At 63.0% G+C, this 115,343-nt stretch carries 99 protein-coding genes (2 of these 99 only partly in view); 47 read left to right on the top strand and 52 right to left on the bottom strand.

Annotated elements, in window-relative coordinates:
- Positions 1-1,845, top strand: partial view of a hydrogenase maturation protein gene (locus EK23_RS03540; RefSeq protein WP_045223812.1) — the 3' portion only. It extends 6 nt beyond the left edge of the window; 1,845 of the gene's 1,851 nt are visible here — the last part of the coding sequence; the start codon falls outside the window, past its left edge; its stop codon occupies positions 1,843-1,845.
- 51 nt (positions 1,846-1,896) lie between these two features.
- Here EK23_RS03540 and EK23_RS03535 read toward each other — a convergent pair whose 3' ends face one another.
- The 3 genes from EK23_RS03535 to EK23_RS03525 form a co-directional block, all read right to left on the bottom strand.
- A complete protein-coding gene (locus EK23_RS03535) occupies positions 1,897-2,298 on the bottom strand; it encodes a hypothetical protein (protein WP_045223811.1) in 402 nt (133 codons plus the stop codon).
- A 614-nt stretch (positions 2,299-2,912) separates the two neighbouring features.
- Positions 2,913-4,307 carry a ribonuclease J gene (locus EK23_RS03530; protein ID WP_235281892.1) on the bottom strand — a complete coding sequence of 465 codons (1,395 nt, stop codon included), beginning with the start codon at positions 4,305-4,307 and terminating at the stop codon, positions 2,913-2,915.
- The gene (locus tag EK23_RS03525) at positions 4,285-4,503 is read right to left on the bottom strand and encodes a (2Fe-2S)-binding protein (protein WP_045223810.1); all 219 of its coding nucleotides are present in this window, start codon (positions 4,501-4,503) and stop codon (positions 4,285-4,287) included. Before EK23_RS03525 ends, EK23_RS03530 begins: the two co-directional genes overlap by 23 nt.
- Positions 4,504-4,703: 200 nt before the next feature.
- Between EK23_RS03525 and EK23_RS03520 the strand changes: the two genes are divergently transcribed.
- The 4 genes from EK23_RS03520 to EK23_RS03505 all read left to right on the top strand — a co-directional run bounded on the left by EK23_RS03520 (position 4,704) and on the right by EK23_RS03505 (position 10,726).
- Positions 4,704-5,675, top strand: a complete 972-nt coding sequence (locus EK23_RS03520) for a ribonuclease T2 family protein (RefSeq protein WP_052807886.1) — start codon at positions 4,704-4,706, stop codon at positions 5,673-5,675.
- Between the two features lie 164 nt (positions 5,676-5,839).
- Positions 5,840-7,594 carry an AAA family ATPase gene (locus tag EK23_RS24565; protein ID WP_045223809.1) on the top strand — a complete coding sequence of 585 codons (1,755 nt, stop codon included), beginning with the start codon at positions 5,840-5,842 and terminating at the stop codon, positions 7,592-7,594.
- Positions 7,595-7,609: 15 nt separating this feature from the next.
- Positions 7,610-8,323: a general secretion pathway protein GspB gene (locus EK23_RS03510; protein ID WP_045223808.1), complete on the top strand. Its 714-nt coding sequence runs from the start codon at positions 7,610-7,612 to the stop codon at positions 8,321-8,323.
- 324 nt (positions 8,324-8,647) lie between these two features.
- Positions 8,648-10,726 (top strand): hypothetical protein, encoded by a 2,079-nt coding sequence (locus EK23_RS03505; RefSeq protein WP_045223807.1) that lies wholly within the window; start codon positions 8,648-8,650, stop codon positions 10,724-10,726.
- A gap of 232 nt (positions 10,727-10,958) precedes the next feature.
- Here the strand turns inward: EK23_RS03505 and EK23_RS03500 are convergent, their stop codons facing one another.
- A complete protein-coding gene (locus EK23_RS03500; RefSeq protein WP_235281891.1) occupies positions 10,959-11,495 on the bottom strand; it encodes a hypothetical protein in 537 nt (178 codons plus the stop codon).
- 253 nt (positions 11,496-11,748) lie between these two features.
- On the opposite strand from EK23_RS03500, the gene EK23_RS03495 reads away from it, so the two are divergent.
- Positions 11,749-13,125, top strand: a complete 1,377-nt coding sequence (locus tag EK23_RS03495; RefSeq protein WP_045223805.1) for an APC family permease — start codon at positions 11,749-11,751, stop codon at positions 13,123-13,125.
- A gap of 8 nt (positions 13,126-13,133) precedes the next feature.
- On the opposite strand, the gene EK23_RS03490 is transcribed toward EK23_RS03495, so the two are convergent.
- Positions 13,134-13,976, bottom strand: a complete 843-nt coding sequence (locus EK23_RS03490; RefSeq protein WP_052807885.1) for a PIG-L family deacetylase — start codon at positions 13,974-13,976, stop codon at positions 13,134-13,136.
- 103 nt (positions 13,977-14,079) lie between these two features.
- On the opposite strand from EK23_RS03490, the gene EK23_RS03485 reads away from it, so the two are divergent.
- Together EK23_RS03485 and EK23_RS03480 are read left to right on the top strand one after the other, a co-directional pair.
- On the top strand, positions 14,080-14,988 hold the full coding sequence (locus EK23_RS03485; protein ID WP_082053889.1) for a RodZ domain-containing protein: 909 nt from the start codon (positions 14,080-14,082) through the stop codon (positions 14,986-14,988).
- A gap of 184 nt (positions 14,989-15,172) precedes the next feature.
- Entirely contained in the window at positions 15,173-16,426 is a 1,254-nt protein-coding gene (locus EK23_RS03480) for a hypothetical protein (RefSeq protein ID WP_045223803.1), read from the top strand.
- A 34-nt stretch (positions 16,427-16,460) separates the two neighbouring features.
- Here EK23_RS03480 and EK23_RS03475 read toward each other — a convergent pair whose 3' ends face one another.
- The 3 genes from EK23_RS03475 to EK23_RS03465 form a co-directional block, all read right to left on the bottom strand.
- Positions 16,461-18,929: a methyl-accepting chemotaxis protein gene (locus tag EK23_RS03475; RefSeq protein ID WP_052807884.1), complete on the bottom strand. Its 2,469-nt coding sequence runs from the start codon at positions 18,927-18,929 to the stop codon at positions 16,461-16,463.
- Between the two features lie 246 nt (positions 18,930-19,175).
- Positions 19,176-20,573 (bottom strand): Re/Si-specific NAD(P)(+) transhydrogenase subunit beta, encoded by a 1,398-nt coding sequence (gene pntB / locus EK23_RS03470; RefSeq protein WP_045223802.1) that lies wholly within the window; start codon positions 20,571-20,573, stop codon positions 19,176-19,178.
- 15 nt (positions 20,574-20,588) lie between these two features.
- On the bottom strand, positions 20,589-22,148 hold the full coding sequence (locus EK23_RS03465) for a Re/Si-specific NAD(P)(+) transhydrogenase subunit alpha (protein WP_045223801.1): 1,560 nt from the start codon (positions 22,146-22,148) through the stop codon (positions 20,589-20,591).
- Positions 22,149-22,744: 596 nt separating this feature from the next.
- Between EK23_RS03465 and EK23_RS03460 the strand changes: the two genes are divergently transcribed.
- Genes EK23_RS03460 through mutM form a run of 5 tightly spaced genes read left to right on the top strand, consistent with a single transcriptional unit; the run spans position 22,745 to position 27,658 of the window.
- On the top strand, positions 22,745-23,680 hold the full coding sequence (locus EK23_RS03460) for an ABC transporter ATP-binding protein (protein ID WP_045223800.1): 936 nt from the start codon (positions 22,745-22,747) through the stop codon (positions 23,678-23,680).
- Between the two features lie 6 nt (positions 23,681-23,686).
- On the top strand, positions 23,687-24,442 hold the full coding sequence (locus EK23_RS03455) for an ABC transporter permease subunit (RefSeq protein WP_045223799.1): 756 nt from the start codon (positions 23,687-23,689) through the stop codon (positions 24,440-24,442).
- Positions 24,439-25,842, top strand: a complete 1,404-nt coding sequence (locus EK23_RS03450; RefSeq protein WP_045223798.1) for a GldG family protein — start codon at positions 24,439-24,441, stop codon at positions 25,840-25,842. The genes EK23_RS03455 and EK23_RS03450 overlap by 4 nt, the downstream gene beginning before the upstream one ends.
- A complete protein-coding gene (locus EK23_RS03445; RefSeq protein WP_052807883.1) occupies positions 25,842-26,807 on the top strand; it encodes a DUF4340 domain-containing protein in 966 nt (321 codons plus the stop codon). Before EK23_RS03450 ends, EK23_RS03445 begins: the two co-directional genes overlap by 1 nt.
- 35 nt (positions 26,808-26,842) lie before the next feature.
- Positions 26,843-27,658: a bifunctional DNA-formamidopyrimidine glycosylase/DNA-(apurinic or apyrimidinic site) lyase gene (mutM, locus tag EK23_RS03440; RefSeq protein ID WP_045223797.1), complete on the top strand. Its 816-nt coding sequence runs from the start codon at positions 26,843-26,845 to the stop codon at positions 27,656-27,658.
- Positions 27,659-27,662: 4 nt separating this feature from the next.
- On the opposite strand, the gene EK23_RS03435 is transcribed toward mutM, so the two are convergent.
- Entirely contained in the window at positions 27,663-27,842 is a 180-nt protein-coding gene (locus tag EK23_RS03435; RefSeq protein ID WP_045223796.1) for a hypothetical protein, read from the bottom strand.
- Positions 27,843-28,038: 196 nt separating this feature from the next.
- Between EK23_RS03435 and metF the strand changes: the two genes are divergently transcribed.
- The 4 genes from metF (at position 28,039) to EK23_RS03415 (ending at position 31,598) form a co-directional block, all read left to right on the top strand.
- On the top strand, positions 28,039-28,908 hold the full coding sequence (gene metF, locus EK23_RS03430; RefSeq protein ID WP_045223997.1) for a methylenetetrahydrofolate reductase [NAD(P)H]: 870 nt from the start codon (positions 28,039-28,041) through the stop codon (positions 28,906-28,908).
- Between the two features lie 45 nt (positions 28,909-28,953).
- Positions 28,954-30,309, top strand: coding sequence for an adenosylmethionine--8-amino-7-oxononanoate transaminase (locus EK23_RS03425; RefSeq protein ID WP_045223795.1), 1,356 nt, complete (start codon positions 28,954-28,956; stop codon positions 30,307-30,309).
- Positions 30,310-31,050 carry a 16S rRNA (uracil(1498)-N(3))-methyltransferase gene (locus tag EK23_RS03420; RefSeq protein ID WP_045223794.1) on the top strand — a complete coding sequence of 247 codons (741 nt, stop codon included), beginning with the start codon at positions 30,310-30,312 and terminating at the stop codon, positions 31,048-31,050.
- Between the two features lie 86 nt (positions 31,051-31,136).
- A complete protein-coding gene (locus EK23_RS03415; RefSeq protein WP_045223793.1) occupies positions 31,137-31,598 on the top strand; it encodes a CopD family protein in 462 nt (153 codons plus the stop codon).
- Between the two features lie 5 nt (positions 31,599-31,603).
- Here the strand turns inward: EK23_RS03415 and radC are convergent, their stop codons facing one another.
- Complete coding sequence (radC, locus tag EK23_RS03410) at positions 31,604-32,281, bottom strand: RadC family protein (RefSeq protein ID WP_045223792.1); 678 nt, start codon at positions 32,279-32,281, stop codon at positions 31,604-31,606.
- Positions 32,282-32,390: 109 nt separating this feature from the next.
- Between radC and coaBC the strand changes: the two genes are divergently transcribed.
- From coaBC to argB, 5 genes are all read left to right on the top strand, one after another.
- Positions 32,391-33,599 (top strand): bifunctional phosphopantothenoylcysteine decarboxylase/phosphopantothenate--cysteine ligase CoaBC, encoded by a 1,209-nt coding sequence (gene coaBC, locus EK23_RS03405; RefSeq protein ID WP_045223791.1) that lies wholly within the window; start codon positions 32,391-32,393, stop codon positions 33,597-33,599.
- Positions 33,580-34,035 carry a dUTP diphosphatase gene (gene dut, locus EK23_RS03400; RefSeq protein WP_045223790.1) on the top strand — a complete coding sequence of 152 codons (456 nt, stop codon included), beginning with the start codon at positions 33,580-33,582 and terminating at the stop codon, positions 34,033-34,035. Before coaBC ends, dut begins: the two co-directional genes overlap by 20 nt.
- Positions 34,036-34,047: 12 nt before the next feature.
- Positions 34,048-36,435 carry a phosphomannomutase/phosphoglucomutase gene (locus tag EK23_RS24560; protein WP_327037024.1) on the top strand — a complete coding sequence of 796 codons (2,388 nt, stop codon included), beginning with the start codon at positions 34,048-34,050 and terminating at the stop codon, positions 36,433-36,435.
- Between the two features lie 447 nt (positions 36,436-36,882).
- The gene (locus EK23_RS24850; RefSeq protein ID WP_045223789.1) at positions 36,883-37,260 is read left to right on the top strand and encodes a YunG family protein; all 378 of its coding nucleotides are present in this window, start codon (positions 36,883-36,885) and stop codon (positions 37,258-37,260) included.
- 127 nt (positions 37,261-37,387) lie between these two features.
- The gene (gene argB / locus EK23_RS03385; RefSeq protein ID WP_045223788.1) at positions 37,388-38,296 is read left to right on the top strand and encodes an acetylglutamate kinase; all 909 of its coding nucleotides are present in this window, start codon (positions 37,388-37,390) and stop codon (positions 38,294-38,296) included.
- 22 nt (positions 38,297-38,318) lie between these two features.
- Here argB and EK23_RS03380 read toward each other — a convergent pair whose 3' ends face one another.
- The 3 genes from EK23_RS03380 to EK23_RS03370 form a co-directional block, all read right to left on the bottom strand.
- A complete protein-coding gene (locus EK23_RS03380) occupies positions 38,319-39,314 on the bottom strand; it encodes a DUF4124 domain-containing protein (protein ID WP_052807882.1) in 996 nt (331 codons plus the stop codon).
- Positions 39,315-39,343: 29 nt separating this feature from the next.
- A complete protein-coding gene (pyrE, locus tag EK23_RS03375) occupies positions 39,344-39,994 on the bottom strand; it encodes an orotate phosphoribosyltransferase (protein ID WP_045223787.1) in 651 nt (216 codons plus the stop codon).
- 82 nt (positions 39,995-40,076) lie between these two features.
- Positions 40,077-41,099 carry an AAA family ATPase gene (locus EK23_RS03370; RefSeq protein WP_045223786.1) on the bottom strand — a complete coding sequence of 341 codons (1,023 nt, stop codon included), beginning with the start codon at positions 41,097-41,099 and terminating at the stop codon, positions 40,077-40,079.
- Between the two features lie 108 nt (positions 41,100-41,207).
- Here EK23_RS03370 and EK23_RS03365 point away from each other — a divergent pair, with 108 nt between their 5' ends.
- The gene (locus EK23_RS03365; protein WP_052807881.1) at positions 41,208-41,981 is read left to right on the top strand and encodes a hypothetical protein; all 774 of its coding nucleotides are present in this window, start codon (positions 41,208-41,210) and stop codon (positions 41,979-41,981) included.
- A gap of 16 nt (positions 41,982-41,997) precedes the next feature.
- Here the strand turns inward: EK23_RS03365 and EK23_RS03360 are convergent, their stop codons facing one another.
- The 5 genes from EK23_RS03360 to EK23_RS23595 form a co-directional block, all read right to left on the bottom strand.
- A complete protein-coding gene (locus EK23_RS03360) occupies positions 41,998-42,546 on the bottom strand; it encodes a hypothetical protein (RefSeq protein ID WP_052807880.1) in 549 nt (182 codons plus the stop codon).
- Positions 42,547-42,869: 323 nt separating this feature from the next.
- Positions 42,870-43,247, bottom strand: a complete 378-nt coding sequence (locus tag EK23_RS03355; protein WP_045223784.1) for a hypothetical protein — start codon at positions 43,245-43,247, stop codon at positions 42,870-42,872.
- A 312-nt stretch (positions 43,248-43,559) separates the two neighbouring features.
- On the bottom strand, positions 43,560-44,858 hold the full coding sequence (locus EK23_RS21455) for a PP2C family protein-serine/threonine phosphatase (RefSeq protein WP_052807879.1): 1,299 nt from the start codon (positions 44,856-44,858) through the stop codon (positions 43,560-43,562).
- A gap of 51 nt (positions 44,859-44,909) precedes the next feature.
- A complete protein-coding gene (locus EK23_RS03345; protein WP_052807878.1) occupies positions 44,910-45,350 on the bottom strand; it encodes an ATP-binding protein in 441 nt (146 codons plus the stop codon).
- A gap of 48 nt (positions 45,351-45,398) precedes the next feature.
- A complete protein-coding gene (locus EK23_RS23595; protein ID WP_045223783.1) occupies positions 45,399-45,767 on the bottom strand; it encodes an STAS domain-containing protein in 369 nt (122 codons plus the stop codon).
- Between the two features lie 409 nt (positions 45,768-46,176).
- Between EK23_RS23595 and glgC the strand changes: the two genes are divergently transcribed.
- Positions 46,177-47,448: a glucose-1-phosphate adenylyltransferase gene (gene glgC, locus EK23_RS03335; protein WP_045223782.1), complete on the top strand. Its 1,272-nt coding sequence runs from the start codon at positions 46,177-46,179 to the stop codon at positions 47,446-47,448.
- A gap of 141 nt (positions 47,449-47,589) precedes the next feature.
- On the opposite strand, the gene EK23_RS03330 is transcribed toward glgC, so the two are convergent.
- The 4 genes from EK23_RS03330 to EK23_RS03315 form a co-directional block, all read right to left on the bottom strand.
- Complete coding sequence (locus EK23_RS03330) at positions 47,590-48,009, bottom strand: hypothetical protein (RefSeq protein ID WP_045223991.1); 420 nt, start codon at positions 48,007-48,009, stop codon at positions 47,590-47,592.
- Between the two features lie 130 nt (positions 48,010-48,139).
- Positions 48,140-51,442, bottom strand: a complete 3,303-nt coding sequence (locus tag EK23_RS03325; RefSeq protein WP_045223781.1) for a transglutaminase family protein — start codon at positions 51,440-51,442, stop codon at positions 48,140-48,142.
- 90 nt (positions 51,443-51,532) lie between these two features.
- Positions 51,533-54,883 carry a transglutaminase family protein gene (locus tag EK23_RS03320; RefSeq protein ID WP_045223780.1) on the bottom strand — a complete coding sequence of 1,117 codons (3,351 nt, stop codon included), beginning with the start codon at positions 54,881-54,883 and terminating at the stop codon, positions 51,533-51,535.
- 101 nt (positions 54,884-54,984) lie between these two features.
- Positions 54,985-55,743: a proteasome-type protease gene (locus EK23_RS03315; RefSeq protein ID WP_045223779.1), complete on the bottom strand. Its 759-nt coding sequence runs from the start codon at positions 55,741-55,743 to the stop codon at positions 54,985-54,987.
- A gap of 385 nt (positions 55,744-56,128) precedes the next feature.
- On the opposite strand from EK23_RS03315, the gene ribA reads away from it, so the two are divergent.
- Entirely contained in the window at positions 56,129-57,496 is a 1,368-nt protein-coding gene (gene ribA / locus EK23_RS24555) for a GTP cyclohydrolase II (RefSeq protein WP_082053885.1), read from the top strand.
- Positions 57,497-57,653: 157 nt separating this feature from the next.
- On the opposite strand, the gene EK23_RS03305 is transcribed toward ribA, so the two are convergent.
- From EK23_RS03305 to EK23_RS03290, 5 genes are all read right to left on the bottom strand, one after another.
- The gene (locus EK23_RS03305) at positions 57,654-57,920 is read right to left on the bottom strand and encodes a hypothetical protein (RefSeq protein ID WP_045223778.1); all 267 of its coding nucleotides are present in this window, start codon (positions 57,918-57,920) and stop codon (positions 57,654-57,656) included.
- A 154-nt stretch (positions 57,921-58,074) separates the two neighbouring features.
- The gene (locus EK23_RS03300) at positions 58,075-61,554 is read right to left on the bottom strand and encodes a bacteriohemerythrin (RefSeq protein WP_052807875.1); all 3,480 of its coding nucleotides are present in this window, start codon (positions 61,552-61,554) and stop codon (positions 58,075-58,077) included.
- A 504-nt stretch (positions 61,555-62,058) separates the two neighbouring features.
- Positions 62,059-62,454, bottom strand: coding sequence for a hypothetical protein (locus tag EK23_RS03295; RefSeq protein WP_052807874.1), 396 nt, complete (start codon positions 62,452-62,454; stop codon positions 62,059-62,061).
- Between the two features lie 92 nt (positions 62,455-62,546).
- The gene (locus tag EK23_RS23875) at positions 62,547-62,705 is read right to left on the bottom strand and encodes a hypothetical protein (protein ID WP_200892059.1); all 159 of its coding nucleotides are present in this window, start codon (positions 62,703-62,705) and stop codon (positions 62,547-62,549) included.
- Positions 62,706-62,756: 51 nt separating this feature from the next.
- Positions 62,757-62,981, bottom strand: a complete 225-nt coding sequence (locus EK23_RS03290) for a hypothetical protein (protein ID WP_045223777.1) — start codon at positions 62,979-62,981, stop codon at positions 62,757-62,759.
- Positions 62,982-63,164: 183 nt separating this feature from the next.
- On the opposite strand from EK23_RS03290, the gene EK23_RS03285 reads away from it, so the two are divergent.
- A complete protein-coding gene (locus tag EK23_RS03285) occupies positions 63,165-64,958 on the top strand; it encodes an O-antigen ligase family protein (RefSeq protein ID WP_082053884.1) in 1,794 nt (597 codons plus the stop codon).
- Positions 64,959-64,980: 22 nt separating this feature from the next.
- On the opposite strand, the gene EK23_RS03280 is transcribed toward EK23_RS03285, so the two are convergent.
- The 4 genes from EK23_RS03280 to fchA form a co-directional block, all read right to left on the bottom strand.
- A complete protein-coding gene (locus tag EK23_RS03280) occupies positions 64,981-66,642 on the bottom strand; it encodes a hypothetical protein (protein WP_145998543.1) in 1,662 nt (553 codons plus the stop codon).
- A 148-nt stretch (positions 66,643-66,790) separates the two neighbouring features.
- Positions 66,791-67,942, bottom strand: coding sequence for a hypothetical protein (locus EK23_RS21450; protein ID WP_145998542.1), 1,152 nt, complete (start codon positions 67,940-67,942; stop codon positions 66,791-66,793).
- Between the two features lie 113 nt (positions 67,943-68,055).
- Complete coding sequence (alr, locus tag EK23_RS03270; RefSeq protein WP_082053883.1) at positions 68,056-69,288, bottom strand: alanine racemase; 1,233 nt, start codon at positions 69,286-69,288, stop codon at positions 68,056-68,058.
- A 44-nt stretch (positions 69,289-69,332) separates the two neighbouring features.
- Positions 69,333-69,956 (bottom strand): methenyltetrahydrofolate cyclohydrolase, encoded by a 624-nt coding sequence (gene fchA / locus EK23_RS03265; RefSeq protein ID WP_045223774.1) that lies wholly within the window; start codon positions 69,954-69,956, stop codon positions 69,333-69,335.
- A 153-nt stretch (positions 69,957-70,109) separates the two neighbouring features.
- Between fchA and EK23_RS03260 the strand changes: the two genes are divergently transcribed.
- Genes EK23_RS03260 through EK23_RS03250 form a run of 3 tightly spaced genes read left to right on the top strand, consistent with a single transcriptional unit; the run spans position 70,110 to position 72,194 of the window.
- A complete protein-coding gene (locus EK23_RS03260; RefSeq protein WP_045223773.1) occupies positions 70,110-70,967 on the top strand; it encodes an NADP-dependent methylenetetrahydromethanopterin/methylenetetrahydrofolate dehydrogenase in 858 nt (285 codons plus the stop codon).
- An 18-nt stretch (positions 70,968-70,985) separates the two neighbouring features.
- Positions 70,986-71,159, top strand: coding sequence for a rubredoxin (locus tag EK23_RS03255; protein ID WP_045223772.1), 174 nt, complete (start codon positions 70,986-70,988; stop codon positions 71,157-71,159).
- Positions 71,160-71,171: 12 nt separating this feature from the next.
- Positions 71,172-72,194: an NAD(P)/FAD-dependent oxidoreductase gene (locus EK23_RS03250; RefSeq protein WP_045223771.1), complete on the top strand. Its 1,023-nt coding sequence runs from the start codon at positions 71,172-71,174 to the stop codon at positions 72,192-72,194.
- Here EK23_RS03250 and EK23_RS03245 read toward each other — a convergent pair.
- The 3 genes from EK23_RS03245 to motA are packed head-to-tail and all read right to left on the bottom strand — an operon-like array spanning position 72,182 to position 74,852.
- Positions 72,182-72,958 (bottom strand): class I SAM-dependent methyltransferase, encoded by a 777-nt coding sequence (locus EK23_RS03245; RefSeq protein ID WP_045223770.1) that lies wholly within the window; start codon positions 72,956-72,958, stop codon positions 72,182-72,184. The two genes, EK23_RS03250 and EK23_RS03245, sit on opposite strands and share 13 nt — an antisense overlap.
- 16 nt (positions 72,959-72,974) lie before the next feature.
- On the bottom strand, positions 72,975-73,973 hold the full coding sequence (motB, locus tag EK23_RS03240; RefSeq protein ID WP_045223769.1) for a flagellar motor protein MotB: 999 nt from the start codon (positions 73,971-73,973) through the stop codon (positions 72,975-72,977).
- A 24-nt stretch (positions 73,974-73,997) separates the two neighbouring features.
- Entirely contained in the window at positions 73,998-74,852 is an 855-nt protein-coding gene (gene motA / locus EK23_RS03235) for a flagellar motor stator protein MotA (RefSeq protein WP_045223768.1), read from the bottom strand.
- Positions 74,853-75,134: 282 nt separating this feature from the next.
- Between motA and htpG the strand changes: the two genes are divergently transcribed.
- Positions 75,135-77,036: a molecular chaperone HtpG gene (gene htpG / locus EK23_RS03230; protein WP_045223767.1), complete on the top strand. Its 1,902-nt coding sequence runs from the start codon at positions 75,135-75,137 to the stop codon at positions 77,034-77,036.
- A gap of 42 nt (positions 77,037-77,078) precedes the next feature.
- Here htpG and EK23_RS03225 read toward each other — a convergent pair whose 3' ends face one another.
- Positions 77,079-78,056, bottom strand: coding sequence for an AI-2E family transporter (locus tag EK23_RS03225; RefSeq protein ID WP_158002436.1), 978 nt, complete (start codon positions 78,054-78,056; stop codon positions 77,079-77,081).
- Between the two features lie 295 nt (positions 78,057-78,351).
- On the opposite strand from EK23_RS03225, the gene cysM reads away from it, so the two are divergent.
- The 4 genes from cysM to EK23_RS03205 all read left to right on the top strand — a co-directional run bounded on the left by cysM (position 78,352) and on the right by EK23_RS03205 (position 81,798).
- Positions 78,352-79,242 (top strand): cysteine synthase CysM, encoded by an 891-nt coding sequence (cysM, locus tag EK23_RS03220; RefSeq protein WP_045223765.1) that lies wholly within the window; start codon positions 78,352-78,354, stop codon positions 79,240-79,242.
- Positions 79,243-79,272: 30 nt separating this feature from the next.
- Positions 79,273-80,604, top strand: coding sequence for a 23S rRNA (uracil(1939)-C(5))-methyltransferase RlmD (rlmD, locus tag EK23_RS03215; RefSeq protein ID WP_045223764.1), 1,332 nt, complete (start codon positions 79,273-79,275; stop codon positions 80,602-80,604).
- Positions 80,604-81,095 carry a L,D-transpeptidase gene (locus tag EK23_RS03210; RefSeq protein WP_045223763.1) on the top strand — a complete coding sequence of 164 codons (492 nt, stop codon included), beginning with the start codon at positions 80,604-80,606 and terminating at the stop codon, positions 81,093-81,095. Before rlmD ends, EK23_RS03210 begins: the two co-directional genes overlap by 1 nt.
- Before the next feature lie 196 nt (positions 81,096-81,291).
- Positions 81,292-81,798 carry a hypothetical protein gene (locus EK23_RS03205; RefSeq protein ID WP_158002435.1) on the top strand — a complete coding sequence of 169 codons (507 nt, stop codon included), beginning with the start codon at positions 81,292-81,294 and terminating at the stop codon, positions 81,796-81,798.
- A gap of 14 nt (positions 81,799-81,812) precedes the next feature.
- On the opposite strand, the gene dtd is transcribed toward EK23_RS03205, so the two are convergent.
- The 5 genes from dtd to EK23_RS03180 form a co-directional block, all read right to left on the bottom strand.
- Positions 81,813-82,262 (bottom strand): D-aminoacyl-tRNA deacylase, encoded by a 450-nt coding sequence (gene dtd, locus EK23_RS03200; RefSeq protein WP_045223761.1) that lies wholly within the window; start codon positions 82,260-82,262, stop codon positions 81,813-81,815.
- Positions 82,263-82,271: 9 nt separating this feature from the next.
- A complete protein-coding gene (locus tag EK23_RS03195) occupies positions 82,272-82,592 on the bottom strand; it encodes a rhodanese-like domain-containing protein (protein WP_045223760.1) in 321 nt (106 codons plus the stop codon).
- 43 nt (positions 82,593-82,635) lie between these two features.
- Positions 82,636-83,523: a succinate--CoA ligase subunit alpha gene (sucD, locus tag EK23_RS03190; RefSeq protein WP_045223759.1), complete on the bottom strand. Its 888-nt coding sequence runs from the start codon at positions 83,521-83,523 to the stop codon at positions 82,636-82,638.
- Positions 83,524-83,531: 8 nt separating this feature from the next.
- Entirely contained in the window at positions 83,532-84,704 is a 1,173-nt protein-coding gene (sucC, locus tag EK23_RS03185) for an ADP-forming succinate--CoA ligase subunit beta (protein ID WP_045223758.1), read from the bottom strand.
- Positions 84,705-84,792: 88 nt separating this feature from the next.
- The gene (locus tag EK23_RS03180; protein ID WP_045223757.1) at positions 84,793-85,761 is read right to left on the bottom strand and encodes an HpcH/HpaI aldolase/citrate lyase family protein; all 969 of its coding nucleotides are present in this window, start codon (positions 85,759-85,761) and stop codon (positions 84,793-84,795) included.
- A 416-nt stretch (positions 85,762-86,177) separates the two neighbouring features.
- Here EK23_RS03180 and EK23_RS03175 point away from each other — a divergent pair, with 416 nt between their 5' ends.
- From EK23_RS03175 to ffh, 4 genes are all read left to right on the top strand, one after another.
- Complete coding sequence (locus EK23_RS03175; RefSeq protein WP_045223756.1) at positions 86,178-87,086, top strand: hypothetical protein; 909 nt, start codon at positions 86,178-86,180, stop codon at positions 87,084-87,086.
- Between the two features lie 149 nt (positions 87,087-87,235).
- On the top strand, positions 87,236-88,186 hold the full coding sequence (gene pip / locus EK23_RS03170; RefSeq protein WP_045223755.1) for a prolyl aminopeptidase: 951 nt from the start codon (positions 87,236-87,238) through the stop codon (positions 88,184-88,186).
- On the top strand, positions 88,183-88,761 hold the full coding sequence (locus EK23_RS03165; RefSeq protein WP_045223754.1) for a UbiX family flavin prenyltransferase: 579 nt from the start codon (positions 88,183-88,185) through the stop codon (positions 88,759-88,761). The genes pip and EK23_RS03165 overlap by 4 nt, the downstream gene beginning before the upstream one ends.
- A gap of 135 nt (positions 88,762-88,896) precedes the next feature.
- On the top strand, positions 88,897-90,255 hold the full coding sequence (ffh, locus tag EK23_RS03160; RefSeq protein WP_045223753.1) for a signal recognition particle protein: 1,359 nt from the start codon (positions 88,897-88,899) through the stop codon (positions 90,253-90,255).
- Between the two features lie 8 nt (positions 90,256-90,263).
- Here the strand turns inward: ffh and EK23_RS03155 are convergent, their stop codons facing one another.
- Positions 90,264-91,163 (bottom strand): thermonuclease family protein, encoded by a 900-nt coding sequence (locus EK23_RS03155; RefSeq protein ID WP_082053881.1) that lies wholly within the window; start codon positions 91,161-91,163, stop codon positions 90,264-90,266.
- A 125-nt stretch (positions 91,164-91,288) separates the two neighbouring features.
- On the opposite strand from EK23_RS03155, the gene EK23_RS03150 reads away from it, so the two are divergent.
- The 3 genes from EK23_RS03150 to EK23_RS03140 all read left to right on the top strand — a co-directional run bounded on the left by EK23_RS03150 (position 91,289) and on the right by EK23_RS03140 (position 92,883).
- Positions 91,289-91,750, top strand: coding sequence for an FKBP-type peptidyl-prolyl cis-trans isomerase (locus EK23_RS03150; RefSeq protein ID WP_097990827.1), 462 nt, complete (start codon positions 91,289-91,291; stop codon positions 91,748-91,750).
- Positions 91,751-91,772: 22 nt separating this feature from the next.
- Positions 91,773-92,132, top strand: a complete 360-nt coding sequence (locus tag EK23_RS03145) for a (2Fe-2S) ferredoxin domain-containing protein (RefSeq protein ID WP_045223751.1) — start codon at positions 91,773-91,775, stop codon at positions 92,130-92,132.
- A gap of 70 nt (positions 92,133-92,202) precedes the next feature.
- Positions 92,203-92,883, top strand: coding sequence for a hypothetical protein (locus EK23_RS03140; protein WP_052807871.1), 681 nt, complete (start codon positions 92,203-92,205; stop codon positions 92,881-92,883).
- 64 nt (positions 92,884-92,947) lie between these two features.
- On the opposite strand, the gene EK23_RS03135 is transcribed toward EK23_RS03140, so the two are convergent.
- The 4 genes from EK23_RS03135 to EK23_RS21445 form a co-directional block, all read right to left on the bottom strand.
- A complete protein-coding gene (locus EK23_RS03135) occupies positions 92,948-95,908 on the bottom strand; it encodes a bifunctional diguanylate cyclase/phosphodiesterase (protein WP_052807870.1) in 2,961 nt (986 codons plus the stop codon).
- A 265-nt stretch (positions 95,909-96,173) separates the two neighbouring features.
- Positions 96,174-98,630, bottom strand: a complete 2,457-nt coding sequence (locus EK23_RS03130; protein ID WP_045223750.1) for a heavy metal translocating P-type ATPase — start codon at positions 98,628-98,630, stop codon at positions 96,174-96,176.
- Between the two features lie 7 nt (positions 98,631-98,637).
- Positions 98,638-99,240 carry a hypothetical protein gene (locus EK23_RS03125; protein ID WP_045223749.1) on the bottom strand — a complete coding sequence of 201 codons (603 nt, stop codon included), beginning with the start codon at positions 99,238-99,240 and terminating at the stop codon, positions 98,638-98,640.
- Positions 99,241-99,299: 59 nt separating this feature from the next.
- Positions 99,300-99,659 (bottom strand): hypothetical protein, encoded by a 360-nt coding sequence (locus EK23_RS21445; protein WP_052807869.1) that lies wholly within the window; start codon positions 99,657-99,659, stop codon positions 99,300-99,302.
- A gap of 272 nt (positions 99,660-99,931) precedes the next feature.
- On the opposite strand from EK23_RS21445, the gene EK23_RS03115 reads away from it, so the two are divergent.
- A complete protein-coding gene (locus EK23_RS03115) occupies positions 99,932-100,414 on the top strand; it encodes a hypothetical protein (RefSeq protein ID WP_145998540.1) in 483 nt (160 codons plus the stop codon).
- Positions 100,415-100,463: 49 nt separating this feature from the next.
- On the opposite strand, the gene ubiD is transcribed toward EK23_RS03115, so the two are convergent.
- Positions 100,464-101,927 (bottom strand): 4-hydroxy-3-polyprenylbenzoate decarboxylase, encoded by a 1,464-nt coding sequence (ubiD, locus tag EK23_RS03110; protein WP_045223980.1) that lies wholly within the window; start codon positions 101,925-101,927, stop codon positions 100,464-100,466.
- A 119-nt stretch (positions 101,928-102,046) separates the two neighbouring features.
- On the opposite strand from ubiD, the gene EK23_RS03105 reads away from it, so the two are divergent.
- The 5 genes from EK23_RS03105 to EK23_RS03085 all read left to right on the top strand — a co-directional run bounded on the left by EK23_RS03105 (position 102,047) and on the right by EK23_RS03085 (position 107,030).
- Positions 102,047-102,676, top strand: a complete 630-nt coding sequence (locus tag EK23_RS03105; RefSeq protein WP_045223748.1) for a paraquat-inducible protein A — start codon at positions 102,047-102,049, stop codon at positions 102,674-102,676.
- The gene (locus EK23_RS03100) at positions 102,660-103,286 is read left to right on the top strand and encodes a paraquat-inducible protein A (protein ID WP_045223747.1); all 627 of its coding nucleotides are present in this window, start codon (positions 102,660-102,662) and stop codon (positions 103,284-103,286) included. The genes EK23_RS03105 and EK23_RS03100 overlap by 17 nt, the downstream gene beginning before the upstream one ends.
- Positions 103,279-104,997, top strand: coding sequence for a PqiB family protein (locus EK23_RS03095; RefSeq protein WP_235281890.1), 1,719 nt, complete (start codon positions 103,279-103,281; stop codon positions 104,995-104,997). Before EK23_RS03100 ends, EK23_RS03095 begins: the two co-directional genes overlap by 8 nt.
- A complete protein-coding gene (locus tag EK23_RS03090; protein ID WP_045223745.1) occupies positions 104,994-105,596 on the top strand; it encodes a PqiC family protein in 603 nt (200 codons plus the stop codon). Before EK23_RS03095 ends, EK23_RS03090 begins: the two co-directional genes overlap by 4 nt.
- A gap of 231 nt (positions 105,597-105,827) precedes the next feature.
- Positions 105,828-107,030 (top strand): OmpA family protein, encoded by a 1,203-nt coding sequence (locus tag EK23_RS03085; RefSeq protein ID WP_235281889.1) that lies wholly within the window; start codon positions 105,828-105,830, stop codon positions 107,028-107,030.
- A 92-nt stretch (positions 107,031-107,122) separates the two neighbouring features.
- Here the strand turns inward: EK23_RS03085 and EK23_RS03080 are convergent, their stop codons facing one another.
- The 6 genes from EK23_RS03080 to shc form a co-directional block, all read right to left on the bottom strand.
- The gene (locus EK23_RS03080) at positions 107,123-108,769 is read right to left on the bottom strand and encodes a CopD family protein (RefSeq protein WP_045223744.1); all 1,647 of its coding nucleotides are present in this window, start codon (positions 108,767-108,769) and stop codon (positions 107,123-107,125) included.
- Positions 108,770-108,775: 6 nt separating this feature from the next.
- Positions 108,776-109,159, bottom strand: coding sequence for a copper resistance CopC family protein (locus EK23_RS03075; RefSeq protein WP_045223743.1), 384 nt, complete (start codon positions 109,157-109,159; stop codon positions 108,776-108,778).
- Between the two features lie 68 nt (positions 109,160-109,227).
- Positions 109,228-110,616, bottom strand: coding sequence for an aspartate aminotransferase family protein (locus EK23_RS03070; protein WP_045223742.1), 1,389 nt, complete (start codon positions 110,614-110,616; stop codon positions 109,228-109,230).
- A gap of 46 nt (positions 110,617-110,662) precedes the next feature.
- Positions 110,663-113,290: an MMPL family transporter gene (locus tag EK23_RS03065; protein ID WP_045223741.1), complete on the bottom strand. Its 2,628-nt coding sequence runs from the start codon at positions 113,288-113,290 to the stop codon at positions 110,663-110,665.
- Positions 113,291-113,324: 34 nt separating this feature from the next.
- Complete coding sequence (locus EK23_RS03060) at positions 113,325-114,053, bottom strand: phosphorylase family protein (protein WP_045223740.1); 729 nt, start codon at positions 114,051-114,053, stop codon at positions 113,325-113,327.
- Positions 114,050-115,343: the 3' portion of a squalene--hopene cyclase gene (gene shc / locus EK23_RS03055; protein WP_235281903.1), read on the bottom strand. It continues 635 nt past the right edge of the window; 1,294 of the gene's 1,929 nt are visible here — the last part of the coding sequence; its start codon lies off the right edge, out of view; it ends in the stop codon at positions 114,050-114,052. The genes EK23_RS03060 and shc overlap by 4 nt, the downstream gene beginning before the upstream one ends.

The raw sequence follows: 115,343 nt of genomic DNA, 5'->3' as shown, positions 1-115,343 counted from the left end.
ATTCTGCTGCTGTCCAGCGCCTACAACAGCCTGACCCAACACGCCCACGTGGAACTCAAGGCCCTCGGGCATTGGGTCGGCGTCGCCGTCGCCACGACGGGCGACGCGATGCGGGAGGCGGTCAACCAGTTCCGGCCCGAGCTGATTCTCTGCCCGATGCTGGCCCAGGTCATCCCCAGGGACATCTGGGAACAGCACACCTGCCTTATCCTGCACCCCGGCATCGTCGGCGACCGCGGCGGAAACTCCCTGGACTGGTCGATCCTCAACCGCGAGCCGGAATGGGGGGTGACCGTGGTGCAGGCCGCCGAGCATGTGGATTCCGGGCCCATCTGGGCCACCTACGAATTCAAGATGCGCGAGGCCAGCAAGAGCAGTCTGTACCGGGACGAAGTGACGCGGGCTGCGGTACGGGCCATGCTGGTCGCGGTGCGCCGGTTCCAGAGCGGCTTGTTCGTGCCCGCGCCCCTGGACTATTCAAGGCCCGGCGTGCGCGGGCGCTACCGTCCTTTCGTCAAGTTCGAGGCACGGCGGATCGACTGGGAAAGCGATTCCGTGGCGACCATCCTGCGCAAGATCCGCTCCGGCGACGGCGCGCCCGGCGTGCTGGACGAGATCGGCGGCATACCGGTCTATCTGTTCGGTGCCCACGAGGAAGGCACCCTGGTAGGCAAGCCCGGCCAGATCATCGCGAAGCGCCACGGCGCCATCTGCCGGGCAGCGGTGGACGGCGCCGTCTGGATTTCCCACCTGCGCCGCAGGGGGGACGCCGCCGAGCACTTCAAGCTACCGGCCACTATGGTTCTCGGCGATCAGTTGTCCGATGTTCCGGAAGTGCCCCTGCCGGTGCAGGCTCCGGCGCGGGCGGCCAGCTTTCGCGACATTTGGTATGAGGAACACAACGACGTCGGCTACTTGAACTTCCGCTTCTACAACGGCGCCATGGGAACCGATCACTGCCGCCGGCTGGAGCAGGCCATGCTGTACGCGCGGCAGCGGCCCATGCGGGTGATCGTGCTGATGGGCGGGCGGGATTTCTGGTCCAACGGCATCCACCTGAACCTGATCGAGGCGGCGGCGGACCCGGCGCAGGAATCCTGGGAAAACATCAATGCCATGGACGATTTCGTGCGCAGCCTGCTGACCGCCACCGACCAGCTGACCATCGCCGCCCTGTACGGCAGCGCCGGCGCCGGCGGGGTTATGATGGCCACTGCCGCGGACCGCGTGCTGGCCCGCGAGGGCATCGTCCTCAACCCCCATTACAAGGGCATGGGCGGATTGTATGGCTCGGAGTATTGGACCTATACCCTGCCCAAGCGGGTCGGGATCGAGCGCGCCCTGCAACTCACCGAGCAGTGCCTGCCGGTGAGCGTGCACGAGGCCAAAGCCATGGGCCTGATCGACGACGTGGTGATTCAGGACGATCTGGGCAATGGCAGTTTCGGCCGCTTCCGCGAACAGATCATCCGGATCGCCGAGGCCATGGCCAGCCGCCCCGATTTTGAAAAGTTGCTGGCGGACAAACGCGCGGCGCGGGAAGCCGATGAGGCGGTCAAGCCCCTGGAGCAATACCGGATCGAGGAACTGGTGGAGATGAGCCGGAACTTCTGGGGCGAGGACCGCAGCTACCACCTGGCCCGCACCGCCTTTGTGCGCAAACAGCCGCGTCCTGGCCACCTGAAATGCTCGGTCGCCCTGGAGCAGGCCTGCGGCAATGAACACTGCGATGCGGCGCGAGGGGAGGAGGCGAACCGCTGCGCTCTGGCGGCTGCTGGATGGTCGGCGTCGTTGGGGGGCAGGGCGCCCGACGAGCAAAGCGCCAGCGCCGTGCGCGCGGCCTGAACCGGCAAGGGAAGCGGGACGGCGCTCCAGGCGTTGAGGCCACGCCGGTGCTCAGACAGAGTGTGCCGGCGCCTCGTGACAGTTCGTCTCGGTCAGCAGCGCGAGAATTTCCGGGAGGGCGGCCTTGAGCACGCGCCGCAGTTCATCCGGAGGAGTGGATGCGCGGACCAGCAGGTGATGCGGCGCGTCCACCAGGGTGCAAACACCTTGTGCCAGCTCCTGAACCTCCTGCAGATGGGCCTGGATCTGGCGCAGCCGTTCCATCTGTACTTCCAAGGCGGCCGTCGATTGCGCCTGCAGGCGGTTTGAAACTTCGACCAGCTTTCGGCTCTGCACGGAATACACTTCAAGCTGGGCGGTCAGTTGCGCGTTTTCACGCTGCAAGGCCTGTATCACCGCCTTCTGACTGTCTACCAGGGATTGCAGTCGCTCAATTTCGAACGGGTTGTTCATCGATGAAATCTCCGGAAAACCATGCCCGGGCGCAGCCCGACACTGGCGTCCATTCCCTTGCGGCAATGTCAGGGCCGGCTTCGAGATATTCTAAAGCATGGAACATGCCCCCAGCCCGGCGCTTTCAGATACCGTTGACAGGTGCCTTTCTGCCTGTCCGGGTATTCGGGACCGATGGCGCGTTTCGGGGCATGAGCCCCAGTTCAGTGCATGTACTGACAAAGGGTCATTCTACTTCGGACTTGGTGGCGCGCCATCCCCGGAGATTACGGAGTCCGCCAGCACGGCTAGATTTCCGAGGCGGGTCTGATGTCTGGTTCGTACAAATCCACAACTATTCACAGATTCTGTGGATAACTCCGTGCACAAGTCGATTTTGTCCCCAGTTAATCTCAACCGTGTCAGGACCTTGGCTTGGAGTGGAACTATTTTGGTCAGAATAAACCAGCCATTTTTCAATTAGATATAAAATGTGCCACACCACCGTGTAAGGCTTGACTTACAAGGTTTTTTATATTTATTAGCTGTGAATAATTGTCTGATTTTCTACCTGGCAAAGGAGGACCAGGACGTTGCCTCTGCCTCAGAGCCTGGGACCCGAAGGTCCATGCCGTTCAATGGGCCTGCTCCCGCATCCGCTGCAGCAATACCGCATCGACTGGCTGCAGCTTGCCGTCCGGATGGCGGCTGAGGCGTCCCGTCTCCACCTGACCCAGTTTCTCCACTCCCCAACGGCTGAGGCGGCACACATCGCCGTTGCGCGCCAGGAATACCTCGGGCACGTGGCAGGTTCGCGCCAACTCGGCATTGGCGCGCAGGTGCCGGGGCGTGCCGTGTACCGGAATCACGATTGGCGGCCTTACCCAGTTGTACAACTGTTTCAACTCCTCCTGGGCCGGATGTCCGGAGACATGCACCTGGGCGTCTTGATCGGTGACGATGCGAAGGCCGCGTCCCTGCAAATGGCGATGTAACCTCCGAATGGAGCGCTCGTTACCGGGTATCGCCCGCGACGAGAAGACAACCAGATCGTCGGGGTCCAGCAGCAAGTCCCGGTGCAGATCCTGGGCGATGCGCGCGAGAGCCGAGCGGGGTTCGCCCTGACTGCCGGTGCAGGCCGCCAGCACCTCTCCCGTCGGAAGATGGCCCAGATGGCGCGAGTCCACCAGGGGTGGCAGGTCATCCGGCCAGTATCCGGTTGCCCTGGCCGCCGAAACCATGCGTTCCATGGATTCGCCCACCACGCCGAAGCGCCGCTCCAGCGCCTCCGCCACCCGGGCCAGGGTGATCAGGCGGGCGACATTGCTGGCAAAGGCGGTCGCGACGATCCTTCCCTTGGCGGTTCTTCCCATCGCCAGCAGGGGCTCGAACAGATCTGATTCGGAGCCGGTGCGGCCGGGCACCGTGGCGTTGGTGGAATCACAGGCCATCGCCAGCAGCGGCGAGCGGCGCAGCCCATGCAGGCGCTGATAATCATAGCCCCGGCCGACGACGGGCCTATCGTCCAACTTCCAGTCACCGGTGTGCAGCACGTGGCCGACTGGCGTCTGGATCAGAAGGGCATTGGGCTCCGGTATGGAGTGCGTCATGTGGATGAACTCCACGGTGAACGGGCCAAGCGCGCAGCGCCCGCCCAATTCGATTTCCGTCAGCGGCACATCGCTCACGCCGCCCCGGTTCAGCTTGGACCGCACCAGGGCGGCCGTGAACGGGGTGGCGTAGACAGGGCAGCGCAGTCGCTGCCACAGGTAGGGCAGGGCACCGATGTGGTCCTCATGGCCGTGGGTGAGGACGATGCCTTTCAGGCGCTCGCGCCGCGCGGCGATGAAGGCCGGATCGGCCATGAGGATGGGGTGCTGGGGAAAGTCATCCCCACCGAAGGTGATGCCCAGATCCACGGCGATCCATGCCCCGTCATGACCGTAGAGGGTCAGGTTCATGCCGATTTCGCCAGTCCCGCCCAGGGGCAGGAACAGGACCTCGTCTCTACTCGGGGACAGGCTCTGCACGGGACTTATCCAATGCGGCGATCAGGGTCAGCAGGTCACTCTCGCAGCCCCCGCAGCCGGAACAGGCGCCCGATGCCCGGGAAATACCGTCCAGGTCCGCCACGCCTTTTTCCACATAGCGGCGGATCTGCTCCTGCGTCGTGCCGCTGCAACGGCAGATAATATCCTCTCGGGCGGCTATGGGTTCGGAGCTCATGGGAATAGGAATCTTAGGGGCGAATCGGCCTTGGGTTTGCCGTTCCTGCCGCTGCCCTCTATCGGGTCTCGTACTATGCAAGGGGTAAGGCTACCGCGACCGCGCGCGCCTCTCAAGTTTGCAAGTGGTGGGGACAGGGTCGCCTTGGCAGGCCGCCGGGTGTTTAATCGTCCGATATTTCACTCTGGATGCGTGAACCCATGCACTCGATACTGCTGTTGATGCTGGAAGCCTTGCTTCTGTTCTCTTCCTCCGTCCTGGCTTTCGAGCCGCTGCAGGGTCAGTTTCTCGCTCGCGACGCCTGCCCGGCAGTACAGAGCATCAAGAAAGGGAGCAACCCGGGATCAGTGCGGCTTACGGCGGGCCAGCGCTATGCCGTGTCGGGCCGCAATGCGCCAGGCGGCCGCTATCTGCAGGTCCAGCTGAGCGGAGTGCAGCCCGAACTGCGCTGGGTGGACGAGAGCTGCGGCACTCTGGCGGGTGGCGGCCAAGCTGAAGAGGCGGCTCCGTTGGCAGCGCGCTACCTCTTGGCCGCCAGCTGGCAACCAGCCTTTTGCGAGACCCGGCCGAACAAGACTGAGTGCCGCAGTCAGTCCGCCGTCGGTCCGGACGCAACCCATTTCTCCCTGCACGGCCTCTGGCCGCAGCCGGAGAGCAAAGCCTACTGTGGCGTTGCGGGCCGGGATCGCGCGTCCGACAAGCGGGGCGCTTGGGAACTGTTGCCTGATCCGCGTATCGGCGAATCCACTCGCCGGCGGCTGGCCATTGCCATGCCGGGCGTCGCCTCCTACCTGGAGCGCCATGAGTACAGCAAACACGGCAGCTGCTTCCCGGGGAGCGCCGACGAATACTTCCGCACCGCGGTCGGACTGCTGGATCAGATCAACGGCTCGCGCCTGCAGGCCGCGATGGCGGCGTACCTGGGCAGGGAGGTGAGGGCGGACGCGCTGCGCCAGGCTTTCGAACAGAGCTTCGGGCCGGGCACCGGGAAGGCCTTGAGCATCCATTGCGTCGGTGACATCGATACGCGCCGCACCCTGATCAGCGAACTGCGCGTGTCGCTGCAGGGGGCGCTGACCGACACCAGCCGGTTGCGCGACGTGCTGGATCTGTCGGCGGGGGGGCGCGACGACTGCGAGCAGGGCATCGTCGACCGGGCGGGACTGGACTGAATCGGACGCCTCAGGGGAGCACCCCGTGGCTGGCGCCTTCTTAGGTTGGCGGGTGGCACAAGCGGCGCAAGCGGTTAGAATGTCCTATTGCCAGATGCCGCCACGCGGGGCGGCCATTAGGGCAGGACCGCCGCGGCCACGTGTTCCAGGGACCCCCTACGTCCATGTACGAACAGCATTTCAATTTTTCCAGCCCTCCTTTTTCCATCGCGCCCAATCCACGCTTCGTCTACCTGAGCCCGCAGCATCGGGAGGCGCTGGCGCACCTGCTGTTCGGAATCAGCGCCGGCGGCGGCTTCGTGGCGCTCACCGGCGAGGTGGGGACCGGCAAGACCACGCTGTGCCGCTGCCTGCTGGAGCAGCTGCCCGAGGATGTGGACATTGCCTTGATCTTCAATCCCAGGCTGAATGCGAAAGAACTGCTGGCGGCCATCTGCGACGAACTGCGCATCACCCATCCTGCGCACAGGGCGACCATCAAGCAGCTCATCGACCTGCTCAACCACCATCTGCTCGACGCCCACGCCCGCGGCCGGCGCACCGTGGTGCTCATCGACGAGGCGCAGAACCTGAGCTACGACGTGCTGGAGCAGGTGAGACTGCTGACCAACCTGGAAACCAACGAAACCAAGCTGCTGCAGATCATTCTGGTGGGGCAGCCGGAACTGAAGGCCTTGCTCGGACGGCCCCAGTTGCGGCAGCTGTCTCAGCGCATCACCGCCCGCTATCACCTCAAGCCTTTATCGCTTGGGGATACCGATGCCTACATTCAGCACCGCCTGGCCGTCAGTGGCGTGCACCTGCGTCTGTTCACGCCCTCCGCCGTCAAACAGATCTACCGCCGCACCGGGGGTATCCCGCGGCTCATCAACCTGATCTGTGACCGCGCCCTGCTGGGGGCTTACGCCCTGGGTCAGTTCGAGGTGACGCCGGCCATTGTGCGCAAGGCCGCGGGCGAGGTGCTGCCCGAGCAATCCGGACAGCCGGGCCGCGTCTACACGCTGGCGGCGGTGGCCGCGGTGCTCGCCATGCTGGCGGTAGCGCAGCATCAGGGCTATCTTCCGCTCGACGAACTGCTGGCGCCGGATATACCGAGCAAGCCAAAGGTGGCCAGCGCGATTCGCTACGCGCCAGCACCGACGCCAGTCATCGTGGCCGTTGCGCCATCGCCGGATCCAACGGTTGTTCCTAGCGCGAGTCCTGAAGGCGTGCCGACATCTTCGCCCAATGACGTGTCCCCGCCCAGTCCGACAGCGTCAGCGCGCCCTGTGGAGGCCTCCCCACCGCCCACCGCTGTTCCTGCTCCGCCCCCGGACCGGCCTTTGGCCGAGGTGCTGAACAGCCTGCCGGAACAGCGTGACCAGGCCATGCCCCGTTTGCTTGCCCTCTGGGGGACGCAGGCGCCGGCGGGCGGCACGGATGCCTGCACCTATGCGCGCTTGCAGGGGCTGCGTTGCCTGGAAATGACTACGGCCTGGCCGCAACTCGTGGCACTCAACCGACCGGCCCTGCTGGAATTGCAGCCGACCGAAGGCGCTCGCCGCTTCGGCTTGCTGGTGGCGGCGCAGACCGGTCCCGTTCTGGAAGTCGAGGGCCGAGAGGTACGCCCGACCGTTGAGGAACTGGAGCGGTACTGGCACGGCGCGGCGCTGATCCTATGGAAGCCGCCCTTTGGCAAGTCCAGTGCGCGCGTGGGCGACAAGGGCGAGACGGTGCGCTGGATTCGCGATGTGCTGAAAATGCCGGCAGCAGCGGGGGCGGCGTTGGTGTTCGATGAAAAGCTCAAGTCGCGGGTCGCCGTGTTCCAGAAGGAACAGGGCCTGCTGCAGGACGGGCAGGTGGGCCCGCTCACCATGATCAACTTGGAAGAACTCGACGCCAGTCTGACAGGTCCCAGGCTCGGGGCCCGCAAAGACTGATCCCGGAGGATCACCATGTCGTATATCCTGGAGGCACTGAAAAAATCGGAGCGGGAGCGTCGGCTGGGGCAGGTGCCCTCTCTGCCGACCCTGGAACTGGATGCGCCGCCGAAGCGGACGCGCCGGGCCATCTGGGCTGCCGCCCTGCTCCTGTTGCTGACCGTCAACGCGGGTGTGCTCGTCTATCTTTGGCTGCAGGGGCGTCATGCCGATCCATCCGCAGCCGCGCTGGCCGCGAAACCAACACCCGCGCCCCAAGCGATGCAGGCGACCCCGCCGCCGCAGATCGCGGAGAAGCTGATGGAGTTGGAGAAGCGGTTGGCCGAGTTGAATCAGGCCACGCCCGCCCCAACGGCGCCACCGCAGGTGGCCGCGACCCTTCCGCCCCAAGCGGTCAAGGCGGCACGCACTCCGGCGCCCAAGGCCAGGCGCGAGCAGGCTGCCACGTTCGACGAGGAGTCTACGGAGGCCGCATCCCGCCCGGCGCCGCGGCGGAGGATGACCGAACCCGACGACCTGCCTGCCGAGGAGCAACTGCCTAAGGCGATACGGGCCTTGAAGATCAACGTCCTCGCCTATTCCGACAATCCCGCCGAGCGTTTCGCCGTCATCAACATGTCCCGGCGCGTACCCGGCGACCACCTTCCCGGCGGCGTCGTGCTGGTGGACATCCTGCCCAACGGCCTCAGCCTGGAACTGGACGGGGCGCGCTACCGCATCGATCATTGAAAGCCGTGCCCGGAACGGGCTGTCAGGCGCACGGCTGGACCGGAAGGAGAGCCGGCCTGCAAGGCGCTGCCGCCCGAAGGGTGGCGGACGTGAGGTGCCGTGTGAAACCGGATTTCCGCTCGGCTGGATAGTTGCCGGCGCGAAAGCAAAACCGCGAAACGGACAAAGTCAAGCCGTGTCGGCACCAACATTCCGGACACTTGTTCGCTGACGGACCCTTAGGTTTGCGCACATCGTATGTGCACCAAGACTCACCCGTCCGCTGCCTTTGAGCTGTCGGGGAGCCCTGGTTACCGTCAACCTTGTTTCGTCGGGGGTACCAACATGAATTCCTTAATTGCACTGGGAATTCGCGGCCTGGCCGCGCTCTCCCTCGTTTTGTCGACGCTTTCCTTTCAAGCATCCGCCCTGCCACGAGGCGATGTGGTGGTGCCGGCCAAGCCGGGAACCGGCCGGATCTGTCTGGATTGCGATCCGACCAACGATCCGCCTCTCCCGCCGCCTCCGCCGCCACCCCCACCGCGGCCGAGTTTTGCCACCTTGATGAGCCATTACACGCCGTTCGACATCAACGCCGATGGCACTGCGGAGATCAACTCCCTCAAAGCACTGTTCCCCAATCCGGAACCCTACTACGGCACGCCCAACGGGGTGGTGATCGTGCTGGTGGATCCCCGTCTGGTGACCGACGACCCGGCCATCCAGATGTCGCGTTTCGAGATGTCTCTGTGGCTCGCACACCTGGGCAACGACATCGCGTCCGACGGCTTCTTTCCCTATTTTGTCGAGGCCAGCGTTTATGATGGTCCGGCGCACCAGGACGGGCGCACCTTGCTGGCCCTGCGGCGCTTCCTGCAGGAGGTGCGGAGCCACTATCCCCTGGCCGGGGTGTTGCTGGTGGGCTCCTTTCCCGATGCCAGCATCGTGCGCAGCGTCTTCGTCAAGGAGAACGCCTATGCCGACAATCCCATCAGCCTGACTAGCGGCGCCCAGCCCGTCACGGGCTACTCGGGGCACTTCCTGGGACTGGGCGCCGAGTTCATCACGCCGCGGGCGGAGGTGGTGCTGGGCGACATGGATGGCAACTGGGAAAACCTCTACAGGCCAACGCTCAGCGTCACCAGCTACAAGGCGCTGCCACTGGAGCCCACGGAGCAATACCCGCAGAACGGGCAGTACATCTATACGCCGCACTATCAAGCGACGGACAACACATACCAGGACGTGTTCTATATCCAGGACCATTCCGTCATCGCCAATGCGCTGCCCAACCGCTGGCTGATCCTGAACATCACCAGCCTTGAAGAACCCAGCCCGGAAGTCAGCGCTGCGGACCGGCTCAGGCCCAACCGCATTGCCCGACCCGAGATCGTGGTGAGCCGCATCGACCCGCGCCGCGTCGCAGTGATGCCCACCGCCCCAACCGATCTGGACGGCAAGACCTCGCCCCTGGATGCCAATGGCCGGCCGCAGGAATTGCGCTACAACTACCCGGCCAGGGTGATCTGGCGACGCGACGGAAACTTAGAGCGCAAGCTGGTGGCGGACTACATTGCCCGCAGCCATCGCTTCCGTCTGGGCTACGACAGCGGGCTGCCGTTCCGCACTTCGGCGATACGCGCCCTCAACAGCGGACTGCGGTCGCCCACCTCGTTCAACAACCTGCTGCGCCAGACTTCGGACGGCTTCCAGGCGTCCACCGAGGTGGACAACGCCATGCTGATCGACTACGTCAACTGGCTCAAGGAACCGGCGGTGCTACGCGGGATATCCGCCCATTCCGACGGCGTGAACTCTCAGTTCGGGCTCACGCCGCTTTCCTATTACCTGGCATTGGCGACGGGCGGGTACGACGCCACCGGCACCCATGTCTGGCGCTGGGTCAGTGAGCGCCGGGGTCCGGACTGGGTGCTGACGCCCTCCTTCGAAGGGCTCACCGTGGATGCCAATTTCCACATCTACCGCACCATGTGGGAAACCGGCGTGTTGCAGTCCTCGGGACAGTCCTTCTTCGTCCACGAGGGCTGCGAGGTGATGCGCCCCAAAAATGCGGAGCGAGTACCGTACAACGACCCGACCTACGGGCAGGCCGACTACTACGGCGGGGTGGCCAACGGCGAGAGCCTGATGTTCTATGCCAACGGCCTCGGCCTGCTGGCGCGCAACAAGGTCTTCAACGACGTCCCCGACGGTTTTTACAAGGAGGTCAAGAGCAGCGGGCGCTTCGGCTTCGGGTGGCGGTCCTACTTCTTCGCCGAGGCGGACAAGGCCGGCCTGAACGAGCGGACCGCCGATCCCATCGCGGTCAATCCGGGCAGCGACCGCCGCTGGCGCAGCCTGCAGCGCAAGCGCAGCTACTTCTGGAGCACCATCGGAGACCCCACGCTGAAGCTGCGCTACTGAGCGCATGGTACCGGTCGGGCGGACTTCGGGTCATAGATCAGAACGGTTATGGAATCATCCTGAAGCCGCCCGAGGGCTTCGTAAATGACCTGCAGCGGCATAGGGAGTGCCGACGATAAAAGGCGCATCGCTCGAGACAACCACCGCATGATGCGCTTCACTTCGTGAAGCACATCCTATGCGGGCTGAGGGGCCAAGCGGCTTGCCGGTGGCGGTCCACTCGAGCGAAGGGTTAGGCGTCACCGAGGAGCGCGACGTCGGCAACGTCTTTCTCTCGAGCACTGCCACGCTTCAGCTTCAGAAGTAGGTCGCGTGAGGCGAAGCGCACTCGGTTTTGCCAGACGAGTGCCTCCTGTGAATTCGCCCACTCCGCCTCAAAGTCAATGTCTGGCCGAGTTATGAGATCAGCGTAGTGAAGGGTTGACTTCATGGGCAAGTGCTGCGGGCGCTCCGACGGCGCAGCAATCGCTTCCTGCGGAAACGCTGGGGTGATTTCCATATTTGCGAACGCACGAAAGAGGCGAGTGGCATTCTCGGGTGATTGCTCCAAGAGAAGATCTAGGTCATCGGCCTCACGTTCGGCCGCGTAGAACTTCACTGCGAGGCCCCCGACCACAAGAAATCGGACGCTCTCAGCCAGGAGCGCTTGCAGGAGGTGGTCGTTTCCTCCGAAGGTGAACAGTTGCTGCACGTGACGCCTAACCAGTAATTGAGAATATCTGTTCATCCTGCCGAATCGGATGATACGCAGGGAAATACGTTGATCCAATCCAACACCTATCAGGTTCGATCATGAGGCGACGATTGCCCTATCGAGTAGGGCCATAGGATGTGCCGACGTTAGGAGCGCATCGTTCGAGACACCCCGCATAGGATGTGCTTCACTTCGTGAAGCACATCCTATGCGGGCAACAGGCGGAAGCACCAGCCTTCAATTGACAGCCGCTCGGGCGGGGTTATCTTGTTTGTGGCACGATAGTCAGGCTACCTCCAATTCTTCAATCCCAAGCCGCTTCCGACTCATGCATCAGGAATCAGGTCATCTCAAGCGCCGCCTGGGGCTAACCAGCGCAATTTCCATCACCGTGGGCGCCGTCATCGGCTCCGGCATCTTCATGAAGCCTTTGAGCGTGGCCCAGAGCCTGCCCAGCGAAGGCTGGATCTTCGCACTGTGGATCGGGCTGGGGCTGGTGTGCCTGTTCGGCGCTTTCGCTTATGCGGAACTCGGCGCCATGTTTCCCGAAGCCGGCGGGCAGTATGCTTTCCTGCGCGAGGGTTGGGGGCCGGCGGTCGGATTCCTGTACGGCTGGGTCTTCTTCTGGGCCATCAACAGCGGCACCATGGCGGCTCTGGCCACGGCTTTCGCCGAGTATCTGCTGCCTCTTCTGCAGATCGACAAGGCGGCCCATCCCTTGTCGGTGGTGGGGGTCGCCTCGCTGATGATCTTCCTGCTGGCGACGGTGAACCATTTCGGCGTGACCTTGGGGGCTCTGCTGCAGAATCTCTCCACATTCGCCAAGCTGGGGGCGCTGGGCCTCATCGTGCTGGGCGGCGCCTTTGCCGCGGCGGGTCATGGCGTCGCACCGACGACTGCGAGCGATCCCGCGGTGCAGTCGCTCAAGGTATCGGGACTGCTGACCGCCTTTACCGGCATTTTCTGGGCCTACGAGGGCTGGTATCAACTGCCCTTCAACGCCGCCGAACTGCGGCGGCCGGAGCGGCATCTGCCGCAGGGGTTGATCTTTGGAATGCTGCTGCTGATCGTCACCTATACGGCGGTGAACGCGATCTACCTGGAAGTGGTGCCCTTCGCCGAAATGCGCCAACTGCCCGCAGGCGCCGACCAACAGGTACCGTACCTGGCGGTGATGCGTATCTTCTCCCCCCAGGTGGCGGCTTACCTGACATTGCTGGTGGCAATATCGGTGATGGGAGCGGCCAATCCCAACCTTCTGTGCTCTTCCCGCGCGTTCTACGCCATGGGCCAGGACGGGCTGGTCCCCAAGAGGCTGAACTGGATTCATCCGCGCCACGGCACGCCCTCGGTGGCCATCTGGAGCCAGGCCCTGTGGGCCATCCTGCTGGTGCTGTACCTGAAGGAGTTTCACGACATCACGGCTTTCGTGGTGTTCGCCAGTTTCCTGTTCTATGCCATGACGGTGGCGGCCGTGTGGCGGTTGCGCCGGCGCCTGCCGGACCATCCCAGGCCTTATCGTTGCACGGGCTATCCGTTGACGCCGGCTTTGTTCATTCTGGTGACGGTGGCTTTCGTGGTTACCCTGCTGCTGGACCCGGTCGAGCGTCATAACGCCTTGGTGGGGCTGGCGATCCTGGCGGCCGGCGTGCCCTATTACTGGTGGCGCAAGCGCGCGGTGGGCGCCGCGCGCGGCGAGGGCTGAGGCAGGCCTTACTTGAGGAACTTGCGCAGCACTTTCCCTGCTTTCTGCTTGAGGCCCGGCGGCTGTGTCGGCTTGGCCGGCCGGTGGGCGAATTTGATCAGGTTGACGGGAATCCAGCGACCGTTGATGGGGGATTCGGCGGGAAAATCGCGATCGCGGACGAAGCACTCGAAATCGAACCACTGCCAATCGGGGTACCAGGTCCAGCAGTCGTTGCGCCGGTAGACCTCCACCGCGGCCCGGGTCAGCGCCGGATCGGTGGGCAGGCTCAGATAGTCGTCCGGATCCGGCGTCACGTAAGCCAGCATGAGTTCCAGGGACCGGTTGCTCACGTAATTGCTGAACCAGAGTTGGAAGCCTAGTTCCTGGCGCAGCGCGCTGAGGACCCGGTAGACCTGGATATGGTCTTCGTGGCCGTATTCGCCCCAAGGATTATGGGTGATGACGTTACGCACCCCCGTCAGGCGTTCCCGCAGCATGGCGCGCAAGGTAGAGGCGTTTTTCCGGTAGGCGGCTTCCGCTTCCGGCTTCTTCGACAGTTCGATGCCATATTCGTTGAGGACCGGCACTCTCCAGTCGGCGCCATTGAAGCTATCCGCTTCGTCCAGTCCCAGAGACTGGATGCCCCGCACCGGATGTTCCTCGAGGCTGCGCTTTCGGGCCGGGCCTGACTGCGTGTCGGCGGGATAGGCCAGGAAGCAGATGAGCACCTGTCCGACCTTGCCTGCGACCGAACTGGCCCAGAGAATTTCGTCATCCGGGTGGGCCACCACGAGCGCGGAGTGTTCCAGCATGACGTTGTAAAAGGCTGAAGTACAGGCGTCTTGTTTGGGCGGGTTTTCCGGTTGCATGGCGTTTTCCTTGTGCCGGCGCAGGTGCTTGTCAGCGGGCCGGCGATGAGTGACACTAAATCAGCTTTATTCGGACTATCAGCAGTTTCCGCAACGGAGGAGCATGAGTAGCACCCAGGATATGCGGTCCAGCCCACCGGTGAGTGAGGGCTTCACAGGTCCAGGATCCCAACTGCGCCGCGCACGTGAAAATCACAGTCTATCCATCGAATCGGTGGCGGCACAGCTCCATGTGCTGCCCAAGATAATAGCCGCCCTGGAGGCTGAGGACTATGCGAAGCTGCCGTCGCCGGTTTTCGTGCGCGGGTATCTGCGCAGTTATGCCAAGGTCGTTGGGCTCTCCCCGGAGCCCTTGATCGAGTCCTACAACCGGGTCGCCGGCGGTGAACTTGAGCTCACGCCCGCCGAGCCCGAGGACGCCGAAGAGCGGCCGATGCGCTGGAGCATCTATGTGGGCGTGCTGGCCGGCCTGGCCGCGGCGGTCCTGTGGGTGAATCGCGACGGGCTGGTGCAATATTGGACTGGGCCGGCTTCGCCAGCGGATGAGGTGGCGGCGCTGCCGCCGGTCGCCGAACCTGTAGTCCGGTTGCCGGAGCCGTCCGAGGCGCCTCTCGCGCCAAAGCCGGCGGCGATTGCTGATCAGCCGGCCGAAGCGTCGGCGCCGCCCGTCGCCGAGGTGACGGCACCACCGCCGACGGCAATGCCGGCGGCCGAGCCAAGCGCAGCCAAACCGGCGCGGGAGGAGACAGTCGCGTCCACGGTCGGGCAGGGGCCGGACCAGCTCACGGTCCGGATTTCCGAGGATTCCTGGGTCGCCATTCGTGATGCCTCGGGACAGCGCCTGATCTACGGCAAGCTCTCCGCTGGCACGGTGAAGACCATACGCGGCGAGGCGCCCTTCGCGCTGGTGCTGGGGAATGCCTCCGCCGCCCAGGTGGAGTTCAACGGGCAATCGGTGGATCATTCCAAGTACACCGTTGGCGCCGTGGCCCGCTTCAAGATACTGAAGTAGTAATTCCTTCCCGATGCCCGTATCTGGTGCACGGGATATTCCTTTAACGGTGCATCCCTTCCGCGTGTTTCCGTCCAACAGGCCGCCGGAGCGACAATCTGCGGCCTCGCCGGGCATGGCACGTTTGTTTCTTGTCGCGTAAGGAGTTATTTCAATAATGGCTGCCAAGGAGCTTTAAACCGCCATGTCCCATTCGTATGCCCTGGAACGCCACGGCGACAAAGAAAATTCCGCTTTTTTCGAACAATACCTGCCCAGACTCCTGGAGGAGCGCGACCGCCTCGGTCTGACGGACATGATCCGCGAGATCGATGCCCTGATGATCACGGTGGATCCGGGGCGCAGCATCGAGTACATCGGCGAGCTGTGCTTGATGACGCCCTATCACTACCTGGTCACCTTGGAGAGCGAGTCCCACTTCACCCATGTCCTGCGGGTCAACATGGACTACCCGGACCTGCTGGTGCGCGAGGTGAAGGATCCGAACACCCGGGGCATCTTCCGCAGTCTCAACGAGGTGTATCCCATCGGCGCCAAGAAGCCCAACAGCCGCTACATTGGCGAGGTGCTGCGGGTCACTGATCTCCATGGCGTGGTGGAACTGCAGAAGAGCCGGGAGTTCCGCTTCTTTTCCCAGGACGATATCCGCAAGCTGGAGCTGCCGGGGAACCTGGCCGTCAGCAAACCCTCGCCATACACCCACAACATCGTGGCTTATCTGGAGCGCCCCGCGGATGCCCTGCGCGTCTACTCACTGGGGCTCAGCAGCATCCGCAGCGACGTGCAGGATGTCTATCTGGCTGCCAAGGAACTGCAAGCCAAGTTGAAGCTGGACGATCTGATCCTGCCCATCGACCACCTGGCCACGCGCGTCTACAGCCAGAACCGCGAGGTGGCCATTCTGGAATGGCTGTCCTGGTCCAGCTACTACTATTGGGGGTCCTTCGATATCAAGGACCAGAACTCGTCCACCAATGTCACCAAGAGCGTGCACTTCTCCAGCGAGCTGCGCAGTCCGGCCAAGGTCTTCACCGCCAACAACACGCCCTATTTCGTGAACCACCTGGACGGCCTGCCTTCGCCCACCGAGAACTTCGTGCGCAACTACGGCCCGCGCCTGCACCACATCGCCCTGGCGGTGCGCGACGGGGAGCGCGGTGGCAAGGAGAATATCGATTACGTGGTAGGGGAGATCGCTCGGCAGGGCAAGTCATTCCTGTTGGACGTGATCGGTTCAAAGGAAGAGGGGCTGAAGCAGATCTTCTCCAGCGCCTCGGAACATTCCTCGCTGATCATCGAGTACGTCCAGCGCTTCGGCGACTTCGAGGGCTTTTTCACCAAGCAGAACGTGGCGGAGCTGACCCACGCGGCTGGCGTTGAAGAGGAACTGAATTCCTTGCAAGCGGAAATGGGAGCCGGGCGAGCCGTTACCCACTAAACCTGGGGCCACCGTTGTGGCGGCCGCCGATGATTCAGAACTGGCTCCAGTCGTCCTCGTCCGCAGCGACGGAAGCGGTCGGCGGGGGCGGGGCCATGCCAGGCTCGGGTGGCGGCAGACTTTGGGCAGGCCTTGCCGTGGCCGTTGCGTTTCCTGCTTCTGCAACCCTGAAATGGGATACCAGCTCGGACAGGGATGCTACCTGCAATTCCAGTGATTCCGCCGACATGGCGGTCATCTCCACCAGGGCGGTATTCTGCTGGGTGACGACGCCCACGCGAGCCACAGCCTGGTTGACCAGCCCGATGCCATCGCTTTGCGCCCGAGATTCTTCGGCAATGCCGGTGATGATGCCGGTCACCTGGTTCACGGCGCCGACAATCTCGTCCATGGTTTCGCCGGTTTCGCGCTCCAGCTTGGCGCCGCCTTCCACCTTCTTCACGGACTCGCCGATCAGGGTGTGAATTTCTTTTGCGGCCGACGCTGAACGCTGGGCCAGGTTGCGCACTTCCGCCGCAACCACGGCGAAGCCGCGCCCGTGCTCTCCCGCCCGGGCCGCCTCCACCGCGGCGTTCAGGGCGAGGATATTGGTCTGGAAGGCGATGCCGTCGATGACGGCGATGATCTCTACCACCTTGCGCGAACTTTCGTCGATTTCCTCCATGGTCTCCATCACCTTGTGGATGATGGTGCCGCCGCGCCCGGCCACCTCGGAGGCGGTTTTGGCCATGCGGTCGGCTTGTCCCGCATTGCCGGCGTTGCGCTTGACAGTGGCGGCCAGGACGTCCATCTGCGTCGCGGCCTGTTCCAGTCCGGAGGCCTGTTCTTCGATGCGCGAGGACAGTTCGCTGCTGCTCTGGGCAATTTCGCGGGCGGCGGAATGGATAGCGTCCGTGGCTTCCTGGATGCTCTTGACGCTCAGCCCCAGGTTGCGGATGGTGGTGTTGACGTCGTCCTTCAGCCGGGCGAAGTCGCCTTGGTAACTGGCTTCGATCTCGTGGGTGAGGTCGCCCTGGGCCAGGGCCGCCAAGGCTTCAGAGACATCCCGGATCGGACCGACGATGGCGTCCAGGGTGCCGTTCACTCCCTCCACGATGCGCCGGTAGTCGCCATGGTGGCGGGGGGCGTCGGCGCGGACGGACAACTGGCCTTCCACGGCCGCCTGGGCCAGTCTGTGGACATCGGTGACCAGGGCATTGACGTTGTCGATGGCGGCATTGAGGTTGTTCTTGATGATGTTGAAGTCGCCGGCGAATTCCTCCGTGATCTTGGGCGGCAAGTCGCCACGGGCAATGCGGTCCACATAGTTGGCCGCGATGCCTATGGGGCCGGTAACCGCGTCGAGGGTGCCATTGAAGCCGGCCACGATGTTGCGAAATGCGCCCTCATGGGCGGCCGTGTCCGCGCGAGCGGAGAGCCGCCCCTCGCGCGCTGCGCGTGCGAGTTGCAGCACATCGCCATCCATGCGCTCCAGGGCCGCTATGCAGGTGTTCAGGTTTTTCCGGATCAGGTTGAACTCCCCTGCATACTGCTCGGTGATGAGCGGGGGTATGTCGCCGTGGGCGATGCGGTCGACATAGTCGGCGGCCACATGCAGGGGGCCGGTCATGGCATCCAGCGTCTCGTTGAAACCCTGCAGGATACGGCGGTACTCGCCCTGGTAGCGTTCAGGCGCGGAGCGTTCAGACAAATGCCCGAGCGTCGCCGCATCGCAGACCTTGCGCATCTCTGCGGTCAGGCTGCGGATGGCAGTCACCAACTGCGCCAGCGAGCCGATGAGGCTCATGGGCTCTACCTGCTTGTCGAATTCGACGTTCAGATCGCCGTCCGCCACCCGGCGCACGAGCCGCGCCGCTTCAGCGGGCTCGCCCCCCAGGATCTGGAAAATTCGGCGGAACAACCAGTAGCCGCCGCCGGCCACGAACACGGCGGTGAGCAATGACAGCAGGATGCCGGTCCAGAGGGCGCTTTGCGCTTGTGCCTGGACGTTCAGCTTTTCCGCCTGGTTGCTCTCGGCCAGTGAGCTCAGCGCGTCCAGCAGGCGCTTCTTGATCTCCCGCCAGGCCGGCGTTTCCTGCTGGTTGAGGATTTGTTCGGCCGCGGGCCGGTTGCCTTGCTGGATCTGGCGCAAAAGCTCTTTCTGCATGTCCCGCTGCTTTCCGGCGAATGTGGCGACCTCGGTCAACTCCTTTTCATGCACCTTGAGGATTGACGATACGGCGGCGGCTTCGCGGAGCGCCGTGTCGAAGTCCTGCTGCGCCTTGGCCAGGTTTTCGTAGGCTGTCTTGTTGGCGGGGTCGAGCAGGATGTTGCGCAGGGCCTGGCCCATCTGCAGACCCTGGGCATAGCCTTCCTGGATGCGCTTCTGCAGCACCAGCTGCGTATCCATGAGTTGCCCGAAATGTGACGAGGTGGACTCCAAGGCATACAAAGCGACGCCATTGGCCAGCACGAATAACGCCAGAAAGCCGGCGAGCCCCCAAAGCAGTTGTTTGCGCAGCATAAAGCCTCCCAGGATTGATCTTAGGGATCTCGCGCGCATTAGGCGGTCGCTGAAGTGGACGGCTGCGAAGGCAACCCGATGATCGGCGGAAATCGGCCGCGCCAAACCGCTTGGCGCCCTGGCGGACGCCCCGGTTCAGCCTGTTCTGATAGTTCGGTGGGGGCCGCTCTGAGCAAGTATAGACAGGGCGGCGACTCCCGGAGGGAATGGTGGAAGGCGGCGGCTGGGTAGCCGCCGCCCGGCGCGTCAGCTCTTGAGGACGACCAGCACTTCGTCCAGCATCTTCTTGGCGTCGCCGAAGAGCATGCGGTTGTTGTCCTTGTAGAACAGCGGGTTGTCCACGCCCGCATAGCCCGAGGCCATGGAGCGCTTCATCACGATGGAGGTCTTGGCTTTCCACACCTCCAGCACCGGCATGCCGGCGATGGGACTGTTGGGATCGTCCTGGGCGCCCGGATTGACGATGTCGTTGGCGCCGATGACCATGGCCACGTCGGTTTCCGGGAAGTCCTCGTTGATCTCGTCCATCTCCAGCACGATGTCGTAGGGCACTTTCGCTTCTGCCAGCAGCACGTTCATGTGGCCGGGCATGCGTCCCGCCACCGGGTGGATGCCGAAACGCACGTTGACGCCGCGATCGCGCAGCACCTTGGTGATCTCGAACACCGTGTGCTGGGCCTGGGCCACCGCCATGCCGTAGCCCGGCACGATGATGACATTGGACGCCTCTCGCAACAGTTCCGCGGTCTCCTCGGCGCTGATGGGCTGCACCTCGCCGGCCGGCTCCGCACCGGCCGCTGCCGGCGCGCCGCCTTCGGTGCCGAAACCGCCGGCGATCACCGACACGAAGTTGCGGTTCATGGCGCGGCACATGATGTAGGACAGGATGGCGCCGGAAGAGCCCACCAGGGCACCGGTGACGATCAGCAGGTCATTGGACAGCATGAAGCCCGTGGCCGAGGCGGCCCATCCCGAGTAGCTGTTGAGCATGGAGACCACCACCGGCATGTCGGCGCCGCCGATGGCCATGACCATGTGCACGCCGAAGGCCAGCGCAATGGCGCTCATCACCAGCAGCCAGAAGATGCCCATGAAGCCCTCGACGCCGAGGAACAGCTTGCCCACGAAGATCACCACCAGCAGGCCGGCCAGGTTGATCCAGTGGCGCCCAGGCAGGAGCATCGGTTTGCCGCTGATCTTGCCGGACAGCTTGCCGAAGGCGATCACGGAGCCGGAGAAAGTGACGGCGCCGATGAGGATGCCGATGTAGATCTCCAGTTCGTGGATGGTCTTCTCCGCCCCTGCGAAGCTGGAGGTCGGATCGATGTAGTTGGCGTAACCCACCAGCACGGCGGCGAGACCTACCAGGCTGTGCATCAGGGCCACCAGTTCCGGCATCTCGGTCATCTTGACCTTGATGGCGGCGAACACGCCCACGCCGCCGCCGATGAGCATGGCCAGGATGATGGGCACGTAGCTGTTGACCTTGGGCCCGAACACCGTCGCCAGGATGGCGATGGACATTCCGACGATGCCGTAGAGATTGCCGCGTCTTGCGGTCTCAGGATTGGAGAGCCCGCCCAGGCTCAGGATGAACAGGATGGTCGCACCGATATACGATACGGTAACTAATCCTTCTGACATTGTTATTTCCCCCGATTATTTACGGAACATGCGCAGCATGCGCTGAGTGACCCAGAAGCCGCCCATCATGTTGACCGAAGTCAACGCGATGGCGAGCGCCGCCAGCCCGGTCAGTATCGCGCCCGGGGAAGAAATCTGGATCAGCGCGCCGATGGCGATGATGCTGCTGATGGCGTTGGTGACGCTCATCAGGGGGGTGTGCAGGGCCGGCGTCACGTTCCAGATCACCATGTAGCCCACGAAGCAGGCCAGCACGAACACGGTGAAATGGGCCATGAAGGCGGCCGGCGCGGTGGCGCCCAGACCGAAGAACGCCAGGGCGCCCAGGCCCAGGGTGATGGCGGATTTGGCCCAGGCGGGCAGCTCGGCCTTGGGCTTGGGCGGTTCCACGGGTTTGGCGGCAGCGGCCGGCTGGGCCGGCGCGGCGGAAATGCGCGGAGGAGGGGGTGGATAGGTGATGCTGCCGTCCTTGATGACGGTGGCGCCGCGGATGACCTCATCTTCCATGTTGACGTCGATGTTGCCGTCCTTGGTCTTGCACAATTCCTCCAGCATGCGCAGCAGGTTGGTGGCGTAGAGGGTGCTGGACTGTTTGGACAGGCGGCTGGGCAGGTCGGTGTAGCCGATGATGGTGACGCCGTGGCGCACCACCACCTCGCCGGGCACGGTCAGTTCGCAGTTGCCGCCCTGCTCGGACGCCAGGTCGACGATGACGCTGCCGGGCTTCATGCTCTCCACCATGCCGGCTGTGATCAGTTTGGGCGCAGGCTTGCCGGGGATCAGGGCGGTGGTGATGATGATGTCCACATCCATCGCCTGGCGGGCGTAGAGTTCGCGCTGGGCCTTCTGGTAGCCCTCGGACATGACCTTGGCGTAGCCGCCGACGCCGGTGCCTTCCTCCTGGTAGTCCACATCGACGAACTCGGCGCCCAGGGATTTCACCTGATCCTTCACCTCGGGACGGGTGTCGGAGGCGCGCACGATGGCTCCGAGGCCCGCGGCGGCGCCGATGGCCGCCAGTCCCGCCACGCCCACGCCGATGATGAACACCTTGGCCGGCGGCACCTTGCCCGCGGCGGTGATCTGGCCGGTGAAGAAGCGGCCGAAGTGGTGGGCGGCTTCCACCACGGCGCGGTAGCCGGCGATGTTGGCCATGGAGCTCAGGGCGTCCAGCTTTTGCGCGCGGGAGATGCGCGGCACCATGTCCATGGCCAGGACGGTGGCCTTGCGCGCGGCGAGCTGATCCAGGAGATCGGGGTTCTGGCCGGGCCAGATGAAGCTGATCAGGTTGCCGCCTTCCCGCAGCAGTTCCACCTCGTTGATCCCGAGGTCCGGGCGCGCTTCCGGGGCGCGGACCTTGAGCACGATGTCCGAGGACGCCCATAAGGAGCTGGCGTCGCTGATGATCTCGACGCCCGCCTCCCGGTAGGTCTCGTCGGAAAAATTGGCAGCATCGCCGGCACCCGTCTCCACGGCCACCGAGAACCCCAGTTTCTGCAGTTTCTCGGCCACTTCCGGCGTTGTCGCAACACGCTTCTCCCCTGCGTGTATCTCTTTGGGAACCCCTATTCTCATAACAAAATCTCCTCCGCACATTATTGAACCCCGTCAGAGCGGGGCATGTTGTTGTCGTGGATGATGAGCAGCGAATCGGCCACAAAGAGCGCCAAACTCACCGGCCAAGGCCGGTTTCCCTTATCCCTCGCCCACTGGTTCGGCGGAGAGGGGGGTGATCGCGGGGCGGCGGGAAGTCTCGGGCGGATCAGGAAAACAAGATTACATCCGAAAAATTCACCATCTAAAGGGAGAACGTTGACAAGTCGATCTCTGTCGGTCGAAAGCAGCCCGTGACTTCTATACAGGGAAAGAGCCGGGGCGGTCAATCTTTTTCGGGGCGCCGGGCGCTCCGCCTTCGGCAGCCTGCAGCCAGGGCGCCTAAGGGGGCTTGCGAATGGACGCGCGCCTGCGTTCCGGTTGATAATCTCCGCAAAAAGACAGCGACGCCGGCAGGCATTGCAGAGCGTTTCCTTGAGCCCAGATCGCCTATCCCTAAGTTTCTGCAGACTCTCGATGCGCCGCCATCTGGGCGCCGACCTTACAGCGAATCGGCGATTCGGTAGCCACTCGGCGACACTTGTCTTGACAGGATTTTTTTGTATCTTAGCGACGCCATGAGCAGCCTCATTCAAGTCGAACAACTTTCGCGCTATTACGGCGGCCAGTGTGCCGTGAACAACGTCAGCTTCTCCCTGGAGAAAGGCGAGATCCTGGGATTTCTGGGGCCCAACGGCGCCGGGAAGTCCACCACCATGCAGATGATCTGCGGCAACCTGGCGCCGACCGTCGGCCAGATCCTCATCAACGGCATCGACATCCTGGACAATCCGAAGGAGGCCAAGCGCGAGCTGGGCTATCTGCCGGAGAATCCGCCGGTGTATCGGGAACTGACGGTGGACGAATACCTGGATTACTGCTCCAGCCTGCACCGTATCCCGCGGGATAAAGCGCGCCGCGCGGTGGACAACGCCAAGGAGCGCTGCGGTCTGACCGAGGTGGGCCAGCGCCTCATAAACAACCTGTCCAAGGGCTATCAGCAGCGGGTGGGCATCGCCCAGGCCATCCTGCACACGCCCGCCGTGATCATCCTGGACGAGCCCACGGTGGGCCTGGATCCCATCCAGATCCGCGAGATCCGCGAGCTGATCCGTGACCTGGGGCGCGAGCACGGCATCATTCTGTCCACCCACATCCTGCCGGAAGTGCAGGAGTCCTGCACGCGGGTGCAGATCATCCATCAGGGCAAGCTGGTGCTGAACGACAGCATCCAGGGCCTGGAGCAACAGATGCGCGCCTCCAGCGTGCTGCTCGGCACCCGCGAAATGCCGGAACTCATGCGCCTCTATGGCATCGAGGGCGTGCAGTCCATCACCGAACTGGGCGAGCACCGCTACCGCATCTTCCACGACAAGGACCGGAATCCGGCGGAGCAGATCGCCGCCGCCGTGGTAGCTGGAGGCTGGGGACTCATTGAACTGACCCCGGAGCGGCGCAGCATGGAACAGATCTTCATCGACATCACCCAACACAGCACCCAGACGGAGGCATAAGAGGCAATGATGGCCTTCACCATTGCGGGGCGCGAACTCCGCACGATGTTCCTTTCGCCCCTGGCCTGGTCCATCCTCGGCGTGATCCAGCTCATCCTCGCCTACATGTTCCTGGCCCAACTCGACTACTACCTGATGCTGCAACCGCGCATCGCCGGAATGGAGGACGCGCCCGGCATCACCGACCTGATCGTGGTGCCCTTGTTCGGCAATGCCGGCGTCATCCTGCTGCTGGTGACGCCGCTATTGACCATGCGCCTGATCAGCGAGGAGCGGCGCAACCGCACACTGAGCCTGCTGTTCACCGCGCCGGTCTCCATGACGGAGATCATTCTGGGGAAATACCTGGGCGTCTTGGCCTTTCTCATGATCATGGTGGTGATGATCACCGCCATGCCGATCTCGCTTTTGTTGGGCGGCGGCTTGGACTTCGGCAAGCTGGCGGCCTGCGTGCTGGCCCTGAGCCTGCTGCTGGCGGGCTTTGCCGCCGTCGGCCTGTTCATCTCCAGCCTGGCGCAGCAGCCGACAGTGGCCGCCATCTCCACCTTCGGCGCACTCTTAGGGCTTTGGATCATCGACTGGTCGGGTAAGGAGGAAGGCCAGGGCAGCGGTCTGCTGGAATACCTGTCCATGCTGCGCCACTACGAGAGCCTGCTTAAAGGCCTGGTGAGCACCACGGACCTGGCCTATTTCATTCTGTTCATCCTGGCTTTCCTGGTGCTGAGCGTACACACCCTGGATAACGACCGCCTGCAAAAATGAAGATCAACGCCCGCACCCATCTGGAGATCCGCCTCCAGAACCTGAGCTTCACCCTGCTGTTCCTGGCCGCGATTGGCCTGCTCGCCTGGCTGAGCACGCGTTATTCCACCCAGTTCGACTGGACCGCCGGCGGGCGCAACACCTTGTCCGAGGCTAGCTCCAAGGTGCTTGACCTGCTTCAGGGTCCGGCCAAGGTCACCGCCTATGCCCGTGAGGACAAAGGCTTGCGCCAGCGCATTACCGATCAGGTGGGCCGCTTCAGCCGCAAGAAGCCCGACCTGGCCCTGGCCTTCGTCAATCCCGATTTGCAGCCGGACAAGGTGCGCGAGTTGGGGATCACGGTGGACGGCGAACTCATCATCGAGTACCAGGGCCGCAGCGAGCAGGTTCAGGAAGCAACCGAAAGCGCCATCGCCAATGCCCTGCAGCGCCTGGTCCATGCCAAGGAACAGCACGTGGTGTTTCTGGAAGGTCACGGCGAGCGCTCGCCCAAGGGCCAGGCCAACCACGACCTGGGCCAGTTCGGCGATGAACTGGGGCGCAAGGGTATCGGCGTTTCCATGGTCAATCTGGCGGTGACCCCCGATATTCCGGACAACACGGATTTGCTGGTGCTGGCCAGTCCCGAGGTCAACCTACTGCCCGGCGAGGTGAGCCTGATCCAGGCCTACGTGAAGAAAGGCGGCAATCTTCTATGGCTCGCGGAGCCTGGTGATATCAAGGGACTGGCGCCGCTGGCCCAGCAGCTGGGGCTGAAATTCCTGCCGGGCACGGTGGTTGACGCCTCCACCCAGTTGTTCGGCATCAACGACCCCACCTTTGCCCTGGTGGCGGAGTATCCGCCGCATCCGGTGACCCTGGGCTTCGAGATGATGAGCTTGTACCCGGGCGCCGCCGCGATCGAAAAGGAGGGCGAGGTAGACTTCGAGCGCACGCCCATCCTGGGTACCCTGAAGCGCTCCTGGACCGAGACCGGCCCCATCAAGGACAAGATTCAGTTCGACGCCAATACCAGCGAGCGTGAGGGCCCGCTGGAGATTGCTTATGCCTTGGTGAGGCCCAAGCCCAAGACGGACGGCGACAAGCCCGAGGCCACAGAGGCCGGCCAAGCCAAGGAAACCAAGCCTGCCGAGCAGCGGGTGCTGGTGGTGGGCGACGGCGACTTCCTTACCAACGCCTTCCTGGGCAACGGGGGCAATCTGAACCTGGGCCTGAACATGATCCACTGGCTCAGTCAGAACGAGGCCTTCCTCAATATTCCCGCCAAGGCTGCGTCCGACCGCACGCTGAACCTTTCGTCTGCGGCTTCCGGTAGCATTGCCATCGGCTTCCTGTTCCTGCTGCCCTTCCTCCTGATCGGGGCCGGCGCGCTCATCTGGTTCAATCGTCGGAGACGCTGATGAAAACGAGGCTGTTGCTGAATCTGCTACTCCTGTCTGTCGTCCTGGCGCTCGCTGCCCTGGTGGTCTATGAGCCCGGCGTCGAAGAGCCGCAGGTCGTGCATCTGACCGATCTGGACGAGAGCACCATCGACCATATCGTGCTTGAGAACAAGGAAGTCATCGTTTTCGAGAAGCGCGAAGGCCACTGGTGGCTGACCGCGCCCTTCAGCGCCCCCGCCAACGAGATCCGCATGCGCCAGTTGCTGGACATCGCCAATGCAGAGAGCGAGGCGCGCTATCCGTTCGTGCCCGAGGATCAGAGCAAATACGAATTGGACAAGCCCAAGGCCAAGCTGACCCTGGGTAAGGTGACCCTGATCTTTGGCGGTTCCGACCCCATCGACATGCGCCGCTATGTCTGGGTCGGCGATACCCTGCATCTGGTGAATGACGATTTTTCCCATCATCTGACCGCGCCGGCCACGGATTACGTGGACAAGAAGCTGCTGCCCGATGACGCCCACATCCAGAGTCTGCTGTTGCCTGGCATCAAGGCCGACAAATCTGCCGACGGGCACTGGACCATCGAGCCGAGCAGCGAGGCCGATGCCGGCATCAATGACCTCGTCATGGCCTGGCAGACGGCGCGGGCGATAGACGTTAAGCGTCTGGACCAGCCCGCACAGGGCGATATCGCCAGGATCGCCTTCAGCGATCACGGGCCGGTGGAATTCGTGATCCTGCAGCGCGAGCCCGACCTGGTGCTGGCCAGGCCCGACTGGGGCCTCAAATATGTGGTGGCAACGGACATGGCCAAGTCCTTGCTGGCCTTGCAGAAACCACAGCCCAGCCCGTCGCCGGGCGCATCCACCGGGCAGGAGGAAGAAGGCGAGGACGAGGATGACGGGAGCGAACCGACCGTGGAGGGCGAAGCCGCGGGCATGGAAGAGGAGATGGAGACCGAAGGCGAGGACGTGGAGTAGGGCGACAACCGCTGGAAGCGCCTTTCGCTTGCGCCGTGCCTGAACTGCCGGAAGTCGAAACCACCCGCCGGGGCATCGAGCCCCATGTGGCGGGCCGGATTATTCAAAGGGTAGAGGTCCGCGACGGGCGTTTGCGCTGGCCCGTTCCGCCGGACCTGTCCGCCAAGTTGGAGGGTCGCCCCATCGGCGGGGTTGGGCGGCGCGGCAAGTATCTCCTGTTCGATGCAGGCGCGGGCACCTTGCTGGCGCACCTGGGCATGTCAGGAAGTCTTCGCATCACCGATCCGGCAGTCCCGCCGCGCAAGCACGATCACGTGGACTTTCTTCTCGAGGGCGGCGCCTGCCTGCGCTACCACGACCCGCGTCGTTTCGGCTGCCTGCTCTGGGTGGAAGGCGACGCGGCAGCCCATCCCTTGCTGGCGGAACTGGGCGTGGAACCCTTCTCGCCCGAATTCGGCGGGGCTTATCTGCACCGTCGCGCGCGGGGCCGCGCGGCGGCGGTCAAGGCCTTCATCATGGACAGTCATCTGGTGGTGGGCGTGGGAAACATCTACGCCAGCGAGGCGCTGTTCATGGCGGGCATCCATCCGGGCCGCGAGGCGGGCAGCATCAGCGCACGCCGTTATGGCCGGCTGGCGCAAGCTATCGTCGAGGTCTTACAGGCGGCCATCGCCCAGGGTGGAACGACCTTGCGCGATTTCGTCAACGAGGCCGGACGCCCCGGCTATTTCCAGCAGACCCTCAACGTCTATGGCCGCGAGGGCGAGCCCTGCAAAGCCTGCGGGACGACGATCCGGAGCGAGCGCATCGGCCAGCGGGCCAGTTGCTACTGCCCGCGCTGTCAGCGCTGAGTTCTCAGCGGCGCCGTTCCTTGGAGACCAATTCCTTGTATTGGCGGAAAAACGACAGGGCGGCATAGATCATCACCGCGAACAGCACCCATTCCTGGGGAGAGACGCTGGTGGAGTCCTCGTCCAGGAAGACGATGCCGAAGACCGCGACGGTGAACAGGGCAACGTAATTGAATAGGCTCATGGCTTGTGGGACACGGGTTGGTGGTCCGCGATGCGGGACCCTTGTACTTTGAGCGTTCCTGCAGCCGAAAGTTTGCGGTAAGCTGCGCGCTGCCGCAAGATGCGGCCGGAGCCGCGGAAATCCATCCGCGGCCTTCCCGTCGGGGACCGAGCCTCGCGCGCCGCCCGAACCTTTGGAACGACAGGCTTTTCCCATGATGGATTCTCAAAAGAAATACGCCCAGACCTTCAGCTTCGAATTCTTCCCGCCCAAGACCGACCAGGCCACCGAGAACCTCCGCGCGACGACGCTGAAGCTCGCCCGGCTGAAGCCGCGCTTCTGTTCCGTGACCTTCGGCGCGGGCGGTTCCACGCGGGAAAAGACCTTCGAAACCGTGGTGGACATCCAGCGCAACACGGGCATCGAGGCAGCGCCCCATCTTTCCTGCGTCGCCTCCACCCGCGAGAACATCCGCGAGGTGCTGCAGGCTTATAAGGACCAGGGCATACGGCATATCGTGGCCCTGCGCGGCGACATGCCGTCCGGCATGCTCTCCGCCGGCGAGTTCCGCTACGCCAACGAACTGGTGGCCTACATCCGTCAGGAGATGGACAGCCATTTCCATATCGAGGTGGCCGCCTATCCGGAAATGCACCCGCAGGCGCCCAATTACGAGGCGGACCTGCGTAATTTCAAGCGCAAGGTGGAGGCGGGCGCCAACAGCGCCATCACCCAGTATTTCTACAATCCGGAAGCCTATTTCCGCTTCATCGACGATTGCGAGAAGGCCGGCATCGACATTCCCATCGTGCCTGGCATCATGCCCATCACCAACTACTCCCAGTTGGCGCGCTTTTCCGACTTGTGCGGAGCGGATATCCCGCGCTGGATACGCAAGCGCCTGGAAGTGTTCGGGGATGACCGCCAGTCCATTCGCGCCTTTGGCATCGAGGTGGTCACGGACCTGTGCCGCCGCCTGCTGGAGCAGGGTTCGCCGGGCTTGCATTTCTATACCCTCAACCAGGCGGAAGCGACCCTGACCATCTGGGACAACCTGGGGCTGGGCGATCCCGCCGAAGCGCGGTAGGAGCGGCCTCCGGGCCGCGATTCGTAAGGCTGCGAGCGAGCTAGCATGTTACGGGGCAACCAGGCACTCATAGACCGCGACCTGGCGGTTCTCTGGCATCCCTGCACGCAGATGAAGGACCACGAGGCGCTGCCCCCCGTTCCGATCCGCCGTGGCCAGGGCGTCTGGCTGGAGGACTTCGAGGGCAAGCGTTATCTGGATGCCATCAGCTCCTGGTGGGTAAACCTGTTCGGGCACGCGAACCCGTACATCAACGCCGCCCTGCGCGCCCAGGCGGAGGAACTGGAGCATGTGATCCTGGCCGGCTTCGCCCACGAACCGGCGGTGCGCCTGGCCGAGCGCCTCGTCAGCCTCGCACCGCCTGGACTCTCCCGCTGCTTCTACGCCGATAACGGTTCCTCGGCGGTGGAGGTGGCGCTGAAGATGAGCTACCACCATTGGCGCAATCTGGGGCGGACCCGCAAGACGCGCTTCATCACCCTGGAGAACAGCTACCACGGCGAAACCCTGGGTGCCCTGGCGGTGGGCAATGTGCCCCTGTACAAAGAAACCTACGCCCCCTTGCTGATGGATGTGATCAGCGTGCCCTCGCCGGACTGTTATCACCGGGCACCGGGCGAATCCTGGGATGCGCATGCGCTGCGCCGCTTTGCCGACATGGAATCGGCCCTGGCATCCCATGCCGAGGAAGCCTGCGCTGTCATTGTCGAGCCCCTGGTGCAATGCGCCGGCGGCATGCGCATGTACCCGCCTGTCTACCTGCAGCGCCTGCGCGAGGCCTGCGACCGGCACGGCGTGCACCTGATCGCCGACGAGATCGCCGTGGGTTTTGGCCGGACGGGAACGCTGTTTGCGTTCGAGCAGGCGGGCATCACCCCGGATTTCCTGTGCCTGTCCAAGGGATTGACGGGCGGGTATCTGCCCCTGTCCGCCGTGCTGACCCGGGAATCCATTTACCAGGCCTTTTACGACGACTATGCCAGCCAGAAAGCCTTCCTGCATTCCCACAGCTATACCGGGAACGCACTAGCCTGTGCCGTGGCCCTGGCCACCCTGGACCTGTTCGAGCGGGACGATGTGATTGCGCGCAATCGTGATAAGTCCAAAACGATGAGCGAGGCGGCGGCGGTGTTTGCGGACCACCCCCATGTGGCCGAGGTACGCCAGACCGGCATGATCCTGGCCATCGAGCTGGTCAAGGACAAGGCTTCCCGCGAGCCTTATCCCTGGCAGGAACGGCGAGGCCTTTCCGTCTACCGCCATGGGCTGGATCGGGGCGTGCTGCTGCGGCCTTTGGGCAACGTCATCTATTTCATGCCGCCCTATGTGATCAGTGACGAGGAAATCCGCTTCATGGCCGACGTGGCTTATGAGGGCGTCTGCCGGGCGACGGAGGACTGAATGCGCATTTCCCGGCTCTATCTGCCCTTGCCTTTGCAGAGTGGCGAAATGCTGAGCCTGGACGAGGAAAGCGCCCATTACCTGCGCAGCGTGCTGCGGCTCAAGCCCGGCGCCGACCTGGTGGTGTTTAACGGAGAAGGCGGGGAGTTCCCCGCGCGGGTGCTGGAAGCCCATCGCGAGGGCGTGCGGTTGGATCTGGGCGAGCGCCGCGCGCGGGAGAGCGAATCGCCATTGTTCACCCACCTGGGACTGGGGATTTCCCGTGGCGAGCGCATGGATCTGGCCATACAAAAGGCCGTGGAACTGGGCGTGAGCCAGTTGACGCCCTTGTTCACCGAGCACTGCGTGGTGCAACTGGACGGCGCGAAGCAAGCCCAGCGTCTCAAACACTGGCAAGGCGTCGTCCGCAGCGCCTGCGAGCAATGCGGCCGTAACCGATTGCCGCTGATTTCAGCGCCTGCCAATCTGGATGCCTGGATAGGCGCGCAGAACGGCACGCGCCTGATCCTGCATCCCGTCGGCGGGATATCCCTGATGGACTTGCCGCGCCCGGATGGCGCAATCACCCTGCTGTCCGGCCCGGAGGGCGGCTTCAGCGAACGGGAGCGTAGCGCCGCCATCGCCGCGGGATTCACGCCCTTGCGCCTGGGACCCCGGGTGCTGCGCACCGAGACCGCCGCCCTGGCCGCCCTGGCGGCGATCCAGACCCTGTGGGGCGATCTGGGTGGAGACTGCGCGTGAACCCCATCGCTGTCCCCATTGCACAGGGAACCCCATGCCGTCCGCGGATGCCCCAACGCTTTCAATAACCTCCAGGAGTTCAAACCATGTCACTCGCCATAGCCTTGCACATGTTGGCCGCCGTCGTCTGGGTCGGCGGCATGTTTTTCGCCTACGTGGTGCTGCGCCCCACCGCCGTGGAACTGTTCCAGAGCCCCGAACGCCTGCGCTTGTGGTTGCGGGTGTTCGAGCGTTTTTTTCCCTGGGTCAAGGTGGCCATCGTGCTGCTGCTGGTCACGGGGTTCTGGGTCATCCATGGCCTGGGCGGCTTCGCCAATGTGGGCTGGCATGTGCACCTGATGCTGACCCTGGGGCTGATCATGTTCGCCGTGTTCGGCCACATCAACTGGGCCTCCCTGAAAAAACTGCGTAACGGCGTCATCGAGGAGAACTGGGAGGCGGCGGGGGCTGCGCTGGGGCAGATACGCCAACTGGTTGGACTGAACCTGATCCTTGGCCTGATCGTGACGGCGGCCGCCGCTGCCGGGCGCTATCCGCTCTGGTCCTGAGGCGCCTAGATCAGGCCGTGCTCGGCAAAGGAATAGGCCTCCGGGTCGTCGCCGACGATGAAGTGGTCGAGCACGCGAATGTCGACCAGGCCTAGAGCCTGCTTGAGTTTCTGAGTGAGTTGCCGGTCCGCCTCGCTGGGTTCGGCAATGCCGGAGGGGTGGTTGTGGGCGAGGATGACGGCGGCGGCATTGGCGGCCAGCGCCAGCTTCACCACTTCGCGGGGATAGACGCTGGCGCCGTCGATGGTGCCGCGGAACAGTTCCTCGTAGCGGATGACCCGGTGCTGGTTGTCCAGCAGCAGGCAGGCAAACACTTCGAAGGGATAGGCCCGCAGGACGGAGGCCAGGTACCGGCGGGTGAGGCTGGGACTGGTGAGGGCCTCGCCGCGGCGCAGCTGCGAGTCCATGTGACGGCGCGCCATTTCCAGCACCGCTTGCAGCAGGGCGTATTTGGCGCTGCCCAGCCCCGGGGTGGCGGTGAATTGGTCGAAGTCGGCGTCCAGCAGGGCCCGCAAGGAACCGAAGCGCGACAGTTGTTCACGCGCCAGGTCCACGGCGGTCTTGCCCTTGATGCCGGTGCGCAGGAAGATGGCTAGCAGCTCCGCGTCGGACAATGCCCCCGGGCCCTTCAGCAGTAGCTTCTCCCTGGGCTTTTCGTCATCCGGCCAGTCCGTGATCGGCATGGTGCACCTCACTTGCTTGATATTCGGCGCATTATCGCCGCAAAAGCATAGAAGGCCGGGGCCAAACTTGCCATAATTGGCCTCTTTCCAACATGGACTTGACGCTGTTTTGACGCAATTGACCGGCAAGCGCATCCTGCTCGGGGTCACGGGGGGCATCGCCGCTTACAAGGCTGCCGAGCTCACCCGTCTGCTCAAAACTGCTGGGGTCGAGGTGCGCGTGGTCATGACCGATGCCGCCACCGCTTTCGTCGGGCCGCTCACCTTTCAGGCACTTTCGGGCAACCCGGTGCACACGGGGCTTTTGGACCCGGCCGAGGAGTCGGCCATGGGGCACATCAGCCTGGCGCGCTGGGCCGATCTGCTGCTGATCGCCCCGGCCACCGCGGATTTCATGGCCCGGCTGCGCGCGGGTCTCGCCGGCGACCTGCTGGCGGCGTTGTGCCTGGCGGCAGAATGCCCCATCGCCCTGGCGCCGGCCATGAATCGAGCCATGTGGGATAATCCGGCGACCCGCGAAAACCTGCAGGTCATTGAGGGCCGGGGGATGCGCGTGCTGGGGCCGGCTCAAGGCGAGCAGGCCTGCGGCGAGACGGGTTGGGGGCGCATGCTCGAGCCGGCGGAGATCGTCGAACAACTGGCACTCGGTTCGGCGTCCGGGCCACTGGCCGGCCTGAAGGTGCTGGTGAGCGCGGGCCCTACCCGCGAACCCATCGACCCGGTGCGTTTCATCAGCAACCGTAGTTCCGGCAAGATGGGCTATGCCGTGGCCGCTGCCGCGGCGGCGGCAGGCGCCCGGGTGCTCCTGGTGTCGGGGCCTGTGGCGCTGGAGGCGCCACGCGGGGTGGACCGCGTGGCTGTGGAAAGTGCCGAAGACATGCGCCTCGCCGTTTTTCGGCGCATCGGTGAGCAGGATATCTACATCGGCGCGGCGGCCGTTGCCGACTATACCCCGGCAGTCGCAGAGGAGCGCAAGATCAAGAAGAACGATGAGCGCATCAGCCTGCAACTGGCGCGGACCCGGGATATCCTGGCGGAGGTGGCGGCCCTGCCGAATCCGCCGTTCACCGTCGGGTTCGCGGCGGAAACCCACGGGCTGGAAGACTATGCCCGCGGCAAGCTTCAGTCCAAGCGGCTGGACATGATCGCGGCCAACCTGGTGGGCCAGGCCGAGGGCGGATTCGACAGCGAGTTGAATGCCTTGCAGGTTTTCTGGAATGGCGGCTCGGCGCGGCTGGAGATGGCTTCCAAGCAGCGTGTCGGGGCACAATTGGTGGAACTGATTGCAAAACGATTTCATGCGAAAAATACAGCTTAAGATCCTCGATGAGCGCATTGGGCATACGATCCCCTTTCCCGAATACGCCACCCACGGCTCCGCCGGGCTGGACCTTCGGGCCTGCCTGGAAGCTCCCTTGACGTTGGAGCCGGGGAGCACCCATCTGATTCCCACCGGACTCGCCATCCACATCGAGGATCCGGCGCTGGCGGCCGTCCTCTTGCCGCGCTCGGGCCTGGGCCACAAGCACGGTATCGTGCTGGGCAATCTGGTGGGCCTCATCGACTCGGACTATCAGGGCCAGGTTATGGTGTCCTGCTGGAATCGGAGCAACCAGCCTTACGAAATTCAGGTTGGCGACCGCCTGGCGCAGATGGTCTTCGTCCCTGTCGTGCAGGTGGCGTTCGAGCGGGTCGAGGAATTTTCCGAGAGCCAGCGCGCCGCGGGTGGATTTGGCCACACGGGACGGCAATAGGCGGCTGCCGGGATGAATCTGCAGCGATTCCTCACCCTGTTGGCGGTGGCGGCGTTAGCCGCGGTGCTGGTCACCGGAACGGGCGTCTATGTGGCGGCCTGGCAGTCGGCGCGCTCGGCGGAGCAGGAAGCGGCGCGGCAGGCGGCCGAAGCGGCGGCGCGCAGTCTGCGCAACACACTGGACATGCTGATAGGCAGCGTGGAGGGCCTGGCGGCGGATTCGCGCTATGCGCAGATACTTGCCAGCGGCAATGCTGCTCTGCTTCAGGAGACCGAAGCCCGACTTACGCGCGCCGTGCCTTCGGCGCTGCAGGTACGCCTGCTTGCGGAGCGCTCCGAGGCCCTGGATGAGACCCGGCCGCCCCACATGGGCTTCGCCGACCTGCAGATGGCCCATGAGGCGGTGGAACAAGCGCCACCGCCGGCCTTCCATGGTGCCAACACGCCCCACCAGCATCTGGCGCTGGCTCGCAAGCTGGAGGGCGGCGGCGTGCTGCTGGCCAGTGTCTCGCCCAAGCTGCTGGAAGCCGTTCTCGGCGCATCCGGCGTTGCCCTCGAGTTGCGCCAGGGCGATCTCTCGGTCAAACGCACAGGCGACGCCGAACTGCAGGAAACCACGCCTGCCGGCACGGTGGATGTCCCCGGCGCATCGTGGAAGGTGGCTTACCGGGTCAAGGGCGTGTCCTTTTTTGCCGACGGCTGGTTTTTCGTGTTCCCCCTCCTGGGCATCCTTCTGACAGCGGGTGCTTTCTATTCCCTGGGCCGTTGGCTGCTTGGCGCTTATCACAACGATCAGGAGAGCGTCGCGCAACTCGTGCGTGACCTGATGCGGGGCCGCGCCCTGGGCAACTATCCCATCCGCATCGGCGACAGCGAGTTCATCGTACACAAGATTGCGCAACTGAAGCACGAGGCCATGGCGCAGGGATTCCAGCCTGTGCCGGCGTCCGGGGAGCAGGCCGTCGGGCGGCCTGAAGCCCCTGCCGTACCGGCGCCGCCCGTGCCGGCTCCGGAAGGCTCCGCCGTTACCACCGTGCCGGCTTCCATCTTCCGCGCCTACGATATTCGCGGCGTGGTGGGCGAGACCTTGACCGCCGAGCTGGTCTACGAGATCGGGCGCGCCATAGGCAGCGAGTGCCACGTCAAGGGCGAGCAGCGGGTGATGATCGCCCGCGACGGACGGCATTCCAGCCAGGAGTTCAGCCAGGCCCTGGCCAAGGGCCTGCAGGCCACTGGCCGCACCGTGGTGGACCTGGGGCTGGCGCCCACGCCGCTGCTTTATTTCGCCACCCATGTGCTCAACGGCAAGTCCGGGGTCATGGTGACCGGCAGCCACAATCCCCCGAAATATAATGGACTGAAGATCGTCATCGCCGGCGATACGCTGGCCGGAGAGCAGGTGCAGAAACTGCGCGAGCGCATCGAGGCCAAGGACTTCATCCACGGCATCGGCAAGATCGAGAACCGTGACTTGATGCCCGATTACATCGAGCGCGTGATGGATGACACCCAGCTCGGCCGACCCATGAAGATCGTCATGGACTGCGGCAACGGTGTCGCCGCGAAGCTCGCACCTGCCCTCATGAAGACACTGGGCTGTGAGGTGGTGGAACTGTTCAGTGAGGTCGACGGAAACTTCCCGAACCATCATCCCGACCCTAGCAAGCCGGAGAACCTCACGGCCCTCATTGATGCCGTGGTAAGCGCACAGGCCGATCTTGGGGTGGCCTTCGATGGCGATGGCGACCGCCTGGGCGTGGTGGATTGCGATGGCAAGATCATCTGGCCGGACCGGCAGATGATGCTGTATGCGGCGGACGTGCTCTCGCGCCAGCCCGGCGCCGATATCATTTTCGACGTCAAGTGCACGCGCCAACTGGCCAGCCAGATCGTCAAGAACGGTGGCCGACCGCTCATGTGGAAAACCGGGCATTCCATGCTCAAGGCCAAGATGAAGGAAACCGGCGCCATGCTGGCTGGCGAGATGAGCGGGCACATCTTTTTCAAGGAGCGTTGGTTCGGTTTCGATGACGCCGTCTATGCCTGCGCCCGCCTTGTCGAGATACTCTCCGGCGACCCGCGCAGCACGGCCGAAGTGTTCGCCGAACTGCCGGACAGCGTGAATACGCCGGAATTGCAGGTCGAGACGGAAGAGGGCGAGAATTTCGCCCTGGTCGAGAAGCTCAAGGCGCTGGCCGAGTTCCCTGAAGCCCGGCTGTCCGATATTGACGGCCTGCGCGTGGACTTCATCGACGGCTGGGGGCTGGTGCGGCCTTCCAATACCACGCCGTCCCTGGTGTTGCGTTTCGAGGCCGACAACGAGAAGGCGTTGGCGAGGATTCAGGGGGTGTTCAGGGATTTGTTGGTGCAGGTGAAACCGGATATCCGGTTGCCGTTTTGATGAGCGATTTGCCTGGATTCCATGGCTCAAGAAAGCTTGGCGTCTCTTCGCGACAGCCTGCATTTTGATGTGCGTTTCCGAACCCACGGTCGGGTTCCTTTTCTTTGCATGCCCAAAGAAAAGGAACCAAAAGAAAGGGCACCCGGTTGCCGCTTGTTCCCTGCGCTCCTTGCTTTCTCCGGGAGTCGGCAGAAGGGCCATCCCTGTCCCTCTGCCGCCGCGCGGCATCCTTCCCGCGCCCCTTCGGGTAATCCCCATCGAAAGCTGCGGTGCTCGGCGCGGCAAACGGGCTCAATACCCCAGGTCGTCCGGATTGTGGGAGCGGCCTCCAGGCCGTGATGTTCGCGGGCTAGAGCCCGCTCCTACAAATTAGGCATCCGGGAATATGTGAAGTTAGTAAAACAGCAAGCTGTCTATTGTTGAACTGAGCCGCACACACTTAGCACCATGGACGAGAGAACGTTTCAGATAATTCGCCGCGCACTCGAGAAGAGTTGGTCGGCTGACACTAGCGTCTGCTTCTCGCCTACTGCAGCGCCCTCTTACGGTCAGTGCGCCCAGACGGCCATTGTGGTTCAGGAGTACCTTGGGGGTGAGATCCTGAGAACCACTGGCTGGCATGGAAGGGGCAACCACTTCTATAACTCCGTCGCCGGTGAGCGGGTTGACTTCACGGCTGACCAGTTCGACATGCCCGGCTACTCGTACGCGCTGAAATACGAAGACTGCCCTTCATCTGTAACCGAAGCGCTCGCGGAGTGCTTGCCCGGTCAGGTGGACGCCTTGCGCCATGCGTTTCGGCGCAGCATTGCCGGTGCAGCCTGACACCTCGCCTTCCGGTGCGAGAGCCGGGTTCAAGTTTGGCTGTCGCGTAGCGACAAAAAAATGTCCCCGACCGTGGGTTCGGGAATCCACATCAAGAATAAAAGCCGTCGCAAGGCGACACACGTTTATGAAAGTCCAAGAATCTATCGAAAACAATTCCGCCAACCAGATCGCCCACGTCCTCATCGAGGCCTTGCCCTACATCCAGCGGTTCAAGGGCAAGACCATCGTCGTGAAATACGGCGGCAACGCAATGATCGACGAGACCTTGAAGAACAGTTTTGCCCGCGATGTCGTGCTCCTGAAACTGGTGGGCATCAACCCGGTGGTGGTGCACGGGGGCGGTCCGCAGATCGGCAATCTGCTGCAGCGCCTGGGCAAGACCAGCGAATTCGTGCAGGGCATGCGGGTCACCGACGCGGAGACCATGGACGTGGTGGAAATGGTGCTGGGAGGCCTGGTGAACAAGGAGATCGTCAACCTCATCAATCGTCATGGCGGTTCCGCCGTGGGTCTCACCGGCAAGGACGGCGATCTGGTGCGGGCGCGGAAGATCGTGGCGACCCAGCGCTCACCCGAGACGGACGAGCCGGAGATCATCGACCTGGGTCACGTGGGCGAAGTGGAGAGCATCGATCCCGCCGTGGTGGACATGCTAGTGCAGGGGGATTTCATTCCGGTCATCGCGCCCATAGGGGTGGGCGAGGACGGGCGCTCCTACAATATCAACGCCGATCTGGTGGCTGGCAAGATGGCCGAGGTCCTGAAGGCGGAGAAGCTGATCCTGCTCACCAATACCCAGGGCATCCTGGACAAGCAGGGCGGCCTGTTGACCGGCTTGTCGCTTTCGGAGGTGGATGCGCTGATCGAGGACGGTACCATTTCGGGCGGCATGATCCCGAAGACGCGCTGTGCCACCGATTCACTGAAAGGCGGCGTGAACAGCGTTCACATCATCGATGGGCGTATCGAGCACGCCGTGCTGCTGGAGTTGTTCACGGACCGCGGCATCGGCACCCTGATGCTGCGAAGGTAGGGGCAGCGATGAGCCGAGTCGGTTAGGGCGAGGCGGCGACCGCCATCTGCACATAGGTGGCGAATGCCGCGCGAATTTCGCGGACGCGGGGACTGGCACACAATTCGTCGCCGAGACTGGAAAGCCTGCAGCGGGCATCCAGGAAAACCGTGTCTTCCCCCTTGCCGGAGCTGCGCGTGACCACCAGGGAGAAGTCCTGATCCTGCAGGGGGATCGCGGTTTGCAGGACCTTGCTGGTATCGGTCACGAGCGGTTTGCCGGAGCGGGCACGAATGAAGGACTTGGCGGCTTCCCAGACCTTGTCGCAGGCAGGGCCCGGACGGCATGACACCGCGCTGACGATGGGCATCTCACCGGGCATCAGTTTGAGCTCGTTCATGAGTGCGAACTGCAAGGGGTCCTGCCCCGCGGACCTCAATTCCTGCAGGCGAAGCCGGTCCCTGCCGAAAGCCTCGTTGATGGTTTTCTTGTCATCCTCAAGCTTGTTGATCTGCTCCGTGTAGGCGGCAATCTGACGCTGGATAGCCTCGATGGAATCACGCAGTATCTTGGGCACTGCTTGCCCCTTCAACTCAGCGTCAGCCGCGCGCTTGCGCTGCGAGTCCAGCAGGATTTCCTGACGCTCGCGATTGGACTCAGTCACGCGTATGACCGAGTCCACCGTGGCCAGCTTGTTTTGCAGCGTCAGCGTCATTTCCTGCTCGGTGCCATAAGTCCGCAGCAGCGATTGATCGCGATCGCGTTGCTCGGCAAGCACCCGGCGCTGCTCGGCTCGCAGGCTCCTGAGACGCTTTTCCTGATCCATTTGTTCGGCGGTCTTGGCGCCTTCGATCACATCGATCTCACGGCCCTGCTTGTCCAGCCGCGAACGCTGGTGCTTGGCATCTTCCGGAGGCACTTGGTCTGAGTAATGCACATTCCCTGTCTCATCGATCCAGCGAAAGGTCTCGGCACCGGCTGTCGCCGAGAGGACTGCGGCGGCCAGGAGCAAGAGAATCTTGATGCGAGTTTGGGGCATGGGGAGCAGCAGCGATCGTCGCGTTGCCTTCAGCACGCTGCGACCGCGCCGAATTCCGCCCGATAGGCCTGAATGGCGTCCAGCTCGCGGGATTGTCCCCGGCCGCGGAGGTACTCGATCACGTCGCTGACGGTGACGATGGAATACACGTCGATGCCAAAGCGCTCTCGCACGTCCTCGACGGCGGATCGCCCGTCCGGTCCCGTTTCCTGACGGTCCAGGCTGATGAGCACGCCGCAGGGCCTGGCGCCGGCGCTTTCGATGATGGCAACGGATTCCCTGACCGAGGTGCCGGCCGTTATCACGTCATCCAGGATCAGCACCGATCCCAACAGGGCCGACCCGACCAGGTGGCCGCCTTCGCCGTGATCCTTGGCCTCCTTGCGGTTGAAGGCGAACGGAACGTCCTCCCCCGTTTGGCGGGCGAGCGCGATGGCCGTCGTGCACACCAGGGGAATGCCCTTGTAGGCCGGGCCATAGAGCACGTCGGCGCGAAGGCCGCGGTGGATCAGCGCACGGGCGTAGAACTCACCCAGCCGGCCGAGCCGCGCGCCGGTGTCGAATAGCCCGGTGTTGAAGAAATAGGGACTGGTGCGGCCCGATTTCAGCGTGAACGAACCAAAACGCAGGACCCCGCATGCGACGGCGTATTCGATGAATTCGTGCTGATAGTCCTGCATGTGTCGTTTGAACCTTCAGTGAGGCGTCGCGCTAAAAATTGCTTATTAGTGTCATAGAAAGTGGGACGATTGCAAGTCCGGCTCACGGCACGGCCACGCGCCTGATCAGTTCACGGATACATTGGTCCGTGGTGATGCCCTCGGCTTCGGCTTCATAGGACAGTATGAGGCGGTGGCGCAGCACATCATAGGCGATGGCCTGAATATCGTCGGGCGTCACATAGTCGCGACCGGCCAACCAGGCCTTGGCGCGGGAACAGCGGTCCAAGGCGATGGTCGCGCGCGGGCTCGCGCCGTATTGCAGCCAGCGCGCCATTTCCTGGCCGTAGGCGCCGGGATTGCGGGTGGCCAGGACCAGTTGCAGCAGGTACTCCTCCAGCGGCTCGGCCATGTAGATGTCCAACACTTCGCTACGGCCTGCAAACAGCACCCTCTGCGGGAGCGGGTCGAACGTGCCGGTTTCCCCCGAGCTGCCCCGGGCCGCGCGGGCTTCGCCCCGCACCAGCCGCAGTATCTCGCGCTCATGGGCGGCTTCCGGATAGCCGATGCGGACATACAGGAGGAAGCGGTCCAACTGGGCTTCCGGCAAGGGGTAGGTGCCTTCCTGCTCGATGGGATTCTGCGTGGCCATGACCATGAACAGGTCCGGCAGCGGATAGGTCTTGCGGCCCACCGTAATCTGCCGTTCGGCCATGGCCTCGAGCAGGGCCGACTGCACCTTGGCCGGCGAGCGGTTGATTTCGTCCGCCAGGATGAGGTTGTGGAAAAGCGGTCCTTCCTGGAAATGAAAGGAGCCATCCTGGGGGCGATAGATCTCGGTTCCGGTGAGGTCGGCGGGCAGCAGGTCCGGGGTGAACTGGATGCGCTGGAAATTGCCTTCCACACCGCGTCCCAGCACGTTGATGGCCCGCGTTTTGGCCAGCCCCGGCGCACCTTCCACCAGGATATGGCCGTCCGCCAGCAGTGCGATCAGCATGCGTTCGATCAGCCTTTCCTGGCCGATCACCTGGCGCGCGATGAACTGTTGCAGTCCGCGCCAGGCTTCTTGGGTGGCGCTCAGGCCAGCCGTTTGCGGGGGCTGCTCCTGGATGATGGGGTCGGACATGATGCTGTATGCCGCGTTGGTTTATCAGGGAAGCACATTATACTTGAAGCCGAGGCCGGCCAGCGGACGCGGCGGGCGAGCATCCATCACACGCGGGCATTCTCGAACATGAAACACGCGCATCCCCCGGCCGGACATCGCGAGCTTTCCAAGCGGATCCTGGCTGCAGTGACGGCCCTGGTCCTGGCGAGTTCCTGCGCTCACCGGGAAGGCCAGGTCGCGCCTATCCCCATGCCGGTGACCTCCGGCGATCATATCGACGTGCAAGGTGTGAAGGTGACCGCCAGCGCCTATACCGATGCCGACCAGGCCGAAACGGCCTTCGGCTTCGACATCGTGGGGGCCGGACTGCTGCCCGTGCGGATTGGCGTGGACAATCAGAGTGCGACCGTGGTCAAGGTCAACCCGCAGCAGACCTTCCTGATCGATATGGATGGGCAGGCCTGGCCCATTCTGACCGCAGAGCAGGCGTACAACCGGGCCGCCAAGGCGGTCGAACTGGGCACGATCACCGGCGATGCTGCCACCTCCGCAGCCCTGCTGGGAACGGCGGGCGCCATCGGCAGCTTCGCGCTGGCGGTGGTATTGAGTCGGGGAATCGCGACGCCCGTAGCCCAGGGCGCCATCGCCGGCGCCAGCCTGGGCGCGCTCACCGGCGGCACGGATGCGGTGTATGGGCTTGAGAACAAGGTGCGCAGCGACCTTTCGCACAAGGCGCTGCGCAACCAACGGATACAGCCCGGAGAAATGGCCTACGGCGTCTTGTTCTTTCCGGCTCGGGATGAAGCGCGCGGCGCACGCAGCGTGAGGTTGACCCTGGAACTGGACGGCTACCCGCAGATCGTTACCTTGCCCCTGAAGCTGCCATTGCCCGCCCGTTGATCCGGGCGCTGGCCAATCAGCCCTCCGCCTCGCCGTTCCATATCTTGCAGTCGCGGTCTTCCGGATGAAGCTGCGCGACGTTCTCGGGAAGAATGTGCCAATACGATTTGTCGATGGCCGCATCGGCATAGTCTTCCTTGCGCTCGTGGAAGAACGGGCACCAGAAGTTCTCAACCATCTTTACCAGGTAGGTGTTGTACTCATAGAGTGCCACGCTCAGCGGGCAGTAGTAGTTGCAGTTGAACATCCAGAACAACTTCGAATTCGTCCACGGTGCGGTCGGGTCCATCTTGAAGGTGATCTGGTCCGACAGTTTGGAGTAGCGGTGGGTCGACCAGCCCGGCACGAAATCCCAGAAAGTCTTGAGGTTCCGGGCGCCCAGCAGGCGCAAGTGCGCGCTGATGACGAAGCTGCCCAGGATGACGAATGGTACGGACACGAACAAGGGCACGTAGATCAACAGGGTGCCGAAGTAGCGACGCCACGGGGAGACCTCATAATACGCGTCGCCGATGGTGACGCGGTCGCATCGGCATTGTTCGCAAGCTTTTGGAAGTGCACTCATAACGGAAACCGCCCTCATGTTCTTGTGGAAGTAAAGTAACGCGAAGCCGATCCTTCGGATCGAAGGCGCGTCTCCGGAATTGGGGATCGAAGCCCAATCTTATCAAGCTCATGAGAACCTTTGGAAGAAAAAAGAGTTCCGTGGTCCGCGCCGAAGGCAGACCACCGGGGGTTCTAGCTAGCATGACCGGCGAAATTGCAGGCTTCGGGGAAGCCGGCAGCGCAGGGACACGATCAGGCGGGTGGTGTCTTTAGCGGACGACGGCACCCTGGCCCCGTTCCGCGGCAGCCGCCGCTGCAAAGCAGGCAGCGGCTGATGAAGGCCTAGGCCGCGAGTCTGGTGTCCAGATAATCCTCGAACCAGAACTGGAGCAGGTGTCTCGAATCGAACAGGCGGATCGCATGGTTCACATCGACCCAGTTGAATTCGCCGGCGTCGAGCACCTGCATGGCATCGGCACCCACGGGCTTCACGACCCAGTACATCAGGCTCTGGCCCGATTCATCCAGCCAGCGGACCACGGCGCCGGATTCCTGCTCGGGGCAGTCGATGCGGTACTTGCTCTGCTGGGTGTCTGCTTCCCCGTCGTCCGGGGCGGCTCCCTTCAGGCACTCGATTTCCACGCCCTTGGCACGCAGCTTGGCAGGCAGGCTCAGGGCTGCATGCGCGGTGGGATAGAGGTTCACGTAGACGCTGTTCATGTTGGCTTTCCTTCGTTGTTAGCCGAGTGTGTGCGGAACACAGGAGGCGACTCGCGCGTTCGTCCTGATTATTCGGCAGTCTGACTTAATTTCGGCTTAAATGAGCTTAAGTTTATGCGACAGCGGCCGGCTGTCCGGTGGCGCCACGATCCGCGCAGGCCAGCGGCGCGCCCCGGATCATGGTTCCTTTTTAACCTCGGTTACATGAACGAAACCTTAACGGCGCACCTAGGCACGACGATCTCGTGCAGGTGCGCTTGAGTGGATGCATCGGCTCTTTGTTTGCACGCTGTCGGGAGCGGTGCCGATGATTCAGCCGAGGTAGCGCAGGGCGATGAGCGTAATGTCATCGGACTGGGGGGTCGCCTGTATGAACTCATTAACTCCTCGGCGCACCGCATCGACCAGGCCTTGCGCGTCGGCGTGCCTTTGCTGCGATAGGATCGCGCGCAGACGGTCGTCACCGAAAAGCTCGTCGCTGTCGTTCAGTGCTTCGGTCACGCCATCGGTGTAGGCCAGCAGGGCCTGTCCAGGCTGCAGCGTCCGGCTCAGGCAGTTGAAGCGCGCATCGGGGTGCACCCCGATCAGCACGCCGCGCGGCATGGGAATGAAATCAAACTGGCCCTGGCTGCTGGTGAGCGGGGCGTTGTGCCCACCGTTGGAATAGACCAACTCGCCGGTGGCGATGTCGAGAATGGCGCAGAACACGGTAACGAACATGGCCGATTCGTTGTTCTCGCACAAGGCCCTATTGATGCGCCGCAGTATGTCGTGCGGTGCATGCTCGTAACGGGTTTCGGTCCGGATCTGGGTGAGGCAGCGCACCATGAAGAGCGCGGCCGAAATGCCTTTGCCCGAGACGTCGCCGATACACAGGAAGAGTTGGCGGGGCGTGATGAAGAACGCGTCGTAAAAATCCCCGCCCACTTCCTTGGCCGCGTGCATGGCCGCAAAGATATCCACTTCCTTCCGTTCCGGGAACAGGGGGAACCTGCTGGGCAGCATGCTTTCCTGAATGCCGCGCGCGATCTGCAGTTCCTTCAACATGTGGCGATACGCCATTTGCTGTTGCAGGCGCTCGACGATGACGCGGCTGGCCGTCCGCATCTTCTGGGACAGGGCGGCCAGGAAATTGCGGGCCACAGCGGGAATCGGCATCAGCCCTTCCCAGAACTCCTCCTCGGCGATGACCAGCAGACGGCTGGGCCGCTCGGCTATGACGCAGGCCGAAACCGGGTCACCGTCGATGATGGACAGTTCGCCGACAAATTCGCCGGGGGCGATAGGCAGGCAATCGTCCGTATTGGATTCATCCAGGTGTACCTTCAGGCCTCCGGAGAGCAGGAGATAGACCGCGTGATTTTCCTGCCCTGTTTCAAGCAAGGTCTCACCCGGCGCCAATTCCAGCACCGGGCAGTGCCCGAGCAGGTCATCCAGTCGTTCGGAGGACACGCCCGCCAGAAGCCCAAAGCGCTCGATGCGATTTTCGCTCCGACGCTCGGCCTGGCAGCGTCTTTCGTGCAAGGGATCGCCTGCCTCCCGCTCGGGCGGGGTTTGCTGGCCCCGCCGATCCTGTGCGCGCCTGAAGACGGAATTGCGCTTAGAAGTCATGGTGGGGGCGGCGGATTCGTAGATAGCCCTGCCCGGCGGTTCGCGGCGTGCTCATGGGCTGGACTCCCCGGTTGGCGCGGGCGGAGTCGCGAGGCGGAGCGTAAGCACATTGTGCCCGCCTCGCCTTGCGTAAGAACAGTCACTCAGGAGGCGGCGAACAAGTTGGACGCCCAGGCCACCGATTTTGACGTCTTCCAGGCTGACTCCGCTGTCCGCGGGTGGGTGCTGTAGCGGATCGAAGGGCTTGCCGTTGTCCTCGATGACGAGTTCGACGAAGCCGTCATCGACGGAACATGACAGATCGATGTGGTGAAGTCCCCTGTCGCTGTATGCGTGGTCAATGATGTTGGTCACCACTTCCTGCGCGCATACGTCGAGATCGAAGAGCAGGGGTGGCGGCAGGCCCCAGTCAGCGCAGAGCTCGCCCAGCCACTGGCTCACGCGGCGCAGTTCCGTTGCCTCATTGCAGATCCGGATGTCCTGAGCTTGCACTGACGCATGCCTCACGCAAGCGGCTAGTGAGCGCTATGAACCGTGGCCTCAGGAGTCCTCGTCAAAAGGTTCACCCGGACTATCCAGGTGTTCAAGGGCGTCAGTAAGATTCGCCCGGATCGGGATGAGGCTGTCTATGCCAGCAACCTCCAGGATACGCGTGACATTCGGATCGGGGTTCAGCAGGACCATCCGGCCCCCGCGGCGGTGAACGCCCTTGGCATTGAAGAGCAGCATGCGGATGCCATAGGAAGTGACAAAATTGACGCCGGACAGGTCGACCAGGACCCGGCTCTGCGGCGGTCCTGCCAGCTTGGAGAATTCGGTCTCTATCGCCTCGGTTCCCGGCAGGTCCATGCGTCCCGCCAGAACGAGTTTGCAGACATCTCCAGGCAGTTGCTCACAGTCAATCTTCATGGGTGACTCGTGTTTGGGGTAACGGTTTTCAAACGATCCGGTCATGCGGCGGGCGCTGCCACAGCAAGCGGTCTCTGGCGGGAGACGGGGCGCGGGTAGCGGATCAAGATCCGAATCACCGCCGCAGACGCTTGCAGTTCCCGGACAATGCTGCCCATGGCTCGATGCGGCGTCAAGTGGGGTGTTTTGGCCGTGTTGGAAGCACATGAACTGTCCTGCTTCATCAAGGCCCGGGGAGGCTAGTTGGCGCAGTTTGCCGTTGACCTTGGTATGCACGCAGGTGCATCGGATGCAATTGGGTGTAACATCGTCTGTGCAACCAGCATCAAGCGGCGGAAGCGATGGTCTTCCGCGCGCGCCGAAGGTGCCAGAAGGCAAACAAAAATAAGATCTCGGAAGGGCTCCAGTCATGAGTGAAATCAATCAAAATCCGCGTTTCGTCAGCCGACTCACGAAACAAACGCTGGCGCTGATCCTCGCTGGCGGGCGTGGCAGCCGCCTGCACGACCTAACCGAATGGCGGGCAAAGCCGGCCGTTCCTTTCGGCGGCAAGTTCCGCATCATTGACTTCCCCTTGTCCAACTGCCTGAATTCAGGCATTCGCAAGATTGGCGTCCTCACCCAGTACAAGGCGGATTCATTGATCCGGCATCTGCAGCGTGGCTGGAGTTTTTTTCGCCCTGAGTTGGATGAGTTCATCGACATTCTTCCGGCACAGCAGCGTATGCAGGAGACCTGGTACGAGGGCACGGCGGACGCGGTCTACCAGAATCTGGACATCTTCCGGCAGCGGGACGCGAAATATGTGCTGATCCTCGCCGGGGATCATATCTACAAGATGGATTACGGCCTCATGCTGGCCTATCACGTCGAAAAGGAAGCCGATCTTACCATCGGCTGCATGCAGGTTTCCCTGGACGAGGCCACGGCCTTCGGCGTGATGGAGGTCGACAACGGCCAGCGCGTGCGCGCCTTCGTCGAGAAACCGGACGATCCGCCAGCCATGCCCAACCACCCGGATCAGGCCCTGGTGTCCATGGGCATTTATATCTTCAATAGCGAATTCCTCTACGAGCAACTGATCAAGGATGCGGACAACGGGGCTTCCTCCCACGATTTCGGCAAGGACATCATCCCGGATCTGATCGAGAACTGCCGCGTACAGGCGTACCCATTCCGCGATCCCTCCTCCGGGTCCCAGGCCTACTGGCGGGACGTGGGAACCGTAGACGCCTATTGGGAAAGCAACATCGAACTGGTCCGACCCAATTCGGAACTCAACATCTTCGATCCGGAGTGGTTGATCTGGACGTATCTGGCACAGACGCCCCCGGGCAAATTCGAAACCGGTCCCAGCGGAAAGCGCAGCGTGGTCGAGGATTCCATGGTGGCTGGCGGATGCATCGTCACTGGCGGCGAGGTGAGAAACTCGGTGCTGTTCCGCAATGTGCAAATACAGGATGCTGCCAGTGTTGATTACTCGGTGATCCTGCCGGAAGTGACGATCGGAGAGGGCTGCCGCATCAAGAAAGCCATCATTGACAGAGGGTGCAGGGTGCCACCGGGTACCGTGGTGGGCGAAGACGTCGAACAGGACCGGAAGCGGTTTTTTGTGAGTGCTGGCGGAGTCGTGCTGGTGACGCCCGACCGTTTGGGTCAGAAAGTGCACTTCGCGCGATAGCGCGGGGCGGTACCGTCCGCGTTTTGGCGATAGCGGCTGCGGATTCCTCCGCTAGCCGCGTCGGGTGGGCCCTCGTCGCAATGTCGGGTCGCGCGACCGACAGGCCCGACAGAATGAGGCCTGCCGACGGGCTGGTGCGGCTTACTTCTGAGAAAGGCAGTGGTTCGCGGCGGCGTCGGTCATCATGACCAGCTCGAAGGGGAACTCCTTCTTGTCCAGGAAGTGAACCACTTCAGCCTTGCTCAGGCGCTTCGAGACATCCTTCGCCATGCATCCGCAGACCTTGCCCAGTTCCTGATCGCTGGACAACTGCGTGTTGGCGCTGCTCTGCTGGGACTTGATGCACATCTCCACGTACTTCTTTTCAAATGCCTCGTGTTCCGCGGTGCTGACCGTATGGGAGTCGCCCCCTTTCGATGGGGCACTCGTGCTGGATGAGGATGCCGACGAAGCCGGGGTGGAATCGTCCTTGCCGCCGCAGCCCGCTGCCAGCAGGATGAGCGCAGACAACGCGACCGGAACGAACGCCTTGACCAGAAGCCTGGGATTTTCTTTCAGCATGGGAAAAACTACCTCCACAATGTTCGGAATGGATGACAAAGCTTCGGGATTATCTCACAAAGCTCCGTTCCGTTCGTAACCGGTGCGGTCACACCTGGCGCGCCCATGAGAAAGAGGGCGCCGCGTAGGTTTAAAGCCTTACCAGATCCAGGAGATAGGGGTAGCGTTCATCCGTTTGCACCGCAGGAATGGCCGCGCGGACGCCGCCGCCGCTTTTGCCGAGGAAGGTTCCGCCGGAACTGAAGGGCGGCATCAGCACGGGGGCCGCGTGCGGAGGGGGTGGCGGAATGTCTTCCCCACTCTCGCTGCTGCGTGGCGGGGCTGTGATCGCGCCGAACAATTGAGGGCGTGGGGGCGTATAGGTGCATCCACCGATGACGTGGCCGGTCCAGGTGTCTACCAGATCCAGTTCCAGGGCCGCCACGGCGAATCGGGTCGGGTGCAGGGTCGATACGGGGTCGCTGGCTTTGAAGCGAATTCCGGCGACCATCTCGCTCTGGATCGCGGTGGACCTGAGCGGAACGCGGTAACCGTTGCAAATCAGGGCGTGACGAGAGGGCGTGACGCCGCTGCAGCGGACCTGCACCTTTTCGTTGGCCGAGTCCACGAAGCGGGCTGTCCCGGTTGCGGTGGTTTCCTCCGCCAGCACCGGCCAAGGCTCATGCGCCTCGCGAAGTTCCAGCGAAATGTCACCCATGGTCACTTTCCCGATTACGGGGAAACGCAGTTCCAGGAGCGGCTGGAACCAGTCGGGCTGGAAGGCCAGGCCCGCGGCGTTCAGATCATTCAGCACATCGAGGAGGTCCGCCCACAGCACGGCCGGCAGCATAAAGCGGTCGTGCAGTGCCGAGCCCCACTCTTGCAGCTGTTCCGGGTACGGACTCAGGGCGAAGCGGGCCAGCAAGCCCTTGACCAGCAGACCCTGAAGCGCCGCAAGCCGCGGGTGCGGCGGTGTCTCGAAGGCGCGCAGGATGGTGCGGCCCAGACGTAGGCTGGAGCGATCGGGCGGGTAGAGTTGGTCGACCCGAATCTCGGCGCGGCGCATGTCCCCGGCCGGGTCGGCGAGCAGATGGCGCAACAGCCGGTCCGGCGTCCAGGGCGTTGGGCACTCGCCCTTGGGGATGCGCTCTAGGGCGATGCTCAACTCGTACAGGGCATCGTCACGGCCCTCGTCGGGTCGGGGTGCCGTGCCCCCGGGACCAATGGAACGGCCCGCGAACAGATACGACAGGCTGGGATGGCGCTGCCAGTAGACGATGAGCGAGCGCAGCAGTTCCGGACGTTTGAAGAAGGGGCTTTTGGCCGGCACGGTGCCGCCCAGGCGGATGTCGGCGCGGCCGCCGGGTGGCAGGCTCTTGCCGTCGCTCATGATGCGCTCGGCGCGCAGGCCCGCGTTCGCCGCTTCGGTGAATGCGGCCCCCAGCAGTTCGATCTGTGCGGCGCAGGACGCCACCTCGGGCAGGCACAATTTCAGGCAGCCGGCGTCCGGCTCCAGGGTCAGGCGCCACAGCCGGTGGTCTTCCGGCGGTTCGTAGCCTTCCAGCATGACGGAGATACCCACCTGCGTCGCGCTGGATTCGATGGCGGCGACCAGCGCCAGGTAATGCTCCAGATGGGACAGTGGCGGCATGAACACATACAGCTGCCCGTGGCGCACCTGCACGGACAGGGCGGTTCTGGGCGGGCGCGCTTCGGTGCGGGCGGGGTCCGCGGTTTCCAGTTCGGCCGAAGCCGGACTAACGCTCACAAAGCGCGCGTTGAGTTCGCCGAAATCCCGCGGCAGCAAGGGCCGCTCGTCGAACTGGCAACGTTCGGGCTCCATGTCGGCGGCCGCCGCATCCCCCACGGGTAGGCTCTCCAGGGGCAGGCGATAGCCCAGCGCGGAGTCGCCGGGCACGAGCACCAGCCGGCCGCGCCGGAATGACCAGGTTCCGCTAGACCAGGCATCGGTGACGGGATCCCAGCGCAGCGGCAGCACATACCCGGCCGGCTCGCTGTGATCACCGGTCAACTGCGCCGCCAGTGCGCGACGGCGTTCCGGGTCGCGCAAATCCTCGGGTTCCGGGGTGCCGCCCAGGCTGGGTCGATGCAGCCAGAATTGATGCAGTCCGTCCTCATAAGCCGGTGTGACGAAGTGTTTGGCCAGGCCGAGGCTGGTGGCCAGCACTTCCGCGAAGCGGGCGGCGTCTTCGCGGTTGAGCTTGAACGCGGATTGTCGGCGGCCGATCAAAGCCTCGTCGCGCCAGATCGGAAAGCCGTCGCCGCGGAAAAAGGCGCTGAGCCGCCAGCGGGGCAGAGGCTCGCCGCCCATCCATTCACTCTGACCTAGATGCAGCAAGCCGCCAGGGGCGAGGCGCTTTTTCAGGCGCAGCAGCAATTCCTCGGCGGCCCGCGTCTTGTCGGGTCCCAGCGCGGTGCTGGTCCATTCCGGCGCGGACGGGTTGTAGGCGGAGACAAAGGACAGGCTTTGGCCCAGGTTGAGATCGATGCCCTGTGCTTTGATGTCGGCGTCCACCTTTTGACCCAGGGCGCGGATATCCGTCCACTGGGTTTCGGAGAAGGGCCAGGCCGTGGCCGCGGGGGAGAGCCGGCGCACGCTGGCGGATTCCTCGCTTTCCACCTGGCAATGTTCAAAATAGCCCATGACCGGGAGGGTCCTGAGATACTCCGGGGCCGAAGCCAGGGGGATATGGCCTTCGGCCGCGAAGACGCCGCCGGCCGGATCCAGGCCGACCCAGCCCGCGCCGGGCAGATAGACCTCGGTCCAGGCGTGCAGCCGGGCCATGTCGTAGCCGCCTTCGCCGGGCGCCAGCGCCACGTGATAACCGGAGGTGAAGCGGGCTGCAAGGCCAAGCTTGCGCAGGGTCAGGGTCGCGATCCAGGCCACTTCCCAGGCCGAGCCGCCACCCCGCGCCAGCACCACCTCGGGGTCCACGGCACCCGGTTGCAGGGTGCCGAAGGCGGGCAGTTGGTTGTAGAACCTGAGATTGATGTCCCCCAGGCGTTCCACGATGTAGCCGGGCTCGATGTCCAGGGCGTCGAACCATTGGCTCAGGCGGGGGCCGGGTTTGCCGACCCACAGATAGGGTTTCAGCTCCTTCACCAACTGCTCGGGGTAGGTGATCGGAAAGCTGGCGGCATGGGGTTCCACCAGAAAATCGAAGGGGTTGAGTTGGGGCAGTTCCGCCAGCACTTCCACCTCAAGGCGCAGGTCCGTCACAGGCTCGGGCAGGTCCAGGCGGGCAAGATGGTTTTCGTAGGGGTCGCGCAGCCAGTTGAGAAAATGCGGTTCCGTCTGCACCTTGAGCGAATAGGCCTCGATCACGCTGCGGGTGTGCGGCGCGGGGCGCAGCCGCAGCCAATGGGTGGACAATCCGACCTTGCGGTCGAAACGCTGCTGGATCGAGTGCTTGATGGCGATTCGGGTATTCATGCTCTCTGCGTGGTCAGTGTCGGACGTTACCGGGCCGGTCGGGCGGAAGACGTGTGGACTTCAGCCTGCCGCCGCCGGCCGGATCCGGATTCAAGTCGGTTCCAGGCGGCGCAGGTCCAGGGTATGCGGAAAGAAGGTGTTTTCCCGCTCCGGCGGAGGGTCCCGCAACAGATCCCCATCCGTGGCGATCCGCGTGTCGTGCAGGGCCTGCGCCCAGGCCGGCGCCGGCGTGTTGCCACGGGTATGGCCCCAGTCCCAGAAGCGCGAGATGCGGCGTGCCTCGGCTTCGTAGGCATTGATGGGGAAGCTGTCGTAGGCCAGGCCGCCGGGGTGGGCGACGTGATAGACACAGCCGCCGATGGAGCGTCCGAGCTTGCGGTCGATCAGATCGAACACCAGGGGAGCGTGCACCTCTACGGTGGGATGCAGGCCGAAGGCGGACTTCCATGCCTTGTAACGCACGCCGGCCACGTATTCGCCCCCCTGACCCGTCGACTTGAGGGGTAATCGCCGCCCATTGCAAGTGACCAGGAAGCGCTCCGCATCCAGCCCGCGGGCGGTGACCTGCAGTTTCTCCACGGAGGAGTCCACCACCCGCGCCTGGCGGTGGGTGACTGTCTCTTCTCCCAGCACCAGCCAGGGTTCCAGGCCCATGCGCAGTTCCAGATGCACGCCCTGGTAATCCACGCGTCCGAACACCGGGAAGCGAAATTCCAGGAAGGCCTCGTACCATTCCGGGCGCAGGGGATAGCCCGCCGCGCGGAGCTCCTCGAGGACCTGGAGGAAATCGCTCCACACATAGTGGGGCAGGGTAAAACGGTCGTGCAGGGCCGTGCCCCAGGGTACCAGCGGGTGGCGGTAGGGCTGCTTCCAGAAATGAACCACCATGGTCCGCAGCAACAGCATCTGCGCCAGGCTCATGCGTGCGTGGGGCGGCATCTCGAACCCGCGGAACTCAAGCAACCCCTGGCGCCCGGCGCTGGAGTCGGGAGAGAACAGCTTGTCGATGGAAAACTCGGCGCGGTGGGTGTTGCCGGTCAGGTCCACCAGGAAGTTGCGCAGAACCCGGTCAACCACCCAGGGCTCCTGGCGCTGTTCCAGTTCGGAAAAGCTGACTTCCAACTCGTCCAGCACCCGGCTTCCCTGCTCATCGACGCGTGGCGCCTGGGATGTGGGGCCCACGAACAGGCCCGAGAAAAGATAGGACAGGGATGGATGGTGCTGCCAGTAGGTGATGAGCGAACGCAGCAAATCGGGCCGGCGCAGGAACGGGCTGTCAGCCGGCGTCCTGCCGCCCAGGGTGACATGGTTGCCGCCGCCGGTGCCGGTGTGGCGTCCATCCAGCATGAACTTTTCGGTGCCCAGGCGCGAGAGGCGGGCGTCTTCGTACAACTGGACGGTGTTCTCCTCCAGTTCCTCCCAATTGGACGCGGGGTGGATGTTGACTTCGATCACCCCCGGGTCGGGCGTCACCTTGAGGAAGCTGAGCCTGTGGTCCTGCGGCGGCTCGTATCCTTCCACGATGACGGGAATGGCCAACTCCGCCGCCGTGGCCTCCACCGCCGACAGCAGGGATTGGTAGTGCTCCAGGACGGCGATGGGCGGCATGAACACATGCAGGCGGCCGCCGCGCGCCTCGATGCAGAGCGCCGTGTGCGGCACGCCCACCCATTGCCGGTAGCGGCGCCGGATCTCTTCGGGCTGGGCATCGGCGCTCAGCGGGAGGGGGCGCTCCGGTGGCGGCATCGGCTCGGAGGTCCAGGTGACGCCGGTGGGCCTGGGCGGCTGCAGGTATTCCACCACTTCCTGCTCAACTTCCATGGCCCAGGGCAGTTGCGAAATGGGCAGGCGCAACCCCATGGGTGAGCTGCCCGGCGAGAGATACATGCGGTCGCGGCTGAACACCCAGTCGCCGGATCGCCAGCGGCCACCGTTCCAATCCCAGCCTAGGGGCAGGGCATGGCCGACGGCGCGGTCCAGGCCGCGCGACAGGGCCAGGCTGAGATCGTCGCGGTATTGCGGCGCCCAGGGAATGGCGACCGGATTGTAGTTCTCGGGCTGGCAGGACTCGCGCCAGAGGTAATAGATCCAATCCTCGTAGCCGGGCAGCAGATGTCCTTCTGCCAGTCCCAGGCGGCGCGCCAGCGCCTCGCCGAAGCGCTGGGAATCCCGCTCGGTGTGGCCATAGTCGCGCTGCTCGTCGGCGATCAGATTCTCGTCGCGCCACAAAGCCTGGCCATCATTCCGCCAGAAGCAGCCCAGAGCCCAGCGCGGCAACGGTTCACCCGGATACCATTTGCCCTGCCCGTAGTGCAGCAGACCGCCCGGCGCGAAGCTGGCCTTGAGCCGTTTCAACAGGTGTCCGGCGCGCTCCCGCTTGTGGGTGCCGAGGGCGTCGGTGTTCCACTGCGCGCTCTCCATGTCGTCCACGGAGACGAAGGTGGGTTCGCCGCCCATGGTCAGGCGGATGTCCAGGGCCTGGAGTTCCTGATCCAGGCTGCGCCCGAGACGCTGGATGTCCAGCCACTGCTCGTCGGTGAAGGGCTTGGTGACCCGCGGGTCTTCCAGCACCCGGCGCACGGTGTTGCTGTATTCGAACTCCACCTCGCAGGGGTCGGAAAACCCGGTGATGGGGGCCGCGCTGACTGGGTCCGGCGTGCAGGAAAGGGGAATATGGCCCTCGCCGGCGAACAGGCCGGAGGTGGGGTCCAGGCCGACCCAGCCGGCGCCCGGGATGTACACCTCGGTCCAGGCATGAAGGTCGGTGAAATCCTCCTCGGGACCGGAGGGACCGTCCAGGGCTTTCTGGTCTGCCGTAAGCTGAACCAGGTAGCCGGAGACAAAGCGCGCCGCCAAACCGAGATGGCGCAGGATCTGCACCAGCAGCCAGCCGCTGTCCCGGCAGGAACCCAGCGCCTTGCCCAGGGTTTGTTCGCAGGTCTGGATGCCGGGGTCGAGGCGGATGCTGTAATTGATGTCCTGCTGCAGGCGCTGGTTCAGGCCCACCAGGAAATCGACGATGGGCTGCGGCTTGCGCGAGACGGATGCCAGCCAGCGCCGCAGCAGCGGGCCCTGTTCGGTGATCTCGAAATAGGGTTCGAGTTCCTTGCGCAGGAGGGCGTCGTAGCGGAAGGGGTAGTTGTCCGCGTACTTCTCCACGAAGAAGTCGAAGGGGTTAATCACGGTCAGTTCCGCCACCAGGTGCACGGCGACCCTAAGGTGCCGCACCGGTTCGGGAAAGACGGCCCGCGCCAGCAAATTGCCGAAGGGGTCCTGCTGCCAGTACAGCCGGTGCTCCTCGGGCTCCACCAGCAGCTTGTAATCGTGGACGGGCGTGCGCGTATGCGGGGCCGGCCGCAGCCGGATCAGTTGCGGCGAGAGCCTGACATCCCGGTCATAGCGGTAGGTGGTGATGTGGTCTATGCCGACATGGATTGCCAATGCTCATTGCTCCAATAGGTGGCACGCTGGCCAAATCTGGTGCGTGCGCCAAGTTGATCCCACTGCCAGCTCGCGCCGCGTCACCGCGACCGGCCCGGCCATCAATTAACCGCTTCCACGCCCGGCGGCACTTCCCAGTCGAAGCGCGGCAGGCGGTCGAAGGCGCTGCGGATGCCTTCGCACCATTGATTGCGCATATCGTTGTAGAACGTGCTGGACACGTCAAAGTTGAGGTAATGCCCAACCTGAAACGAATCCGTCCGGTAAATCATCAATTCCAGCGGCGGTCCCACGGAGATATTGCTCTTCATGGTGGAATCCAGGGACACCAGGGCGCAGCGCGCGGCATCTTCGAGGGACAGGCCCGCCGCCATGGTGCGTACCAGGACCGGCTTGCCGTACTTGGTCTCGCCAATCTGCAGATAGGGCGTGTCCAGGGACGGGGTAATGGCATTGCCCTGGGGATAGATCAGGAAGATTTCCGGCGGCTGCCCCTGAATCTGCCCTCCCAGGATGAAGCTGGCCTCCGTGCTGATGCCGCTGCGCTGCATGGCCAGGGAGTGGCTCTGTTGCGCGCTCACACTGACGTTGCCCACGTACGTCGCGGCATCGAAGAGATAAGGTGCGGTATTCAGGTTCATCATAGACGCCGGGTTCTCCAGATCGCGCCGCAGTTGGTTCACCACCGCTTGAGTGGTGGCCAGGTTGCCCGCGGACAGCAGGACCATGAAGCGGTCCTGGTGCAGGTCGAATCGGTACATCTTGCTGTAAACGCTCGCGTAATCAACGCCAGCATTGGTTCTCGAGTCGGAGGCGAGAACCAGGCCCTCGTCGAGCTTGATGGCCAGGCAATAGGTCATGGAAGGTATCCTCGGATCGTGCGCGTAGGGGCTATAGGGTGCCAGCCATTGCTGCGTTAAAAAAGTGCGTCCGATCCTTCTTGGTGCATTGCAACGCCATGCCCGCCCTCTTGTGCCCCGGCCGCGTAAGCGGCATTTCTTGTTATCCCGGCTGTCGCGGCGTCGCCCCTTCGCTCCGAAAGGTGGCGCCGCGCCGGCCTCTGCCCTCGGTGAACTGCAAGTCCCGGACCAATCCCGCAATACCGGCGGACGCCGCTGAAATGCGGAATTCGTCCAGTCACGGGTCAATCCCAGGTAAAATAGGTGCTTGCCTGGTGCGGCGGCAGGCTATATTAGGCATCGAGCCCGCCGAGCCCTTTCCGGCGCGATTTTCACAGTAGACTCCATGACCCAGCGATCCACCAGCCAGCAATCGTCCTCCGGCCAGCCCATGGTGCGCAACGTGGTGCGCACGCGAATTCCCACGCGCCACGGCGAGTTCATGCTCTACTACTACGAGAACCGGCCGGACAACAAGGAGCATCTGGCGCTGGTGAAGGGCGATGTGGAAGGCGCGTTGGACGTGCCGGTGCGGGTTCATTCCGAGTGTCTCACCGGCGACGTGTTCGGCTCCATGCGCTGCGACTGCGGCGATCAGTTGGACCGGGCGCTGGCCATCATCGGCGGCAGCGAGTGCGGCGTTCTTCTCTACCTGCGCCAGGAAGGGCGTGGCATCGGCCTGCTAAAGAAACTGCAGGCCTACAACCTGCAAGACCAGGGGCTCGATACGGTGGAGGCGAATTTGCGCCTGGGTCACCGGGAAGACGAACGCGACTACGGCATTGCCGCGGCCATCCTGAAGGATTTGAAGGTGCATTCCGTGCGCCTGATCACCAATAATCCGCGCAAGATCGGCGAGCTGCGCGAACTGGGGGTGGATGTCACCGAGCGCATTCCCATCGAGATCCCGTTCAATGCCGAGAACGAGGGGTACCTCCGCACCAAGGCGCGCAAGATGCAGCACCTGCTTTCCTTGCGCATGAACGCCGAGGAATCCACCGAGTTCGTGTTCATCGAGCCTCTGTTGGATCGGCTGGAGGCGCACCGGCAGTCGGAGTCGGCCGCCCCCTTCGTGACCCTGGCCTATGCCCAGAGCCTGGATGGCAGCATTGCGCTGGACGCCGGTTGCGGTGACGAACTGCGCTCCGAGCGCGCCGTGCGCTTGACCGATTTCCTGCGTGCGCGGCATGACGCCCTGCTGCTGGGCATCAATACGGTCCTCAGCGACGATCCGCAACTGCCTCCGGTGGGTGAATTTGGCCCGGCGCCACGGGCTGTGGTGTTGGACAAGACCCTGCGCTTCCCGCTCGATGCGAGGCTTCTTAGTGGGGATGGCGGCAAGCCCATCATCATTACCACCGAGGAAGCGCCGCCGGAACGGATGGCCGAATTGTCGGAACGCGGCGCGCAGGTCGTGGTGACGGGAAAGAACGAACACGGAATGGTGGATTTGCGCGCCACCCTGCAGGTGCTGCGGGGCATGGGGCTGCGCAGCATCATGGTGGAGGGTGGCGGCGCGGTCATCAACTGCTTCCTTCGTGACCGCCTGGTGGATTACTGTGTCATCACGGTGACGCCCAAACTCATCGGCGGCGTCAAGGCCGTCAGCGAGCCCTGCCAGTCTGTGGACCGACCGCTGCTATGCATCGACAAGTGCCATTACCATGCCTTGGACAACGATATCATCGTCCACGGGGCTCTGGAGCGGACCTGAGAGGCGGTCAAAAAATCTACTGCGCGTCCCGATTGCTGCGTCGCGCGTTGCTCGGAGTCCTCATGTACCCCACGTACACTGCGGTTCCTGCGCTCCGGGCTCCTTGCCCTTGGGCCGCGCGCTACGATTTTTCACGCCCCCTGAGGCTCCGGATCGGCTAGCTGTTATCCTGAAAATTGCGCACTTGCCACACCAGGTGATCCAGCGCGGCAAAGCTGTCCAGCGCGTCCGGCACGTTCTCGTACTGGGCATGGACCCGGAACACTTCATCACCCTCACAGGAGCGGATGCTGGCTGAAAATTCGACCGCCGGTCCGCAGCCGCCGCCCTGACATTCCGTCGCTTCCTGGCCGTTCTCGGCGGCTCTCGTGTGCAGATCGGCTTCGTGTATCGCGCCGTCGCCGCTCAGCGAACAATGCTTCATCAAATCACCCTAGCGTAAACAGATGTTTCAGTTTATCAAGAACCCGCGACTTTTTCCTACGGGACACTGCATAGGTCCCGCCCGCAGCGTCCCTCAAGCCTGGGGCTATCCGGGGCCTTAGGCGGTTGTTGCCTTGTGCTGCCTGTGGTTCGCTTCATCGGAGCACAGGGGCGATCAGTTCTTCCGCTGGCACCGGGTAACCGAAATAATAGCCCTGGAAGGCATCGCATTCCTGGGCGAACAGGAACGCGGCCTGATCCTGATTTTCCACGCCTTCCGCCAGAATGCTCAAATTGAGTTGCCTGCCCATGCTGATGATGGTTTTGACCAGCACGGCATCTTTGCCGTTTTGCAGCACGTTGGCGACAAAGGAACGGTCGATCTTGAGCTGGGAGAATGGCAGTTCGTTCAGATAGCGCAGAGACGAGTAACCGGTGCCGAAATCGTCGATGGAGAAGGTGATCCCGAGTTCCTGTAACGTTCGCATCTTGTCGCGCGCTTCCCTGGCATCGTGGATCAGCAGGTTTTCGGTGAGCTCCAGGATCAACTTTCCCGGATCGGCGCCCGTGACATTCAAGGCATGCCGGACATCATGCACGAAGGTCTTGTCCAGGAATTGCCGGACGCTCACGTTGACGGCCAGACTTAGTGAGTCGGCACCGGGCGTGGCCTGCCATTGGCGCAGCTGAAGGCAGGCGCTCTCCAGCACATGTCGCCCGAGGGGCAGAATAAGCGCCGCCTCCTCGGCGACCGACAGGAATTCCGCCGGCGGCACCAATCCCCGCTGCGGGTGCGCCCATCGGAGCAGGGCTTCGGCGGCAACGATGCGCAACTCGCGATTGACCTGGGGTTGATAATGCAGCACGAATTCGGTCTTGGCGATTGCCCGACGCAATTCCGCTTCCAGGCGCACGCGGCGTTCCGCCGCCGCCTGCATGACCGGTTCAAAGAAATAGAAGGTGTTGCGTCCCGACTCCTTGGCGCGATACATGGCGAGATCGGCGCGCTTGAGCAGATCTTCCACGGTTTGCGCCTGGGCAGGGAATAGGCAGATGCCGATACTGGGCGAGATGACCACTTCCTTTTCGCCGAGCGAGACGGGCTGATTGATCCGCGCGAGCACTTTTTCCGCGATCGTCTGGGCCTGTGCCACCGCCTGCATCTCGTCCGCGCTGAGGGTTTTCAGCATCAGTACGAATTCGTCGCCGCCCAGCCGCGCCACTGTGTCCGTTTTGCGCGCGCAAGCCTGGAGGCGTTGAGCCACCTCAATCAGCAACTGATCGCCCGCCTCGTGCCCCATGGTGTCATTGAGGGCCTTGAAGTTGTCGAGGTCGATGAACATGACGGCACCGTGCGCGTCGGTGCGCGAGGTGGCCGCGAGCGCCTGGCTCAGTCGGTCCGTCAATAGCCGGCGGTTGGGCAACTCGGTCAGTGGATCGTACATCGCCAGATGCAGGATGCGGGCTTCGTCTTCCTTGAGGAAGGTAATATCGGAGAAGGCGCTGACATAATGGCTGACCTTGCCCGATGAATCCTTCACCGCGTTGATGGTAAGCCACTCCGGGTAGACTGCCCCCCCGGCGCGCCGGTTCCAGATTTCGCCGGACCAGAAGCCTTGCTCCTGGATCTGATTCCACATGCTGCGATAGAAGTCGGGGCCGTGCCGGCCAGACTTCAGCAAGCGCGGCGTCTTGCCCAGCACCTGCTTTTCTTCATAACCGGTAATTTTCTGGAAGGCCTGATTGACCATGATGATGTGCTGGTCGGCGTCGGTTATGATCAGGCCTTCCTGTGTATTGGCGAACAGCACGGCAGCTTGGTGCAGGCGCTCGTCATTGCGTTTTTTTTCCACGATATCCATGGCCATGCTGGCCAGTTCCTGGGCGATCTCGATATCGTCCTGGGAATAGGGCTCGCGCTTGTTGCCGACGCCCAGGATCGCGGTCACCAACGCCCCGTTCAATACCGGAACGGTCAGTTGACGGATCACCGGCGCGTGACCTTCGGGTAGGCCTTTCCTGTGGGGCAGCGAGGCATAGTCATCATGCACCACCGCACGGCGTTGCCGCAGGCAATCCGCCCATACCCCGGCCTGGCTGACGGGATAGTGCTGGCCCTTGCCCTCGGCCTTGCACATGTTTTTTACGGTATTGCTCGACCAGGCTTGAAGTGTCAGGTTCTCCTGATCGGGATCAACAAAATGGAAGAAACCGATTTGGCTGCCGGTATAGATCTCCACGTTATCCAGAACCCATTGCATCAACCCGTCCAAGGATGCGGTAAGGGCGCGTTGAGCCAAATCGGCCCTGAAGCGGGTTAGGAATTCTGAGCGCTTGCGACTGAACACGTCTCGGGCGAACGCGTAAAAGCGCCCGCCAGCTTCGGGCCAGAAGGTGATGCTGAGTTCGACCGGCCACACAGAGCCATCCTTGCGCCGGTGGAGGCTTTCGAACAGGTCTTCGCCGCGCTCAGCGATTAACTGCTGGTGCCTCGAGGTTTCAGTATGGGACTCACTGGCTTCCAGGTCGAAGATTGTCATGGCCAGCAGTTCGTCGCGGATGTATCCGGAATTCTGGCAATAGGCATCGTTGACTTCGAGGATACGGCCGTCGGTGTCGCAGAGGATGAAACCGTCCTTGGTGGAGGCCAGAACGCTGCGATAGGTCCGCTCGCTTTCTATAAGCGCCTGTTCCGCCTCGCGCCGCGCGGAAATATCGGTTATTACCCCAAGGGCGCCCGCATAGCTGTCGTTTTGTTCGAACAGCGGGTTGGTCGTTACGATGGTCCACAGGTCTGACCCGTCCTTTCGGCGAAAGCAGAAGTCATGCTGCTCGGAGAAGCCGGCCTGCCGTGCCTTGAGCTTTTCCATGACCATTTCGCGGTCGCGTTGATGAGCGAAGTCGAGCAGGTGCACGCCGACCATTTCCTCGGGTGTGTACCCGAGCATCGTTGCCATCCGGGGGTTGACATAACGGGTGAATCCCTCGGCATCGATCATCCAGACGCCGTCGCTGGTGGATTCGATGAAGTTGCGGTATTGCCGCTCCGTGCGACTCAGTTCCTGCTGCAATTGCAGCAGACGTTGGTTGGCTGCGTGCAATTGCCGGTACTGTTGCAGCAGCTGGCCAAACAGTTCGGACAGCGAGGTGGTGAGCGCGAGCTGGGCCGGGGTCTCGCCGGGGTCGGACAGCGCCGCGTACGCGTCGGCGGGGCATTGGCCTTTGGCAATGTCTTGCAGTTGCCGACCCATGGCTTGATCTTCCCCTAGGACGTGGGACGTCAGCCAATTCACCAGGAACCGGATCAAATCCTCGGCGCGACTAAATTCATCGCCATGGGTCTGGCCCTTCAGGGCGCCGAGATATTCGCTGAAGGCCTGGTGGCTCCGGGCGTGCATGTCAACGTGACGTGCATCCACGCCAGCTTCCCCCATGAGCGACTCTTCGGTCCTGAAGTGCACGACGGCATAGTCGATCAACCGGTCCAGCACTCTCTTGGGCTCGTCCACCGGATTCGCGTCCACACGGGTGAGCGACGTTGCGTATTCATTGAGGAGTTGGAACAGGCCCTGATGCTGACGGTCGACGATATCGATACCGGTGCGGTAGCGCTCATTCCAGGCGATCAGATCCATCCCGCTCTCCGCTCAGAAGCCCTGATGTGTAAGTTCATCTAACATGGACGGCGATGGTCGGTATTAGCTAGCTGGACGGTTGCGCCCGATGGCTCCTGACGATCAGAGATCCCTCACGGGTAAATTGGTTCCTACGGCTGGGGGCAGCGCCTGTCTGATCTGATTTGCTCTCACGATCGGTCTTCCATGCCTGGAGTTTGGGATTGTCCATGCGAATCTGCTTGATAGTGCTTCCCAGCCATGGTTTGCACAAGGTTGCGGACCGTTTGCGGCTTACTCTACGCAGCGAGGCGCGCCACGCATCACATGACGGGGAGGCAGGGCGAAGTATGGCAGGTGTCCGGCGAAATGGTGTAGTCAGCCGGGCAGGATTTGCGATGAGGCGCTGCCCATGGTCGCGCGATCTGGACAGTGGCGGTCAAAAACCGGAGTGAGCCGAAGGCTGGGCGCGAACGGGATGGGACTGGAGACAGACGGTGTCCGCCGGCTGTCTCCTTGCGTTGCTCAGTGATGTTCGCCCTTGGGCTTCTCGCCGGTCGAGGTCTGGCTCAAGGTCTTCTCGATGACAGTGCGGTCGTCGATTTTCAGCAGGGTGATACCCTGATCCATGATGTAACGGCACTCCGCGTGCTTGGCGCTACCCACATTGCTCCAGGTCAGGTGCACGTAGGTCATGTGGTCGCTGTTGGATTCACTCGGCGTATAGGGCTGTGCCCCCACTTCCTGTTTAACCGCGGCCGTGCATTTGTCCAGCGCGAGATTGCTGAGCAGGCTGGAGGTTTGCAGGAACGCCCCCTGCATCTTTTCCTGAGGGGTTTCCTTGGTGGTGGCGACGATGCCAAAACCCACCGCCATGACTGCGAGGAAAGCCAGAAAGAGTTTGAAAGCCTGTGACTCCATGAACGCCCCCTTTTTTGTGTGGTTATGTCTCCGGCGCACTATAACAAAAATGCGCCAGCCTTAGGAGTCGAGCCACGGTCGGGCCTGTACGTTCAGGTGCCCTTGTAGATCCGCTCGACCAGGTCTTTGAACCAGCGTGGCCGGACCAGGACCACATAGATGCCCACCAGGCTGGTGATGGGCATCGGACCCAGGCCGAACAGCGTCAGCATGATGAGCACGATCAGGCATGTGATACGGGTGGAGGTCATGGGGATCCGGTTATCGGAGAATTCGGGCGTCCGCGCCGCGGTTGCGGTCGCTCACTTTTGCTGGCGCCAGCGATAATGGACTTCACCATCGTCACAGCGCCATCCTCCCTGATTATTGCCGGCCTGAGCGCCGACACTTTGGCAGTGATGGGCTGCCTTGAAAGCTTCCCAGTCGGCGTCACCTTCCTGTGCGAACACCAAAAGATAGGCGACCACGGCGGCGGCCAGGCCGAGGCCGCCGAAGACCAGTTTCCACGGGCTCAGACGGTAGGGCATCGTTTTTCCTCCACATGAGGCAGTCCGCGCCAGTCGGCCTGAAGCGCCCGAAGAGGGCGCAGCACCGGGTTGGCTTGGTTTAGACCCGTACCGTAAACTGAAGCCTTTGGCTTGTCGAGAGCCGTTGGTGCAGCATTCTCGCAACCGGCACTCCATGCAAGAGACCCAGGAGCATACCCCAGCATGAGTGAGCCATTGCCGGCCTCGTTTCCCGGCGTTCGATTGTTCCTTCGGGCGATGTTGGCCGCCTTCATCGTGCTTGCGCTGTGCTCCTTCAGCAATGCCTACGCAAACCCCAATGAGTTCAAATGGGTGTTTCTGGGGGCCTGCAATTGGGTCATCCTGTTGGAACTTCTGATCTGGCCGGTAGCCTGGCGGCGTGTGCCGGACCGGCTGGACGCCTGGCTGCTGGCGTTCATCGCTTACGCCGGCGTTTCGCTCGCCTGGTCGGCGGATTCGGCAGGCGGTGTGCTGGTCTGGGTCAAGTGGCTGCTGTTGGCCGGTCCCTTTCTTTATTTTCGCCATCGTGCGAGCGATTCCTTGCTGCGCCTCAGCCTGTGGTCGGTGGGCGTTGCCAACGCGGTGGTCATGCTTTTCGCCATCAGCGGGTGGGCCAACTGGGCGGGATTCGCCAACGAGAACTTTCTCACAGAGTTCCAGCTCATTTCGCTCCCGTTTCTAGCGGCTCTGATTCTGGCTGAATACAACCCCTGGCTGAAACTACCTGTCGCCCTGATTGTATGTCTTGAGTTGCTGGACTTGGCTGTATTCAACCCCAGTCGGATCGAATGGCTGGTGCTGCTGGGCATGCTGATTCTGGCCATAGAGGGATTCATCTGGCGGCGCTTGCGGATGCGCAGCCTGCTCGTCTTGAACGGAACTGGAATCGTGGCTGTGGCGGCTGCTCTTGTATGGGCAGGGCTGCACGCGGATTCGGCCCATGCCCTTTTCGTGGAATCGGTCCGGCCGCGCGTGGCCTTGATCGTCAATACGCTGAGACTGTGGTGGGACGCGCCCCTGTTTGGGCACGGCGCCGGGAGTTTCGATGCCTTGTATCCGCTCTATAAGGAGTGGCACCTGAGGTACTTCGAGCATGCGGACATACTGCTGTCTAACAAGATGGTGAAGGCCGGCGCTGCCCACAATGAACTGCTGCAACTGCTTGCGGAATACGGACTGGTCGGCCTCGGCATCCTGGGAGGCTTTGGCTGGTTCATGCTGAGGCAGGGCATGCGCAGACGCGACCGGCACGCCGCGCTGGGAGGGACGGCGCTGTGCGTCGGACTGCTCATTGGCCTGATCGAATTTCCCCTGCAGAATCCTGCAACCGCGCTCCTTCTGGTGCTGGCTGCTGCCATGCTGTCCCGCCGGGAGGAATGCCAGGCGAGCGCGGCGGGAAGGGATTTGGTTTCGGGGCCGCTTTGGATCGCGGGGCGATTGGGAGCTCTGGCTGCGGGTGTCTTGCTGCTGGTCGGCATGCTCCGGTTCGACCAGTCCAATCGGTTGTTCGGCCAGGTAGCGGACTTGATGGGCAGCGATCCGAGGGCGGCGTTCGCGGCTAATCAGGAGGCCTGCCGGCTCAATCCCTGGGACCGCCGCATGCGTATGCAGTTGTACACGACCCTGACCTTCTGGACGGCAAACAGCGCCGTGGCGGTGTCCTCGGACGCGGAGAATGACCGCGTCTACGAATTCAGCAGCCGTGGCGCCGGGCATCAGCCGGTGCTGTTGCTCGGACGTCTGCAGCATTTGCTAAACAGCGGGCGCTACGAGACGCAGCGCGAGGAGACGGAGGCCCTGCTGGAGACGCTCAAACGCGAGTCTTCGCGCATGGCGGACGTCTGGATTCTGGACGCGTACTATGCCCTGCTGCTGGAAAGCCCGGAGCGGGCGGCGGCGGCCATTCGCCGCGCCCAGGGGCTCGATCCCAGCCCTGAACAGCGGGAGAACTTGCAGCGCCTACGCCAGGCGCTTTAGGTCTGACGCAGGCTCTGTGCCGCTAAGGTTTCTTGATGCGGAATTTCTGGGCCGCGTTGTCGCCCGCGCTGTTCTTGAACTGCAGGTCCACCGCGAGCACCTGGCCCGATTCCCAGCTTATGTCACCGAGGCACTGATCGAGATCGACAGTGAAGCTCACCTGGTTGGCGGTTGGGTTGGCAGTATCTGTGTCCTGGTCGCCGCGGGTATCCTTAATGCCATCGCCGCTGGGTCCGGTGCCGCTCGGCATGCTCAGGTCGCCGCTGAGGTTGCTGTAGGTTTCAGGCTTGCAGTTGCCGGGGCCGCGGTCGGACACGCAGCCGCTCCCGGGCGTGTTGGTGCAGGGGGCATTGGGAATATCGATGGTGATGGTGGAACGGCCGATGTCGACGAAATCGCCTTCGCCTGCCGCCTTGATGCCCACGCGCTGAGGCCGGTAGGCGGCCAGCGTCAATTTGCCGTCCCAACCGGCAGGCGCCACGAAGGGGCTGTTCATGGTGCCTTCGCTAGGGGGATAGCTGACCCCTTTGGTTTCCGAGCCCATCGTGATGCTGGCGATCGCGGGCGTGGTGCTGAAGATGAAGTTCAGCATGCCTGGAATCTCTCGGACTGCGCCCGAGCTGTCCGTGAGGATTTCGACATAGGTGTCGCCGCCTTTGATGGCGCTGATGGAGAAGGCATTGGGGCGAAGTTGGAAGTCATTGGTACTGCCGCGCGTGATGGTCCCAAAGCCATCGCCGTCGCTGTCGAAGTCGTCCGGGAACGCCTTGCCGGCGCCCCCTTCTCCAACCGTGCCGGTACCGCCCTTGCTGCAGTAGCTGAGGCCGAAGCAGTTGAGTTCCACCGTGTCTGAGTCACTGCCTGCCACCTGAATGGCCAGGCTGGCGTTGGCGATGGCCTTATCCAGATCGGCGGCGGTCAAACTCCGCACATACTGGTTCAGGCTGTTTTCGATCTCCAGTTTCAGGTTGGAAAATACCCGGAAACTGCTGGTGCCATCGGTCGGGCTGCTTGCGCTGTCAGAGTCGTAGGGGTTGAGGATGCCGTCGCCGTCCTTGTCGATGTCCAGGGCATCCACCAGTCCATCCTTGTCCTTGTCTTTTCCGGGGGAGTCGCTCTCGTCCGCGGCGCTCGGGGCGGCGGCCAAGACTGGCGCCGCACCGGCGCTCGCCACCTTGAGCCCCAGCGTATTGCTTGTCCCTTCAGGCAGGCAGGATCCCGTGTTTGCGAGGGCGGTCGTGCCCTGTTTGTCCAGGAATTTCTTGTTCAACAACTTGCCTGCGTAGGCAACGCCGTTCGTCGCTTCGACGGCGATGGTGCCCAGGTTCAGCTTCGCACCGGAAGTTCCCGCCGCGATTCCCAGAACCAGCGTAGCCTTGCTGGAGTCGCACTTGCGCTTCTTGGTCGCCTGCTTGTAGGTGTAGTACTGGTTGCCGCGCTTGACCGCCAGAATCACGGGGCCTCCCAGGCTGCCGCGTTCGTCAATGGCATAAAGGCGGAGATTTCCGCTGGAAATCGCGAGGTTCAGAGTCCCGCTACCAGTGGCGGCCTTCCCGTCCTCGTCGACGCTGACCAGGGTGTAGTTGCCCGGCATTTGGCCTTTCAGGGTAATGGCGTTTGCCGAAGGCGCGTTGAGGCAAACGGCTGCCATGAGTCCAGCGCTCAAAATCGTCAAAGCTTTCATGATGGTGCTCCGGGGACGGAAGGAGGATGCCGCAGCCATGGGTAAGCGGGGCGCGGGCTCGATTCGGCCTAAGAGCTTAGTAGCAGTTTTTCAAACCGCAATGTGGCGGTCAGGCTTGCGTACCACCCGAAGGAGCGCTGACAGCAGCTTACTTCGCTTGCATGTGCGCGGAAGCGGCGTCTAGCGTTCTGCGCACTAGCGCTGCGGGTTTGACGTTATCTTCGTAATAATTGAAATTGGCGGCGCGCATATTCTGCGCTAAATCCGGGTCATTCAACAGCTTTCTGCAGGATATGATGCACTGCTCCGGGGACTTAAAGGAGAGAAAGTTGACGCCATCCAACAAGGGTGTGGGGAGATGATACAGCAGTGGCTCAGTAACGATGCAGCGCGATGCAGCCAGGTATTCCGGAAACCGCCAGCCGATCGACTGTCGTATCCCGCGCGTGAAGACGACTACCTGGCAGCGCCGAACCAGTTCAAGATACTCTTTGCGAGACGATCCGTGGCTGGTAATCAAGCCTGGATAATGTTTTCTTGCAAAATCATCGGGCATAAGCCCGCCGATGAATTGGTCGCCGAAAGACTGTCTTAAGGCTTCTATCGTTTCGACTCGCGCCTTATTGAGTTCAACGATCTCATCGGAGAAAACGTGGTCGCGAGGGTTAAATACTCTGGTTTGGAAAAGGATGAGGGGTTCGCTGGCTACCGTGGGCATCACTTCAATGGGGCCAGACGTGATATTCTTCCGGGCACTGGCCAAGGTTTTTTTAATCAATACCTTTGCAATTCTTATTGGGTTCTCCCGGTATGCTTTCGTTGCCGCCAGAAATACTAAGTATCGCCTAAGGCCAGCGAACTCGAATTCACTTCTGCAAGGGCAGTTAAGGCCATATGGAAGAATTTTCGATTTCCACTCTGGGTGTTCTGTCTGCCAGCCTTCATAGTGAGCATAAAGTTCTGACATGTCCAGGTTCATGTCCAGATAACTGGGTAGATAGCTTCGCTTGAAATAAACATCGCACAGTTCTATGCCATTCATGGAAATAATGGCCGGTCCATCGAGCATGTCGTAGCATATCTTGATGGGTTCTCTGTCTCTCTCCATTAATTCAAGATATACAAGGCGGTGATTTGTTTTTGAGCCCCAGTCTCGACGTTCGGAAATCTTTATTTTTGGGCGCGATGTAAACTCCAGCTCAATTTCGCCAGTATGCGCCAGGTCAAAGAGACCGGCATATATTTGAGATGTAAACTGGCCATCAGACAGCGGGTAGACTCTAACTTTTCTCACGGACATACGGATTCACTGGAATTAAGGATGCGATGGGAGAAACTGTCGGCGCCAACCGAGACATGGGGTGCTCGAGTTCGTATCTCGCTGCCCTGCGCGATGACCCACGCCCCATGGTATCAGACAATAGGGGGAGTGCGAGGGACTGTCTGACTGAGGACCACGCGCGGGACGCGCTCGGCGATCTGGCAGGTGATCTCGTAGGGAATGGTGCCCTGGCGGCGAGCCAGTTCCCAGGCGGTGATGCGCTCGTTGCCTTCCTGGCCGATCAGGGTGACCGAATCGCCCAGGCTCACGTCGCTGTCCGGGCCCACATCCACCATGATCATGTCCATGCAGATGGTGCCGACCACGGGGTAGCGCCGACCGCGGATCAGTACTTCGGCGTTGTTGGTCAGGGAGCGCGAGTAGCCGTCGCCATAGCCCGCAAGCACGGTGGCGATGCGCGTCTTCCGCGGGGCGATGTAGCGCCGGTCGTAGGAGATGGGCGTGCCACCCTCTACGGATTTCAGATAACTGACCTGGGATTGCAACGACATGACCGGAGCGAGCCCGTCCGCCTTCAGGCTGCCGCTCGGGGCATAGCCGTATAGCATGATGCCGACGCGCACCAGGTCGAAGTGGGCCTCGGGCAGGGTCATCACGGCGCCGCTGTTGGCAAAGTGCCGCAGCGGCACCCTCACTCCAAGACGCTCCAGTTCACCCAGCACGGCATTGAAGCGCTGCAACTGCTCGCGGGCAAAGGCCTGGTCAGGGTCGTCGGAGCTGGCGAAATGGCTGAACACGCCGGCCAGTTCCAGATTCGGCAGGCGGGTAATGTCCCGAACTGTCTGTGCGGCCTCCCGGTGATGGACGCCGATGCGGCCCATGCCGGTATCCACCTCCACGTGGATTCTGGCGGTCAGGCCCAGGCGCCCGGCCAGGTCGCTTAGCACCACGGCCTGATCCAGGGAGGCGACGGTGATTTCCAGATCCAGCCGAATGGCCGCGACAGCGCGTTCTCCCGCCGCCAGTTCCAGCAGCAGGACGCGCTGCTGGAAACCAGCCCGGCGCAATTCGATGCCTTCCTCGATGCGGGCGATGCCGAAGTAGCCGACCCCGGCGGCCTCGGCCTCGCGGGCGACGGCGAGCATGCCGTGACCGTAGGCATTGGCCTTGATCATGGCGAGCAGTTGAACTTGGGGCGCTATATAGGAGCGAATCACCTCGATGTTCTGGCGCAGGGCGGCCAGGTTGATACGCGCCACGGTTGGGGTTTGCAGGCCGCTCAGGAGCAGATCGCGGTAGTCGCCCGCCGCGTCGGCATGTTCGGCGGCGGCGAACCCGGCAGGCGGGTGTGAGTCCATTGGCATGCCCTCACCCAGGCTACGGGCGTCTCCCTGGCTGCTCGGTATGGTCACAGTTTGTTCTTGACCTCTTGGTAGATTTCTTCGGTGGATACTTCCGCTCCCGTAAGTATGGCATTCAGTTCGCTGATGCGCTCTTGGGCGAAGGCTTCGTCCTTGATGCCGCTGGTGTTGACGTAGACATTGAGTGCCGCGCTCTTGAGGGCGGCGTAGGCGGCCAGGACCGCCACGCCGGCGTCGCTGATCACGTTGCGGTTGCCCTTTTCGGCGGCGGTCCGACTGAGCTGGATCAATTCCGCGCAATCTTTCGCACAGGCCAGTGGGACATCCGTGGCGGCCTTTAGCGCGGCCTGAATGGCCTCGCTGCGAGCCTGCTTGTCGGCATCTGTCTCCTTGGGCAGCCGGTAAGCGCCCATCACCCGGTCGAAGGCCTCCACATCGGCGCGGACGGTGTCGCTGAGTCGAGCGCGCAGGCTCTCCGAGGCATCCAGGGTGGCGCGCATATCGGCTTCCACCGCCTCGTAGCCCTTCTTGCCGAGGGTCAGGTTGCAGACCATGCTGACCAGGCCGGCCCCCATGGCGCCGATGATGGCCGCCGCACTTCCGCCACCTGGCGTTGGCGCCTTGCTCGCCAATTCGTCCAGGAAGTGCTGAATCGACGTGTCGTTGATCATGCTGCGGTCTCCAAATTTGGACGGCGAATGCGTAAACTAAGGACCTCGATTATAAAGCACGGGCGAGCGGGCGGCATCTCGCCGCACGGAGTTCGCAACTTTTGTTCCCCGGCACGGGCCACGGGCTGGCTCGCTCCTAGTACAGGAATCTTGATGAAAAAGCTGTTGTTTCAGTTCGACACTGATCCGCATCCGTCGGTGTTCGATACCGTGGTGGCCTATGACGGCGGTGCCGATCACGTGATTGGTCACGGCGGCTTGACGCCTGAAAACGTGGGTGCATTGGTGGAGGGGGCGATCTTCACCAGGGCCCCGAAGGACAAGAAGAACACCGCCATTTTCATTGGCGGTAGCGACTTGAGCGCAGGGCAGGAATTGCTGAAGGCGGTGAAGCGCAAGTTTTTTGCGGATTTTCGAGTGTCTGTGATGCTGGACAGCAACGGCAGCAACACCACGGCAGCGGCAGGCGTGGCCAAGCTGGCTTCGTCCGGGGTCATCGCCGGAAAGCGCGCCGTGGTGCTGGCCGGCACCGGCCCGGTAGGGCAGCGCGCCGCCGTCATGTTGGCCAAGGAAGGCGCCGAGGTCGCGCTCACCTCACGCCAGATGGCGCGTGCCGAAAGGGCTTGCGCCGAGATGAAGGCGCGCTTCGGCGTGGACCTGAAGCCGGTGGAGGCTTTCGACAATGCCGCACGCGGCGCGGCCATCGCCGGGGCGCAGATCGTCTTCGCCACGGGGGCCGCCGGTGTGCAATTGCTGGACCCGGAGCATTGGCAGGATAACCCGGACATCCAACTCATCGCCGACGCCAACGCGACGCCGCCGCTCGGCATCGGTGGCACCGACATGATGGACCGTGGCGCTGAGCGTAACGGCAAGATCGTGTGGGGCGCCATTGGTTTTGGTACCCTCAAGCTCGCGCTGCACCGCGCATGCATCGCGCGGCTGTTCGAGCGTAATGATCAGGTTTTCGACGCCGAGGAGATTTTTGCCGCGGCGAAAGCAATGGCTTGACGATCCAGGAAGCGACTCATGTCTGAATTCAAGAAATATGTGTGTGTGGTTTGCGGGTACATCTACGACGAGGAGCTGGGTGAGCCCGAGGCCGGATTGGCGCCGGGCACCCGCTGGGAGGATGTGCCTGAGGATTGGTCCTGTCCGGACTGCGGGGCCAGCAAGGGCGATTTCGAGCTGATGGTGTCCTGAAGCGGTGCCGCTGTGAATACCCTTATCGTCGGTTCCGGCATCGCTGGGGTGACCCTCGCGGAGGAGTTGCGCAAGCGGGTGCCGGACGCCCGGGTGACCCTGCTGACCCGGGAAGACCGGGGCTATTATTCGCGCCCTTTGCTGTCCCACGGGTTCACCCGCGAGGACATCGAGACCAAGATCGTCCTGAAGTCCTTTGCGGCCTTGCAGGAGTCCGGAATCGATGTGCGCGCCCAGGCCGAGGTCATGAGCCTGGACCTTGGTCAGCGGCGACTGCGTTACCGTCAACCGGGCGGAGAGGCGGAGTTGCCTTACGAGACCTTGGTGCTGGCGCTGGGGTCGGCGGCTTTCGTGCCACCGCCATTCCGCTCTCAATCCAGCCTGTTCGATACGCTGAACAGCCTGGACGATCTGGTGCGGCTACGCGCCCTCAGGCGGAAGATCCGGGAGCGCCATGGTGGTGTCCGCTGGGCGGTGATCGGCGGTGGGCTCATCGGCTGCGAAGTGGCCGCCGACCTGGCCAAGGCGGGCGATAACGTCACTCTGTTTCACGCCTTGCCGCGTTTGATGGAGCGGCAACTGGTCGAGGATGACTCCGTTCGCCTACGGGCGGTTATGGAGCAGGGCCTTGGCGTACGCGTACTGCTGGATCAGGCGGTACAAGGGTTCGCCGAAAGCGCCGACGGACTGGCTGTGAAACTGGCGGGCGGCGAAGAATCCGGCTTCCACGGCATCGTCGTGGCCTGCGGTTTCCAGCCGCGCACGGAACTGGCCAAGGTGGCGGGGCTGGCCACCGGGCGCGGCATTCTGGTGGATGAGTGTCTGCGCACCACGGATCCTCATGTCTTTGCCATCGGCGACGTGGCCGAGTGCCAGGGCGGCCGTCTGTATGCCTATGTGACCCCGGTCCGATCCCAGGCCTTGTGGCTGGCGCAGTATCTCGCAGGCCAGACGTCCGAACCCTGGACGGTGCCCGAGTTCAAGCCCAAGGCCAAGGTGCCGGGCTTCAACGCCCTGCATCCCTATTTATTCTGAAAACGGGGCGCAGCCTGCGTCGCACTGGCTCCCATCCTGTATATGAACAGGCGCGTCCCGCGCTTGTCGTTCAAGGTCAGGACCTGCGTCGGGGCCGTATCGGGCACGGCAAAGCTGTTGCTCACGAAAAGCGCCCCCTCCCGCATTTCCGCCAGGGCTTTCCGCCATAAGGCCGGCATGGGCTCCGGGGACAGGAAGGCGTAGACCAGGTTGAACCGTCCCAGATCTTCACGCCATAAATCGCCCAGACGGACGTGGGCGTTGTCCAATCGCAAAAGCCGTAACCGGCTGATGAGAAAGGGCAGGGGCGCCGATTCGACGCCATTAAAGCGCCCGCCGGGATGACGCTGGGCCAGATGGCGCAAGGTGCCGCCGAGGCCGCTGCCCAGGTCCAGAAAGCTGGGTGATGCGTAGTCTTCTACAAACTGGTCAAGGGCTTCCCAGGTGGCCCGGTTGCTCAAATACAGCGGAACCCGCTCTCGCGTATTGCTGCGGAAAACCAGCCATAGCAGTACGAAGCCCGCAAGGTATATGACGGGAGGCAGTTGAAGCCGTAACAGGACAGCAAGGGCTGGCAGGAAAGCCGCCTGGATCGGTATCCACCAGCGCGGCAGGCCCAGCAGCGGTGCCGCCATGGCGGCGGCCAGGCTCTGCAACAGCACGAAAGTCCAGGGCCAGCCGGGCGGGCCGGCGAACTGCATGGCGGCCAGCGCCGGAATCAGGGCGATGATCTGCGCCGCCAGCGCCCTGAGCCATATCGGCACGAGACCCGGCGCCGCTTTAATGGGCGGGCGGAATGGGCTGTATTGGTTGGATGGGCTGAATCGGAGCCGCCGGCGGCTTACGGATGGGTAGGCCGGTCTTGGATTCCGGAACAGCCTCTTTTTCCAGCGGGTTCTGCTGCGAGACGTCGAGGCTGGCGCCGCTCATGATGGCCTCTTCCGTCTGCTTGTTCATGACGATGATGGAAATGCGCCGATTGGTGGGGTCGTCCGGATTATCCGGGTGCAAAGGCACGCTGGATGCCAGACCGACGACCCGCATCATTTTTTCCGGCTTGAGGCCGCCGCGCACCAGTTCCTTGCGCGCGGAATTGGCCCGGTCGGCGGAGAGTTCCCAATTGGTGTAACCCTGGCCCGAACCGGGGAAGGGCTTGGCATCGGTGTGGCCGGTCACGGTGATGCGGTTGGGCAATTCATTCACCACCGGCGCGATCTGGTCGATGATTTGCGAGGCATAGGGTTCCATGCGCGCGCTGGCGGTGCCGAACATCGGACGTTTTTCCTCGTCCACGATCTGGATGCGCAAGCCCTCGGCGGTGATGTCGATCTTGAGCTGACTTTTGAACTGCTGCAGCACCGGGTTGGTTTCGATCAGTTTCTCGATTTTTTCCTCCAACGCCTTCAGGTGCTCCATGTCCTTTTCCAGGGTGTCGGTGCTGTCGGTTTCCCCGCTTTCGGCAACCTGCTCTTCCTTGCCTTGATTGGTGAGCTTGACCTGTCCCTCGGACTGGGTCAGGTCCTCGCCGCCGCCCTTGATGATGCTGGTGCGGTCGCCGGCGGCCTGGCCGCCCTGCATCGCGGGCTTCCACGGGTCTTTGAAGTACTCGGCGATGCCCTGCAGCTTGGCCTGGTCGACGCTGCCCAGCAACCACATCAGCAGGAAGAAGGCCATCATGGCCGTCACGAAATCCGCGTAGGCCAGCTTCCAGGCGCCGCCATGATGGCCGTGGCCGCCTTTCTTGACTTTCTTGATGATGATCGGGGTTTGTTCGCTCATCGGGTCAGGGCCTCAAGGCGCCGCTCACTTGTTGGCTTTGATGTGTTCTTCCAGTTCCGCGAAGTGCGGCCGTTCGGTGGAGAACATGACCTTGCGCGCGAACTCCACCGCCGTGGGCGGCGCATAGCCATTCATGGTGGCGATCAGGGCGGCCTTGATGCTCTGGTAATACTTGGTCGACTCTCCCAGCTTCTGTTCCAGATTGCCCGCCAGGGGGGCGATGAAGCCGTAAGAAATCAGGATGCCCAGGAAGGTGCCCACGAGAGCGGCGGCGATCAGAGCGCCCAAGACCTCCTGCGGTTTGTCCAGGGACTCCATGGTATGCACCACGCCCATCACCGCCGCCACGATGCCGAAAGCGGGCATGCCGTCCGCGAGTTTCGACAGAGCCGAGACCGGCAGATATCCTTCCTCGTGGTGGGTGTCGATGTCGATGTCCATGAGGTTGTCGATCTGGTGCACATCCAGGCTGCCGCTGGACATGAGGCGCAGGTAGTCGGTGATGAATTCCACGGCGTGGTGGTCCGCCAGGACCTTGGGCGCCGATTTGAACAACTCGCTCTGCTCCGGGCTTTCGATGTCGCCTTCGATGGAGAGCAGGCCGTTCTGGCGCATCTTGACGAAAATCTTGCTCAGCAGGGTCAGCGTTTCCAGGTAGAACTCCTTGTTGTACTTGGAACTCTTGAAGACGTTGCCGAGACCGCCGGCCGTGGCCTTGAGGACCTTGGGACTATTGGAAACGATGAAGGCTCCCAGCGCGCCGCCGAAGATGATGATCATCTCGAAAGGCTGGATCAGGATACCGATGTGTCCGCCCGATCCAAGATAACCGCCGAGGATGCCGCCGACGACGACGATATAGCCGATGATGGGAAACATGCAGTGGCTCCGCTTAGAGAGTCTAGGGCAGTCGCAGAAAAAGCCTCAAGGGGCTTGGTTAATCGGGCTGAGCGGTCGGGTGCGGGGTCTGGGCGCCGGACCTCCGCCGGTCTCCTCGAAGTCTAGACGATAATGGTCCCCCACGAACAGGTTAGCGGATGCCGGATTTTGGCTTCAGGGACTGTTGAAATTCTGAGGCGCTGCCCCAATAACCGGTTTCAACGTCGCATATTGGGTTTAGCGGCGCACATTGATGCCAAAACAAGAGGAATTACTGACGCCATGACTGTCGCGGAAAACAAAGTCACTCTGGGCTTCGAAGCCGAAGTCAAGCAGCTGTTGCAGCTGATGATCCACAGCCTGTACAGCAACAAGGAAATCTTTCTGCGCGAGCTGATCTCCAACGCCTCGGACGCCGCCGACAAGCTCCGCTTCACCGCCTTGAGCAACGACGCGCTCTACGAAGGCGACAGCGCCTTGAAGATCCGCCTGGAGTTCGACAAGGACAGGCGCACCGTCACCATCACGGATAACGGCATAGGCATGACCCGCGAGGAGGTGCAGGAAAACATCGGCACCATCGCCCGCTCCGGCACCCGTCGCTTCTTCGAATCGCTGACCGGGGACGAAGCCAAGGACAGCCAGCTCATCGGCCAGTTCGGCGTCGGCTTCTACTCGTCCTTCATCGTCGCCGACAAGGTAACCCTGGAAACCCGCAAGGCGGGCATGGAGGCCGAGGCCGGCGTGCGCTGGGAGTCATCGGGGGAGGGCGATTACTCCCTGGAAAACATCGAGAAGTCCGAGCGCGGCACCCGCGTTACCTTGCACCTGCGCGAGGGCGAGGACGAGTTCCTGGATGGCTGGCGTTTGCGCTCCATCATCCGCAAATTCTCCGACCACATTTCCCTGCCCATCGAGATGCTGAAGGAGCACTATGGCGAGGAGGGCGAGGAAAAGGTCATCGAATGGGAGACCGTCAATAGCGCCTCGGCGCTCTGGTCCAAGTCCAAGGACGAAATCAGCGAGGAAGCCTACAACGAGTTCTACAAGCACGTTTCCCATGATTTTCAGGAACCGTTGGCGCGCATCCACAGCCGGGTGGAAGGTACCAACGAATACACCCTGCTGCTCTACGTGCCGGCTCATGCGCCCTTCGACCTGTGGGACCGCGACGTCAAGCACGGCGTGAAGCTCTATGTGCGCAAGGTCTTCATCATGGATGACGCGGAAAAGCTGATGCCGCGTTATCTGCGCTTCGTGCGCGGCGTGATCGACTCCGATTCCCTGCCGCTCAATGTCTCCCGCGAGATCCTGCAGGAGAACAAGCTGCTGGAGAAGGTGCGCTCCGGCGCGGTGAAAAAGGTGCTGGGCCTGTTCGAGGACCTGGCCAAAAATGAGCCGGAAAAATACGCCACCCTCTGGAAAGAATTCGGGCAGGTGCTCAAGGAAGGCCCCATCGAGGACTTCAAGAACAAGGAACGCATCGCCAAGCTGCTGCGCTTCGCCTCCACCTACGGCGGCACCGACGCTCAGGATGTGAGCCTGGACGATTACATCGCGCGCATGCAGGAAGGTCAGGAGAAGATCTACTACATCACCGCCGAGAGCTACGCGGCCGCCAAAAACAGCCCGCACCTGGAGATCTTCCGCAAGAAGGGCATCGAAGTGCTGCTGCTGTCCGATCGCGTGGACGAATGGATGGTGAGCTATCTCACCGACTATGAGGGCAAGCACCTGCAATCGGTGGCCAAGGGCGATCTGGACCTGGGCAAGCTGGAGGGTGAGGAAGAGAAGAAGGAGATCGAGGAGGTCGGCAAGGACTTCGAGGACACTGTCGAAAAGATCAAGAAGAGCCTGGGCGAGCGGGTCAGCGACGTGCGCCTCAGTCATCGCCTGACCGACTCGCCGGCCTGCCTGGTGTCCGAGGTTTACGGCATGAGCCGCACCATGGAGCGCATCATGAAAGCCGCTGGGCAGAGCGCGCCCAGCAGCAAGCCCATCTTCGAGATCAACCCGGGCCATCCCTTGATCGCGCGCCTGAAGGACGAGGGGGACGAACAGCGGTTTGAAGACCTGACCCAGATTCTCTTCGACCAGTCCGTGCTCAGCGAGGGCGGTCAATTGGAAGACCCGGCCGCCTTCGTGCAGAAACTCAATCAGTTGCTGCAGCGCGGCCTGATGTGATCCTGCCGCCGCCGACCCGCGTACTGCGAGTCGGCGGCGCTCTCAGGCCAGCGGGTCCGCCCTCTGCTCCAGCCACTCGCGCCACACCGCCAGGCTGATCGCCAGCACCACTGGCCCCAGGAACAGGCCAATCAGGCCAAACTGGGCCAGCCCTCCCAGAACACCGAAAAACACCAGCAGAAACGGAATCTGCGTCGCACCGCTGATCACCAGGGGGCGAATGATGTTGTCCACCCAACTCACCACCAGTCCGCCCCATAAAGCCAGGGAAAGAGCCTGCAGGTGCTGCCCCGAAGCCAACAGCCAAAGGCTGGCGGACACCCAGGCTACCGGCGTGCCAAAGGGGATCAGGGCCAGGAACATGGTGACGATGGCCAGGAGGATGGGGGCCCCGATCCCGCTGAACCAATAGCCGATACCGGCGATCGCGCCCTGGCCAATGGCGGTGAGCACGATGCCATACACCACCGCCTTCACCGTGGCTTCCACCGTGCTGAAATAGTGCTCCATCCGCGCCCCCAATACCTGGTGCAGCAGCGTGCGAACCTGCATCAACAGTCCCGGGCCGTCGCGGTAGAAGAAGAATACGGTCAGCAGGGTGAAGCCGAGCTTGACCGCCAGGTAGCCCACATCGCCCAGAATGGCGAAGATATTCCCGGAAAAGTGCTGTAGCCAGGGGGCCACCCTTTGCTTCAGTAGTGCGCGAAGATCGTCGAATTGCGCCAGCTTCGCTGCGGCTTCGCTGCCCACATAGGGAATCCGAGAAATGAAATCGGGCAGCGTGGGCTTCGCATCCAGCCAGCCGGGCAGGTTGCGAAAGAATTCCATGATCTCGCGCTGGGACAGGATGCTGGCCCAGATCAGCGGAACGACGATGACGGAGGCGATGGCGACGGTCATCACCAGGGCCGCGCTCGTTCTGTGCCCCCCGAAGGAAAGGCTCAGGCGCATGAAGGCAGGCCAGGTGACATAGACCAGTATGGCGGCCCAGCCCACCGGCACGATGAAGGGCCTGAGCACGAGGTAGGCGAGGGCCAGCAGGAAGGCGAGGAGCAGGCCGGGGGTGATGTAACGGGTCAGTTGGTCGATGGCGGCTTTCTCCTGAGCGGGAGGCAGGTGATGGGAGAGGTTTGTACCTCAGCCCCTGGCGGTTCGCAACGCCCTCGAGCGGCCACTACATTTGCCACGAGGTCCATGGAACGCCGATTGCTTTTTCACGCTTGCGGTTCCGCCGGTTCAGGGTGGAACCGGTATAATCTTTCACCATCGGAGGGCCGCGAGCGGCCAGTCTCCCAAAGTATCGAGATCCGGTCCCATGAATTTTCCCACCATCGAAGCCTTTGTCGGAAACACGCCCCTGGTTCGCCTGCAGCGGCTACCGGGTGAGACAAGCAACACGATCCTGTGCAAGCTGGAAGGCAACAACCCGGCCGGGTCCGTCAAGGACCGGCCTGCCCTCAGCATGATCAAGCGCGCCCAGGAGCGCGGCGAGATTACGCCCGGCGACCGCCTGATCGAAGCCACCAGCGGCAATACCGGCATTGCCCTGGCCATGGCGGCAGCCATCATGGGCTACAAGATGACCCTGATCATGCCCGACAACATGAGCGCCGAGCGCCGCGCCAGCATGCGTGCTTACGGCGCCGATATCATCCTCACCCCCGCGGCGGGGAGCATGGAGGCGGCCATCGATCTGGCGCGGGCCATGGAGGCACGCGGCGAGGGCAAGGTGTTGGATCAATTCGCCAATCCGGACAATCCCAGGGCTCATTACGAAGGCACCGGGCCCGAGATCTGGCGCGATACCCAAGGGAAAGTCACCCATTTCGTCAGTTCCATGGGCACCACCGGCACCATCATGGGCACGTCCATGTACCTCAAGGAGCAGAATCCCGCCATCCAGATCGTGGGCGTACAGCCGGAGGGGGAGTCCAAGATCCCCGGCATCCGCCGCTGGCCGGAAGAATATCTGCCCAAGATCTACCAGGCTTCGCGGGTGGACCGCATCATCGACATGGGTCAGGTGGAGGCGGAAGACACCACGCGAGCGCTGGCCGCCCGGGAGGGCATCTTCGCCGGCGTCTCCTCCGGCGGTGCTGTGGCTGCAGCGTTACATCTGTCAGCGGAAGTCGAGCACGCGGTGATCGTGGTGATCGTCTGCGATCGGGGCGACCGCTATCTTTCCACCGGCGTGTTTCCAGACTGAGCCCAAAAGCCCTCAAGACCAACCTGCTGAATGTCCAGACGTCCCAAGCGCAAGCCGCTGCCTCAAACACCCTTCGGAGCCCGCGTCGAATCATTTGCCCACGATGGCCGCGGCGTCAGCCATGTGGACGGCAAGGCGGTTTTCATCGATGGCGCCTTGCCCGGTGAGGACGTGCGCTTTGTGTACACCCAGATCCGCCGCGATTTCGCGGAGGGGCGGGCGGTGGAAATCCTTGAGCCTGCGGCGGAGCGCGTAGCGCCGCGCTGCGCCCATTTCGGCGTCTGCGGCGGTTGCAGCCTTCAGCATCTTGCCGAGGGCGCCCAGATTCAGGAGAAGCAGGCCTTGTTGCTGGAACAGTTCCGGCGTCTGGGCAAGGTGGAGCCGGAGGCTCTATTCGAGCCGCTCATCGGGCCCCACTGGGGCTACCGCCACAAGGCCCGGCTCGGCGTCAAATGGGTGGCGAAAAAGGACAGGGTGCTGGTGGGCTTTCGCGAAAAGGCCAGCGCCTTCATCGCTGAAATCGAGCAGTGCCCCGTACTGCACCCGGCGGTAGGCGAGCACCTGACCGATCTTGCCGCGATGATTGCCGGCCTGAGCATCCGTGAAAAGCTGCCGCAGATCGAAGTGGCGGTGGGCGACGTGCGTTGCGCCCTAGTGTTCCGGGTTTTGCAGCCGCCCTCGTCCGAGGATCTGGAGCGGCTGAGCGCCTTTGGTGAGCATTACGCGTTCGACATCTATCTGCAGCCCCAGGGACCTGACTCGGTTTTCCCGCTGCATCCGCAAACGCCGCCGCCGCTGACCTATGCCCTGCCGGCCCATGGCGTCGAGTTCCGTTTCAAGCCCACCGACTTTACCCAGGTCAATGTGCAGATCAATCGGCAGATGGTGGATCGGGTGCTGGAACTGCTCGATCCGCAAGGCCATGAGACGCTCCTCGATCTGTTCTGCGGCATCGGCAACTTCACCCTGCCGTTGGCGCGCCGGGCCGCTCAGGTCGTGGGCGTGGAGGGTGGCGCCGAGGCGGTGGCCAGGGCGCGAGAGAACGCCGAGGCCAACGGGCTGGCCAATGTCCAGTTCCACGTTGCGGACCTCACCCAGCCCCAGGATCAGGCGGCCTGGGCTACCGCCCGTTACGACAAGGTGCTGCTGGACCCTTCCCGCGCCGGCGCGCTGGAAGTGTTGCAGTACACAAAAAAATGGCAGGCGCGGCGCATCGTGTACGTGTCCTGCAACCCGTCCACCCTGGCGCGCGATGCGGGCGTACTGGTGCACGAGCATGGCTACCGATTGCTGAGCGCGGGGGTCATGGACATGTTTCCCCATACCTCCCACGTGGAATCCATCGCCCTTTTCGAAAAGTGATGGAAATTTCAGGCGCCTACCTGAGGGTGAGCATTCCCGAGCAGCGCCTGGAATTGCTGGAGGGCGGCCGGGCGGTGATGGATTACCGCGTTTCCACCGCACGCAACGGGCCGGGTGAACTGCGCGGTTCAGAGTGCACGCCGCGCGGCTGGCATGTCATCCGTGCGCGCATCGGCGAAGGACAGCCGGCCGGCAGCGTTTTCGTGGGGCGCCGACCGACCGGGGAAATCTACACCCCGGAACTGGCAGAGCAATTCCCGGGACGCGACTGGATCTTGACCCGCATCCTCTGGCTGGGTGGCATCGAGCCCGGCTTCAACCGCTATGGCCCGGTCGATACGGCCTGGCGTTTCATCTACATCCATGGTAGCCCCGACTCCGGGGTGAGCGGCGAGCCCGCCTCCCATGGCTGCATCCGCATGACATCTCAGGATGTCCTAGACTTGTTCTCTCGCGTCGCTGCAGGTACGCGCGTTCAGATTGTGGCTTGAGCCGTCAGCCGGCTTTACAGAACGGCTCCCATGGCCCCGGCCTGTTTCTGAAAACCGCCGAAAATCAGTTGGATGCTTCCAATGGCATGCCCTCTGCCTTTCCCTGCACGTCGCGTTCGACGATTCATGATTGGTCAGTATGTGGAGTTGTATGAAAAAAACGCTTATAGCTGGTATTGCGATTTTCGGATTTGGCTTGAGTGGGGCTGCCATGGCGGCCTCGTCGGTGGCCGGGAAGACATTCGACTTGACCGGGAAGTTTGGCGGGAGCGTAAGCGCGGCCTGCAAGATTGGCGGTTCCCGCAGCCAGAAAGTTGCCGCAAAAAAGAGCCTGACGGCTCAGATCACCTTCAACGAGGACGGGACTTTCACCTGGTCCAACGACACGCTGGGCATAGGCGTCGCGGACGGCACCTGGACCCAGAAGGGTTCCAAACTGGATCTGGATTTCGATGATCCCGCCGCGTTTTCTTTTATCTGGATGTACGGGGCGTCACTCACGACGAGCATCCCGGGTGGCAGCGCCACCGGCAGTCCGACCAAATACGCCTTCGGCGGCACCATCAACGGGAAAGGCACGAGCCTCAGTGTCGTCGAATCCGGCGGGTTCAAGATCGACGCCAGTGCTGCGATGGGTGGAGGCAGCAACGCCTGCAAGTACAAGTACAGTGTCAACCGCAAGTACAAGGGAAATAGCCAATAGCTCTTCTAGGGGTTCTACTCCGGCGCCACGCGCAGGTGAAAGGTGACTGGCCCATCATTCACCAGTGACACCTGCATGTTGGCGCCGAAGCGGCCCGTCCGGACCTTCTGCGGATGGCGCTGCTGCGCCTGGTTGACGAAATAATCGAATAGCCGCCGGCCCTCTTCGGGGGCCGCGGCGGGCGTGAAGCTCGGGCGCGCGCCTTTGCGGGTGTCGGCTGCCAGGGTGAATTGCGAGACCAGCAGCAGCTCGCCACCGATATCGGCCACGCTCAGGTTCATGCGGTCCTCGGCATCGGGGAAAATGCGATAGCCCAAGATGCGCTCCAGCAACCGATCGGCTTGGCTTTCCCCGTCGCCTCGTTCCACCGCCACTAGCGCCAAAATGCCCTGGCCGATGGCGGCGATGCTTTCACCTTCAACGGCGACTGCTGCTTGCGTGACGCGCTGGATCAGTGCGATCACAGCCCGCGTTTAATAGGTGGGCATGGACGGTTCGACTTCCGCCGCCCAGGCCGCGACGCCGCCGCTCAGGTTGCTGACATTCTTGAAGCCACGGTTGATGAGGAAATTCGCCACCTGGGAACTGCGCATGCCGTGATGGCAGATGACCACGATTTCCTGCTCCGGGTCCAGATCCTCCTGGCTCAGGAAGATGTGTTCCATGGGCATGGAGACACTGCCCTCGATGTTGCAGTAGCGGAACTCGATGGGCTCACGCACGTCCAGCAACAAGGGGGCGGGTCCCTCCTGCTCCAGTCGCTGCTTCAGTTCTGTCGGGGAGATCTGCTGCATTATTCAAACCCTGTCGTTGGGATGTGATGGGGTAAACCAATCGTCAGGCGGCCAGGCCGTTTTCCTGCACGGCCAGCAGCACTGTCTGGCCGATATGGGCCGGGTTGCGCGCCACGTAAAGTCCAAGCGCTTCCATGGCGTCCATCTTGGCGCTGGCGGTGTCCTCTTCGCTGGAAATGATGGCGCCGGCGTGACCCATGCGGCGTCCCGCGGGAGCGGCAAGGCCCGCGACGAAGCCGACCACGGGCTTTTTCATGTTTTCCTTGGCCCAGCGGGCGGCCGCCACTTCCTGGGGTCCGCCGATCTCGCCGATCATGACCACGATCTCGGTTTCCGGGTCGGCCTCGAAGGCCTTGAGTACGGTGACGAAGTCGGTGCCATTGATGGGATCGCCGCCGATGCCCACCGAGGTGCTGATGCCGAGCCCCAGGGCTTCCATCTGCTCGGTGGCCTCGTAGTTGAGGGTGCCCGAGCGGGAGACGATGCCCACATTGCCTTTCTTGTAGATGTGGGACGGCATGATGCCCACCTTGCATTCGTCCGGGGTGATGATGCCGGGGGTGTTGGGACCGACCAGGATGGAATCCTTGCCGATGCGGTAGCGCTGCAGCCGGATCATGTCGTGGATCGGGATGCCGTCGGCGATGGTCACTACCACCTTGATGCCGGCGTCGATGGCTTCCATCAGGGCGTCGGCGTTGAAGGCCGGCGGCACGAACACGGCCGACACGTCAGCACCGGTTTCGGCGACTGCTTCGGCCACAGTGTCGAATACCGGCAGACCCAGATGGGTGGTTCCGCCCTTGCCGGGGGTTACGCCGCCCACCACGGTGGTGCCGATGCGCATGGCGTCCTGGGCATGGAAGGTGGCATGCTCCCCGGTAAAGCCCTGGAAGATGACTCGTGAATTCTTGTTGACGAATACGCTCATGGTTGTGCTTACCCTTTGACGGTCGCGACGGCCTTGGCGGCGGCGGCGTCCAGATTTTCCGCGGTGATGAAGGAAAGGCCCGACTCGGCCAGGATCTTGCGGCCTTCTTCCACATTGGTGCCGGCAAGACGAACGATCAGGGGTACCTGGATCTGGAGGCTGTTGCAGGCCTGGATCAATCCCTGGGCGATCCAGTCGCAGCGGTTGATGCCGGCAAAGATGTTCACCAGGATGCATTTGACGTTGGGGTCTTGCAGCACGATGCGGCAGGCGTTGGTCACTTTCTCCGGGGAGGCGCCGCCGCCCACGTCGAGGAAATTGGCGGGACGCCCGCCATGCAGCGTGATGGCGTCCAGGGAGGCCATGGCCAGTCCCGCGCCGTTGACGATGCAGCCGATATTGCCGTCCAGGGCGATGTAGTTGAGGCCGTGTCCCGAGGCTTCCACCTCTTTGGGGTCTTCCTCGGCCAGGTCGCGCAACTCGGTGATCTGTTTCTGCCGGTACAGTCCGTTGTCATCGAAATTGAACTTGGCGTCCAGCACCATCAGCTTCTCGCCTTCGCCGGTATTGACCAGCGCGAGGGGATTGATCTCCGCCTGCAGGGCATCCTTGTCGCGCATGCAGCGGTAGATCGCCTTCATCAACTTGACCGCCTGCGGCATCAGCTTGCCCTTCAGGCCGATGGCGGTGGCCACCTTGCGACACTGGAAGTCGCGCAGGCCGATGGCCGGGTCGATGACTTCCTTGACGATCTTGTCCGGACTGGTCTTGGCCACGTCCTCGATATCCATGCCGCCTTCGCTGGAGGCGATGATCGTGATGCGCTGGGTACCCCGGTCGATCACGAAGCCCAGGTAATACTCGTGCCGGATGTCGCTGGCCTGCTCGATCCACACCCGCTGCACCACCGAGCCTTCCGGGCCGGTCTGATGGGTCACCAGGCGCGTGCCGATCATGGCGTCGGCGGTCTTGCGCACATCCTCCAGGGAATTAACCACCTTGACGCCGCCCGCCTTGCCGCGACCGCCCGCGTGAATCTGCGCCTTGACCACCCACCGCTCGCCACCGATCTCCTCCGCGGCTTGTTCGGCCTGGGCGTCGGAATAGGCGACGCTGCCGACCGGGACGGACACGCCATAGGACTTCAGCAATTCCTTCGCCTGGTATTCATGGATATTCACGGGATGCAATCTCCTCTGGGATCAGGGGCGCGCCACCCGGCGGGCCCGGCAATTAGGGGCTGGGAGTCGGTGGTCCAGCCCAAGGGGTTTACGCGGCGGTGCGCGCCTCGATGGTTTTCATCTGGCGCACCACATTTTCCGCCATGCGGATGGAGGCGGCGTCGATCAGGCGGCCGTCCAGGGACACCGCGCCCTTGCCTTCCTTCGCCGCCTGTTCCATGGCTTCGATGATGCGGTAGGCTCGTGTCACTTCCTTTTCGGTGGGTGTGAAGAGCTCGTTGCACAGGGCTACCTGGGAGGGATGAATGGCCCACTTGCCCTCGCAGCCCAGGGCGGCGGCCCGCCGCGCGGCGGCGCGGAAGCCTTCCGGGTCGCCGAAATCGCCAAAGGGGCCGTCGATGGGGCGGAGCCCATAAGCCCGGCAGGCGGCGACCATGCGCGAGATGCCGAAATGCCACTGATCGCCCCAGTGATAGGCGCGGGTGCCGCTTTCGTTGGCGTCGGTGAGCATGCCGTAGTCCGGGTTGGCGCCTCCGATGTTGGTGGTGCGGGCGCGCACCGAGGCGGCGTAGTCGGCGACGCCGAACACCATGGCTTCCATGCGCTCGGGACAAGCGCGGGCGATTTCCTCCACGTTTGCCATCCCCATGGCCGTTTCGATCAGCACATGGATGTTGATCTGCTTGTAGCCTTTATAGGCTTCGATCTGCGACAGCATGGTGGCGACGAAGTAAACGTCGGCCGCCGAGCCCACCTTGGGTATCAAAATGGTGTCGAGCTTGTCGCCGCAGGCTTCCACCACCTCGACCAGATCACGGTAGGCGTAATGGGTGTCCAAACCGTTCATGCGGATGGAAACGGCGCACTTGGACCAGTCGTGGGTGTTCAGCGCCTCGATGATGTTGGCCCGCGCCAGTTCCTTGTCGTCCGGCGCGACGGCGTCTTCCAGGTCCAGGAACACGATGTCGGCGCCGGCGTCCGGAGCCTTTTCAAGCATTCTTTTATTACTGCCGGGCACCGCCAGTTCGCTGCGGTGTAATCGGTCTTTTACAGCCATGTCATGCCTCAAATTGAAAAATGCGCCACCGGCGGGCTCCTACCATGCGAGTCCCGCACACAAGATTCCGGGGTAGTCGGTCGAAAGGGCGGCGGCGCGGGAAAAATCGCTGTCGCCACCGTGGCAAATGGCGCATTATAAACCCTGGGCACTCCATTTTTCCTCTTTTTGTATGAGCAATAGTCAGTTAAGACGGAATGGGGTGTCCGCAAGACCCTAAAAATAAGGTTAAACCGTTTTCCACAGTGTCGCGGAATGGAACCATTAGTGTTTTAGCACGGGCTTAATCTGTGGCGTAATTGCATACAGTCGTTGTTGTAATGAAGAAAGTCTGCTACATTTCCGCCGTACAGCAACTAACTGTTGCTCCGTTACAACGGATACAACAATCCATAACGTTGAGGGAGGGTATATCCATGAAAAACAATAAGAATGTTCTGATCACCGCGGCGGTTGCGGCCGCTGTCTGTGTGGTGGTTCCTGGCGCCGCTTTCGCGCACGGTTCCAAGTCCAGCCGATCTGCCGTGTCGTCTTCGACCTCTGCCCAGTCTGCCCTGGAGGCGCGCCTGGAGCAGATGGAAGCCGAAATGCAGGCGCTGCGCGCGGAAGTCGCCAAGTCCCGCGCAGAGAGCCGCGCGACGGAAGAAAAAGTCGAAGCTCATTCTCAGCAGGTTCAGCAGAAGATCGCCGAGGTTGAGGAGCATGAGGAATCCCATCATGATCTGCTGTTCTTCCGCGGTGGTTATGCCAAGATGGAACATGGCCGCGGCTACGGCTCGCAAGCGCCTGAGACCCTGCTCGTCAACAACACCAATGGCGACAACGATGGCTGGTACGTGGGCGCCGGTTTCGACCACAACCTGACCGACAACGTGTGGGGCCTGTGGGACGGCGCCGAGATTGACGGCGAAGTCATGTTCGAGTACATGAACTTCGGTACCGGCACGAATACCCTGATTGCGATCAACTCCACGGCGCCGGTCACCGGCACCATCGAGAACAAGATCACTCAGTTCACCCTGACCGCGTCGCCGAAAATCAAGTTCAAAGGCCTCGGTGACTTCAGGCCGTGGATCATTCCGTTCGGTCTGGGCATCAACGTCATCAGCCCGCCGTCCAGCGGCGTTACGGTGCTCAACCCCGGCCTGATGCTGGGCGCTGGCGCCGAGTACAAGATCTGGAAGGATCTGTATGCCGGTCTGGACTTCCGCTATCAGTTCACTGGTGGCGACCTGAACTTCAAGAGCAAGGGCGGTGCCGTTCAATTGAAGGGTGTGGACACCGACGGTCTGACCACCGGCGCTTATCTGGGCTTCGGTTTCTAAGGTCCTCGCCGGAACACCGGTCCGAGAAAAGGGGGGGCAACCCCCCTTTTCTGTTTTATATCCCCCGCCGGCTTCGCCGCAAAAGCGGCCGCGCGCAGGTGCTGTCCCTGTGCTAACCTAGCGGACTTTTGGCACTCCAGAGTCCCAGGATGAACGAACTCTATCCTCTCATCGAGCCCTACGCGGCATATCTACTCGACGTGGACGGCGGTCATCGGGTTTACGTGGAGGAATGCGGCAATCCGGAGGGCTTGCCGGTGGTCTATTTGCACGGTGGGCCAGGTTCCGGCTGCCGTTCATTCCACCGCCGCTTTTTCAACCCCGCGAAATACCGCATTATCCTGCTCGATCAGCGCGGCGCAGGCCGTTCCCTCCCCGCCGGGAGCACCGAAAACAACTCCACGCCGCATCTTATCGGTGATCTGGAAGCGATCCGCGCCCGCCTCCAAATCGATCATTGGCTGATCTACGGTGGCTCCTGGGGCAGTACCCTCGGCCTCTTGTACGCCCAGGCCCACCCGGAAAGGGTAACCGGCATGGTGCTGCGCGGGAGCTTCCTGGCCCGGCAACGGGATCTGGATTGGTTCATCGGCGACGGCGTAAGACGCATCTACCCCGAACGCTGGGCGGAGTTCATGGCGGCCATGCCAGCGGAAGCCTCCCACGACGTGATCGGCGCCTTGCATGGCCTTTTGCTGGGTGCAGACGAATTGGCCCAGCGCCGCGCCGCGAAGGCCTGGACCCTGTGGAGCGAGCAGATCGCACAAGGCTCAGGATTTGAGGCCTCGGATTTGGACAAGCAGCAGCCGGCCGTCATGCTGCAGAAAGCGCGGATCGAACTGCATTACGCGCGCAACCGCTATTTCATCGAGGAAGATCAGATTCTGCGCCATTGCGAGTGTCTGCAGCATCTGCCGGTGATCCTTATCCACGGCCGGCGCGATCTGGTCTGTCCCATGGAAGCCGCGTTTTGCCTCAAACAGGCGTTGCCACAAGCCGAGTATTGGGCCTTGCCGGACTCCGGTCACCTTCCCGTGGGCGAGGAGATGATCGACGCCCTGGTCAGGGCCACCGACCTCATGGCGGACCGATTGGGATGAGCGTGAAGAAGCGCATCGTCATCGGCATGACCGGTGCCACCGGCGCCGTCTACGGACAGCGAATCCTGGAGGTGCTGCGTGAGTTGGGTGGGTACGAGACCCACCTGATCGTGTCCACGGCGGGTTTCATCAACGTCCACCACGAACTGGGTCTGAAGCGCAGCGAAATTCTCGCGCTGGCGGACGTCAGTCATGACGTCAATGATGTGGCGGCCAGCATCGCCAGCGGCGCTTTCAAGACCGAGGGCATGATTGTGGCGCCTTGCTCCATGAAGACCTTGGGCTCCATCGCCCATGGACTGTCCGACAACCTGATTGCCCGTGCCGCCGACGTAACCTTGAAGGAGCGCCGCCGCCTGGTCATCATGCCGCGAGAGACTCCCCTTAATCTTGCCCATATCCGCAATATGGCCAGTGTCGCCGAGATGGGCGGCATTGTGTTCCCGCCCATGCCCGCCTTTTACGGAAAGTCCAAGACCTTGGCCGAATTGGTGGATGAATCGGTAGGGCGCGTGCTTGGATTATTGGGCATCGAGGCAGAACTTTTCGCGCCCTGGGAGGGCCTGCGGGGCTGAATTGGATGCTGTGGAAAAAAATCGTCCCTTGACACGCCGTCAAGGTTAAAATGTCCGGCCCGCCATTCCGGGCCAGATTTTCGGTCGACGCGACGCCGCCGACCCATTTTAGTTGCCATCGCACAGGTATTATCGATGTTTGACAACCTTACCGAACGCTTAAACGACTCCTTAAAGAAGATCCGCGGCCAAGGGCGGCTCACCGAGAGCAACATTCAGGACACGCTGCGCGAAGTGCGCATGGCCCTGCTGGAGGCGGACGTGGCGTTGCCGGTGGTCAAGGATTTCATCGAGCAGGTGAAGGAACGCGCCCTGGGCAACGAGGTGGGCAAGAGCCTGACGCCGGGCCAGGCCATGGTGAAGATCGTTCATGAGGAACTCAAGACCATCATGGGCAAGGCCCATGAAAAGCTGAGCCTGGCCTGCCAGCCCCCGGCGGTGATCCTCATGGCCGGCCTGCAGGGTGCGGGCAAGACCACCACGGTGGCCAAGCTGGCGCGTTGGCTGAAGGAAAACGAGCGCAAGTCGACCCTGGTGGTCAGCGCCGACATCTACCGTCCGGCGGCCATCGAGCAGTTGCAGACCCTGGCGGGCGAGGTTAAGGCGGAGTTCTTCCCCAGCGATCCCTCGCAAAAGCCGGTGGACATCGCCCGTAATGCCATCGAGTACGCCCGCAAGAAATATATGGACGTGGTGATCGTCGACACAGCTGGCCGCCTGCACATCGATGAGGAGATGATGGCGGAGATCAAGGAGGTGCATGCCGCGATCAAGCCCATCGAGACCCTGTTCGTGGTGGACAGCATGACCGGCCAGGATGCGGCCAACACCGCCAAGGCCTTTCATGACGCGCTGCCCCTCACCGGCGTGATCCTCACCAAGACCGACGGCGACGCCCGCGGCGGCGCGGCCTTGTCCATCCGCCACATCACCGGCAAGCCCATCAAGTTCATGGGCGTGGGCGAAAAGACCGCCGCGCTGGAACTGTTCCATCCCGACCGTCTCGCTTCCCGCATCCTGGGCATGGGCGACGTGCTCACGCTCATCGAGGATATCGAGAGCAAGATGGACAAGGAGAAGGCCGAGAAGCTGGCCAAGAAGATCGACAAGGGCAAGAGCTTCAACCTGGAGGATTACCGCGATCAGCTGCTCCAGATCAAGAACATGGGCGGCGTCATGTCCATGCTGGACAAGTTGCCGGGCGTGGCCAACCTGCCGGCGGCGGTGAAGGAGAAGGTCAACGACAAGGAGCTGTTTCAGCAACTGGCCATGATCAATTCCATGACGCCCAAGGAGCGCAAGAGCCCGGACATCATCAACACCTCGCGCAAGCAGCGCATCGCCACCGGCTCCGGCACCGACGTGCAAGACATCAACAAGATGCTGAAGCAGTTCGAGCAGATGCAGAAGATGATGAAGAAGTTCAAGAAGGGCAACATCCTCAACATGATGCGCGGCATGAAAGGCAACATCGGGCGGCGCGCGCCTTTCTGAGGCGCTTGTCAGTCCAGTCTCACCAGTGCGCCGGGATGGCGCACGGTGACGGACAGCTTCCCTTGCCGGTAGGCGACCCAGCCTCTGACCTCGACGCGTCGATCCAGGTAGCTCCGGATTGACGGGAACAAATGGAGGTCCTTCCCCGGAATCCTGATTTCAAGCCCCTCTCTCAGCACCAGGCGCGTCTGACCTCGGCCGGTAATAGTCGAAGCGACGTAACCCACCAGGCGCTGCCAGCCAGATTCCTCGCGGGCCCCCGACGCCGGCCTCGGCTGATAAGCCGCCATGGACCACAGGCCGCGATTGGCCCGCTGCGCTTCCCGCTCGGCTTCTAACATCACATTCACGTACTTCAAGTCCGGCGGAAAAATATCGGTAGTGGCCAGACCTTCGCGGATCAGCGCCAAGTTGATGTGGGTGCCATCGGCCAGGAACACGTGGGCAAGACGCCTGCCATACTTGTCCCTCGGCGTGGCATCGAATTCCAGGCGGACCGTGCGGCCGGCAAGCTTGCCGGCGAGCCAGGCCTTGGCTTCCTCCGCGCCGGCTTCGGTGCGGCGGCCTCGATGTGCCACTTCCGGCGTGTTGATGCCCAGGAGGCGGATTTTGTCGCCGTTATCGAGTTCGATGGTGTCGCCGTCATAGATTTTCGCCACGCGCCCGCTGAGTGGCGGAGTTTGGGCGGCGTCGGAAGCCAAGGGCAGCCGGTCCGCGCCAGGTGCCGGCCGGTCACCGTAATGCACTTGTCCCCGTGCGTCATGCCAGCGGAAGACCTGACCCTGCGCCGCGTGGACAGTCAGGCAGGCCAAAGCCAAAGCGCCTGACAGCAGGACCTTGGCGGGGACAAAGGCGTGCGGCGGGTCGGGTAAACCCTTGCCGGACGCTCGGTTGAAGCGATGGGGCATGGCGTGAAAGAATAACGCACCTCAGCCTGACCCGGAAACTCGAAGGGGCCATGCCGCAGCGGCATAGAGTTCTCTCGCAGGCATTCGGCAGGCCGATGATTTTCATACAGCGAAGCGGATGGTGCATGAATAAACGAGGTGGATTGGCCGCGCTCATCGCGTGGGGACTTTTGGCGGTGGTAACGGCTTGCACACCGGGTGACCCGGAACAGAACAAGAAGGACGGCGCGGCGTATCTGGCCGAGAACGCCAAGAAGCCAGGCGTCGTGACCACGGCGTCCGGCCTGCAGTATCAGGTTTTGACCGAGGGAAGCGGGCTCAAGCCCGAGGCGAAGGACAGCGTGACGGTGAACTACAGCGGTTCGCTGATTTCAGGCAGCGAATTCGACAGCGGCGAGGGAATTACTTTTCCCCTGGGGGGCGTGATTCCCGGTTGGACCGAAGGTTTGCAACTGATGAAGGAAGGCGCCAAGTACCGGTTCTTCATTCCGCCGGCGTTGGCCTACGGTGAAAGCGGGGCCGGACGTGTCATCCCGCCCAATGCGACCCTGGTCTTCGACGTGGAACTGGTCAAGGTGAACCGTTGAACACGGCGCCGGAGTCCTGCCAGTGAGCACCGTGCAGGAAGACCTGCAGCGGGCGGCCCAGGCGCTTGAACTTTCCGGCATACGCCGGCACATTTTCCTGTGCGCGGATCAGAGCAAGCCCAAGTGCTGTGGACGCGAGGCCAGCCTGGAAGCCTGGAACTACCTCAAGCGGCGGCTGGCGGAACTGAAGCTGGAGGGACATGGCGGGCTCTACCGCACCAAGGCCAATTGCCTGCAAGTCTGTGTGCATGGTCCTGTGGCGGTGGTGTACCCGGAGGGTGTCTGGTATCACTCCTGCGCGCCTGATGTCTTGGAGCGCATCATTCAAGAACACCTGATCGGTGGGGTGCCGGTCGACGAGTTTCTGATCGGCACGCATTGATGAATGCAGCGGGCCGGTCGCGGGAAGTGGTCCAAACGATAAGCAGAACGAGGATAGGAGAGGCAAAGCGATGAAATCATCAAAGCTTCAGAAAGCGGTCGGGTTGGCGCCGGTATTGCTGTTGGGCCTGTCGAGCCTGTCCGCGCCATGCGGCGCAGAAGTGGTGCCGCCGGTCCCGCCCAAGACCGGGAACGAAATGCCGGTGATCTCCGATGCGGCGGAAAAGAAGATCCTGGGTCATCTGCAGGAAACCAGCCTGTCGCGCCTCAAGGGCTGGCCGGGCATGATCTTTTTCTGCGCGGCGGATGAGGGCAACAATCCGGCTTTGAAGACCTTGTGCCAGGAGACCTATACCGTGCTGGAAAGTCTCGCGGCGCAGAACAGCGTCAAGTTTCATAAGGCGCGTCACGCCAACGACATGATGCTGCTGCCACATCTGACCGGCCGCCTCAAGCTGCTGGTCGAACTCATTGGGACCGATCCGGCTGCCTCGCCCGCGGCCATCAGTGCGCGCATTTCGGTGCTCGCCCACTACACCGGCGCCGTCAACCGTTACGCGGACCTCAGCCTGGGTGACATCTCCGCCGACAAGCATCCGCTGAATGTTCCCCAGCATGTGGACGGCATCCTGTGGGAGAGCAACATCATTCGCGCGGGCGCAAGGCCCGACGAGCTGGTGGGCCCAGTCCGCGACAGCATCGCGGAGCAACTGAAGGTTTTTTTCGCCGACTACGCCAAGGCCAACCAGTGAGTGTCTGATACCGAGAGGAAGCGCTGGCGCTCGCCCGCGCTTCCGGCCGGCACGCAGCAATGCTTCAGTTGATTGCCGGGCTTTCGTCGCTGTTCAGCCAGGTGGCGCTGGGCATGCCGATGTGGTAGCCCTGAGCATAATCCACCCCATATTCCTCCAGCATCTGCAAGATCGCATCGTTCTCCACAAACTCGGCCACGGTCTGCTTGCCGTAGGCCCGGGCAATATCCACCATGGCGCGCACGAAGATCTGGTCGTCCACGCTGTCCGGCAGATTACGGATGAACGCCCCGTCGATTTTCACGAAATCCACCGGGAACTGCTTCAGGTAATAGAAGGAGGCGAAGCCGCTGCCGAAGTCATCCAGGGCGAAGGAGCTGCCCAGCGCCTTGATTTCATTGACGAACTGGCGCGCCTGCGAGAAATCCGCGACAGCCGCGGTCTCAGTGATTTCGAAGACCACCTGGCGCGGGTCGGCTCCGGTATCGGAAAAGAACGTGGCGAAGTCGTCCAGCAGCTTGCCGTCGGCGATGCTGAGCGCCGAGAGGTTGACCGACAGGCTCACATGGGCGTGCTCCGGAGCCAGCCTGGCCAATCGCTGCAAGGCCGCGCGCACCACCCAGCGGTCCAGGTCACGGATCAGGCCGCTGCGCTCGGCGATTTCCAGGAACTGCCCCGGTGAGGCCAGCCGACCATCCTCCATGCGCAGGCGCAGAAGCACCTCATAGCGCGATACATCGCTGTCGCTGATGCGCATGACCGGCTGGAAGAACAGCTCGAAGCGGTCCTCGGCCATCCCGCGCTTGATCTGCTCCTCCCAGGTCATCCATTCCCGCAACCGCTCCTTGGCCCGCTCCTGAGGGGAGAACACGTGCCAGCCGACGCGACCGTTATCCTTGGCCTGGTACATGGCCAGGTCGGCGTTGACCAGCAGGTCGTTGCCGCTGGACGCGCCGATGTCCGGGAACAGGGCGATGCCGATGCTGGCGGAGACCCGCCGGTTGATGTCCTCTCCCGGCAGGGCGATTCCGGCGAGGCGCTGGTTGATGCGCTCCGCGGTGGCGATCGCGCCGCCCTCGTCCGCGTCCAGCATGGCAATGGCGAATTCGTCGCCCCCCAACCGGCCAATCAGGTCGCTGGCCCGAAGTACCTTGCGCAATTCGTCGGTGACCAGCAGCAGCAGGTTGTCACCTGCCTGGTGGCCGCTGGTGTCGTTCACATATTTGAAGCGGTCAAGGTCCAGATATAGCAGGGCGCCCCTGAGCCCATAGCGCGTGGCGGTGTCCAGCATGCGCTCCAGTTCCAGATGGAAACGGCGGCGGTTGAAGCAGCCGGTTAGCGGATCATGATCCGCCAGGAAGGCCATCTTGGCTTCGTTGCGCTTGCGCTCGGTGATGTCCAGGCCCACCGAAAGCAGCGCGCTCTCACCCTTCTCCTGGCCCTCCAGGCGGGTGTGAATCCAGGAAATTTCCCGCTGCTGCCCGTCGGAGCAGACCAGGGCGGCTTCGTGCCTCAGGTGCTTCTGATGGGTGTCGAGCAGGTTCAAGTAGCGAAACTGCAGGTCGTCGTGGTCGGGTTGCAACAAGGGGGAACCGATGAGCGTCATGCTCAGCAGGGTTTCCTCGTCATAGCCGGCCAAGGCCTTGCCGTAGCGGTTGACGGTCAGGATGCGGCCCGCGCGATCACAGGTGACGATGATGACCTCGGCATGCTCCAGCAGGCTGGATGCGAACGCGCGTTCCTGGCATATCTGGCGCAGGGCTTCATGCAGGGAGCGGGTGCGCTCGTCCACGTCTTTCTCCAGGGCCTCCAGGCGCTGGGAGAGAGAGAACGCGGTGTGGTTGAGCACATCGATCTCGTCGTGGAAGCCGCGGTTGCGGCGCAGCTTGACGCTCTGTCGCAGCTGGGCGAAGGCACCCTGGCCCAGCAAAGGTATGGCCCCTACCGTCTGCAGCAATCGCTTCAGGGAGTGGCCGAGGAGAAAATAGAGCAGGGCCAGGGACAGCAGCCCGGCGGCCAGGGTCATCAACAGGGCCCTGCGCGCGGTTTCCGTGGCAACGGCCAGTTCTGTGCTGATGTCTTCCAGCACCACCAGGTGAATTCCCTTGCTCTGGTTATCCGGTGCCAGATGCAGGCGCGCCGCCTCGTAAGTGCGGCCGTTTACTTCGATGCGTTGACCGTTGATTAGGTCGTCCAACGGTGCATGTGCCGCAATGCGTTTGAGCACCGGCAGGCTGTTGGCCGCATTGGAGGCAGCCTCGACCCGCACGCCCCAATTCGCGCGAAACACATCGGCCGGATCGCTGGAAGGTTGGGATACGTCGGCGAGTACGGCGATGTCCGCGGCGGCGGTGTTGTGAAAAGTGAGCACGGTGTCAGCCAGGGACATGCCGACGGCGAACAGCCCGACCACCCGGCCACCCACCAGGACCGGCACCAGGGCCTGGATGCGGCAACTGGATGCGCAATTGATGAGGCTTACGGCGGATTCCTGCTTGAGGGATTTGCGCAGGGCTTCTATCCAGGCCGGAGAATCGGCGGTGTCCTCGTTCCGCGAAACGCTGCCCCAGCGCAGCACATCGTGGCCGTCCACATCCAGATAGCGAGCGTCTTCCAGCCCCATGTCCAGCTGGAATGCGGGCCAGAATTCGTCGAAGCGGTCGCGCAAGGCGTCCAGATCATGCTTGGCCAAAGGCCGTCGAATACGGGACAGGACCGGAAGGGAAACCGCGACTTGTTCCAGGTATTGGCGTTGCTGGCGCACCAGGCCATTGACCTGATGGCTGTACGACGCGAGCTTGACGCGCCGCGACTCGTCGTAGCGGTTCAGCAGATAGCGGTGAAAGAACTGCGCCGAGAGAGTGCTTAGGGTCAGGGTCAGCAGCAGCAGGCTGAACAGCAGCTTCCAGCGCAGGCTCAGAAATCGCTGGGAGCGCCGTGTGCGGACATGCGGCCATACCTGCAAACCGCTCTCCGGTCCGGTGATGCCGCCCGCACGGTCCTCAACGTCGCGCTTCACGGACATGCGTAACGCGGAGATGGTCGGAAATGGCTCGGCATCATGGATAATCCGGCGGCGGTGGTTTTCGGGTCAAGTCCTTAGGTTCGAATCAGCACCGTGCGAGTCCGGTATTCCAGAAGCGGTGTCAGCATTGGAAGCACCGCGGACCTGCGGCTATTGAGCACTCAAAATGGAGAAGGGAAGGGGCGGGCCGGCCCATCTCCGTCGTAAGTGTAGAAGGTGTTGCACAAAAGCAAAGTTGGGGCGTGGGGAAATACCGCCCTGGGGTTCAGCGCTTGCGCTGCAACCTGAGCGAATTGAGCACCACGGACACGGAGCTGAGCGCCATGGCGGCGGACGCCAGCATGGGACTCAGGCGTCCCGCGGCGGCCACCGGAATGGCCACGGTGTTGTAGCCGAAGGCCCAGAACAGGTTTTGACGTATGACGCGCAGGGTGAAGCCGCTCAATTCCATGGCTTCGGCCGCCTTGGCGATATCGCCGTTGACCAGGGTCAGGTCGGCGGTCTGCATGGCCACGTCGGTGCCGCCGCCGATGGCCAGGCTGACGTCCGCCGCCGCCAGGGCGGGCGCGTCATTGATGCCGTCGCCGATCATCCCCACGCGCTCGCCGCGCGCCTGCAGGGAGCGGATGATCTCCAGCTTGTCCTCGGGCCGGGCCTGGGACACGATCTCGTCGATGCCCACCACCTCGGCCACATAATTGGCGGTCGCGGCCACATCGCCGGTGGCCATGAGCGTCTTGACACCCAAGGCGTGCAATTGCGCGATGGCGTCGCGGGCATTCTCCCGCGGCTTGTCGGCGATGCCAAACACGGCGGCCGGCTTGCCATCGCGGCTCATGAATACCGGCGTCTTGCCTTGCGCGGCCCATTGCTCGGCGATCGGATCGAGCTTCTTCGTGGGCACGCCGTTCTCGCTGAGCCAATGGCGGTTGCCGATGAGCAAGGTATGGCCGGAGGCTTTTGCCTTGACGCCGCGGCCTGGCTCGCTGATGAAATCCTCAGGATCGCCGAAGGCAAGTTCCTGGCAGCGCACGTGGCTGACGATGGCCTTACCCAGGAAGTGTTCCGAATGCAGTTCGCTGGACGCGGCCAGGCGCAGGATCTCGCTGTCGCGCACTCGCGTGATATTGCGGAAATCCGTGACGACGGGCTTGCCTTCGGTGATGGTGCCGGTCTTGTCGAACACGATGGCGGTCAGCTTGGACGCCATTTCCAGGCTTTCGCCATTGCGAATGAAGATGCCGCGCCGCGCCGCCTGGCCGGTGCCCACCATGATCGCGGCGGGGGTCGCCAGTCCCAGGGCGCAGGGGCAGGCGATGAGCAGCACCGTGATGGCGGTGCCGAAGGCCTGGGCAGCACCGCCGCCGGCGGCGATCCAGCCAAAGAAGGTGAGGCCGGAGATCACCATCACCGAGGGTACGAAAACCCCGGAAACCTGGTCCACCAGTTTCTGGATGGGCAATCGGCTGGCCTGGGCCTGGTCCACCATGTGGATGATTCCGGCCAGCACGGTGTCGGCGCCCACCGCCGTGACGCGCACTTGCAGCGAGCCGTTGCCGTTGATGCAGCCGCCGGTCACCTTGTGTCCGGCTTCCTTGACCACGGGCATGCTCTCGCCGGTGAGCATGGATTCGTCTACGGTGGACAATCCCAGGGCCACCTCGCCGTCGGTAGGAATGCGCTCCCCGGGGCGCACCAGCAGCAGGTCGCCGATCTGCACGTCGTCGATGGGTACCGCGAATTCCTGCCCGTCACGCAGCAGGGTCGCCGTCTGCGGCTGCAGGTCGATGAGCTGGCGGATGGCCTCGTGAGCCTGGCCGCGGGCGCGCTCATCCAGATAGCGGCCCAGCAGGACGAAGGCGACGATGCCGGCGGCGGCCTCGAAGTAGAAATCGCGCCGGCCGCGCAGCAGCGCGACCAGGCTGTAGCCGTAGGCGGAACCGACGCCAAGGGACACCAGGCTGTCCATGTTGGCCGAGCCCTGGCGCGCCAGCTTGAAGGCCTTGTCGAAGAAAGGACGTCCGCTCCACAGCACTACCGGGGTGGTGAACAGCATTTCCAAGAAGCCCACCAGCCGAGTGTGCGGCGCTGCCATGCCCAGCACGATGGCCGGCAGGCTTAGAAGGCCCGCCCAGAAGAAGCGTTTCCAGGCATCGTTGATTCGCGCCCGCTCCCGGGCCAGCTGCAAGCGGCGCTGCGAGAGGCTGTCCATGGAATGCGCCTCGTAGCCCAGGCCGCGAATGCGCTCCTGCAGCTCGGCCTTGCTCATGCGGGCGCGCACCTGCGCCGTTTCGGTGGCGAAATTGACATTGGCCGTGGCGACACGCGGATCGCGCCGCAGCAGCATTTCGATCAACAAGCCGCAGGAGGCGCAGGTCATGCCATCCAGCGCCAGGTTGAATTCGTGTTCCGGCTCGTCGCCCACCACGGTGGCATCCCCCGCGGAGGAGGACAGGCAGGCGGTGCCCAGGTTGCCCAGCACTGTGTCCAGCAGCTTCAGGAGCTTGGTTTTGTCCAGTCGCGCCTGGTCGAAATGCACCACCGCGCAGCCCAAGGCTGGCACCATGCGCACATGCTGGATGGCGGGATGCTTACGCAGCAGGATTTCATAGACATAGCAGCGCTCTAATTGCTTGCGCAGGGAGGGCGCCTCGATGCGGACGCGCCGACGAGTCTGGTGGACGAGCTGGCAGTGCTGCAGGGGAACGGTGCGCGGATCCATGACCGCCTCAGGAGGATTTGGGTTTCTTGGAGCTGACCAAAAGGTAGATCATATAGAGAGAGGCCAGCCATTCGTAGCGGTGTTGCCAGGGGCGTTTCAGCCACTGCTGGGTGATGAGTGTCCAGTGGGTCTTGATGAGGTAAAGGACCAGGATGTCGGTGAGAAACTCGCCTAAGAACTTGCTTCGCTCGGGCGAGGCCTGCAATTTGCCGCCCAGTTTGTCCTGCAGGACGATGCGCAGGGCGGCGAGGGTTTCCTTCAGTTCCTGTGCTTTCGCATCGGCCCATAGCCTGGCCCGTGTCATCGTCGAGCCCGCGTGGGACGCCGCCAGCCCGGTGCCTCGTTCCGGTTCCAGGCTGGCCTGGGTCTCGCTGATCAGGGCGGACAGAGCCGCGGCCAATGACTTGAAGCCTATCGTCTCCTCGGCAAAGCGAATGGAAAGCTTGCGCTGACGGGTTAGCAATTCGATCCGGGTCACGCCCGCCTGCCGTTTCAGGCCGGCGCGCAGGCGTTCAGCCGCGTCCGGCTGGCACAGGGCCTTGGGCAGGGAGAAACGCACGTGCCCGGGTGCGCGAAAGCGCAGAACGACCTGTCGTTGTAGGGAGGGCATGAAGGGCCGGGGTCAGATATAGGTTGCCAGTGGGTCGCCGACGTTGCGATAGTGGCCCATCAATCCGTGCTTTCGCCGCTCTCGGCGACGATGTCTTCCAGGTTTTCCCTCTGCTGCAGGACGAAGTCCTTGCCTTTCTCCGCCACCAAATTGGCGGCCCCGATGATGTCCTTGCGGTGCTTGTGCACCATGTAACCCACGGCTATACCCAGGCCAAACAGCACCCATGGATTTCGCAGGAACCTGCCGGCAAAGGAAGCCGCCGTGGCCGTGGCCGCCGTTTTGGGCACATTGTGGAAGGAGATGGCCGAGGCCGCTTGGGGCACGTTGTGGAAGGAGATGGCTGGGGCCGCTGTCGCGGCGCCTGCTTCTGCTGCGTGCTGCACGGCCGCTTTGGCCGCACCGTGTATGTGTGCCATGTTCTTATTCTCCGAGTTTGGGACAGCATGCCGGCTTGGCCGGGTCTCGTCGGCATTATCATGAATGCACGGGCGTCTGTAAATCGCGAGTCCGCCGCCACGGCGCGGCGGATGCTGGGCTTGCCGTCGCCAGGAGAAGGGTTCAGACTAGCCAAAATCCCGGCACACGGGTCGGGGTTTTCTAAGCTCTGCGTCGCCCGGATAGGCGCCTGCCGGCACCGGGCTATCGGGGGTACGTGAACACATAACTATTAGAAATGGGGAGGCACACCATGAACTCTTCAGACTCCGTGGCATTGCTCAAAGATCTGCTCGGTCAGGACATCCAGGCCCGGCCCTTGCTGATCATCGTCATGTCGGCCCTGTTGGCTATCATGTTCTTCTACGTGCTCAAGCGCCGCATGAGCGAGGCGGCCTTTGCCGGCGATGCAGGTCGCGGCGAAGTGGTCGTGCGCGAGCCGCCCTCCCGGCCCGTGGCGCAGCGCGAAACGGCTCGGTCCGCCCAAGCCGCACCGCCTGTGGTGCTGGAAGACAAGCCCTTGTCCCTGATCCCGCAGGACTCCATATTGCGCCGGCATTATCTGGCCCATGTGCAATACATGATCGAGACGGTGACTTTCCCTCGGCCCAGCGAAAGCGTCCTGCGCCGCCATTACGAGCAACTGATCGCGGCGGAACTCGAAAGCTGCATTAGCGACGAGGGCTACCTCAAGGGATTGCTGCGCCGCTTCGAGGATCAGGCCAGACACGCCTAGCCCTTGCCTTTGCGGGGCCGTTCACAGCGGGCGGCCTCGCACCCCGGGCTCAGATTCCGAGACTGTCCCAGATATCGTCAACCCGCTGCTTCACCTCGGTGCTCATGGCGATGGGTTCGCCCCATTCGCGGCTGGTTTCTCCGGGCCACTTGTTGGTGGCGTCCAGGCCCATCTTGGAGCCCAGGCCCGAGACCGGCGAGGCGAAGTCCAGGTAGTCGATGGGAGTGTTCTCGATCAGGGTCACATCCCGCGCCGGGTCCACCCGCGTGGTGATGGCCCAGATCACGTCCTGCCAGTCGCGCACGTTCACGTCGTCGTCGGTGACTATGACGAACTTGGTGTACATGAACTGGCGCAGGAACGACCAGACGCCGAACATCACCCGCTTGGCGTGCCCCGGATACTGCTTCTTCATGCTCACCACCGCGAGCCGGTAGGAGCAACCCTCCGGCGGCAGGTAGAAGTCGACGATCTCCGGGAACTGCTTCTGCAGGATGGGTACGAACACCTCGTTCAGCGCCACGCCGAGGATGGCCGGCTCATCCGGTGGCCTTCCGGTGTAGGTGCTGTGGTAGATGGGGTTCTCCCGCTGGGTGATGCATTCCACCGTGAACACGGGGAACTCCTCCACCTCGTTGTAATAGCCCGTGTGATCGCCGAAAGGACCTTCGGGCGCCGTCTCCCCCGGGTAGAGGAAGCCTTCCAGCACGATTTCGGCGCTGGCCGGGGCCTGCAGGTCGCTGAGGCGGCATTTCACCACTTCGGTCTTGTCGCCCCGCAACAAGCCGGCGAAGCCGTATTCCGACAGGCTGTCCGGCACCGGCGTGACCGCGCCGAGGATGGTGGCCGGGTCTGCTCCCAGGGCAACGGCCACCGGGAAGGGTTCGCCGGGGCGGGCCTTTTGCCAGTCCCTGAAATCCAGGGCGCCGCCGCGATGGGCCAGCCAGCGCATGATGGTCTTGTCGCGCGCGATCACCTGCTGGCGGTAGATGCCCAGGTTCTGCCTTTCCTTATGGGGCCCTCGGGTGATGACCAGGGCCCAGGTGATCAGGGGGCCGGCATCACCCGGCCAGCAGGTCTGCACCGGATAACGGCCCAGGTCGATGTCCGATCCCAGCAGCACGGCCTCCTGGCAGGGCGCGCGGGTCACCACGCGCGGGGCCATGTTCAGCACCTGCTTGAATACCGGCAGCTTGCTCAGGGCGTCCTTCATGCCCTTGGGCGGGTCAGGCTCCTTGAGGAAGGCCAGCAGCTTGCCCACTTCGCGCAGGGCTTCCACCGAGTCCTCGCCCATGCCCAGCGCCACGCGCCGCGGCGTTCCGAACAGATTGCCCAGCAGCGGCACCGAGTAACCCTTGGGCTGCTCGAACAGCAGGGCAGGCCCGCCCTGCCGGAGGGTGCGGTCGCAGATCTCGGTGATTTCCAGGCGCGGGTCCGCCGGATAGGCGATGCGCTTGAGTTCGCCCTGGGTTTCCAGTTGCGCGATAAAGTCTCGCAGGTCGCGGTATTTCATCAGATGAATGGACTGGGTTGCTGGCATGCCATTGTAACGTCCTTGCAGATGCCGTGCTGCCGGTTTGCTTCCGGCGCAGACTGGTGGATAATCGAAGCTCACCGAACAAGGAACCATGGATGCCCGCCCCGACCCCGCCCGAGCTCGTCGCCTGCCACGACTGCGATCTGCTCTCGCCCCTGCCGCACTTGTCCGAAGGCGAACGGGCACGCTGTCCCCGTTGCGGGTCCGTGTTGTTCGAACGCAAGGGTCACAGCCTGGATTACTCCATCGCCCTGGCCCTGACCAGCCTGATCCTGTTCGTGCTGGCCAATGTCAACACCCTGATGCGCATGAACATCGGCGGGCGTGTGCAATCCGGCGCCATCATCTCCGGCATCAGCGAACTTTACGCCCAGGGCTTCTGGATGCTGGCCGCTCTGGTGCTGGTGGTGACCATCCTGGCGCCGCTGGTGAAGATACTGGCCATTCTATATGTGTTGGCGCCGATCCGCTTTCATCTGCGCGCGCCGGGGGCGATACGCGTATTCCGGTTGTTCGAGACCCTGCATCCCTGGGCCATGACCGAGGTTTACATGCTGGGCATCCTGGTGGCGATGGTGAAGCTGAAGGACCTGGCAAGCCTGGAGGCCGGCGTGGCCCTCTATTCGTTTGCAGCCTTGATCCTGGTCATGGCGGCGACCGATTCCTCGCTGGACGATCACGAAATCTGGGAGCGGCTGGGGCATCTCCGTGACAAGACCGCCTGATTCCGCCCTGCGCCGGGGCTATCTGCTGTGTCATACCTGCCACCAGGTCAGTGCGGCTGGCGCGGCCCATCCCCAGTGTCCGCGCTGCGGCGCGCCCTTGCACGCGCGCAAGCCCGACAGTCTGACGCGCACCTGGGCGCTGACCTTGACCGCCTACATACTTTATATCCCCGCCAACCTGCTGCCGGTGATGACCGTCACCATGTCGGGCCAGGGCGAACCGGACACCATCATGAGCGGAGTCAAGGAATTGCTGCTGGGCGGCATGTGGCCGCTGGCGCTGCTGGTGTTCTTCGCCAGCATCACCGTGCCGGTGCTGAAACTGCTGATCCTCACCTATCTCCTGATCTCGGTGCAGTTCCGCTCGCAGTGGCGGCCCCGGGAGCGCACGGTGCTGTATCGCATCACGGAATCCGTCGGCCGCTGGTCCATGATCGACATTTTCGTCATCGCCATCCTGGTGGCGCTGGTGAAGCTGGGCGCCTTGGCCACCATCGATGCGGGAGCGGGGGCCGTGGCTTTCGGCGGCGTGGTGGTGACCACCATGTTTGCCGCCATGAGCTTTGATCCCCGCCTGATTTGGGACGCAATGGAAAAACAAAATGACTGACATGCCAGAAGCCAGACCCCCTCAGTCCGGAAGGGACCGCAGTGACGCCAGCGACATGACCGCGCTGCTGGTGGAAAAGTCGCGGGGCTTGTCGCCCGTGTGGCTGATTCCCCTGGTAGCCCTGATCATCGGCCTGTGGCTGGGATACAAGACCCTGAGCGAGGAAGGACCCACCATCACCATCACCTTCAAGGATGCGGGCGGTCTGGAGGCAGGCAAGACCAAGATCAAATACAAGGAGGTGGAGGTGGGCACGGTGGAAACCGTGGTGCTCAGCGAGGACTTGTCGGAGGTGGAGGTGACCGCCAAGCTGGACCGCCATGTGGAATCGCAATTGGGCAAGGACACCAAGTTCTGGGTAGTGGAGCCGCAACTGGGGCTGGGTGGCGTGTCCGGTTTGGACACCCTGATCGCTGGGCATTACATCGCGGTGGAGTTCGCCAAGGGCAAGACGGCGCGCAAGTTCGTCGGCCTGGAACATGCGCCCAAGGTGAGCGCGGACACCCCGGGCCGGCATTTCATGCTGATGGCCGACAATGCCGGCTCACTCACCGACGGCACCCCGGTTTATTTCCGCGACATTCTGGTGGGGCGGGTCGTGGGCGTTAGCCTTGCCGAGGACCGCGGTCATGTCATGGCGGACATCTTCGTCAATGCCCCCTATGACCGGCTGGTGCACGAAAGCACGCGCTTCTGGCAGACCAGCGGCATCGAGGCCTCCATGAATTCCCAGGGTTTCAACCTCAAGGTTGGTTCCCTGCTCAGCCTCCTGGGCGGCGGCATCAGTTTTTATACGCCCAGTCTCAACGACCCCAAGGCAGTCCCCAGCGAGCGCGGCGCGCAGTTCTACCTGTACAAGGACTTTCCCAGCATCGCCGAGGGCACCCATTTCTACCGCGTGCCCTTCATGATGCACTTCGACGATTCCGTGCGCGGCCTCAGCGTTGGCGCTCCAGTGGAGTTGAAGGGCATCCGCGTGGGCACGGTGACCTACATCAAGTTTGTGTTCGACCCGGAAGCCGACAAGCTGAGAATCCCGGTGTTCCTCGACATCGATGTGGATCGCGTGTTCTCGCAGGAGCAGTTCAAGAAATTCCAAGAGGTCCACAAGGGTGAGTTGGCGGAAGGCCGCCGGCCGGTGTTCGAGAAGTTGGTGGAGCGGGGGCTACGCGGGCGGCTTAAAACCGGCAGTATGCTGACCGGCCAGTTGTACGTGGACCTGGATTTCTATCCTGACGTACCCGCCAAGACCCTGATCTATGGGGGCGAGCAGCCGGAGATTCCCACCCTGCCGTCCCTCACCGAGGAGCTGCAGGCCACCGCCACCGAGCTGATGCAGAAGCTCAAGCGCATCCCCTTCGATAAGATCGGCGAGGAGTTGCTGGGCACGGTGCAGGGCAGCAACCGCCTGATGAACTCGCCGGATCTCAAGCAGGCGGTGCATTCCATGAATTTGGCCCTGCAGGAGGTTCATCAGCTGGCGCAGACCGCCGACCGGGAAGTGGTCAAGCTCACCACGGGCGTGGAGAAGAGCCTGGCTTCAACCGCCAAGGTGCTGGAGCAGTTGGAGCCGGGCGCGCCCATGGCGGTGGATGTGGGCAATGCCCTGGAAGAGCTCGCGGCGGCGGCCAAGTCCATCCGCGCCCTGACCGATTATCTGGAACGTCATCCGGAAGCCTTGCTGTCCGGCAAAGGGGGAGTGAAGAAATGAAAAGCTGGCTGCCGGGGCGAAGGGCCCTGTTGATGACAGGAATGGCATTGCTGGTGGCAGGCTGCAGCAGTCCGCCCACCCGCTACTACGTGCTGGCGCCCATGCCGGAGAGCGCGTCGGCGGCAGGGCGGGAAATCGCCGTAGGCCTGGGGCCGGTGGAATTGCCGGATTACCTGGATCGGCCGCAGATCGTTACCCGGGAGGGGCAGAACGAGCTGAACCTGGCCGAGTTCGACCAGTGGGGCGAGCCGCTGCACGACAATGTGGCCCAGGTTCTGGCGGAAAACCTGGCGGCGCTGCTGCCCAGCCGCAAGGTGGCGGTGTATCCCTGGAAGCGTTCCAACCCGGTGGAGGTCCAAGTGTCGGTGAAGGTTATCCACTTCGAACGCCGGGAGGGTGGGGATGCGCTGCTCAGTGTGCGCTGGACGCTCGCCGACGCCAGCGGCCAGGAGCGCCTGTCGAGGGAATCGCGCTACAGCGAGCGCGCTTCAGGGGACGGATACGGCGCGACCGTGGCGGCCATGAACCGGGCCCTGCTGCGCTTCAGCCGGGATCTGGCCGGGGCGGTGAGGGAGAACCAGGGCGCCGCCCCGCATTGATTCGGTCCCAGCCCGGCTTGCCAGAGACGCCGGATTAAAGGATCAGCATCGTTTCGCTTGCCGCCGCGCACTCCGTTGGCGACAATCCCTTGCCGGGCCGATGTGTTAGGTCGCCCGACTGAAGGTAGCAGTGGCGGCATAGCGGTCTGTGCACGAACCCTTCGTGCGATTCGTCTACCGGCTCTTCCGTGCCGTCTCGGTTGCGACAATAACAGTAACAAGGAGAAGACGATGAGCATTTCCGAGCGCGACATGGCTTCAAGGCTTTTGGGGGCTTTTGTTCTGACAGGCCTGTTCCTCCTTTCGGGCTGCGCCAGCCAGCCCACGGCCAGCTTTCAGGCCTTCACCCCGGTGGATTTGAACGAGAAGCTCAAGACCGGCTATTACACCCAGAAGGTCGACAATTTTCTGGTATTGATGGATGCGTCCTCGTCCATGGAAGGCGCATACCGGGGACCAGGCTTCCCGGAGGTGCACAAGCCGCCCAAGTTCAGCGTGGAAAAGGAGTTTCTCAGCCGCATGAACCAGACCATCCCCGACCTCAAGCTCAATTCAGGTCTGCGCACCTTTGGCTTCGGTCCTTGCCTGTCCTGGGGGTTCACCGAATTGAACGCGCCCATGGGGGCCTATTCGCCGCAGGGCTTCCAGTCCAGCTTGGATGGCCTTTCCTGCGCCGGGGGCGGCACGCCACTGGCTGAAGCGCTGAATGCCTCGGCCGAGGACATTGCCGCCACCCAGGGCGATATCGCGCTGATTCTGATCAGCGACGGCAAGCGGCCCGACGGCAATCCCTTCGAGGCCGTCCGCGCGCTCAAGGCGCAATTCGGCGACCGACTCTGCCTGCACACGGTGTGGGTAGGCAATCCGAACGAGCCGGGAGCCAGTTTGCTGTACTCCTTGCCCGGGGTCGCGGGCTGCGGCAGTTTCACCACGGTGGGCGATGCGGCATCGCCGGCGGGCGCGGCGGCCTTCGTGACCCAGGTCTTCCTCAAGAAGGGCGATGACTGTTCCGTCCGGGATTCCGACGGCGACGGTGTCAACGACTGCCTCGACCAGTGCCCCGACTCGCCCGCCGGCGCCAAGGTCAATGCAACCGGCTGCTGGGTGCTCACCAATGTGTTGTTCGATACCGACAAGGCCACGATCAAGCCGGTGAGCTATCCGGAACTGGACGACGTGGTCAAGGTGTTCAACGAGAACCCGGGTCTGCGGGTTGAGGTGGACGGACATACCGACAGCGACGGCAGCGACCGGCATAACCTGGGCCTTTCCCAGCGCCGCGCCGAGGCGGTGCGTGCCTATCTGGTGGACCATGGCATCGCCGGCGATCGCCTCACCGCCCGCGGCTTTGGCGAAAGCATGCCCGTGGCCACCAATGCCACGGCAGAGGGCAAGGCCTTGAACCGCCGCGTGGAGTTGAAGGTGCTCAAGTAGGCTGGAACGCAGAGGGCGGCCATCGGCCGCCCTTTGATTGAATCGAATCGCCGCAAGCCACCGGTTCCAGGACCGGTGGCTTTTTTGCGGGATTAGTACAGCGGTTCGCGGTAGAACATCAGGAAGTTGCCGATGATGAACATGGCCAGGATGGCCACGAAGCCGGCGATCCTGCCTTCGACGGCGCTCTGGCCGTCCGGCGTGACCAAGCGCAGTTCCAGCCAGCGCCCGCTGGCCATTATCACCGCCAAAAGGCCCATGGTGGTGTGGGTGGACTGGATCAGGAACTCGCTCTTCAACTCGAACTGCGCGTGGGCATGGGTCAGCAGCAGGATGCCGCCGAAGGCGCACAGCATCGGGAAGATGTGCTGGAGCTTCTTGGCATCGGGCCGCGTACGCGCCTTCAGTTCCATGTAGCCCAGCACGAAGGCCAGCAGCGTGGCGATGCGGTGCTGGAACACTTCGCCATTGCCGAAGGTGCTCTCCCAGAAGCCGATGGGGCCCAACGGCCAAGTCTCGGCATCGCTGCGGAAGAACAGGAAGATGCTCAATCCGATAAAGCCCAGTGGCCAATACTGCGCCCAGTGGAAGCGGCGCACGTAGGACAGCATGGCAAAGATACCCATGCCGGTGAGGAAGAGCCCGGCCACGTTGTGGTTGTAGTCTGACCATTCCTGTCCGGCGACGGAAGGCACCTTGTCCACCACGGCCACGCGGCCCGCCTCGCCGGCCATGAGGGCCTCGTGGCTGGGGGAATGGATCTTGGGGACCCTGGGCAGGAACATGTTGATCACTTCCGAAACCTGCGCGGTCCGGTCCGGGATGTCCACCGAAGGGGGCTGGGAGGACAGGGTGGCGGCGATGAACAGGATGCCGATGAGGATGAAGGTCTCGGCTTCGATGTAATACGGCACCTTGGTGATGAGGGTGTTGTCGCCCGGGTTCTCGCGCCAGCGCCGTCCCGCCCGGTTGTTCAGATAGGCGAAGCCCAGCGCCACCAGTAGCAGCCAGACCTTGGTGACCACCAGGCTGCCATAGCCGGTGCCGAACAGGCCATCCCAGCTGCCGATATAGACCCAGGCCAGGGGCAGGCCGGTGAGCAGCAGCAACACCACCGAGGCGATGCCCATGTTGGCAAAACGCCCTATGGCCACGGGCCACAGGGCGAGGGCGTCGGCATCCTTGCGCGCGGCGCGCCACAGGGCCAGAAGCTGAGCCACACAGCCGAACCAGACGGCGGCGGCGAACTGGTGCACCACGGTGGTGGCCATGAGCAGGGCGCGCTCCTCGAAGCGGCCCACCGCGTGGACCAGCCAGGCGCCGCTGATCACCAGGGGCACGGTCAGCCACAGGGTGGTTTTCCAACCGGTTGGATCGGCGGGTGATTCGGATAGCTTGCGCGTGGCCCAGAGGAAACCCAGGGCCAGGAAGAAACGCAGCAGGCCCGCCTGGAACTGCACCGTGCCGGCGTAGGCGCCCAGGGGCAATTCACCCAGGGTCGAAGCCAGCACCAAGCCCTTGATCACCAGCTTGGTTCCCACCGAGGCGGCCAGCGCTACCGCGCCGATGTGCAGCACCTTGATGCTGCGACTCAGCACCGATTCCGCTGCGACTTCCGCAGTCGTGACCTTGAGTATGACGAAACTCCACAGGATGCTGCCCACCACCAGCGCATAGCTGATGAGCATGAGACCACCCAGGAAGTCGTCGATGAAATTGGCCAGGCCTTGCATGTACATGATGGTTTACCGCTGTGCTGTAACTTTGAATCGGATGACGTCTTCGGTGAGGTGTCCGTCCGCGGCGAACACCTTGTACTTGAGCGCGTAGTCGCCTTCGGTCAGGGCTGGCACGCTGATCATCACCTCGCCGGGTTTCTTGCCGCGGGCGATGTCCACTGGCTGATGTACGTCGCCCTTGCTCACCAAAAAGACCTTGGACAGGGCCAGTTCCACGTTGGAGTTGAAGAACAGCACCACCTTGGTAGCGTGGTTGACCTGAATCGGATGCTCTTTCAACGAGGACTCGGTGACCACGGCGTGGGCGAGCGCATCACCGGCTGCCAGCACGGTGCCAAGGGTGAGGGCGGCGGCCAGGGATCCGGCTTTGAAGGACTTCGGACTGAACATGCGTATTTCCTGTGCTGAGGGAGTCGAAGGGGGAGCGGGGACATCGATGTCCCCGCGCGGTGTCGGGCTCATCCCGCCTTGGCCTTGAGGGCGTGGCTGATGAGGTTCTTGCCCAGATCCTTGATGGCGCCGCCCACCTCCTGGGTGTCGGCGATCACCTGATCCATGGCGCTGATGATCCAGTCGCGGTCTTTCTCGCTCACCACCAGGGGCGGCAGGAACTTCACCACGTTCATGCCGTGGCCCGCCACCTGGCTGAGGATGCGGTGGTTCTTGAACAGCGGGATGGTGATGGTCTGCGAGAACAAGCCTTTATTGGCGGCTTCAAGGCCTGCGAAGGCGGCCTTGCGCAGCAGGCTGTCGGGCGAGCCGAATTCCACCGCGATCATCAAGCCCTTGCCGCGCACCTGCTTGAGGAAATCGTACCGGGGGATCATGGCGGTGAGGCCGTCGATGATCTCGCCGCCGATCTTGGCCGCGTTCTCCACCAGTTTCTCGTCCTCGATCACCTGCAGCGCGGCGATGCCGGCGGCCATGGCCATGTTGTTCTTGGAGAAGGTGGAGCCATGCACCACGGCGCGGTCCATGCGATTGAACACCGCGTCCATGATCTTGCTGGTCATGGCCACCGCGCCCACCGGGATGAAGCCGCCGGAGAGGGCCTTGGCCATGAGTATCATGTCGGGCTCCAGGTTCCAGTGTTCGATCGCCCAGAACTTGCCCGTGCGGGCGATGCCGGTCTGGATCTCGTCCGCCACGAAGAGGGTGCCGTATTTGCGGCACAGGGCCTGGGCCTGGGGCAGGTAGTCATCGTCCGGCAGGTTCACGCCCTTGCCCTGGATGGGTTCGAAGATGAAGGCGGCCACGTCCTTGCTCTGCAGGGCTTTTTCCAGGGACGCGAGATCGTTGAAGGGCACGCTGGCGACACTGGGCAACAGTGGGCCGAAGCCCTCCTTGAAGATTTCCTCGCCATTGAGGGACAGGGCGCCTAGGGTCAGCCCGTGGAAGGCGTGCTCGCAGTAGACGATCTTTTCTCGCTTGGTGGTATAGCGGGCGAACTTGATGGCCGCTTCCACCGCCTCCGCACCGGAGTTGCAGAAGAAGGCCTTGGTCAGGTTCGGCGGGCATTTTGCCAGGATCTGCTCGGCCAGGATGCCCGAGAGCAGGGACACGTCCATCTGCACCATGTCCGGTAGCTGGGCGTCCAAGACATCTTTCAGCGCCTGGACAATGGCCGGATGGTTGCGGCCTAGGGCGAACACGCCGAAGCCGCTCAGCAGGTCCAGGTATTCGTTGCCCTTGTCGTCGTATAGGTAAGGGCCCTGGGCGCGGGTATAGACGCGGTCGTAGCCGATGGTCTTCAGCACCCGCACCATCTGGGTGTTCAAGTGCTCGTCGTGCAACTGGAAATTTTCGCCTGCCCGTTCCTTGAGCAACGCGGCTATGGTCTTGGACATCTCAACCTCGGAGTGGATCTAAAGTCAGCATATGTTACAGGGAGATTCAGGCCCGGCGGCGGAACTTGAGGGCGCTGAAGGCCGGTAGCACCACCAGGGAGCAGACCAGGCTAAGCAGCAGGCCGATGGCCAGCAGGATGCCCATGGATGAGGTGCCCTTGTGGGACATGAGCGCCAGGCTACCAAAACTCCAGATGGTGGTCAGGGAGCCGTAGAACACCCCCAGCGCTTCGCTGGTGCCCAGCAGATTGTCGTCCTTGGATTGCAGGTAGTGCATGCGGTGCGCCATGTGGATGCCATTGTCCACGCCCAGGCCGAACAGCAGGGGTAGGGCGATGATGTTGGCGAAATTGAAGGGCACGTCTAGCAGAACCGTTGCCGCCGCAGTGAACAGCGAGGCCAGCAGCAGGGGCAGAAGCACCAGCAGGGTGTCCTTGATGTTGCGCAGGATGAGCAACAACAGGACGCTGATAGCCACCAGGGCGATGCTGAAGGCCTGCTCGAATGCCTTCACCACCTCGTCCATGGATTCCAGGTAGGTCACCGGCAGGTCGGTGACGTTGGGGTCGATCTTCTGGCCTGCGAGGATGAATTCGCGCAGGTTTTCCAAATCGTTCAAGTCCCTCTTGGGAAAGATCTGCACTCGGTATAGCCCGCTGGCACTTCGCCAGCGCTCCACCAGATCCGGAGGCAGGGAGTCCAGGCTGATCTCGCTGGCCTGAAGGCCCTCGGACAGGTTGTGTATGGTCGCGGGAAGGGAATTCAGCAGGCTGCCCTGCAGCTTGTCCAGGCTGGCCTCGCGGGTGGCCGGGTCCTCCGTCTGCAACTGCTCGCGGAATTGCTCCAGGGTTTCAGCCAGGGCGGTCACGGCGGGATCGTCCTTCTTGGCCAGGCGTTCGTCCAGGGCTTTCTGGAACTTGTCCAGGGTCGCCATCTGCACGCCGCCCTCGGCCGGCGGCGGGAAATTCTGCAACTGACCGCCCAGCAGCAGGCCCAGGTCCTCGATGATGGCCAGCTTCTGCTCCTGGTCCTCGGGGATGAAGTCAAACAGGGTGACGACCTTGTCCACCAGGGGCGATTGCTCGAAGCGCGCGGCCTTTTCCCTGGCGTCGGCCTCGCTGCTCGCCAATGCCGTCATGGTCATGGGCGAGGTGTCCTGGGACTGCAGCAAGTACTTGAAGGTCTGCACCGACTCCGTATCCGGATCGCGCAGGTTGATGGGGTTGAAGTCGACCTGCACCTTGCTCAGCAGGAACAGGGCGGCCAGCGCCAGAATGGCGGTGATCCAGCGGATGGGGCGGGCATAGCGTAGCGGCCAGTTGGAGCCTAGGATCGCCAGGGTCTTGCCCTTGCCGCTCTTTTGCGGAGGCTTGTACGGCATGACCTTCATCAGGGCTGGCAGCACGGTAAAGGTGGTTGCCAGGGCGATGAACATGCTGGTGCCGGCGATGACGCCCAGTTCCGCCACCCCCACGTAGTTGGTGGGGATGAAGGCGTACAGGCCGATGGCGGCGGTGAGGGTGCACAGGATCAGGGCCGCGCCGGTGGAAGTCAGGGTGTCGCGCAGGGCCAGGGTCTGCGATTCTCCGCGCAGCACCAGTTCCCGGTAGCGCAGGCAGAAGTGGGAGGAATAGGCGTCGCCCATGCCGATGAACAGCACCGCGAAGGCAATTGAGATCAGGTTGAGATGGCCAATGGCGACCGTGGCGAAGCCCATGGAATACACCAAGCCCACCGTCAGGGTGAGGAAGGTGGCGAACATGAGCTTGAAGGAGCGGTAAGCGATCCACAGGGTCAGGCACACCATGACCATGGAGATCGCACCGGCTACCGCCATGCCCTTCTCCACCGTCAGCATCTCCTCGTATTCCAGGACGACCTCGCCAGTCATGCGGATGCGGGTTTCCGCCAGGTCACCGGTGAGGGTGCTCGAGGTTGCATCCTTGATGGCGGTGATGGGCTTTTCCGCCGGCATCAGTTCCTGGAAATCCAGGATGGGCGTGATGATGATGAAGCGCTTGGTCAGGCCCAGGCCATCCTTCTGGTCCAGCATCAATTGCTGCCAGGAAAGCTGGTAGGGCTGACCCGCCTGCACCGCCTGGATCGCCTCGCGAATCTTGCCCAGCAGCGGGTTCATGTCGATGGCGATGTCGTCTTCCTTGGCGTTGAGCGCCTGGCCGACGATATCCAGCAATCCGCGCAGGCTGTTGTCCTGGGACAGTCGGCCGATGAAGGGCTGGGCATTGGCCAACTGCTTGGACAGGTTTTCCAGTTCCGGCAGGCTCAGATAGAGCATGCCATTGCGGGCGAAGAAGTCGCCTTCGTCCGGGATGTAGACGGACTTGATGACATCGCTGCGCTGCCGCAGTTCGGCGCCGATGCGCTTCACCGCCTCCGCCGTCAGTTCCGGCGACTTGCCTTCCACCAGCAGCAGCACCGTGCTGACATCCTGCGGAAACGCCGTTTCCAGCTTGATGCGGTTCTGCTGGAACGGCACCGAGGTGGAGATGGAGTCCGCCGTGTTGGTGTTCATGGTCAGGTTGTCGGCGGTGTATTTGCCGACCGCGCCGCAGGTGATGATGACCAACAGGAGCAGGGTCCAGGGATGCCTCAGGACGTTGGCTTCCCACCAATGGATGATCTTGACGACAAAGGCGTAGGTTGTTTTGCGCATCGGTGTTTCGGGAACAGGGCCGCTGTTGGCAGGCTCAGCGGGTGGAGTGAGTCAGGTCGGCCGGCGCTGCCGAGAAATGTGCACCGACCTTCCGCAAGGTCTGCATGGCGGCGCGGAAATGCCAGCCCAATTGAATCAGTCCGGCGATCTCCCAGGGGCGGCGAGCCAGCCCGGCCAGGAGCGAAGTCAATCGCAAGTGTCCGCCGCCATCGAAAGCGTTCTGGACAGCAGGCGGTATTTCGATGCTGGCAGGGTCGACGATGCTGCGCACGACCAGGGCAGGGAGGCCACGCGCCGCCGCGCTGCGCGCCACGGCGGCGCTTTCCATGTCCACCGCGAGCGCACCGGTCGCGGCGAACAGTGCGGCTTTCGCAGCGACCGTGGCGACGATGCCGCGGCTTTCGGCGATGGCTCCCTCGCGGATGGAAAGATCCGATGTCGCCAGGCTGGATTTTAACTGTTCAACCCAGTCGGCGGCGAGGGTCAGTTCGCTCCCGTCGGCCCCGTGCAGGACCCGGGGCAGAACCAGATCGCCGGGTCTCAGGCCCGGGTCCAGCGCGGCGGCGCATCCCCAGCTCACGAGGGCGTCGGCGCCGTTTTCCAATAAGCGGTCGGCGGCGCGGGCCGCCGCCACCGGACCCGCGTCGGAGACGATCAGCAGGCCACCACCCTCCAGCGCCAGGCACTCGCCTGCCTTGGGTGGCCTGGGTGTGAGGGTGCGGCCTTCAGCCTCCAGGGCGACGACGATTCCGACCCGATTCACGCGGCAAACGCGTAACGCTCGTTACGGTAGCGCGCCAGGGCCCACAGCGGGAAGAATTTGTCGTAGCCGTGGTACTTCAGATAGAACACCTTGGGGAAGCCGGGGGCGGTGAAGCACTCATCCTTCCAGAAACCGTCCGCCTGCTGGTTTTTCAGCAGGAATTCGACGCCCGCCTCGACTTCCGGCGATTCCGCCTCGCCAGCGGCCAGCAACGCCATCAGCGCCAGGCCGGTCTGGAACGCGGTGCTGGTGTGGAACTCGCCGCGCAGTTCGGGACGCGTGTCGTGGTAGGTGTAGTTGTCCTCGCCCCAGCCGCCGTCGGCGCGCTGCTTGGACTTGAGCCAGGCCACGGCGCGGCGCACGCTCGGATCGTCCTTGGGCACGCCCGCGGTTTCATAGCCCAGCAGCACGGACCAGGTGCCGTAGATGTAGTTGGTGCCCCAGCGCCCGAACCAGGAGCCGTCCGCTTCCTGCTCCTTGCGCAGATAGGCGATGCAGCGCTCCATCAGCGGGCGGTACTCGGGCTGCTTCTCCGAGAGCTTGCCGAGGAACATCAGGCAGCGGCCGCTGACGTCCGCGGTGGGCGGGTCCAGCAGGGCGCCGTGGTCGGCGAAGGGAATGTAGTTGAGGTAATAGTGGGTGTTGTCCACGTCAAAGGCGCCGTAGCCGCCGTTGCTGGACTGCATTCCGCCGATCCACACCCCCGCGCGCTGCACGTTCTCGTCGAATTCGCTGTCCTGGGCTTGATACAGGGCATGGGCGACCACCGCGGAATCGTCCACGTCGGGATACCAGCTATTGCCGTACTGGAAGGCCCAGCCGCCGCCCGGCAGGTTGGGACGTTTCACCTGCCAGTCGCCCGGTTCGTCGCTGAGCTGCTTGCTGGCCAGCCAGCGCAGGGCATGCTTGAGCTGCTCGCGGGTGGTGTCGTCCTGCTCGTAACGATCGACTTCCTGCAGCGCCAGGGCGGCCAGGCCGGTGTCCCAGATGGGGGAGACGCAGGGCTGGCAGTAGGCGCTGTCGCCGTCGATAACCAGCAGGCGGTCGATGGCCTCGCGGGCCACGCGCACGCGCTCGTCGTCCTTGGGGAAGCCGAGGTAGTCCATGGCTTCATAAGCGTTGACCATCGCCGGGAAGATGGCGCCCAGGCCGTCGTAGCCGTTGAGGCGCTCCAGGAACCAATCGCGGGCCTTTTCCGTCGCCTTCTTGCGCACGAAGCCCGGAATCAGGGGCTCCAGCAGGCGGCCGAAGCGCTCAAGGCCCAGGATCGCCTTGCCCAGCGGGGTGGTG

This window comes from Methyloterricola oryzae (assembly GCF_000934725.1).
GTDB classification, from domain to species: Bacteria; Pseudomonadota; Gammaproteobacteria; order Methylococcales; family Methylococcaceae; genus Methyloterricola; species Methyloterricola oryzae.
This window is presented reverse-complemented; position numbering and strand designations above follow the sequence as displayed.

What these genes read in the sequence shown, in the direction of transcription:
- pntB (WP_045223802.1), bottom strand. Translation starts at nt 20,573, where the DNA reads ATGTCAGAAGGATTAGTTACCGTATCGTATATCGGTGCGACCATCCTG.
- EK23_RS03180 (WP_045223757.1), bottom strand. Translation starts at nt 85,761, where the DNA reads ATGGCTGTAAAAGACCGATTACACCGCAGCGAACTGGCGGTGCCCGGC.
- EK23_RS03115 (WP_145998540.1), top strand. Translation starts at nt 99,932, where the DNA reads ATGAACTCTTCAGACTCCGTGGCATTGCTCAAAGATCTGCTCGGTCAG.
- EK23_RS21455 (WP_052807879.1), bottom strand. Translation starts at nt 44,858, where the DNA reads ATGACTTCTAAGCGCAATTCCGTCTTCAGGCGCGCACAGGATCGGCGG.
- EK23_RS03480 (WP_045223803.1), top strand. Translation starts at nt 15,173, where the DNA reads ATGTCCCATTCGTATGCCCTGGAACGCCACGGCGACAAAGAAAATTCC.
- EK23_RS24560 (WP_327037024.1), top strand. Translation starts at nt 34,048, where the DNA reads ATGAATCTGCAGCGATTCCTCACCCTGTTGGCGGTGGCGGCGTTAGCC.
- EK23_RS03150 (WP_097990827.1), top strand. Translation starts at nt 91,289, where the DNA reads ATGAATAAACGAGGTGGATTGGCCGCGCTCATCGCGTGGGGACTTTTG.
- ffh (WP_045223753.1), top strand. Translation starts at nt 88,897, where the DNA reads ATGTTTGACAACCTTACCGAACGCTTAAACGACTCCTTAAAGAAGATC.
- EK23_RS03505 (WP_045223807.1), top strand. Translation starts at nt 8,648, where the DNA reads ATGAATTCCTTAATTGCACTGGGAATTCGCGGCCTGGCCGCGCTCTCC.
- EK23_RS03135 (WP_052807870.1), bottom strand. Translation starts at nt 95,908, where the DNA reads ATGTCCGTGAAGCGCGACGTTGAGGACCGTGCGGGCGGCATCACCGGA.
- EK23_RS03300 (WP_052807875.1), bottom strand. Translation starts at nt 61,554, where the DNA reads ATGGATCTGATCGCCTGGAATGAGCGCTACCGCACCGGTATCGATATC.
- EK23_RS03380 (WP_052807882.1), bottom strand. Translation starts at nt 39,314, where the DNA reads ATGCCCCAAACTCGCATCAAGATTCTCTTGCTCCTGGCCGCCGCAGTC.
- EK23_RS03360 (WP_052807880.1), bottom strand. Translation starts at nt 42,546, where the DNA reads ATGAGTGCACTTCCAAAAGCTTGCGAACAATGCCGATGCGACCGCGTC.
- EK23_RS03370 (WP_045223786.1), bottom strand. Translation starts at nt 41,099, where the DNA reads ATGTCCGACCCCATCATCCAGGAGCAGCCCCCGCAAACGGCTGGCCTG.
- EK23_RS03125 (WP_045223749.1), bottom strand. Translation starts at nt 99,240, where the DNA reads ATGCCCTCCCTACAACGACAGGTCGTTCTGCGCTTTCGCGCACCCGGG.
- sucD (WP_045223759.1), bottom strand. Translation starts at nt 83,523, where the DNA reads ATGAGCGTATTCGTCAACAAGAATTCACGAGTCATCTTCCAGGGCTTT.
- EK23_RS03075 (WP_045223743.1), bottom strand. Translation starts at nt 109,159, where the DNA reads ATGTTCAGTCCGAAGTCCTTCAAAGCCGGATCCCTGGCCGCCGCCCTC.
- EK23_RS03490 (WP_052807885.1), bottom strand. Translation starts at nt 13,976, where the DNA reads ATGCAACCGGAAAACCCGCCCAAACAAGACGCCTGTACTTCAGCCTTT.
- EK23_RS03105 (WP_045223748.1), top strand. Translation starts at nt 102,047, where the DNA reads ATGCCCGCCCCGACCCCGCCCGAGCTCGTCGCCTGCCACGACTGCGAT.
- cysM (WP_045223765.1), top strand. Translation starts at nt 78,352, where the DNA reads ATGAATTTTCCCACCATCGAAGCCTTTGTCGGAAACACGCCCCTGGTT.
- EK23_RS03485 (WP_082053889.1), top strand. Translation starts at nt 14,080, where the DNA reads ATGAGTAGCACCCAGGATATGCGGTCCAGCCCACCGGTGAGTGAGGGC.
- EK23_RS03175 (WP_045223756.1), top strand. Translation starts at nt 86,178, where the DNA reads ATGAAAAACAATAAGAATGTTCTGATCACCGCGGCGGTTGCGGCCGCT.
- EK23_RS03455 (WP_045223799.1), top strand. Translation starts at nt 23,687, where the DNA reads ATGATGGCCTTCACCATTGCGGGGCGCGAACTCCGCACGATGTTCCTT.
- EK23_RS03330 (WP_045223991.1), bottom strand. Translation starts at nt 48,009, where the DNA reads ATGCTGAAAGAAAATCCCAGGCTTCTGGTCAAGGCGTTCGTTCCGGTC.
- EK23_RS03465 (WP_045223801.1), bottom strand. Translation starts at nt 22,148, where the DNA reads ATGAGAATAGGGGTTCCCAAAGAGATACACGCAGGGGAGAAGCGTGTT.
- ubiD (WP_045223980.1), bottom strand. Translation starts at nt 101,927, where the DNA reads ATGAAATACCGCGACCTGCGAGACTTTATCGCGCAACTGGAAACCCAG.
- pyrE (WP_045223787.1), bottom strand. Translation starts at nt 39,994, where the DNA reads ATGCAGGACTATCAGCACGAATTCATCGAATACGCCGTCGCATGCGGG.
- EK23_RS03095 (WP_235281890.1), top strand. Translation starts at nt 103,279, where the DNA reads ATGACTGACATGCCAGAAGCCAGACCCCCTCAGTCCGGAAGGGACCGC.
- EK23_RS03495 (WP_045223805.1), top strand. Translation starts at nt 11,749, where the DNA reads ATGCATCAGGAATCAGGTCATCTCAAGCGCCGCCTGGGGCTAACCAGC.
- fchA (WP_045223774.1), bottom strand. Translation starts at nt 69,956, where the DNA reads ATGATCAACGACACGTCGATTCAGCACTTCCTGGACGAATTGGCGAGC.
- radC (WP_045223792.1), bottom strand. Translation starts at nt 32,281, where the DNA reads ATGCCGATCACGGACTGGCCGGATGACGAAAAGCCCAGGGAGAAGCTA.
- EK23_RS21445 (WP_052807869.1), bottom strand. Translation starts at nt 99,659, where the DNA reads ATGGCACACATACACGGTGCGGCCAAAGCGGCCGTGCAGCACGCAGCA.
- glgC (WP_045223782.1), top strand. Translation starts at nt 46,177, where the DNA reads ATGAGTGAAATCAATCAAAATCCGCGTTTCGTCAGCCGACTCACGAAA.
- EK23_RS03450 (WP_045223798.1), top strand. Translation starts at nt 24,439, where the DNA reads ATGAAGATCAACGCCCGCACCCATCTGGAGATCCGCCTCCAGAACCTG.
- EK23_RS03425 (WP_045223795.1), top strand. Translation starts at nt 28,954, where the DNA reads ATGTTACGGGGCAACCAGGCACTCATAGACCGCGACCTGGCGGTTCTC.
- EK23_RS03445 (WP_052807883.1), top strand. Translation starts at nt 25,842, where the DNA reads ATGAAAACGAGGCTGTTGCTGAATCTGCTACTCCTGTCTGTCGTCCTG.
- EK23_RS03065 (WP_045223741.1), bottom strand. Translation starts at nt 113,290, where the DNA reads ATGCGCAAAACAACCTACGCCTTTGTCGTCAAGATCATCCATTGGTGG.
- EK23_RS03260 (WP_045223773.1), top strand. Translation starts at nt 70,110, where the DNA reads ATGAAAAAGCTGTTGTTTCAGTTCGACACTGATCCGCATCCGTCGGTG.
- EK23_RS03195 (WP_045223760.1), bottom strand. Translation starts at nt 82,592, where the DNA reads ATGCAGCAGATCTCCCCGACAGAACTGAAGCAGCGACTGGAGCAGGAG.
- EK23_RS03295 (WP_052807874.1), bottom strand. Translation starts at nt 62,454, where the DNA reads ATGGAGTCACAGGCTTTCAAACTCTTTCTGGCTTTCCTCGCAGTCATG.
- EK23_RS03130 (WP_045223750.1), bottom strand. Translation starts at nt 98,630, where the DNA reads ATGGATCCGCGCACCGTTCCCCTGCAGCACTGCCAGCTCGTCCACCAG.
- pip (WP_045223755.1), top strand. Translation starts at nt 87,236, where the DNA reads ATGAACGAACTCTATCCTCTCATCGAGCCCTACGCGGCATATCTACTC.
- EK23_RS03520 (WP_052807886.1), top strand. Translation starts at nt 4,704, where the DNA reads ATGCACTCGATACTGCTGTTGATGCTGGAAGCCTTGCTTCTGTTCTCT.
- rlmD (WP_045223764.1), top strand. Translation starts at nt 79,273, where the DNA reads ATGTCCAGACGTCCCAAGCGCAAGCCGCTGCCTCAAACACCCTTCGGA.
- EK23_RS03280 (WP_145998543.1), bottom strand. Translation starts at nt 66,642, where the DNA reads ATGAAAGCTTTGACGATTTTGAGCGCTGGACTCATGGCAGCCGTTTGC.
- EK23_RS03080 (WP_045223744.1), bottom strand. Translation starts at nt 108,769, where the DNA reads ATGTACATGCAAGGCCTGGCCAATTTCATCGACGACTTCCTGGGTGGT.
- EK23_RS03365 (WP_052807881.1), top strand. Translation starts at nt 41,208, where the DNA reads ATGAAACACGCGCATCCCCCGGCCGGACATCGCGAGCTTTCCAAGCGG.
- EK23_RS23595 (WP_045223783.1), bottom strand. Translation starts at nt 45,767, where the DNA reads ATGAAGATTGACTGTGAGCAACTGCCTGGAGATGTCTGCAAACTCGTT.
- ribA (WP_082053885.1), top strand. Translation starts at nt 56,129, where the DNA reads ATGACCCAGCGATCCACCAGCCAGCAATCGTCCTCCGGCCAGCCCATG.
- EK23_RS03435 (WP_045223796.1), bottom strand. Translation starts at nt 27,842, where the DNA reads ATGAGCCTATTCAATTACGTTGCCCTGTTCACCGTCGCGGTCTTCGGC.
- EK23_RS03085 (WP_235281889.1), top strand. Translation starts at nt 105,828, where the DNA reads ATGAGCATTTCCGAGCGCGACATGGCTTCAAGGCTTTTGGGGGCTTTT.
- EK23_RS03155 (WP_082053881.1), bottom strand. Translation starts at nt 91,163, where the DNA reads ATGCCCCATCGCTTCAACCGAGCGTCCGGCAAGGGTTTACCCGACCCG.
- dut (WP_045223790.1), top strand. Translation starts at nt 33,580, where the DNA reads ATGCGAAAAATACAGCTTAAGATCCTCGATGAGCGCATTGGGCATACG.
- EK23_RS24850 (WP_045223789.1), top strand. Translation starts at nt 36,883, where the DNA reads ATGGACGAGAGAACGTTTCAGATAATTCGCCGCGCACTCGAGAAGAGT.
- EK23_RS24565 (WP_045223809.1), top strand. Translation starts at nt 5,840, where the DNA reads ATGTACGAACAGCATTTCAATTTTTCCAGCCCTCCTTTTTCCATCGCG.
- EK23_RS03305 (WP_045223778.1), bottom strand. Translation starts at nt 57,920, where the DNA reads ATGAAGCATTGTTCGCTGAGCGGCGACGGCGCGATACACGAAGCCGAT.
- EK23_RS23875 (WP_200892059.1), bottom strand. Translation starts at nt 62,705, where the DNA reads ATGACCTCCACCCGTATCACATGCCTGATCGTGCTCATCATGCTGACG.
- EK23_RS03090 (WP_045223745.1), top strand. Translation starts at nt 104,994, where the DNA reads ATGAAAAGCTGGCTGCCGGGGCGAAGGGCCCTGTTGATGACAGGAATG.
- alr (WP_082053883.1), bottom strand. Translation starts at nt 69,288, where the DNA reads ATGCCAATGGACTCACACCCGCCTGCCGGGTTCGCCGCCGCCGAACAT.
- EK23_RS03290 (WP_045223777.1), bottom strand. Translation starts at nt 62,981, where the DNA reads ATGCCCTACCGTCTGAGCCCGTGGAAACTGGTCTTCGGCGGCCTCGGC.
- argB (WP_045223788.1), top strand. Translation starts at nt 37,388, where the DNA reads ATGAAAGTCCAAGAATCTATCGAAAACAATTCCGCCAACCAGATCGCC.
- motB (WP_045223769.1), bottom strand. Translation starts at nt 73,973, where the DNA reads ATGAGCGAACAAACCCCGATCATCATCAAGAAAGTCAAGAAAGGCGGC.
- EK23_RS03355 (WP_045223784.1), bottom strand. Translation starts at nt 43,247, where the DNA reads ATGAACAGCGTCTACGTGAACCTCTATCCCACCGCGCATGCAGCCCTG.
- EK23_RS03510 (WP_045223808.1), top strand. Translation starts at nt 7,610, where the DNA reads ATGTCGTATATCCTGGAGGCACTGAAAAAATCGGAGCGGGAGCGTCGG.
- EK23_RS03255 (WP_045223772.1), top strand. Translation starts at nt 70,986, where the DNA reads ATGTCTGAATTCAAGAAATATGTGTGTGTGGTTTGCGGGTACATCTAC.
- EK23_RS03140 (WP_052807871.1), top strand. Translation starts at nt 92,203, where the DNA reads ATGAAATCATCAAAGCTTCAGAAAGCGGTCGGGTTGGCGCCGGTATTG.
- EK23_RS03525 (WP_045223810.1), bottom strand. Translation starts at nt 4,503, where the DNA reads ATGAGCTCCGAACCCATAGCCGCCCGAGAGGATATTATCTGCCGTTGC.
- EK23_RS03415 (WP_045223793.1), top strand. Translation starts at nt 31,137, where the DNA reads ATGTCACTCGCCATAGCCTTGCACATGTTGGCCGCCGTCGTCTGGGTC.
- EK23_RS03315 (WP_045223779.1), bottom strand. Translation starts at nt 55,743, where the DNA reads ATGACCTATTGCCTGGCCATCAAGCTCGACGAGGGCCTGGTTCTCGCC.
- htpG (WP_045223767.1), top strand. Translation starts at nt 75,135, where the DNA reads ATGACTGTCGCGGAAAACAAAGTCACTCTGGGCTTCGAAGCCGAAGTC.
- metF (WP_045223997.1), top strand. Translation starts at nt 28,039, where the DNA reads ATGGATTCTCAAAAGAAATACGCCCAGACCTTCAGCTTCGAATTCTTC.
- EK23_RS03285 (WP_082053884.1), top strand. Translation starts at nt 63,165, where the DNA reads ATGAGTGAGCCATTGCCGGCCTCGTTTCCCGGCGTTCGATTGTTCCTT.
- EK23_RS03460 (WP_045223800.1), top strand. Translation starts at nt 22,745, where the DNA reads ATGAGCAGCCTCATTCAAGTCGAACAACTTTCGCGCTATTACGGCGGC.
- EK23_RS03165 (WP_045223754.1), top strand. Translation starts at nt 88,183, where the DNA reads ATGAGCGTGAAGAAGCGCATCGTCATCGGCATGACCGGTGCCACCGGC.
- EK23_RS03070 (WP_045223742.1), bottom strand. Translation starts at nt 110,616, where the DNA reads ATGTCCAAGACCATAGCCGCGTTGCTCAAGGAACGGGCAGGCGAAAAT.
- EK23_RS03420 (WP_045223794.1), top strand. Translation starts at nt 30,310, where the DNA reads ATGCGCATTTCCCGGCTCTATCTGCCCTTGCCTTTGCAGAGTGGCGAA.
- EK23_RS03535 (WP_045223811.1), bottom strand. Translation starts at nt 2,298, where the DNA reads ATGAACAACCCGTTCGAAATTGAGCGACTGCAATCCCTGGTAGACAGT.
- EK23_RS03325 (WP_045223781.1), bottom strand. Translation starts at nt 51,442, where the DNA reads ATGAATACCCGAATCGCCATCAAGCACTCGATCCAGCAGCGTTTCGAC.
- motA (WP_045223768.1), bottom strand. Translation starts at nt 74,852, where the DNA reads ATGTTTCCCATCATCGGCTATATCGTCGTCGTCGGCGGCATCCTCGGC.
- EK23_RS03475 (WP_052807884.1), bottom strand. Translation starts at nt 18,929, where the DNA reads ATGCTGCGCAAACAACTGCTTTGGGGGCTCGCCGGCTTTCTGGCGTTA.
- EK23_RS03210 (WP_045223763.1), top strand. Translation starts at nt 80,604, where the DNA reads ATGGAAATTTCAGGCGCCTACCTGAGGGTGAGCATTCCCGAGCAGCGC.
- EK23_RS21450 (WP_145998542.1), bottom strand. Translation starts at nt 67,942, where the DNA reads ATGTCCGTGAGAAAAGTTAGAGTCTACCCGCTGTCTGATGGCCAGTTT.